The sequence below is a fragment of the Sulfurospirillum deleyianum DSM 6946 genome (genome assembly GCF_000024885.1).
GTDB lineage: Bacteria > Campylobacterota > Campylobacteria > Campylobacterales > Sulfurospirillaceae > Sulfurospirillum > Sulfurospirillum deleyianum.
This window is the reverse complement of record NC_013512.1, coordinates 344,953-460,295: the sequence shown is the minus strand read 5'-3', so window position 1 is coordinate 460,295 and position 115,343 is coordinate 344,953. Positions and strand designations below refer to the sequence as shown.

The 115,343-nt window shown below is 38.4% G+C and carries 114 protein-coding genes and 1 other RNA gene (1 of these 115 running past the window's edge); 37 read left to right on the top strand and 78 right to left on the bottom strand.

Annotated features, from left to right (window positions below; all coding sequences use genetic code 11):
* The 8 genes from SDEL_RS02435 to SDEL_RS02400 form a co-directional block, all read right to left on the bottom strand.
* Nucleotides 1–185: the beginning of a branched-chain amino acid ABC transporter permease gene (locus tag SDEL_RS02435; protein WP_223295830.1), read on the bottom strand. The gene continues 712 nt to the left of window position 1, outside the view; only the first 185 of its 897 coding nucleotides appear in the window; its start codon is at nucleotides 183–185; its stop codon lies beyond the left edge, outside the window.
* 97 nt (nucleotides 186–282) lie between these two features.
* Entirely contained in the window at nucleotides 283–1,401 is a 1,119-nt protein-coding gene (locus tag SDEL_RS02430; RefSeq protein ID WP_012856278.1) for an ABC transporter substrate-binding protein, read from the bottom strand.
* A gap of 155 nt (nucleotides 1,402–1,556) precedes the next feature.
* Nucleotides 1,557–2,780, bottom strand: a complete 1,224-nt coding sequence (locus tag SDEL_RS02425) for an OprD family outer membrane porin (RefSeq protein ID WP_012856277.1) — start codon at nucleotides 2,778–2,780, stop codon at nucleotides 1,557–1,559.
* Nucleotides 2,781–2,902: 122 nt separating this feature from the next.
* A complete protein-coding gene (locus tag SDEL_RS02420) occupies nucleotides 2,903–3,157 on the bottom strand; it encodes a type II toxin-antitoxin system RelE family toxin (RefSeq protein WP_012856276.1) in 255 nt (84 codons plus the stop codon).
* On the bottom strand, nucleotides 3,147–3,362 hold the full coding sequence (locus tag SDEL_RS02415) for a ribbon-helix-helix domain-containing protein (RefSeq protein WP_012856275.1): 216 nt from the start codon (nucleotides 3,360–3,362) through the stop codon (nucleotides 3,147–3,149). Before SDEL_RS02415 ends, SDEL_RS02420 begins: the two co-directional genes overlap by 11 nt.
* 114 nt (nucleotides 3,363–3,476) lie before the next feature.
* Nucleotides 3,477–3,728, bottom strand: coding sequence for a type II toxin-antitoxin system RelE family toxin (locus SDEL_RS02410; RefSeq protein ID WP_012856274.1), 252 nt, complete (start codon nucleotides 3,726–3,728; stop codon nucleotides 3,477–3,479).
* On the bottom strand, nucleotides 3,729–3,956 hold the full coding sequence (locus SDEL_RS02405; protein ID WP_012856273.1) for a ribbon-helix-helix protein, CopG family: 228 nt from the start codon (nucleotides 3,954–3,956) through the stop codon (nucleotides 3,729–3,731).
* Nucleotides 3,957–4,132: 176 nt separating this feature from the next.
* Complete coding sequence (locus tag SDEL_RS02400; RefSeq protein ID WP_012856272.1) at nucleotides 4,133–5,431, bottom strand: OprD family outer membrane porin; 1,299 nt, start codon at nucleotides 5,429–5,431, stop codon at nucleotides 4,133–4,135.
* 300 nt (nucleotides 5,432–5,731) lie between these two features.
* Here SDEL_RS02400 and hcp point away from each other — a divergent pair, with 300 nt between their 5' ends.
* A complete protein-coding gene (hcp, locus tag SDEL_RS02395; RefSeq protein ID WP_012856271.1) occupies nucleotides 5,732–7,066 on the top strand; it encodes a hydroxylamine reductase in 1,335 nt (444 codons plus the stop codon).
* Between the two features lie 45 nt (nucleotides 7,067–7,111).
* Here hcp and SDEL_RS02390 read toward each other — a convergent pair whose 3' ends face one another.
* A complete protein-coding gene (locus SDEL_RS02390) occupies nucleotides 7,112–8,167 on the bottom strand; it encodes an EAL domain-containing protein (protein ID WP_012856270.1) in 1,056 nt (351 codons plus the stop codon).
* Between the two features lie 167 nt (nucleotides 8,168–8,334).
* Here SDEL_RS02390 and SDEL_RS02385 point away from each other — a divergent pair, with 167 nt between their 5' ends.
* Together SDEL_RS02385 and SDEL_RS02380 are read left to right on the top strand one after the other, a co-directional pair.
* A complete protein-coding gene (locus tag SDEL_RS02385; protein WP_012856269.1) occupies nucleotides 8,335–8,769 on the top strand; it encodes a hypothetical protein in 435 nt (144 codons plus the stop codon).
* A 127-nt stretch (nucleotides 8,770–8,896) separates the two neighbouring features.
* The gene (locus tag SDEL_RS02380; RefSeq protein ID WP_012856268.1) at nucleotides 8,897–10,120 is read left to right on the top strand and encodes a DEAD/DEAH box helicase; all 1,224 of its coding nucleotides are present in this window, start codon (nucleotides 8,897–8,899) and stop codon (nucleotides 10,118–10,120) included.
* A 78-nt stretch (nucleotides 10,121–10,198) separates the two neighbouring features.
* Here the strand turns inward: SDEL_RS02380 and SDEL_RS02375 are convergent, their stop codons facing one another.
* The 7 genes from SDEL_RS02375 to SDEL_RS02345 all read right to left on the bottom strand — a co-directional run bounded on the left by SDEL_RS02375 (nucleotide 10,199) and on the right by SDEL_RS02345 (nucleotide 19,406).
* Complete coding sequence (locus SDEL_RS02375) at nucleotides 10,199–11,539, bottom strand: GntP family permease (RefSeq protein ID WP_012856267.1); 1,341 nt, start codon at nucleotides 11,537–11,539, stop codon at nucleotides 10,199–10,201.
* Between the two features lie 111 nt (nucleotides 11,540–11,650).
* Nucleotides 11,651–13,273 (bottom strand): YcaO-like family protein, encoded by a 1,623-nt coding sequence (locus tag SDEL_RS02370; protein WP_012856266.1) that lies wholly within the window; start codon nucleotides 13,271–13,273, stop codon nucleotides 11,651–11,653.
* 70 nt (nucleotides 13,274–13,343) lie between these two features.
* Complete coding sequence (locus SDEL_RS02365; protein ID WP_012856265.1) at nucleotides 13,344–14,258, bottom strand: SPFH domain-containing protein; 915 nt, start codon at nucleotides 14,256–14,258, stop codon at nucleotides 13,344–13,346.
* 11 nt (nucleotides 14,259–14,269) lie between these two features.
* Nucleotides 14,270–14,707, bottom strand: a complete 438-nt coding sequence (locus tag SDEL_RS02360; RefSeq protein WP_012856264.1) for an NfeD family protein — start codon at nucleotides 14,705–14,707, stop codon at nucleotides 14,270–14,272.
* A 90-nt stretch (nucleotides 14,708–14,797) separates the two neighbouring features.
* Nucleotides 14,798–15,964, bottom strand: a complete 1,167-nt coding sequence (locus tag SDEL_RS02355) for a Fic family protein (protein ID WP_012856263.1) — start codon at nucleotides 15,962–15,964, stop codon at nucleotides 14,798–14,800.
* A gap of 1,594 nt (nucleotides 15,965–17,558) precedes the next feature.
* On the bottom strand, nucleotides 17,559–18,533 hold the full coding sequence (locus SDEL_RS02350; protein WP_012856260.1) for a hypothetical protein: 975 nt from the start codon (nucleotides 18,531–18,533) through the stop codon (nucleotides 17,559–17,561).
* An 18-nt stretch (nucleotides 18,534–18,551) separates the two neighbouring features.
* The gene (locus SDEL_RS02345) at nucleotides 18,552–19,406 is read right to left on the bottom strand and encodes a hypothetical protein (protein ID WP_012856259.1); all 855 of its coding nucleotides are present in this window, start codon (nucleotides 19,404–19,406) and stop codon (nucleotides 18,552–18,554) included.
* A 108-nt stretch (nucleotides 19,407–19,514) separates the two neighbouring features.
* Between SDEL_RS02345 and SDEL_RS02340 the strand changes: the two genes are divergently transcribed.
* Entirely contained in the window at nucleotides 19,515–19,775 is a 261-nt protein-coding gene (locus SDEL_RS02340) for a helix-turn-helix transcriptional regulator (RefSeq protein ID WP_012856258.1), read from the top strand.
* 595 nt (nucleotides 19,776–20,370) lie between these two features.
* Here the strand turns inward: SDEL_RS02340 and SDEL_RS02330 are convergent.
* The 5 genes from SDEL_RS02330 to ssrA all read right to left on the bottom strand — a co-directional run bounded on the left by SDEL_RS02330 (nucleotide 20,371) and on the right by ssrA (nucleotide 25,372).
* Complete coding sequence (locus SDEL_RS02330; protein WP_012856257.1) at nucleotides 20,371–22,362, bottom strand: DEAD/DEAH box helicase family protein; 1,992 nt, start codon at nucleotides 22,360–22,362, stop codon at nucleotides 20,371–20,373.
* 179 nt (nucleotides 22,363–22,541) lie between these two features.
* Nucleotides 22,542–22,721, bottom strand: a complete 180-nt coding sequence (locus SDEL_RS02325; protein WP_012856256.1) for a helix-turn-helix transcriptional regulator — start codon at nucleotides 22,719–22,721, stop codon at nucleotides 22,542–22,544.
* A 114-nt stretch (nucleotides 22,722–22,835) separates the two neighbouring features.
* Complete coding sequence (locus tag SDEL_RS02320) at nucleotides 22,836–23,552, bottom strand: hypothetical protein (RefSeq protein ID WP_012856255.1); 717 nt, start codon at nucleotides 23,550–23,552, stop codon at nucleotides 22,836–22,838.
* A gap of 4 nt (nucleotides 23,553–23,556) precedes the next feature.
* Nucleotides 23,557–24,807 (bottom strand): tyrosine-type recombinase/integrase, encoded by a 1,251-nt coding sequence (locus SDEL_RS02315; RefSeq protein WP_012856254.1) that lies wholly within the window; start codon nucleotides 24,805–24,807, stop codon nucleotides 23,557–23,559.
* A 187-nt stretch (nucleotides 24,808–24,994) separates the two neighbouring features.
* Nucleotides 24,995–25,372: a transfer-messenger RNA gene (gene ssrA, locus SDEL_RS11750) on the bottom strand.
* 74 nt (nucleotides 25,373–25,446) lie between these two features.
* On the opposite strand from ssrA, the gene SDEL_RS02310 reads away from it, so the two are divergent.
* Complete coding sequence (locus SDEL_RS02310) at nucleotides 25,447–25,953, top strand: hypothetical protein (RefSeq protein ID WP_012856253.1); 507 nt, start codon at nucleotides 25,447–25,449, stop codon at nucleotides 25,951–25,953.
* A gap of 68 nt (nucleotides 25,954–26,021) precedes the next feature.
* On the opposite strand, the gene SDEL_RS02305 is transcribed toward SDEL_RS02310, so the two are convergent.
* Nucleotides 26,022–27,620, bottom strand: a complete 1,599-nt coding sequence (locus tag SDEL_RS02305; RefSeq protein WP_012856252.1) for a sensor histidine kinase — start codon at nucleotides 27,618–27,620, stop codon at nucleotides 26,022–26,024.
* Nucleotides 27,621–27,696: 76 nt separating this feature from the next.
* On the opposite strand from SDEL_RS02305, the gene SDEL_RS02300 reads away from it, so the two are divergent.
* The 4 genes from SDEL_RS02300 (at nucleotide 27,697) to SDEL_RS02285 (ending at nucleotide 31,450) form a co-directional block, all read left to right on the top strand.
* The gene (locus tag SDEL_RS02300; protein WP_012856251.1) at nucleotides 27,697–28,371 is read left to right on the top strand and encodes a response regulator transcription factor; all 675 of its coding nucleotides are present in this window, start codon (nucleotides 27,697–27,699) and stop codon (nucleotides 28,369–28,371) included.
* A 164-nt stretch (nucleotides 28,372–28,535) separates the two neighbouring features.
* Entirely contained in the window at nucleotides 28,536–29,525 is a 990-nt protein-coding gene (locus SDEL_RS02295) for a TRAP transporter substrate-binding protein (protein WP_012856250.1), read from the top strand.
* A 91-nt stretch (nucleotides 29,526–29,616) separates the two neighbouring features.
* Nucleotides 29,617–30,180, top strand: coding sequence for a TRAP transporter small permease (locus tag SDEL_RS02290; protein ID WP_012856249.1), 564 nt, complete (start codon nucleotides 29,617–29,619; stop codon nucleotides 30,178–30,180).
* Nucleotides 30,167–31,450, top strand: coding sequence for a TRAP transporter large permease (locus SDEL_RS02285; RefSeq protein WP_012856248.1), 1,284 nt, complete (start codon nucleotides 30,167–30,169; stop codon nucleotides 31,448–31,450). Before SDEL_RS02290 ends, SDEL_RS02285 begins: the two co-directional genes overlap by 14 nt.
* Nucleotides 31,451–31,532: 82 nt before the next feature.
* Here SDEL_RS02285 and SDEL_RS02280 read toward each other — a convergent pair whose 3' ends face one another.
* A complete protein-coding gene (locus SDEL_RS02280) occupies nucleotides 31,533–32,219 on the bottom strand; it encodes a di-trans,poly-cis-decaprenylcistransferase (RefSeq protein ID WP_012856247.1) in 687 nt (228 codons plus the stop codon).
* A gap of 231 nt (nucleotides 32,220–32,450) precedes the next feature.
* Here SDEL_RS02280 and rho point away from each other — a divergent pair, with 231 nt between their 5' ends.
* From rho to SDEL_RS02265, 3 genes are read left to right on the top strand one after another with little or no spacing between them, the layout of a single operon-like run.
* Nucleotides 32,451–33,794: a transcription termination factor Rho gene (gene rho / locus SDEL_RS02275; protein ID WP_012856246.1), complete on the top strand. Its 1,344-nt coding sequence runs from the start codon at nucleotides 32,451–32,453 to the stop codon at nucleotides 33,792–33,794.
* Between the two features lie 54 nt (nucleotides 33,795–33,848).
* Entirely contained in the window at nucleotides 33,849–35,489 is a 1,641-nt protein-coding gene (locus tag SDEL_RS02270) for a DNA polymerase III subunit gamma/tau (protein ID WP_012856245.1), read from the top strand.
* A 1-nt stretch (nucleotide 35,490) separates the two neighbouring features.
* Complete coding sequence (locus SDEL_RS02265; protein WP_012856244.1) at nucleotides 35,491–35,985, top strand: asparaginase domain-containing protein; 495 nt, start codon at nucleotides 35,491–35,493, stop codon at nucleotides 35,983–35,985.
* Here the strand turns inward: SDEL_RS02265 and SDEL_RS02260 are convergent.
* Genes SDEL_RS02260 through prfB form a run of 4 tightly spaced genes read right to left on the bottom strand, consistent with a single transcriptional unit; the run spans nucleotide 35,982 to nucleotide 39,596 of the window.
* The gene (locus SDEL_RS02260) at nucleotides 35,982–36,734 is read right to left on the bottom strand and encodes an EI24 domain-containing protein (RefSeq protein WP_012856243.1); all 753 of its coding nucleotides are present in this window, start codon (nucleotides 36,732–36,734) and stop codon (nucleotides 35,982–35,984) included. The genes SDEL_RS02265 and SDEL_RS02260 overlap by 4 nt on opposite strands.
* Nucleotides 36,735–36,737: 3 nt before the next feature.
* Nucleotides 36,738–38,135, bottom strand: a complete 1,398-nt coding sequence (locus tag SDEL_RS02255) for a DUF945 family protein (RefSeq protein WP_012856242.1) — start codon at nucleotides 38,133–38,135, stop codon at nucleotides 36,738–36,740.
* Between the two features lie 9 nt (nucleotides 38,136–38,144).
* The gene (locus tag SDEL_RS02250; protein ID WP_012856241.1) at nucleotides 38,145–38,471 is read right to left on the bottom strand and encodes a hypothetical protein; all 327 of its coding nucleotides are present in this window, start codon (nucleotides 38,469–38,471) and stop codon (nucleotides 38,145–38,147) included.
* A 30-nt stretch (nucleotides 38,472–38,501) separates the two neighbouring features.
* Nucleotides 38,502–39,596: a peptide chain release factor 2 gene (gene prfB / locus SDEL_RS02245; RefSeq protein ID WP_012856240.1), complete on the bottom strand. Its 1,095-nt coding sequence runs from the start codon at nucleotides 39,594–39,596 to the stop codon at nucleotides 38,502–38,504.
* 73 nt (nucleotides 39,597–39,669) lie between these two features.
* Here prfB and panC point away from each other — a divergent pair, with 73 nt between their 5' ends.
* The 3 genes from panC to tilS are packed head-to-tail and all read left to right on the top strand — an operon-like array spanning nucleotide 39,670 to nucleotide 42,784.
* Complete coding sequence (gene panC, locus SDEL_RS02240; protein ID WP_012856239.1) at nucleotides 39,670–40,491, top strand: pantoate--beta-alanine ligase; 822 nt, start codon at nucleotides 39,670–39,672, stop codon at nucleotides 40,489–40,491.
* A gap of 12 nt (nucleotides 40,492–40,503) precedes the next feature.
* Nucleotides 40,504–41,814 carry a 30S ribosomal protein S12 methylthiotransferase RimO gene (gene rimO, locus SDEL_RS02235; RefSeq protein WP_012856238.1) on the top strand — a complete coding sequence of 437 codons (1,311 nt, stop codon included), beginning with the start codon at nucleotides 40,504–40,506 and terminating at the stop codon, nucleotides 41,812–41,814.
* Entirely contained in the window at nucleotides 41,789–42,784 is a 996-nt protein-coding gene (tilS, locus tag SDEL_RS02230) for a tRNA lysidine(34) synthetase TilS (protein ID WP_012856237.1), read from the top strand. The genes rimO and tilS overlap by 26 nt, the downstream gene beginning before the upstream one ends.
* On the opposite strand, the gene SDEL_RS02225 is transcribed toward tilS, so the two are convergent.
* From SDEL_RS02225 to SDEL_RS02200, 6 genes are all read right to left on the bottom strand, one after another.
* Nucleotides 42,762–43,316 (bottom strand): hypothetical protein, encoded by a 555-nt coding sequence (locus SDEL_RS02225; protein WP_425352953.1) that lies wholly within the window; start codon nucleotides 43,314–43,316, stop codon nucleotides 42,762–42,764. The two genes, tilS and SDEL_RS02225, sit on opposite strands and share 23 nt — an antisense overlap.
* Nucleotides 43,300–43,818: a hypothetical protein gene (locus SDEL_RS02220; RefSeq protein ID WP_012856235.1), complete on the bottom strand. Its 519-nt coding sequence runs from the start codon at nucleotides 43,816–43,818 to the stop codon at nucleotides 43,300–43,302. Before SDEL_RS02220 ends, SDEL_RS02225 begins: the two co-directional genes overlap by 17 nt.
* The gene (locus SDEL_RS02215) at nucleotides 43,815–44,882 is read right to left on the bottom strand and encodes a hypothetical protein (protein ID WP_223295829.1); all 1,068 of its coding nucleotides are present in this window, start codon (nucleotides 44,880–44,882) and stop codon (nucleotides 43,815–43,817) included. The genes SDEL_RS02220 and SDEL_RS02215 overlap by 4 nt, the downstream gene beginning before the upstream one ends.
* Nucleotides 44,883–45,008: 126 nt before the next feature.
* A complete protein-coding gene (locus SDEL_RS02210; RefSeq protein WP_223295828.1) occupies nucleotides 45,009–45,605 on the bottom strand; it encodes a lysophospholipid acyltransferase family protein in 597 nt (198 codons plus the stop codon).
* Between the two features lie 22 nt (nucleotides 45,606–45,627).
* The gene (gene miaB, locus SDEL_RS02205; protein ID WP_012856232.1) at nucleotides 45,628–46,944 is read right to left on the bottom strand and encodes a tRNA (N6-isopentenyl adenosine(37)-C2)-methylthiotransferase MiaB; all 1,317 of its coding nucleotides are present in this window, start codon (nucleotides 46,942–46,944) and stop codon (nucleotides 45,628–45,630) included.
* A 9-nt stretch (nucleotides 46,945–46,953) separates the two neighbouring features.
* Nucleotides 46,954–47,196, bottom strand: coding sequence for an HP0268 family nuclease (locus SDEL_RS02200; RefSeq protein WP_012856231.1), 243 nt, complete (start codon nucleotides 47,194–47,196; stop codon nucleotides 46,954–46,956).
* A gap of 258 nt (nucleotides 47,197–47,454) precedes the next feature.
* On the opposite strand from SDEL_RS02200, the gene nusA reads away from it, so the two are divergent.
* Nucleotides 47,455–48,579, top strand: coding sequence for a transcription termination factor NusA (nusA, locus tag SDEL_RS02195; RefSeq protein WP_012856230.1), 1,125 nt, complete (start codon nucleotides 47,455–47,457; stop codon nucleotides 48,577–48,579).
* A 52-nt stretch (nucleotides 48,580–48,631) separates the two neighbouring features.
* Here nusA and SDEL_RS12020 read toward each other — a convergent pair whose 3' ends face one another.
* Genes SDEL_RS12020 through gap form a run of 6 tightly spaced genes read right to left on the bottom strand, consistent with a single transcriptional unit; the run spans nucleotide 48,632 to nucleotide 53,521 of the window.
* Nucleotides 48,632–48,784 carry a hypothetical protein gene (locus tag SDEL_RS12020; protein ID WP_012856229.1) on the bottom strand — a complete coding sequence of 51 codons (153 nt, stop codon included), beginning with the start codon at nucleotides 48,782–48,784 and terminating at the stop codon, nucleotides 48,632–48,634.
* Nucleotides 48,781–49,749 carry an ABC transporter permease gene (locus SDEL_RS02190; protein ID WP_012856228.1) on the bottom strand — a complete coding sequence of 323 codons (969 nt, stop codon included), beginning with the start codon at nucleotides 49,747–49,749 and terminating at the stop codon, nucleotides 48,781–48,783. The genes SDEL_RS12020 and SDEL_RS02190 overlap by 4 nt, the downstream gene beginning before the upstream one ends.
* Before the next feature lie 8 nt (nucleotides 49,750–49,757).
* Nucleotides 49,758–50,579: an enoyl-ACP reductase FabI gene (gene fabI / locus SDEL_RS02185; protein ID WP_012856227.1), complete on the bottom strand. Its 822-nt coding sequence runs from the start codon at nucleotides 50,577–50,579 to the stop codon at nucleotides 49,758–49,760.
* 14 nt (nucleotides 50,580–50,593) lie between these two features.
* Complete coding sequence (locus tag SDEL_RS02180; RefSeq protein WP_012856226.1) at nucleotides 50,594–51,307, bottom strand: triose-phosphate isomerase; 714 nt, start codon at nucleotides 51,305–51,307, stop codon at nucleotides 50,594–50,596.
* A 2-nt stretch (nucleotides 51,308–51,309) separates the two neighbouring features.
* Entirely contained in the window at nucleotides 51,310–52,509 is a 1,200-nt protein-coding gene (locus SDEL_RS02175) for a phosphoglycerate kinase (RefSeq protein ID WP_012856225.1), read from the bottom strand.
* 10 nt (nucleotides 52,510–52,519) lie between these two features.
* A complete protein-coding gene (gene gap / locus SDEL_RS02170) occupies nucleotides 52,520–53,521 on the bottom strand; it encodes a type I glyceraldehyde-3-phosphate dehydrogenase (protein WP_012856224.1) in 1,002 nt (333 codons plus the stop codon).
* Between the two features lie 115 nt (nucleotides 53,522–53,636).
* Between gap and nadD the strand changes: the two genes are divergently transcribed.
* The gene (gene nadD, locus SDEL_RS02165) at nucleotides 53,637–54,518 is read left to right on the top strand and encodes a nicotinate (nicotinamide) nucleotide adenylyltransferase (protein WP_012856223.1); all 882 of its coding nucleotides are present in this window, start codon (nucleotides 53,637–53,639) and stop codon (nucleotides 54,516–54,518) included.
* A 47-nt stretch (nucleotides 54,519–54,565) separates the two neighbouring features.
* Here nadD and SDEL_RS02160 read toward each other — a convergent pair whose 3' ends face one another.
* A complete protein-coding gene (locus SDEL_RS02160) occupies nucleotides 54,566–55,594 on the bottom strand; it encodes a cytochrome-c peroxidase (RefSeq protein WP_012856222.1) in 1,029 nt (342 codons plus the stop codon).
* A 131-nt stretch (nucleotides 55,595–55,725) separates the two neighbouring features.
* On the opposite strand from SDEL_RS02160, the gene SDEL_RS02155 reads away from it, so the two are divergent.
* From SDEL_RS02155 to SDEL_RS02140, 4 genes are all read left to right on the top strand, one after another.
* Nucleotides 55,726–56,136 carry a Fur family transcriptional regulator gene (locus tag SDEL_RS02155; protein WP_012856221.1) on the top strand — a complete coding sequence of 137 codons (411 nt, stop codon included), beginning with the start codon at nucleotides 55,726–55,728 and terminating at the stop codon, nucleotides 56,134–56,136.
* A 106-nt stretch (nucleotides 56,137–56,242) separates the two neighbouring features.
* Nucleotides 56,243–58,150: a TonB-dependent receptor plug domain-containing protein gene (locus SDEL_RS02150; RefSeq protein WP_012856220.1), complete on the top strand. Its 1,908-nt coding sequence runs from the start codon at nucleotides 56,243–56,245 to the stop codon at nucleotides 58,148–58,150.
* A complete protein-coding gene (locus SDEL_RS02145; protein ID WP_012856219.1) occupies nucleotides 58,150–58,605 on the top strand; it encodes a hypothetical protein in 456 nt (151 codons plus the stop codon). The genes SDEL_RS02150 and SDEL_RS02145 overlap by 1 nt, the downstream gene beginning before the upstream one ends.
* A complete protein-coding gene (locus tag SDEL_RS02140; protein ID WP_012856218.1) occupies nucleotides 58,605–59,783 on the top strand; it encodes a GGDEF domain-containing protein in 1,179 nt (392 codons plus the stop codon). The genes SDEL_RS02145 and SDEL_RS02140 overlap by 1 nt, the downstream gene beginning before the upstream one ends.
* 16 nt (nucleotides 59,784–59,799) lie before the next feature.
* Here SDEL_RS02140 and SDEL_RS02135 read toward each other — a convergent pair whose 3' ends face one another.
* From SDEL_RS02135 to rpsB, 9 genes are all read right to left on the bottom strand, one after another.
* Nucleotides 59,800–60,633: a DNA/RNA non-specific endonuclease gene (locus SDEL_RS02135; protein ID WP_012856217.1), complete on the bottom strand. Its 834-nt coding sequence runs from the start codon at nucleotides 60,631–60,633 to the stop codon at nucleotides 59,800–59,802.
* A gap of 9 nt (nucleotides 60,634–60,642) precedes the next feature.
* On the bottom strand, nucleotides 60,643–62,229 hold the full coding sequence (argS, locus tag SDEL_RS02130) for an arginine--tRNA ligase (RefSeq protein ID WP_012856216.1): 1,587 nt from the start codon (nucleotides 62,227–62,229) through the stop codon (nucleotides 60,643–60,645).
* Between the two features lie 9 nt (nucleotides 62,230–62,238).
* Nucleotides 62,239–62,475, bottom strand: coding sequence for a twin-arginine translocase TatA/TatE family subunit (locus SDEL_RS02125; protein WP_012856215.1), 237 nt, complete (start codon nucleotides 62,473–62,475; stop codon nucleotides 62,239–62,241).
* Between the two features lie 84 nt (nucleotides 62,476–62,559).
* The gene (gene gmk, locus SDEL_RS02120) at nucleotides 62,560–63,174 is read right to left on the bottom strand and encodes a guanylate kinase (RefSeq protein ID WP_012856214.1); all 615 of its coding nucleotides are present in this window, start codon (nucleotides 63,172–63,174) and stop codon (nucleotides 62,560–62,562) included.
* Nucleotides 63,171–64,523: a hypothetical protein gene (locus tag SDEL_RS02115; RefSeq protein ID WP_012856213.1), complete on the bottom strand. Its 1,353-nt coding sequence runs from the start codon at nucleotides 64,521–64,523 to the stop codon at nucleotides 63,171–63,173. The genes gmk and SDEL_RS02115 overlap by 4 nt, the downstream gene beginning before the upstream one ends.
* A gap of 60 nt (nucleotides 64,524–64,583) precedes the next feature.
* Nucleotides 64,584–65,357: a flagellar biosynthetic protein FliR gene (gene fliR / locus SDEL_RS02110; protein ID WP_012856212.1), complete on the bottom strand. Its 774-nt coding sequence runs from the start codon at nucleotides 65,355–65,357 to the stop codon at nucleotides 64,584–64,586.
* 1 nt (nucleotide 65,358) lies between these two features.
* Entirely contained in the window at nucleotides 65,359–66,003 is a 645-nt protein-coding gene (locus tag SDEL_RS02105) for an ABC transporter ATP-binding protein (protein ID WP_012856211.1), read from the bottom strand.
* Nucleotides 66,004–66,054: 51 nt separating this feature from the next.
* Entirely contained in the window at nucleotides 66,055–67,122 is a 1,068-nt protein-coding gene (gene tsf / locus SDEL_RS02100; protein ID WP_012856210.1) for a translation elongation factor Ts, read from the bottom strand.
* On the bottom strand, nucleotides 67,122–67,913 hold the full coding sequence (gene rpsB, locus SDEL_RS02095) for a 30S ribosomal protein S2 (RefSeq protein ID WP_012856209.1): 792 nt from the start codon (nucleotides 67,911–67,913) through the stop codon (nucleotides 67,122–67,124). The genes tsf and rpsB overlap by 1 nt, the downstream gene beginning before the upstream one ends.
* A 220-nt stretch (nucleotides 67,914–68,133) precedes the next feature.
* Between rpsB and SDEL_RS02090 the strand changes: the two genes are divergently transcribed.
* Complete coding sequence (locus SDEL_RS02090) at nucleotides 68,134–68,862, top strand: MlaA family lipoprotein (RefSeq protein ID WP_012856208.1); 729 nt, start codon at nucleotides 68,134–68,136, stop codon at nucleotides 68,860–68,862.
* Nucleotides 68,855–69,484, top strand: coding sequence for a Tgt2/MlaC family protein (locus tag SDEL_RS02085; protein WP_012856207.1), 630 nt, complete (start codon nucleotides 68,855–68,857; stop codon nucleotides 69,482–69,484). The genes SDEL_RS02090 and SDEL_RS02085 overlap by 8 nt, the downstream gene beginning before the upstream one ends.
* 15 nt (nucleotides 69,485–69,499) lie before the next feature.
* Here SDEL_RS02085 and trpA read toward each other — a convergent pair whose 3' ends face one another.
* Nucleotides 69,500–70,240 carry a tryptophan synthase subunit alpha gene (gene trpA / locus SDEL_RS02080; RefSeq protein ID WP_012856206.1) on the bottom strand — a complete coding sequence of 247 codons (741 nt, stop codon included), beginning with the start codon at nucleotides 70,238–70,240 and terminating at the stop codon, nucleotides 69,500–69,502.
* Entirely contained in the window at nucleotides 70,237–70,647 is a 411-nt protein-coding gene (locus tag SDEL_RS02075) for an Hpt domain-containing protein (RefSeq protein WP_012856205.1), read from the bottom strand. The genes trpA and SDEL_RS02075 overlap by 4 nt, the downstream gene beginning before the upstream one ends.
* A gap of 79 nt (nucleotides 70,648–70,726) precedes the next feature.
* Between SDEL_RS02075 and panB the strand changes: the two genes are divergently transcribed.
* The 3 genes from panB to SDEL_RS02060 are packed head-to-tail and all read left to right on the top strand — an operon-like array spanning nucleotide 70,727 to nucleotide 73,579.
* Nucleotides 70,727–71,515 (top strand): 3-methyl-2-oxobutanoate hydroxymethyltransferase, encoded by a 789-nt coding sequence (panB, locus tag SDEL_RS02070; protein ID WP_041666220.1) that lies wholly within the window; start codon nucleotides 70,727–70,729, stop codon nucleotides 71,513–71,515.
* Between the two features lie 4 nt (nucleotides 71,516–71,519).
* Nucleotides 71,520–72,542, top strand: coding sequence for a Holliday junction branch migration DNA helicase RuvB (ruvB, locus tag SDEL_RS02065; RefSeq protein WP_012856203.1), 1,023 nt, complete (start codon nucleotides 71,520–71,522; stop codon nucleotides 72,540–72,542).
* Nucleotides 72,539–73,579 carry an AI-2E family transporter gene (locus tag SDEL_RS02060; protein WP_012856202.1) on the top strand — a complete coding sequence of 347 codons (1,041 nt, stop codon included), beginning with the start codon at nucleotides 72,539–72,541 and terminating at the stop codon, nucleotides 73,577–73,579. Before ruvB ends, SDEL_RS02060 begins: the two co-directional genes overlap by 4 nt.
* 35 nt (nucleotides 73,580–73,614) lie before the next feature.
* Here SDEL_RS02060 and SDEL_RS02055 read toward each other — a convergent pair whose 3' ends face one another.
* The 10 genes from SDEL_RS02055 to SDEL_RS02010 form a co-directional block, all read right to left on the bottom strand.
* On the bottom strand, nucleotides 73,615–75,639 hold the full coding sequence (locus SDEL_RS02055) for a dynamin family protein (RefSeq protein WP_012856201.1): 2,025 nt from the start codon (nucleotides 75,637–75,639) through the stop codon (nucleotides 73,615–73,617).
* Nucleotides 75,636–78,005: a dynamin family protein gene (locus tag SDEL_RS02050; protein ID WP_012856200.1), complete on the bottom strand. Its 2,370-nt coding sequence runs from the start codon at nucleotides 78,003–78,005 to the stop codon at nucleotides 75,636–75,638. The genes SDEL_RS02055 and SDEL_RS02050 overlap by 4 nt, the downstream gene beginning before the upstream one ends.
* Before the next feature lie 169 nt (nucleotides 78,006–78,174).
* Nucleotides 78,175–78,897, bottom strand: a complete 723-nt coding sequence (locus tag SDEL_RS02045; RefSeq protein ID WP_012856199.1) for a fumarate reductase iron-sulfur subunit — start codon at nucleotides 78,895–78,897, stop codon at nucleotides 78,175–78,177.
* Complete coding sequence (locus SDEL_RS02040) at nucleotides 78,894–80,879, bottom strand: fumarate reductase flavoprotein subunit (RefSeq protein WP_012856198.1); 1,986 nt, start codon at nucleotides 80,877–80,879, stop codon at nucleotides 78,894–78,896. The genes SDEL_RS02045 and SDEL_RS02040 overlap by 4 nt, the downstream gene beginning before the upstream one ends.
* Before the next feature lie 2 nt (nucleotides 80,880–80,881).
* Nucleotides 80,882–81,664, bottom strand: a complete 783-nt coding sequence (locus SDEL_RS02035; protein ID WP_012856197.1) for a fumarate reductase cytochrome b subunit — start codon at nucleotides 81,662–81,664, stop codon at nucleotides 80,882–80,884.
* Between the two features lie 193 nt (nucleotides 81,665–81,857).
* On the bottom strand, nucleotides 81,858–82,676 hold the full coding sequence (gene lgt, locus SDEL_RS02030; RefSeq protein WP_012856196.1) for a prolipoprotein diacylglyceryl transferase: 819 nt from the start codon (nucleotides 82,674–82,676) through the stop codon (nucleotides 81,858–81,860).
* 54 nt (nucleotides 82,677–82,730) lie between these two features.
* A complete protein-coding gene (locus SDEL_RS11605) occupies nucleotides 82,731–85,037 on the bottom strand; it encodes a sensor domain-containing diguanylate cyclase (RefSeq protein ID WP_012856195.1) in 2,307 nt (768 codons plus the stop codon).
* A gap of 99 nt (nucleotides 85,038–85,136) precedes the next feature.
* Nucleotides 85,137–85,568 carry an Hsp20/alpha crystallin family protein gene (locus SDEL_RS02020; RefSeq protein ID WP_012856194.1) on the bottom strand — a complete coding sequence of 144 codons (432 nt, stop codon included), beginning with the start codon at nucleotides 85,566–85,568 and terminating at the stop codon, nucleotides 85,137–85,139.
* A 77-nt stretch (nucleotides 85,569–85,645) separates the two neighbouring features.
* Nucleotides 85,646–86,302, bottom strand: coding sequence for a Crp/Fnr family transcriptional regulator (locus SDEL_RS02015; protein WP_012856193.1), 657 nt, complete (start codon nucleotides 86,300–86,302; stop codon nucleotides 85,646–85,648).
* Entirely contained in the window at nucleotides 86,303–86,698 is a 396-nt protein-coding gene (locus SDEL_RS02010) for a YchJ family protein (RefSeq protein WP_012856192.1), read from the bottom strand.
* A 108-nt stretch (nucleotides 86,699–86,806) separates the two neighbouring features.
* Here SDEL_RS02010 and SDEL_RS02005 point away from each other — a divergent pair, with 108 nt between their 5' ends.
* Nucleotides 86,807–87,982 (top strand): sugar transporter, encoded by a 1,176-nt coding sequence (locus SDEL_RS02005; protein WP_425352952.1) that lies wholly within the window; start codon nucleotides 86,807–86,809, stop codon nucleotides 87,980–87,982.
* 159 nt (nucleotides 87,983–88,141) lie between these two features.
* Here SDEL_RS02005 and SDEL_RS02000 read toward each other — a convergent pair whose 3' ends face one another.
* The 7 genes from SDEL_RS02000 to hemB form a co-directional block, all read right to left on the bottom strand.
* Nucleotides 88,142–88,870 (bottom strand): HIRAN domain-containing protein, encoded by a 729-nt coding sequence (locus tag SDEL_RS02000; protein WP_012856190.1) that lies wholly within the window; start codon nucleotides 88,868–88,870, stop codon nucleotides 88,142–88,144.
* Nucleotides 88,863–89,771, bottom strand: coding sequence for a HipA domain-containing protein (locus tag SDEL_RS01995; protein WP_012856189.1), 909 nt, complete (start codon nucleotides 89,769–89,771; stop codon nucleotides 88,863–88,865). The genes SDEL_RS02000 and SDEL_RS01995 overlap by 8 nt, the downstream gene beginning before the upstream one ends.
* A gap of 94 nt (nucleotides 89,772–89,865) precedes the next feature.
* Nucleotides 89,866–91,128, bottom strand: coding sequence for a (Fe-S)-binding protein (locus SDEL_RS01990; RefSeq protein ID WP_012856188.1), 1,263 nt, complete (start codon nucleotides 91,126–91,128; stop codon nucleotides 89,866–89,868).
* 3 nt (nucleotides 91,129–91,131) lie between these two features.
* On the bottom strand, nucleotides 91,132–92,505 hold the full coding sequence (gene hemN, locus SDEL_RS01985) for an oxygen-independent coproporphyrinogen III oxidase (RefSeq protein ID WP_012856187.1): 1,374 nt from the start codon (nucleotides 92,503–92,505) through the stop codon (nucleotides 91,132–91,134).
* A gap of 8 nt (nucleotides 92,506–92,513) precedes the next feature.
* A complete protein-coding gene (locus tag SDEL_RS01980) occupies nucleotides 92,514–92,972 on the bottom strand; it encodes a DUF2603 domain-containing protein (RefSeq protein ID WP_223295827.1) in 459 nt (152 codons plus the stop codon).
* Between the two features lie 29 nt (nucleotides 92,973–93,001).
* Complete coding sequence (argF, locus tag SDEL_RS01975) at nucleotides 93,002–93,928, bottom strand: ornithine carbamoyltransferase (protein ID WP_012856185.1); 927 nt, start codon at nucleotides 93,926–93,928, stop codon at nucleotides 93,002–93,004.
* Between the two features lie 76 nt (nucleotides 93,929–94,004).
* Nucleotides 94,005–94,982, bottom strand: coding sequence for a porphobilinogen synthase (gene hemB, locus SDEL_RS01970; RefSeq protein WP_012856184.1), 978 nt, complete (start codon nucleotides 94,980–94,982; stop codon nucleotides 94,005–94,007).
* 78 nt (nucleotides 94,983–95,060) lie between these two features.
* On the opposite strand from hemB, the gene ribA reads away from it, so the two are divergent.
* Together ribA and mscL are read left to right on the top strand one after the other, a co-directional pair.
* Nucleotides 95,061–95,624: a GTP cyclohydrolase II gene (gene ribA, locus SDEL_RS01965; protein ID WP_012856183.1), complete on the top strand. Its 564-nt coding sequence runs from the start codon at nucleotides 95,061–95,063 to the stop codon at nucleotides 95,622–95,624.
* Between the two features lie 15 nt (nucleotides 95,625–95,639).
* Nucleotides 95,640–96,068 (top strand): large conductance mechanosensitive channel protein MscL, encoded by a 429-nt coding sequence (gene mscL, locus SDEL_RS01960; protein WP_012856182.1) that lies wholly within the window; start codon nucleotides 95,640–95,642, stop codon nucleotides 96,066–96,068.
* Nucleotides 96,069–96,122: 54 nt separating this feature from the next.
* On the opposite strand, the gene SDEL_RS01955 is transcribed toward mscL, so the two are convergent.
* Entirely contained in the window at nucleotides 96,123–96,719 is a 597-nt protein-coding gene (locus tag SDEL_RS01955) for a superoxide dismutase (RefSeq protein ID WP_012856181.1), read from the bottom strand.
* A 183-nt stretch (nucleotides 96,720–96,902) separates the two neighbouring features.
* Here SDEL_RS01955 and SDEL_RS01950 point away from each other — a divergent pair, with 183 nt between their 5' ends.
* From SDEL_RS01950 to SDEL_RS01930, 5 genes are all read left to right on the top strand, one after another.
* Complete coding sequence (locus SDEL_RS01950; RefSeq protein ID WP_012856180.1) at nucleotides 96,903–98,888, top strand: methyl-accepting chemotaxis protein; 1,986 nt, start codon at nucleotides 96,903–96,905, stop codon at nucleotides 98,886–98,888.
* A gap of 103 nt (nucleotides 98,889–98,991) precedes the next feature.
* Nucleotides 98,992–99,561, top strand: a complete 570-nt coding sequence (rsmG, locus tag SDEL_RS01945) for a 16S rRNA (guanine(527)-N(7))-methyltransferase RsmG (RefSeq protein ID WP_012856179.1) — start codon at nucleotides 98,992–98,994, stop codon at nucleotides 99,559–99,561.
* The gene (locus tag SDEL_RS01940) at nucleotides 99,551–99,781 is read left to right on the top strand and encodes a PP0621 family protein (protein ID WP_012856178.1); all 231 of its coding nucleotides are present in this window, start codon (nucleotides 99,551–99,553) and stop codon (nucleotides 99,779–99,781) included. Before rsmG ends, SDEL_RS01940 begins: the two co-directional genes overlap by 11 nt.
* Complete coding sequence (locus SDEL_RS01935) at nucleotides 99,778–100,155, top strand: hypothetical protein (RefSeq protein ID WP_012856177.1); 378 nt, start codon at nucleotides 99,778–99,780, stop codon at nucleotides 100,153–100,155. The genes SDEL_RS01940 and SDEL_RS01935 overlap by 4 nt, the downstream gene beginning before the upstream one ends.
* A 17-nt stretch (nucleotides 100,156–100,172) precedes the next feature.
* Nucleotides 100,173–101,426 (top strand): GGDEF domain-containing protein, encoded by a 1,254-nt coding sequence (locus tag SDEL_RS01930; RefSeq protein ID WP_012856176.1) that lies wholly within the window; start codon nucleotides 100,173–100,175, stop codon nucleotides 101,424–101,426.
* On the opposite strand, the gene SDEL_RS01925 is transcribed toward SDEL_RS01930, so the two are convergent.
* From SDEL_RS01925 to SDEL_RS01915, 3 genes are read right to left on the bottom strand one after another with little or no spacing between them, the layout of a single operon-like run.
* Nucleotides 101,403–102,431: an alanine racemase gene (locus SDEL_RS01925; RefSeq protein WP_012856175.1), complete on the bottom strand. Its 1,029-nt coding sequence runs from the start codon at nucleotides 102,429–102,431 to the stop codon at nucleotides 101,403–101,405. The genes SDEL_RS01930 and SDEL_RS01925 overlap by 24 nt on opposite strands.
* A gap of 1 nt (nucleotide 102,432) precedes the next feature.
* Entirely contained in the window at nucleotides 102,433–102,669 is a 237-nt protein-coding gene (locus SDEL_RS01920) for a hypothetical protein (RefSeq protein ID WP_012856174.1), read from the bottom strand.
* A gap of 9 nt (nucleotides 102,670–102,678) precedes the next feature.
* A complete protein-coding gene (locus SDEL_RS01915) occupies nucleotides 102,679–103,776 on the bottom strand; it encodes a L,D-transpeptidase family protein (protein ID WP_012856173.1) in 1,098 nt (365 codons plus the stop codon).
* A gap of 153 nt (nucleotides 103,777–103,929) precedes the next feature.
* Here SDEL_RS01915 and SDEL_RS01910 point away from each other — a divergent pair, with 153 nt between their 5' ends.
* The 3 genes from SDEL_RS01910 to SDEL_RS12350 all read left to right on the top strand — a co-directional run bounded on the left by SDEL_RS01910 (nucleotide 103,930) and on the right by SDEL_RS12350 (nucleotide 106,475).
* Nucleotides 103,930–104,406: a hypothetical protein gene (locus SDEL_RS01910; protein ID WP_012856172.1), complete on the top strand. Its 477-nt coding sequence runs from the start codon at nucleotides 103,930–103,932 to the stop codon at nucleotides 104,404–104,406.
* 139 nt (nucleotides 104,407–104,545) lie between these two features.
* Nucleotides 104,546–105,052, top strand: coding sequence for a PAS domain-containing protein (locus SDEL_RS01905; RefSeq protein WP_012856171.1), 507 nt, complete (start codon nucleotides 104,546–104,548; stop codon nucleotides 105,050–105,052).
* On the top strand, nucleotides 105,024–106,475 hold the full coding sequence (locus SDEL_RS12350; protein WP_012856170.1) for a methyl-accepting chemotaxis protein: 1,452 nt from the start codon (nucleotides 105,024–105,026) through the stop codon (nucleotides 106,473–106,475). Before SDEL_RS01905 ends, SDEL_RS12350 begins: the two co-directional genes overlap by 29 nt.
* Nucleotides 106,476–106,533: 58 nt before the next feature.
* Here the strand turns inward: SDEL_RS12350 and SDEL_RS01895 are convergent, their stop codons facing one another.
* The 6 genes from SDEL_RS01895 to torA form a co-directional block, all read right to left on the bottom strand.
* The gene (locus SDEL_RS01895) at nucleotides 106,534–107,745 is read right to left on the bottom strand and encodes an OprD family outer membrane porin (RefSeq protein ID WP_012856169.1); all 1,212 of its coding nucleotides are present in this window, start codon (nucleotides 107,743–107,745) and stop codon (nucleotides 106,534–106,536) included.
* 316 nt (nucleotides 107,746–108,061) lie between these two features.
* Nucleotides 108,062–109,723 carry a sensor histidine kinase gene (locus tag SDEL_RS01890; protein ID WP_012856168.1) on the bottom strand — a complete coding sequence of 554 codons (1,662 nt, stop codon included), beginning with the start codon at nucleotides 109,721–109,723 and terminating at the stop codon, nucleotides 108,062–108,064.
* Entirely contained in the window at nucleotides 109,720–111,309 is a 1,590-nt protein-coding gene (locus SDEL_RS01885) for an ABC transporter substrate-binding protein (protein ID WP_012856167.1), read from the bottom strand. The genes SDEL_RS01890 and SDEL_RS01885 overlap by 4 nt, the downstream gene beginning before the upstream one ends.
* Nucleotides 111,299–111,985, bottom strand: coding sequence for a response regulator transcription factor (locus tag SDEL_RS01880; RefSeq protein ID WP_012856166.1), 687 nt, complete (start codon nucleotides 111,983–111,985; stop codon nucleotides 111,299–111,301). Before SDEL_RS01880 ends, SDEL_RS01885 begins: the two co-directional genes overlap by 11 nt.
* A gap of 108 nt (nucleotides 111,986–112,093) precedes the next feature.
* Nucleotides 112,094–112,657: a cytochrome C heme-binding periplasmic protein gene (locus SDEL_RS01875; RefSeq protein WP_012856165.1), complete on the bottom strand. Its 564-nt coding sequence runs from the start codon at nucleotides 112,655–112,657 to the stop codon at nucleotides 112,094–112,096.
* Nucleotides 112,657–115,182, bottom strand: a complete 2,526-nt coding sequence (gene torA / locus SDEL_RS01870; protein ID WP_012856164.1) for a trimethylamine-N-oxide reductase TorA — start codon at nucleotides 115,180–115,182, stop codon at nucleotides 112,657–112,659. The genes SDEL_RS01875 and torA overlap by 1 nt, the downstream gene beginning before the upstream one ends.
* Between the last annotated feature and the right edge of the window lie 161 nt (nucleotides 115,183–115,343).

Below are 115,343 nucleotides of genomic sequence, written 5' to 3'. Positions count from 1 at the left end.
GGAAGTCCTAAAACTTCAATGCCAAAAAATCCTAAAAAACCACCCACCATCATAATATCACCATGGGCAAAATTAATGAGACGCAATACACCATACACCATCGTATAACCAATGGCAATGAGTGCATACATACTGCCAAGGCTGAAGCCATTGACCATTTGTTGCATAAACATTGTTAAATCCAAATAGATTCTCCTAAAAAATTTTAGAGTAATGCCCAAAATAAGGCACTACCCTAAAATCTCTACCTTTACATGTAAAGGTAGAGAAACGTAAGAAAAATTAAGGATTGACGGTTGATTTATACACAGCCTTACCATTGGTAACAACTTTAATAACCGCAGAACGTGTAGAGTTACCTGTTTTATCAAGGTTAATCACGCCTGAAACACCCTCAAAATTAACCGTTGATTTAATAGCGTTATTGATACAAATACTATCCGATGGATTTTCACAACGATTCATTGCATCCACCATAACGTTATACGCATCCGCACCTAAAGCAACAAAAGAGTTCACCTCTTCTTTTCCTGTTTTTTTAGCATACGCCGCAATAAACTCTTTTGATTTCCCAGTTGGAGGCGCACCGTAATCAAAGAAGTCTGTAAACATATGTCCCTCAACAGCGTCCCCACCTAAGTCAATAAAGGTTTGATTGGCAACACCATCGGTTGAAAACATTGGCTTACTTAAACCAATTTGTTTTGCTTGACGTGCAATCATAGAGACCTCAGGATGGTACATTGGTAAGAAAAGAAAATCAGGATTTGCCGCTTTGATTTGAGAAACAACCGCTTTAAAATCTTTATCGCCTGAGCTTACCTTAATCTCTTTAACAATCTTTCCGCCATTTTTTGTGAAAGATTCTTTAAAGGCTTTGGCAAGACCTAAAGAGTAGACTTGTGCTTGGTCAACAACCACAACCGCTGTTTTAAGATTTAAATCTTTCAGCGCATAATTGGCGACGACTTCGCCTTGAAACGAGTCTGTAAAACAGACACGACTTGCAAATTTTTTGTTTTCTGTGAGTTTATCGTTGGTTGCAACAGGTGCAATAACAGGAATACTTTTTTTCTCAGCAATCGCCATAACCTGTGAGGTATTGGTACTGGTAAGCGCTCCTAAAATACCCACAACTTTATCCGAACTAATTAAACGTGTCGTTGCATTAGCCGTCTCAACTTTGTCCCCTTTGTTATCGACCAAAATAAGCTTAATGGTATCGCCATTTTTTAATTTTGGTTGCAATGAATTTGCAAACTCAATGCCTTCATAGGTAGTTTGTCCATAAGCGGCCAATGGTCCACTCATCGCCATAACAACACCCACATTAATCTCTTTCGCATAAGAAAACGTTGCCAAAACGGCAGCAGAGGTAGCAAGTAACGCCAATTTCTTCATGTCAACTCCTTAGTGTAGTTGATGAAAATGGTACTAAAAAGTTACTTAAGATCGAATCTCATAGGAGCGTGGAAGTGTATAAAAAATGAGCAGAAGAGAAAAAACGTGTAAAAAAGAAACCCCGCCCTAAGGCGAGGTTGTTACAAAAGAGAGAATTAGAATTTGTAGTTGACGTTAAGTCTCATAGCATTTTTGCCAGAAGCATCTTTGCTACCATCTTCAAAAATCAATGCAGTATTTAAACCGTTAAGTGCACCCTCAAACGCATAATCTGCTTCAATCGCAGCAAATGCTGCTTCATAATCAGCACTATCAATATCGTTAACGGTATAACTTACACCAACATTGGCATTTTTCATAATGGCATACGTTGCGCCAACTTTGTAGGCTTCAGTATCATTTTCATAGCTACTTGACATAATTGGTGAACCTGTGTAAGCAAGGTCAGCTCCCCCGCCAAGACCTGAAACAACACCCAAGCCATTGGTTTTATCATTGACTTTTGAGTACGCTACATACGCACCAAATGCATCATAACCTAAGCTTAATTTTGTCGCCCATAAATTATTTGCATCATATGTTGTGTCATTGCCACCAAAATCATTGTCATAGTACTGTGCTGCTAAACCATAACTAAAGCTACCTGCTTTACCTTTATAATCAGCCTCAGCGTATGCAATGCTCAATCTATCCATAATATCTTTTAAATCGTTAGCTTGTACGTAAGCTGCTGTTAAAGTCAGACCTGTGATTGATTTGTTAATTGCTGCTACTGTAAATGCACCATCTTCAATTTCAGGATGTAAGTCATTTGCAACACCTGAACCTGTACCAAATTCTCTTTTGAATTTGCCAATGTTACCATCACCATCTGTTCTATCTTGGAACTTTTGAACATAACCAGCGATTAATGTTGTATCTGGAAGGTCAGTATTGATAATTGCAGCACCTTCGAACGATTGTTTTGTCATACGAGAACCACTTGATGCAACCAATGGTGTATCAAGATACATACGACCAACAAGCGCTGTTGTTTTGCCTAGAGTATATGAAAGGTATGCCTCTGAAAGCACCGCACCTGAACCGTGCATATCACCATAATTATCTCTTCCATCTTGATTAATAAACGGAGAAGAAGAAGATTGGAATGTTCCTTTAAACGCAAAACCGTATAATTTTGCAGTCTCATAACTAAGGTCTAAACCTGTTGTAAAAATTTCAGCTGTAGTATTGCCTGTATCTTTTGTCCAGTAATACCCTTGAACAGCACCATTTACTTTACCATTTTTAAATGCGTCCGCCAAAGTGTCCGCCGCAAAAGAACTGGATGCAAGTCCAGCAACCATCATAGCCGCCAAGCTAAGTTTAGCTAATTTCATATTTTCTCCTTAAAAATGTGTTACCGTTTGGTTACAAAAAGAAGTATACAAAAAAATTGACTAAAGTCAAATAAACGCAGTGGTGAAAAAATAGTCTTTGATTAGAATCAGGGGTAACTTTTTTACATGTAAACATCTTTTCGATGTGCCACTTTAGAAATAAGCATGAGATTTTCTTCGTGGTAAAAAATAACTCTATAATCACCTATTCTCAGTCTATATGCTCCATCAAAAGGTGTTTTGAGTTTTTTGATTTTGGTCAAAACAGGATTTGATGCAAAAGATTCTATGCCATCGAGTATCAAAGAGGCTATCTCTTTGTCTAACTTTTTGAGTTGTTTAAGCACCTTTGGGTCATAAACAATTTCATAAGCCAAGTTCAATCCTTATATCGTGATGTGAAAGAGGTTTTAATGTTCCCATTTTATACTCTTGCACCGTTTTACTGATAGATTGCACGTCAAAGTACTCTTGTAAAGCTTCACGAATCACTTGAGCTTTTTTCTTTCCACTCTCAAGCGCAACCAGACCCAATTCATCAATAAGATTTTCTTCCAAAGTTATCGTTATTTTTTTAGTCATTTTACTATCCTTATGCCAAATTACCATATTATACCATACTTTTAGAAGGTGCTAAAAGTATGTTCTCATCTTTCCAGAGTGTAAGTAATTTTCACGACGGTTACCCTTTCATGATTAATAGACTTCGCTTCTATGTGCAATACGCACCAGTGTAATCAACACCAAATCATTCTCTTTAAGGTAAATAATGCGGTAATTCCCCGCTCTTTTTCGAAATTTACCTTTGTATTTACCTTTGAGTGCTTTATCGTTTGAAAAATTGCCTTCTTCTAACTCTTTAATTTTTTCAAATATGTGTAATTGATTTATTTTGTCAATATTTTCAAGTTCTTTTAGCACAATGTTTGGAACAATAATCTGATACACTTAACGAAGTCCTAAGCGTTTTGCAGTCTCTTCTAAGGTAAAAACTTCCATGTGACCACTTTTAATTTCATCGATGCGTTTATCGGAAATCATCTCATCTAAAGTATCGAAATAACCTCCCACCGCTTTTTCAATAATATACGTACGTGTTCTATCTAACTCTTTTGCATAAGCATCTATTTCATGGATGAGGTTTTCATCCAAACGAATGTTAATGGCTTTTTTCATTGTAGTGCCTTGTAGTGTAATGTATCTGCAATTATAGCATACTATGGTGCAAAAAGAGAGAGCAGTTTTAACTTCAATAGTGACTAAAAGTGTAAAGTAAAGCCCTGACCCCTATTTTGGGAAATAAAAAAAGAGAGTGGCGAGTGCCACCCTCTAAGATGTAAACATTGTACAAATTAGAATTTGTAGTTTGCCAAAAATCTTAACTCATCAGTGTCATCTTTGCTAGCACCATCTGTATCTTTCTCTTGAGTCTCATATTGAAGAGCTAAAGAAAGACCCTTAAGCGCTGCTACGTCATAAGTAACTGCCGCAGCATATGAAGTTAATTCTGTATCAGCAGTTCTTAGTGTTCCTGTTTTCTCTTGTTCAATTTTACCGTATTGCGCTAAAACACCAAGACCTGTAGCACCTAATTTACTAAAATCATAGGTTGCAGTAAAAAGATACGCATCTGTGTTTAATTTAGCTGTTTCTGCACTTGCACGGATGAGTGTACCTGTATAAGAAGATGGTCCATTACCCATACCAAGAATAACGTTATCATTACTATCAGTTGTTGTTGCTGCAAATGATGCACCAAAACCTGCAAGATCTTTAATAGATACACGCGCACCGAACATATCACCTTCAAGATTCTTAGCATCTAACCCAGTGTCAGTGCGTGAACCTCTGTAGTTTGCATCAAAACCTAGTTTAAAGCCTGCAACTGGAAGAACATAGTTTGCCTCTGTGTAGTATACATCAGCATCAGCAATTGCGGTAGGGGATGCTTCAACATCTTTAAACACTCCATATTGTGCTGTTAAGGTTAAACCTGTAATTGATTTATTGATAATTGCTGCGGTATAAGCACCATCAAAATCAGCTACATCAAAACCGTTAAATACTGCTCTTTTTTCAAATGTTGGAGCATCACCATCACCATTATCAGAAACAACACTTGTTCTACCTTGAAATTTATTGACATAACCAGCGATTAATGTTGTTTGAGGAATATCAGTATTGACAACAGTCACACCTTCAAATGACTCTTTAAAAATACGTGAACCAGAACCATTTACTAATGGAGTAGAAATGTACTGGCGACCAATTTTTGCATTGGTTTTGCCAATTTTATATCCTAAGTATGCTTCAGAGAGCACTGCACCGCTTGTATGCATTTCTTTATCAAATCTTGCTTTTGCATCATCTTCAATCCATGGTTGTGACGCACCTTGAAATGTCGCACCTGCATAGAAGCCATACAAGCTATCAGTTACATAATTAAGCTCAAGACCTAATGCAAGTACATTAGCATATTCATCATCTGCAGTTTTAGTTTCAGTTTCAACTGTTTTGTCAAAATACCATGCTTTGATCTCACCTTTTACTTTTCCGTTTTTGAATGCGTCAGCCAATGTATCTGCCGCAAAAGAGCTAGATGCAAGACCTGCAACTACCATAGCCGCCAAGCTAAGTTTAGCTAATTTCATATTGTCTCCTTGAATTTTTTAAAGGCATGGAAAGTCTATCACAAAATTTTCTAAATTACAATAAATCCTTCAGGAAAAAGCCTCTTTGAAATCATTTTGTAACGATTTTTTCAAGATTCAAGCGTAACACACTTAGTTTACATGTAAAAGAATAGATGACGATGTTTTTAATTTTAAAAAGTGATGCGCTATAAACAATGGAGATACTTCCAAACTCTTTTTTACTTTTGCTTGAGGCAAATCAATGTTTTTCTCTTTTCGTCTTGCTAAGATGTCGAAAATTTTGAAAGAGGATAAAAAATGTCTTTAAACATGTTTTGTGATCAATGCTCAATGAGCGCAATCGGTGGCTGTGGTTCTAAAGGTCAAGAAGTGGGTACGTGTGGTAAAGATGCGAATCTAGCAAAGCTTCAAGATATTATGATTTACGGTCTTAAAGGACTTAGTGCGTATAGAGGACATGCCAATGAATTTGGCGCCAATACCAAAGAGGTCGATGATGTCATCGCTGAGACGCTTTACTTTACACTGACCAATGTCAACTTCAACTTTGACGACCACATCGCTCAACTGATGAAAATCGGCTCTGCGGGTGTAAAAATGATGGATATCTTAAGTGATGCTCACACCTCTCACCTTGGTGTTCCAACGCCTGTGCGTATCTCTCAAAACAAAGCAGAAGGTAAAGCTATCTTAGTGAGTGGTCACAACCTCGATATGCTCTTAGAACTTCTTAAACAAACAGAAGGCAAAGGCATCAATATCTATACGCACTCAGAGATGATTCCTGCGCATGGTTACCCAGAACTGAGAAAGTACGCTCATCTCAAAGGTAACATCGGTAAGTCATGGTTTGACCAAACTAAATTGTTTGAAAAATGGGGCGGGACGATTATCGTCAATACCAACTGTATCGTACCTCCAAAATCAACTTCAACCTATGTTGATAGACTTTACACCTATGACATCGTGGGCATTAAAGAGGGTAAGAAAATTCATCATAATGATTTTAGTGAAGTGATCGCTCAAACACTTGCTTTGCCAGATGTTATAGGATTTGATAGCGATGAAACACTCGTGACAGGTCACCACTACAAAACCATTTTGGGTCTTGCTCCACAAATTCTTGATGCCATCAAAGCAGGTAAAATCAAACAATTTTTTGTGATTGCAGGGTGTGACGCTCCAGGAAGTGGTGGCGAATACTTTCGAACTATGGCAGAAAGCCTCCCCAATGACTGCGTGATTTTAACCTCTAGCTGTGGTAAATTTAGATTTAACGACATCGACTTTGGTGTGGTTGAGGGAACGGAAATTCCTCGCTACTTAGACTTAGGTCAGTGCAATGATAGTAACGGCGCTGTGCATATTGCTATCGCTCTTGCAGACGCTTTGGGTGTAACAATCCATGATTTACCTGTTTCGATTGTTCTAAGCTGGATGGAGCAAAAAGCGGTTCTTATTCTTTTAGCGCTCTTTAGCCTTGGCATTAAAAACATCTATCTTGGACCAAAACCACCCCAATTTGTCAATGAAGATATTTTTGAATTTTTACAAGAACACTTTAACTTGCATTTGACAGGAGATATGGCAACGGATTTGGATCAGTTGTTGATAAATAAACCTGCTCAATAATCGTTACATGTAAAAAATAAGAGAGCCATTTTCAAGGCTCTCTTCCTACAATTTTCGAACAGGCTCCGCTGAAGGTCTTCCAAAGTAATACCCTTGTGCCAAATCTGCTCCATTTGCAGCGCAATATGCCACTTCTTCCACACGTTCAACACCTTCTGCTAATACACAAATATGTGATTCTTTTGCCAAAGAAACAATGGCTTTAAAGACCGCTTGATTGGCTGGATTTGTATCAATTCTATCAATGATTTGACGATCGATTTTTACAATATCAGGCTGAAGTTTAGCAATCATCGTCAAAGAAGAGTACCCACTTCCCACATCGTCTAAAGCAACATTAAACCCTTGCGCTTTGTAAAATTGAAGAATCTTTGAAAGGTGTTCTAAATCTTCAACGTATTCACTCTCTGTTACTTCAAAAATGATATTTTTAGGGTCAAATTCTAATTGATTTGCCCATTTTACTGTTGATTGGAGGCAGTGTTCTGGGTCGTAAATCGCCGTAGGAATAAAATTGATAAAAACTTTGGCATGAATATTTTTCACTGCTGCTGTTTTTAAAGAGGTTTCCCTACACGCTCTATCCAAATAAAAAAGCATATCGCCCTCTTTTGCCCATCGAAAAAGCGTATCGGGATAGACAAGCGAACCATCATCGTTAACACCACGAGCAAGTGATTCATATCCGTAAATCGTATCGTTTTTCAAATCAATAATTGGTTGAAAATGCGTGGTTAAAGCACCCTTTTCAATCAAAAGAGCAAGAGCATTTGCCCCCATAACATCATGATAATATTGAAGTGTTCGCATCTGTCGTAAAACCGTAGGCGTTAAGCTCTGAGAAGGCTCCAAAAAAAGACAACGAATACCACTTTTTTCAAGTTTATTAAATATATTGGTTTGGGTTAAAGACTCTAAAAATGTTTTAAACCCATCAACCATAACAATCATTGTAAAAGCATCTTCAAGACTATAACGAATCGACTTTGCCTTAAAAAAAACGACCAATTTTTGACACAATTCTGGAACCTCACAACTCAAAATCACATCTCCACTTTTCGTAGAGATAAACGGCATTGATTGGCATTTGACACAGGGCATACACATCCTTTATTAAATTCTTTCACACCATTAGCTATGATATTTTAGTAGTAGTGTATCAAAATTTCAAAGTTACATATAACGATAAAGCATGAACATCTTTTTGTTAAAATATTATTTACTTATAAAAGATACAATTAAATAATTTTTATTATTAAGGATGCATTATGAAATTTCTCTCTACCCTTTGTTTTTTTCTTCTCCCTCTAGGTTTGTGGGCAAGTACACTTCAAGAAGGCTCTACCTTCCAAGCGCCTCTTATCAAAGACCAATTTGAGAAAACCGTACAGGTAACACCACAAACAAAACAGATTATCATTGCGTATAGCCAAGCGCAAGGCTCTTCTCTTAAGACCTTTTTAGAAGCCAATCCTAATTATCTTCGTGAGAACAACGCATTGTATTGGATGGACGCAACCGCTGTTCCTAGTATGGTTATGAGCATGTTTATGATGCCAAAATTTAAAAAGTATCCTTATGCTATCGGTCTTTTAGAAGATGAGAAAGCACTGGCTTACTTTCCTAAAAAAGAGGATCATCTCACGATCATAGAACTGGACAATCTTGTTGTCAAAAAAATCAGTTTTAAAGAGAGCTTTTAATTCATCACGTTCTTTTTAGACGCTTAGAAGTGGGCTTGACTTTATTTTTACATGTAAAGCCCTCTTAACCTTTCAAACTCTTTTAGATTATCGTACAATGGCATAAAGACTTCAAGGAAACAGATAGATGCCATTTTCACACCTCTCATCACCGCTTCAAAAAGCAGTTCATGCTCTGGGATTTACACACCCTACTCCCATTCAACAAAGCGTGATTCCTCTTGTACTCGAACACAAAGATATTGTCGCTAAGGCACACACAGGCAGTGGCAAAACCGCTTCGTTTGTTTTGCCTATTTTGGAGAACTGGAGCGCACAAACGCACGAGGGAAAAGCTAGGATACGAGTGCTTGTTTTAACGCCAACACGAGAGCTGTGTGTTCAAGTGGCAGAGGCGTTTGTGGCACTGAGTTCTTTTTTACATGTAAAGCCAAAAGTGGTGAGTGTGATTGGTGGGGAGAAGATAGGCGAACAGCTCTTAGAGATTCAAAAAGGGTGTGATATCGTTGTGGCAACCTCTGGACGTTTACTGGATATTTTAAATAAAAAGCAGATGGACCTCTCTCGTGTTAGCTTTTTCGTCCTTGATGAAGCCGATAAAATGCTCGATTTAGGCTTTGAGCAGGAGTTGGGATTGATTCTTGAATCCTTACCTCAAAAACGTCAAAATCTTCTCTTCTCAGCGACCTATCCTGAAAAAATGCAACGCATTGCTTCACGAATTACCCCATGTGCGATAGAAGTGAGCATTGAAGCCGAAGCACCAACGCTACAACGAATTACGCAAAGAGTTATTGAGGTCAATAAAGAAAATCGTGCACCGCTTTTGCGTGAGTTACTGCGTGAAAATGATTGGGATTTGGTGTTGGTTTTTATGGCAAATAAGCGTGCCGCTGATAATATCGCCGTGAAGTTTCGTAAACACAGTTTTCTCGCCGAATCCTTTCACGGTGATTTGGCTCAAGAAGATAGAACGTGGACACTTCAATCGTTTAAAGAGCGAAAAATTCGTGTGTTATTTGCCACCGATATTGCTTCACGTGGACTGGATATTGATGATGTCAGTTGTGTGATTAATTTTGATTTGCCTCGCTCCAGTGAGGATTATATCCACCGTATTGGGCGAACAGGCAGGGCGGGAAAAGAGGGTTTGGCGATTTCATTGATTGACCATGAGGATAAAGCACATTTTGCATTGATAGAGAAAAGATGCGCCTTGAAGCTTACTAAAGAGCAGATAAAAGGGTTTGAACTCGTAGGCGAGGCGATTCAAAAAGAGAAAGGAAACGCTCCTATCAAAGGGAAGCGAAAAAGTAAAAAAGATAAGTTAAGAGAAAAAGGGCTTTTATAAATAGAGTTCTTGTAAAATACGTTTTGTAAGAAGTCTAATAAAGCCCTTTCCTGCGTTGAGCGTTTTGTAAGAGCTCTTCTATAAAAAGAGAAGAGCCAACAACGCAACAACGCCCATCGTCACAACACCTTGAACTAAAGTTGCCATCGTGTAAGCCTTATAGGCGGTGGGAACGTCCATTTGGCTAAAGCGTGAAACCACCCAGAAAAAGCTATCGTTAGCGTGACTAACGGTTAAAGCTCCCGCACCAATCGCCATGACCGTTAAAACTTTACCCATTTCACTATCCAGACCCAAACTTGCTAGAAGCGGATACATAATGGTTGAAGTCACAACCAAAGCCGTTGTAGATGAACCTTGCGCTGTTTTAAGGGCTGCGGAAATGATGAAAGGCACAAAAATACCAAGGCTTAGCGTTTGAAGGCTCGCCCCTAAATAATCACCAATACCACTGGCTTTAAGTACCGCACCCAAAGCGCCACCCGCACCTGTAATAATCAAAATCTCACCCGAGTTTTTTACCCCTTCGCCTACCCAACCTGAGAGGGTCTCTTCATCCCATTTTGGTAGCAATAAACTGGCAAACAGTACACCAACAAAAAGGGCATTGGCTGGATTACCTAAGAAAACAAAGACTTTATACCAGAGCATATCGCTTGAATCTTTAAAAGAGAGTTTAACAATGCTTTCCATTGCCATCAAAAGGACAGGAATAAAGATAGGCGCAAAAGATTTGAAGGCACTAGGAAGTTCCCCGTATTTGGCAAGGACATCGTCATCTTTTTCCAAATCCACATCAAGGTCTTCCCCGCTGGTATAGCGTTTACCTTGTTTCATTGCCCAAAAATATCCCGCTAACATGGTAAAAACAGCAACAAAAAGTCCCACCACAATCACAAAACCTAAATTTCCCACCATCAAGTTACCCGCTGCAGCAATAGGACCAGGCGTGGGAGGAACGAGCGTATGGGTCGCATACAATCCTGTCGCAAGGGCGACACTCATAGCAACCCCTGAGACTTTAAGCTGTTTGACCATAGAGCGTTTAAGTGCGTTTAAAATAACAAAACCACTGTCGCAAAAAACGGGAATCGAGACAATATACCCAATGATAGACATCGCCAATACAGGACGTCTTTTGCCCACCACTTTTAAGACGACATTTGCCATTTGCACCGCCGCACCGCTTTTTTCAAGCACCACGCCAATAATGGTTCCAAGCACGATAACAATCCCAATATACGCCAAAATACCACCAAACCCTGTGGTAATCGTTTTGGCAATCTCAGGGTATTTCATTCCCACGCTAAAGGCTATACCATACGCCGCAATCAGCAATGCCAAGAACGGGTGCAACTTCCATTTACTTGTAGAAAGCACGATAAAACCAATAGCCACCAGCAAAATGATGATGAGCATCCTCACTCCTTTTTTAAGTTTTTAATCTAATAGACTTCTTTAAATGAATGAGGAATTATAGTGTAAAATCTGTGAGTTTTGGCGAAATAAATCCTTACATGTAACACTCTTTTAGAGAGTCATTTTCGCTTTTTGTTCGGCTAAAGTATCGTACATTTTCAGCATATTTTCATAGTGTTCATGTAAAGAAACATCGATAAAATAGGCTTTTTTATCCAAAATAGCTTTTACATGTAAAACGTTTTCTTCGCCAAAAAGTGCATAAAATGCGGAAGCATACTCAGACCACTTAAGGTTTTGAAGACGAAATTGGAGCATTTCGCATAAAAGTGTTTTAAGCGGATGCGAACTAAGCGCAAAATAGGCAAGTGCGTCTTCCTCATTTCCTAAAAGAAGATGCAGTTGGGCTTTTAAATCGCACATGTGAAAGTTGTTCGCAAAGATGACGCCTAGATATTTTTCCATATTCAAAGAATCTTCCAAAGACTCGACCATCTCCAAAAGCTCATCGGCTGGGTAGGTGTGAAAGGAAAGAACAGCACGACGAATAAACTTTCCTATGTTTCGATTTTGGTAGACCATATCTTCAATGGGATAAACTTCCGAGAGACTAGGGACAATCATCTGACACGAGTAAAAATCCAAATAGGTGTACTCTCTAAGATACATCTCTTTGCCCATTGCTTTGACAATCTCGCATAAAAAGGTGTATTCTGCTTGGCTTCCCTCACCTTTATACGACCATGGAGCATAGGAAAAACTTTTGCTTTCACCTAAAAAAGAAAAGCCCATTTTGCCATTAGAATCAATAAAATGTGCCTCAAGGTTGAAGCTATCGCTCACTAAATCCATATCAAAGGTAGGAATTTCAAAGGTATCTAAATTTTCTAATCCTCGCCCTTGCATCAGTTCACTCATCGTTCGCTCCAAACTCACCTCTAAAATAGGATGCGCTCCAAAAGAGACAAACAGCGTGTTGTTTTTTGGGTTAATGAGTGAAATAGCGCTCACAGGGAATTTTCCACCCAAAGAAGCATCCAGAATTTCAACCAAAAATCCAGCACTTCGTAGCGCTTCTCTATCGGCATAAAGTTTTGGAAATTGCTCAATGATTTTTTCAGGAAAAGAAGGCAAGGCATAGCCATTTTTAATAATCTCAAACTTCACATAGCGCTCAAAAATCTCACTGAGCGCTTGTACTTTGGCTTCATCAGGCGTATTGCCACTAGCCAGTCCGTTACTGACGTATAAATTGCTTAAAATATTAATGGGAATGTAGACCTTCTCCTGTGTTAATTCGCTCAAAAAAGGAAGGGCAACCACTTTGTCTTCATAATCACTGTTAAAATCAACAAAGTCCTCATCGCTCATCTCATTTTGGGAATTGTAGAGTGCTCTTAAGGAGTCATTTAAATAATCTCCCCCAAATTCAAACACCTTTTCATCAGGAAAATAAGCACGATGGGGTAGATGAAAGTCAATAAAAAAGTTATTGGTTTGCAATCTTTCGATGTATTCACCAAGTGCGCTGGCTTTTGAAGCGAGTGAGAGTGCGCCTTTTCCGTTAGAATAGATATGCTGTGGAACCTCGCTTGATGCAAGATTGATAGAGTAACAGTGGCTTAATGGGTGCTTCTCTTCTGTAAAATGAAGCCCAAAATTAAGCTCTTCTAAAATGCGCTGCATGGTTGCAATGGAGTGTTCTAATGATTCGTTTTTGGAGAGAATATGCATAAAAAAGGTGTTCCTTAAAAGTGTTGGTTTTACATGTAAAAAAGCCCTTCGACTCTTTTACATGTAAAGATTATTTGAGTGTGGAAAAAAGCGTGCTAAGATTACCCGCAACGCCCTCTAGTGAGTGTTTTAAATCGGAAGGGATAAAGACCACTTTGCTGTTATTTGAGTTGGCTAGAGCATGCACACTATCAAGGTAGCGTTGAGCTAAAAGATAGCTAGGCGCATCACCATTTTTGATTTGTGAGCTAATGGCTTCCATCGCCGCTTGATCACCATTGGCAAGGGCTACTTTGGCTTCTGCCTCTTTGCGTGAGGCTTCTAGTTTTCCCTCTGCTTCAAGTATCATCGATTGTTTTAAGCCCTCTGCTTTGGCAATGGCGGCTTGCTTTTCACCCTCAGCTTTCATAATGAGTGCTTTTTTCTCTCGCTCTGCGGCGGCTTGTTTTTCCATCGCTTCTTGTAAATTATCGCTGGGGCGAATGTCTTGAACTTCAACTGCCGTCAGCGATAAGCCCCACTGCTCTAAATGGTCGCTAATTTTCTCCGAAACGGAGGCTTTAATGGCTTCCCTGCCTGACAAAGAAGCATCCAGTTCCATATTTCCAATAACGGAGCGAAGGGTGGTCGCTGCCATATTTGCCACGGCTAATTCAAAATTATCAATCGAATAAACCGCTTTGGCAGGGTCGCTGATTTTATAAAAAACCACCGCACTAATAATCACCACGGCGTTATCTTTCGTAATCACCTCTTGCGCTTTCATCTGTTGAATCAGCTCTTTGGTATTCAGTTTGACCTGCACCTGATCTAAAATAGGAATTAAAAAATTAAGCCCTGGTTTTAAAATGGTATGAAATTTTCCCAGTCGCTCCACGACCCACTCTTCGCCTTGTGGCACAATGCGAATCATTTGATAGAGCAGATACGCTCCTGCTAAAAGTAAAATCACAAAAAATGAGAGGCTCAAATCGAGGTTATACACGTAAACTCCTTTTATTTTGAATGAACATCAAGATAATGCCCATGAATCGCAACAATTTCAATCAAAACACCCTTTTCTAAGGTTGTATCGGCAATATTTTTGGCATCCCACTCACTGCTTCCTAAAACAGGAATATCAAGCCTTACCCGTCCCTTTATTTCAGGGCTAATGGTTTCAATCACTTTGCCCCCAACACCAATAAACTCATCCGATTGTCCAATTTTAGAAGAGGGAACATCAGCAATGCGCCTTTTTTTAAAGACAAAGGCACCCACAAACATACCCAAAAGGGCTACCATGATTTGCAAAATAAGAGAATCTTGAACGAAGTAGGAAATCAGTGCGGAGCCAAAAAAGCCTAAGCCTAAAAAGATGGCAAAAAACGTAGGAGTGGCAATCTCAAAGACAATGGCAAAAACACCTAAAATTGCCCAAATATACCAAATCATCTATGCTCCTAAAAAGAATTTAAAAGCATTATACAAAAAAGTAAGATAATTACGATGGTGGAGCTGTGGACAGCCAAAACATGTCTTGCGCTAGTTATTATTCAAAAAATCAGATACAAACCCATTTTCTTTTAACACTTGCATAATTCCTCGCAAGAGATAGTTGTTTACAAAGCGTACGGTGTATATTCGCCCACCATCTGTTATAGGAACAATCATTTTTTTATCTCTTAATTTATTGATAACTAACGATTTTTTCTTGGAGTCTGTTATCCCAAATGTACTAAGCTCTTCAGCTTTCATTGCCATATCATCTTTTTTGATAAGATAAGACAAGATGTCAAATTCTTGTTTTGTGATATGTTCTCTTTCAAGCGCTATTTTTAACGTTGGTAAAAGTATCTCTTTTTGCACATACTCTTTTTTTAAAAGATGATCTATTTTTTCAATCTCATTTTTTAGACCTCTTAAAAAATATTCACACCATGCCAATAAATCATTGGTTTCTAAACTATCAGCACGTGAAAGCATGTCATAGTATTGGTCTCTATCGGTATAAAAAACGGAAGAAGGGTTGATAAGCCTTCCTTGTTTTACTTTAAATCCCAATTTTATTAAAAATGCATAATTTAGAAGTCTTCCCATACGACCATTTCCGTTGTCAAAGGGATGGATGTATTCAAATCTATGATGAGCAATAGCTACCATCAAAAGTTGATATTGTTCTTTATATTCTTCATTGATGAACTCTACAAATCTTTCAAAGTATTCAGGAAGTAAAAAATGTACGGGTGGAGTGTGACCTGATTTTTTAATGCTCACATCATGTTTTCTTAGTTCTCCCGAGTATTTAGAACCTTCCCCCTGTGGTGGTGGGGTTAAATCTTTCGTAATAATTTTATGAATCTCTGAGATATAAGCACGATTAAAAAAAGTCTTTTCATCGGTGTTTTCTTCTATAAATTGTATGGCATTCTCTAGATTTTTTATTTCATCATCACTTTCGTCTTTGACATGGGTATCAATAAGTTTTTCAACATACTCAGATAATGTGGTGTTGTTCCCTTCGATTCTAGCAGAACCTAAGGTCTCTAAAATTTGAAAGATATTTTTAAGCTGAAAAAAAATATATGGAGGAACATTGCCACCAAGATGTCGAGTTCTTAGCTTTTCCAAATCCAAAATAATATTAGCCAAATCACTTCCCCAAGATGGGTCAGGAATCGTAATTTTTTTACTATCTAGTTCTTCTATCATATTTAACTACTTCTCTTTAAATGTTTTTGAATGACCATTATATCGAAATAAATATTATAAGATAAGATTCAATTACTTCCATTTCTAGCCGTGCACTACTTCCTTTTAGGCTATCAATATTTTTGATTACAGTGCTTTTTATTTTCTTCAAAATTGTAAAAAATTAGCTCAATTTTCTTATTAGACTTCTTTCATAACCCTTGAAAAGATAAAGAGTTTGGTTAGAGTGCGTTAATTTTTAAAACTCAAAATTGAGTCATAGCCAAAGCTATGGCGATGTTTTTAATTTTAAAAAGTGATGTGCTATGAGCGATACTCTTTTTTCAATGGGTTATGAAAAAAGTCTATTGGTTAATTTTGATGGAATGGTGGGCTGTGGGGGATTGAACTTAAAGCATTTTAACACCTAAATATAGGCATTTAAGCGTTGTTTTAAAAACCACAACGTACCTTCCAACGTACCTAAAATCACATCTTACGTTTTTAATTTCTCATTTATCAAGATTGAATAGTATCATAAAATAGTTATAAAATTAAGCCTAACGACCTTAGAACTACCACAAAAGCCAAAGCCTTACTGTACGTGTAACGGCTACTTGTTTCTAGTAGCCGTCCAAAACACAGATGTCTATTTTGGACAACCGTTATGCTTGTCGCCATTTTGGCGAGAAGTTATAGACGATGGCAATTTTGGATAGCGCACAAAGCACGATACGAATTATTAGTAGCGTACTAGAGCCACGGTTACCATTTTAGCTAGCGTATCAGAGCCAATGGTGTACGAGTTATGGCGCAGACCAAATCCACTTGTATAACGGCTAGCCGTTTTGGCGAGCCGTCTAAGACCCCCTTTGCTTAATACGAATTTCTCGTAGAAGCCCAAAACCATCATTTGCTTACTCGCCATTATGGATAGTAAGCTTAGAGCCAATTACGCATACTGGTAGCAATTTTGGCGAGCAGTCCATGTCTACTTAGCTTTAATGTTGGATGTCCATTAAAGACAGCCAATCTAATTCCTTTGTCCACTTGGCATACTGATGCCTATTTTGGACAGCAGTCCTTTGGCTCTCTCATTTGGATAGCCAATAGCGAAGCCATTGAGCCCAAGGTTCACATAAGGATTTCAAATCCTTATAATTGGTTTAAGCACCGATTTGAAATCGGCTTTGACATCACTCGGATTTAAAATCCGTTAACCAAGATAAATTTAAGGCGATTTTAGCCTTAAATGAACCTTTAGGCAGTACAGAACGCGATTTTAAATCGCCTTGGCTCTAGTAGAACTAAGTTCAATTAATTTCTTTTGTAGAAAAATATTTCTGCTTGGCTCTTCTCTAGTGAAGCCCTATGGGGAAATAGTTATTTCGAGGGTGGGAGATGAGGTGCATCTCTAATATCTCATGCAAATTTAGAGTTTTTTGAAGCTATTTTTTATTCTTGTCTACAATATGCAAAATTAAACCTAACACTAAACCACAAAACAATAACAATGGTAATACGTATTCTAAGACAACTGAAGATGCTACTATAAAAATGCTAGCGACCCCAAAAAGAACTAAAGTCATTAGGAAAGAAAATACATTACCCATAACTAATCAACCCCCTCGGATGACCTTGAAAATGTTGACACTCCCGACACTTCTTTTTTGCGGGTTTCTTCTATTTCTGCATTTTTCTTCCATTGTGCTTTTTGCTTATCAATAAGTTCTGATGTTGTCTTTGGAGAACCAGTGAAACCACCTTTAGAAATAAACTCATTGAGTTCTTTTCTCTCTTTCTCGTCCATCTCAAGAGAACTTGGTCTAGTAGCTGGTTCATCGTAGGTATAGGTTGAAAATAATCTTTGCTTTGTAGGTTTGTTGGCATTTATTGTAATTATTTTATCCACCCACGTTTTGGATTCTTGTCTGACCCAAGATATATCGCTTTCTTTTTCATATGCAGTAGCAAATGAAGATACTAGAACTTTTCCATTGATGAACATCATCCCCACATCCATGACTTGGATATAAGATTTTTTCGATTCATCTTCATATTTTAACAGCATGGTATATCCTAAGCTGTTTTCATTTTCAAAAGATATACCAAGAACAGAAGCACCATTCGTCTTTACTTTCTTAATGGCTTCATTTGTTGCGATAGACATTTTTTTTTGTATGGTTTCTATTGTCTGATTGGGTTTTGTTAAATCATTTTTTTTAACGTCTATATTGAGTTTTTTTAGTGTTGAATCGACTATTTCTTTAAATTGCTTTTGGCTAATATTCATGTTTTCATAAGCGGTTGGTGTATAGATGACTGCTCGTCTTTCTTTTGTCTTTGCGTTTTCATTTTTTGTCAGTTTTTCAAAATCAGACTTTATAAAATAATATCCTCGAATATTAGCTTTATAGCCAAGTGTGGTTTTGTAAGCATCAACAATTTGTGGTGCTAATTTACTAATTTCTATGAAATTATCTGGCGTAGGAATAGAAAATTTTTCAGAGCCAACAGTAATCTGCATTGCTTCTTCTTTTGCCCCCAAAATAGTAAAAGCTAAGAATATTAATACAATAATTTTTTTCATCTGCCTATCCATATGCTATTATTTGTCTTTTCTACGTTCTAAAATTGCTAGCAATGATTGAGCGGTTTCAGTATCGCCTTTTGCAACTGCTTTATTGATAAGCTCTTGTAGTTCCTTCCCGTCTTCGGTATCTTCGTTCACTGCTTTATTAACAGTGGCTCTGATTGCTTCATCTTCTGCTATTTTTTGAACTTTGTATTTACATACTCGTTGTTTTATTGCTTCCAAGAGATTTTTTAGTTGCTTGTATAAAATATAAAAAAATATTAATAAGAGTAAACTGACAAATAAACCTTTCAAACTAAATATTAATGATGCAACACGTGCAAAATTTTGTTCTCCTTCCGTTAGTATTTCATTTTGTACTTCTCTTCTTTTTATTTTATCTGTTGTTTCAGCAATCAAAGCAGTAAGATGTTCTTCGCTTTTTGCTCTTTCATAAACATTCTTTATGTCTTGCTCTTGACCCCCAAGAGGAACCAACATATCATAAACCATTGTTGGAGTTAGTATGTTTTTTCTAAAGCCTTGTTGTTCTTTATATTTGTCATCAAAAGATATTTCGGAATTATTATTAGCATCATCATAAATTTGTCGCATAGCTTCCATTTTGGTTACCGTACTAGCTTTGTTCCTTGACTTAAAAAGCTTCTCTTCGTTGTCGAAATATAATAACTTAGATGATACAGTTCCAGCAACACCTTGCCATTGAAACCCTGTTGTATCATTCTTTGGATTGCTAGATGCTTCGTCAAAAGCCTTTAATGTGTTTTCAGTTATTTCAGTTTTACTTATAAGTTGATGAGGTAGAAAAATCATAATTAGTAAAAAGACTAGTTGTTTAAAAAATAAGATAAGTGATTTGAACTTCATTATTCTCCAATAGCCGATAAAATCCTATAGGAATGATTTCTATAAAGAATTGATAGAAAACTATACTCCAACTAAACTTATGGGAAAATTATCTATAGGAATGGTTATATGCTGAATATCCCCGATATAGTAACAGCAGAAGAAGAGGATTTGTTTTTTAGAACTGTTTCCTATAATGTAAAAAGAATACGCAATGAAAAGGGGATGAGCCAACTTGAGGTGGCTCTATCTATCGGACAAAAGTCATCAGGTTTTTATGCCAATATTGAAAACTATAAACATGGAAAGCATTTTAATTTGTCGCATCTTTTTAGGTTGTCTATACTTTTTAATGTTTCAATAAATGAGTTTTTTGAGCCAATTAAATAAGACAAAAATAATGCTATTCGTCTGCGCGTAATTGGTATATATGATTAAAATTTAATCAGTACGCTGAGCCAATCAAAATTGGTAGAAATTATGTTATTCGTATGCGTGTATTAGGTACATGTGGTTAAGCGGTACGCTACACTCTTCCTTTGGAGTCAACTCTGGTTCCTTTGCCCCTGTTCTCGGTTCTCGTATCGCAACCAAAACTGATTTTGTTTCTTAAGCCAAAGAAAGCGAACCCCCTCGGTGGGGTGAGCCTTTGGCTTAAGGGGCGGAATTGTTGTTTTGGTTGCTAGCTTGAGAGGTATCCCAAAAAAGTTTTTATTTTTTTATTTATTGTTCATAAACGTAGGCTTAGAGAGAGCAGTTCCATTCGAAAATGATACTGCCCGCCTTTGGCAAGCCAAAGTCAGTCAGTCGCTTTTGGCTTATCATTTCCTCATTCCAATGCTCTCCCACGCCTACGGAAGGTGGTTCCTTTTTAATGCCAAGAAAGTGAAGGGAAAGCCCTACTTTAAGCAATTTCAGTGTGGACAAAATTCCCTAATGTTTTTTCTTTTCTATTAGGGAAAAATGTCCACACTGAATTTAGGCTTTAAGGCATTATGAACACTGACTTAGTTTTGCCAATTCCAGCAACGTATTTGAAACCTGCTTTTCCAAGTTCATTAATACATACTTGGTTTGAGAGCAATCTTTTCATTACTACTTTTGTTACTGCCATTCTATTTTCAATGGTTTCACGAAGCACGTCACTGTACCCATCATGGGCATACGCTTCAAGAACATCTATAAGCATTTCTATTTGCTCACTAACTTTATTTTTCTTTGGGGGCATCGCCACAGAATGTTTTAATTCCCAATCTAAAACTTGAATATTTGGCATAGCTTCTAAAGCTAAATCAATTATCTCTTTGTTTTTATTGGTTTCCTTCCCCAAAAAGATAAAAAACTCTGTTGAGTCTGGGCTTCCATCATGATTTTTTGAAACCCTTGCTCTACTTCTAAAGACACCTTGAATGATGTCTTCGGCAAGTTTACTGGATGCAAGTTTTGGTATTTCTATTTTTCTATTTTCTTCAACTTCATAAGCTGTTTCTACACCACCGACAATAAAGCTAAACTGTTCAAACATAACGCTATATGGTAAATGATTTAGTCCGACAATAAAAACCTTATTGCAGTGCCTGTACTCATTTGTTGCATCGTGGTTCCCCCAATGAATTACATTTGCATTCTCTAGTCCAATTAAGCTTTTCATTGTGATTGCTATGTCTTTGTAGGTAATAATCAAAGCATCATCATGTGGCTCTATGTTTAATTTAATTGATTTGACATACGGTGCTAAAGTGAGTTTACACTCAGCTTCATTGTCTATGTTTAAGCCAGTGCGTGAATGTCGTACCCAATTTTCTTTACAAAGGTAAAGTTTGCAATTATGGTAGGTTCTAGGATTTGGAACTTTGATATTTTCAATCAATCGTCTGTCTGCTTTAAAATGTTTTGGATTTTCATTTTTGATGCTAATCCATTCCTTCATCAGTTCAATTTTTTTATTAACTTCTGATGTTGCATCTAAGACAACTAGGCTTCCAAACTCATGGTAAAGCAAATTCACTCCATGAAGTGTCCAATTGGTTCCATGCTTGTGAAAAAACATCTTTCTATCAAGTATCAAACATAAACTTTTTAGTGCATCTATAAAGCCTTCTCTTAGCTCAATCTCATTAGACTCTTTTTTATAATTTCTACGAAAGGAAAATTCTGCTCTTGATAGTTTATACCAAGATGTGTCCTTGCTGCTTAAAACTTCAATGAGTGGACTAATAAACAAATTCCAATCCATATTTTTTTCTTCTGTGATAGCTGTTATCTTTCGGCTCTCATCAATAAGGCTCTTCAACATGGCAACAATCGTATTAACTATTTTTTTAGTCTCTTCGTTTGGTAGTTGCCTTGCAAGAAGACTCATCTTTTCTAATTCATAACTCTCTAGCGTCTCCGACTCAATCATGTTGATTTGTTCATCTACGATTATCAAATCTCTATTCTTAGTCTCGACTCGACCCAACCAATCTTTTTCTTCATTGGGTGAAGCATATCCCAAGATTGATTTTTTTGATTTTATGTCTCGTCTAAAGCGTTCATGGGTGATGACAATAATACGATGCTTTTGTATTGACTCAATCTCAACTCGTAAGCTATGGTCAGGGTTATCAGCAGTTACAGTATAAGAACAATAGGCAATCTCTTCATTTGCATAGTCATTGATTGATTTACAAACGTCTTTTGCGTGTTCAACTTTAGGGACAATAATCAAAGCACTTATATGTTTAGGCATCATTGCACAGTAAAGCTTGATGCTTGTAGTTTTCCCTGTTCCTGTTGCGGGAGGCATAACATACATCACAGGTTCTTCTCCGCTTTGATTATCGTTAATTACTTTATTGTAAGAAGCACATAACTGCTCTTGAAGTTTCATAATTCCTTCTGAAGCAAAGATGCCAAAACTTTCAAATTTAGTTTTCATTTCACTACAAAATTTATCAATAGCTACTGGGCTATTTTTGACTTGGATTTGTTTCATAATTCTCCCCTTGGTTCTAAAGCACGTATTACCTTACGCAGAAACAATCGTGCTCTAATCGCTTCCCTCTTAGTTGAACAGTAAAGGGCTACATCATTAGAGCCCTTTAAACGTAAACGATACTGATTTCTTGTTGCTTGAAAATCGATGTAGAGTCTAATCTTCTGCATTGGCTAACCTTAGCTCTCGCCATTAAAAAAGCTCTCAAGCTCTGAGCGTTTAAATATTGTTACGCCATCAGTTATTTTGTATGCCTTGATTTTCCCATCTTTGACATATCGCCAAATGCTAGCTCTGGAAACAGGATAGGTTTCCGCTACTTGTTTAATGCGCATATTTTCGTTTTGTGTCTGTGTCATAGCGAGTGCTCCTCATTGTGTTTTGATGAGAGCATTTTAATGCTATGGGTCTCATGTTCAAGGGAAAAAGGTGGCTATTTTGAGGGTAGTTTTAGGGGCAAATCTGAGGACTCCCTATTGTAGGGAGCTCTCATAAATTTTGTTTAAAACGGTTGTTTGGGTTATAAATGGAAAGTTAACATTGAGGATTTCAATCAGTAGTTTTCTTTTTTGATTTGCTTGAAAATTGTCTATAACATACTTGGCTCTCTCAAGCTCTCTAGGATGTTTAACTCCAAGGGTATCCAATACTTCGCAAGCAATTTTTATCTTTTTTTCATTTATAAATGCTTGCTCCATTATAGTGAGGTTCTCTTTGTAACGCTTTACTCTATCTTCTAGGTAGTCACATCCCTCTTCAAAGTAGGCTTTAAAATTAGCTTCACATGCCAATGCTCCAATCTCCCTTGGCTCTAAATCTACATTGAAGATGGTTTTGAAAAAGAGTTCTGCATGATAAGCTAGCTCTTGGATGTCCTCAAAAGCATGAGGGATACCTTCGTCTAACCCTAGTGTCTCTCGTATGTTTATAGGCTCATGCTTTGGATCTAAAGCCTTACAATACGCATCATAGATTTGTTTTTGCTTTGTAAGACTGTGAACATAATCTGTAGGAGTAAACTCTTTAAACCCAGAGCCATTTCGTTTTAAATACTCTTTGGCTTCATAGAATAGCTTACGGTTTCTATCTTGCGTGCGTTGTAGTTCCGCTTCTCGTTGTAATATCTCTTCGTCACTGGTTCCTTCTGGGTAACAATCTCTAAGGAACCATGATATTTTTACTGCTTCCATGTGCTTATCCTTTTAAAGGGCTGTCCATCATTGCCAAGATGTATCCACTCCACCATGTAAGGAGTAAGCGCATCTCTTCCGTATAAATCGCTTTTTGGGTGTAAGCCCGCTCAACGCCACTACCTACAATATGGTCTAGCACTTTTTCTTTGGCTTCATAAGAGCTTCTATGTTCCATTTGGTGTGTATCAACCAAAGAACGAAACGTGGCTCTAAAGCTGTGTAAGCGTTGTTTATTGCCTAGTGTTTCGTTATTGAAACCCATGCGTTGCAATGCTCTGCTTGGTGTCACTTCATCAATGTGCAAGCCATTGTCAGCCACAAAAACAAATTCTTTGTGTGATGTATACAAATATTGCTCTTGCAAAATAGCTATGGCTTCGTCTGAAAGAGGCAAAATAAAATCATCACCACTTTTGGCTTTCATCTCTTTGCGCGGTATAGTAATGAGGTGTTTTTCAAAATCCACATATGCCCACTTTAACGATACAAGATTACCTGCACGCAATGGAACGTGTAAAACGAACTTTAAAGCATTTTTGGTGCTAATATGTCCACCATAAGTGTAAATGCTGTTTACAAGCTGTTTCAAGATGGATGGGTCTGTAATGCAGGCGTAGTGCTTTTTAACTATTTTTGGTAAAACGCTTTTAGCATGAATGTTTGGCACGATATTAAAATCACAATAACCATGCGTACATGCAAACTGCCAAAGGTCATGAAAGTAGCCTAAAAGTCTTTTCGCTGTTTCGGGTGTTTGTATGGCTTTTATTTTGATAATTTGCACAAGCTCATCATGCTTTATTTCTGCAATTGATTTATGTTTGAGCACAGGAATGACAGTTGTATCAAACAAGGCTCTCTTCTTTTTGTAGGTGCTGTGAACAATGTGGCTCTCTTGCGATTGAAACCAAAGATTGACCACGTTTGAAAAATCACTCTCTTTTTGTAGTTTTACTTCAGCTTTCTCTTCACGTTGTGCATCTATCGGGTCTATGCCTTGTTTGATGAGGTTTAGGTACGTTTCTCTTTTATCTCTTGCCTCTTTAAGGGTGGTTTTTGGGTACGTTCCAAAGGTTGATTTGCGTTTTTTATATAGCGTTGGGCTTGTATAAACAAATTCCCATATCTTGCGACCATCTGGATGGATAAGTATTCTAAGTCCATTAATGTCAGATTTTATGTAGGGCTTATCTTCGGGTTTAAAATTCTTAATCTCTTTATCTGTGAGTAGAGAAGTGCTTATTTTAGGCATTTTGAACCTCTTTAATGTACGTTTTTAGATGGAGTAAATCCAAAATACGAATTAGGTATCTAAAAACGTACCTAAAAGGATGGGATTTATTGAGAGTATTTTAAACTAAATGAGATTAGAATATGCTTTAAAATCCCTATTTAAAGGGATTCTTTGCATCATTTAAGATTGGTTGAGATTTCTTTCATGGTGGAGCTGTGGGGGATTGAACCCCAGTCCAAAAATAGCCACCTATGACGTCTACATGCTTAGATATTGTTGATAGTGTTTAATTTTGCTTCGTACAACAATCAGAAAACTACGCAAAACGAGCCTTTAACTTCATTACATGTAAAGGCGTTCATGTAATATAGCTATCAAATCTATGATACTCTCCAAGACCTCCTAAGATAGCATCAAAGGGGAGAGCAGTCCATTATTTGTTAAACTTACGCAGCTAGCGCGTAAGCAGGACGATAGTTACTGTTGTTAGCAGTTATTGTTTGAAGGTTGTGTAACGGAAGACCCTCACTCCCGACATGCAGCCATAAGCTAAAACTACTCCTGTCGAAGCCATGTCAGCCCCATCGAAGGAACGCAATTTTACCATAATAAAACGACTTTTTTGCTATAATCGCAAAAAATATAAAAGGATACCCTTTGATAAAGACTATATCGTCTCTTTGTGTAACATTTTTACTGCTCTTTATGCAAGGTTGTACCACACAACCCAAGACACCTGCCCCTGAGATTAACACAAAAAATGTTTCTAATCAAAAAACAAACACCAATCCCAAACTTTCAAACCTCGTAGGAAAAAACTACATAAAAGGGGTGATTCTCTCACTCAAACAAACAGGCAATGGCGAGGGATGGAATTATGAGATTGATGGCATTGAAACCACCAATGGCAAATTGCCGTATGTCAACTTTAACCACAAATCGGTTCTTGCCAATGAAGGCGACTTAGTCTATGCCTCTTTTGATGGTATGCGTGTCTCTGAAATGTTCGTAATTAAGGCTGCCTATTTTAAAAATGGCAAAATCGCACCCTCTCCCGTCTATACCAAAAAGAAAAAAGCGCATGAACCTGCCTCAGCAGGTAAACGAGACAAAGCCCATCAAGTTTTAAGTGTGCCACAAGAAGAGTCTATCCGCCTCAACTGATTGTTAACCGATCGTTTACTTTGTGTTTCTATACTTCCAGAAGCGAATTTCATATTTTCTTCTTATTTTCAAAGAGGTGTCCCGCCAAGCGCCTCTTTGAAGCCTTTCTCAACTTCTACAATAAAAACAGCCCCATCCTTTTCATTTCGAGCTTCTAGTCTTCCTTTCATGCTCTTCTCAATAATCAATTTTGCCATATAAAGTCCAATGCCTGTCCCCTCATTTTGCTCTTTGGTACTCACGTAAGGCTCGAAAATCTTCTCTATCGGTCGAATCGTAATGCCACCTCCATTATCTTTTACAACCAACTGCGTACTCTTCGCATGATTTTCAAGGGTAATGATGATTTTCCCCTTTTTATTTCCCGAGGAAATAATGGCATCTTTGGCGTTGGAGAGCAAATTAAGCAGCACTTGTTCATACTCGCTTTTATACCCCAAAATAAAAGCATCCTCTTCAATATTCACTTCAATCGTAATGTGCTGATTGGTGATGGATTTTCCAATAATCCGTAAAACTTCCTCAACGGATTGTTTAATACTAAATGCTTTTTGGTCTTTATTGGGCATGAAAAAATTACGAAAATCATCAATCGTATGTGACATATACTCGACAATCGTCTCCGCTTCTGAACATTTGGTATCCATACTCTGTTGGTCAAGCGTACGCATGGTATATTTTAATTTAAGGGTGATGAGCAGTGCGGAGAGTTGGGAAAGGGGCTGTCGCCATTGATGCGCTATATTGCTAATCATCTCTCCTAAAGCGATAAATTTTGCTTTTTGAATCAAAAGCTGTTCGTGTTCTCTGCTTTTTTTAATCTCCTCGCTCACTCGACTCTCTAGGGTTTTATTGAGATTTTCAAGCTCCCATGTTTTTTGCTGCACTTGCGCATGGTAACTGTTTAAAAAACGCTCGATTTGTTTACCTAGCATCACCGCAAATGCGTTGGCAATAAGTGCAAAGAGTAAGAAAATAATAATCGCAGAGGTAATCTCTAAATTCATTTTTTGTTTAAACGTTGCCTTCGCAAGTGCAATCTCTTCATCAATGTCATCCGTATAAACCCCCGCTGCGATAATGAGATTCCATGCTTTATACAGTTTAAAATAGGAAACTTTAGGACGAATCTCACCGCTTTCAGGCTTTTTATACAAATACTCTACAAATGAAAACCCTTTCTCGTGGATATCTTGCAAAAAGATTTTACGAAAGGCTTTACCATTTTCATCGGTATAACTATCTGAAATGTATTGCCCTTCCAAATCGGGACGATTGGGGTTAATAAGCATTTTTGCAAACTGTTCACCCCCTTTTATATTTTCTACCTGATAGACAAAGATATAATTATGTTCTTGTCCACCATAGCGAATATGACGAATCCACGCATACACCTCTTCTTTCAGTTTTTTCTCTTCACTCCTTGAAGAGATAGGAAACGTACTTTTTTTAAACTGAATAAACTCAATAATCGCATCCACTTCTCGTTTAAGAAGATTACGTTTGTTTTCCACAAATGTTTTTTTGGTATCTTCGATATGCGCATCCAAAATCTCATACTGTTTCGTGATAAAAAAGTACCCATTAAAGAGCATTAATGAACTGATGATAAAAATAGTACTGACGATAATAATATTTGAGATATTACTTTCTTTGATGATTTTCACAAACAACTCCGCTTGAGACTGCTATAATAATGAGGAAGAATCATAGTCATTCTTTCTTTAAATGTAAAGGGTTGATATGAATGAAAAGATGCTTAAAAAATTAGCAAATTACCGTGTTTTATACGCTGAGGATGAAGCAGGTGTGCGAAAAAACGTCTATGAGCTTCTAGGTTTACTCTTTAAAGATGTCTATCTTGCCCACGATGGAGAGGAAGCCTATCGCCTCTTTGAAGAACACAAACCTGATTTGGTCATTACCGATATTAAAATGCCTCGCTTAAGTGGCATTGAGTTGGTCAAAAAGATTCGTCAAAACGATGCACATGCGCAGATTATTATTATTACCGCTTACACGGAAGTGGATTTTATGCTTGAAGCTATTGAACTCTCTTTGCTTCGTTACATTGTAAAACCCATTACCGAACCTAAACTTTTTGATGCTTTGGAAAAATTTTTACAAGCGAGTGAAAAAGAACATTTAAAAGCCTTAGCGGCTGATTGGTTTTATGATATTTTACAAAAAAGTGTTACGCACGGTGCTGATATGTATGAATTAACGAAAAAAGAAGCTAAGTTTATTGAACTTCTTTTACAAAAAGATTCTATCATTACCTATGCAGAGATAGAGGAGAAGTTGTGGGAAGGTGAGTATATGAGCTTGAATGCTCTTCGTTTAATGATAAAAAATTTAAGAAAGAAGTTACCAGAGGGAGTTTTAAAGAATATTCAAGGTATTGGTTACAAATTGTAACATGATTTTCTAAATAAACTTTAATTTTGTCTATTTTTGTTACAAATTGAAACCGAAGAATGTTTATTGAGGAGTGTTTGACTCTTTACATGTAAACATACATAACTTTGACATAATTATCGCCTATAATCGCCTTTAGAAATAATACTAAAAAGGAGTCAGACATGACGAAGTTTCTTAAAGTGATGGCAGCGGCAACGCTTCTTGTTTCATCTGCGATTGCAGCAGAATATACCATTAAAGTGACCCACGTGGTAAGTCCCAATACCCCAAAAGGTAAAGGTGCTGATTTCTTTGCAAAAAGAGTGGGTGAGCTCACCAATGGTAAAGTGGAAGTCATTGTATTTCCAAACTCTCAGCTTTATGGTGATGGCGAAGAGATGAAAGCCTTAAAACTCGGCAATGCACATATCGCAATGCCCAGCTTCTCTAAATTTACCAGCCTCGTTCCTGAGATGCAACTTTTCGATTTACCGTTCATCTTTAGAGACAAAGACCATCTCTATAAAGTCTTAGATGGTGAAGTAGGTCAAATCCTCAAAGACAAAGTAAGTAAAAAAGGCTTTGTAGCACTTGACTACTGGGATGCAGGATTCAAACACCTCTCTTCTAACAAAAAACCAATTCTTCTTCCTGAAGATGCAGCAGGTCAAAAATTTAGAATCATGAGTTCACACGTTTTGGAAGCACAGTTTAAAGCCGTAGGCGCAAATCCTCAAGTTTTACCATTTTCAGAGGTTTATTCAGCCCTTCAACAAGGTGTCGTTGATGGTGCGGAGAACCCACTTTCAAACTTCTACACCAAAAAATTTAATGAAGTTCAAACAGACCTTACCCTTTCAAATCACGGCTACTTAGGCTATTTGGTTATTATGAGTGAGAGTTTTTGGAAAAAATTTCCAAAAGACTTGAAACCAATGGTTCTTCAAGCGATGAAAGAAGCTACTGAGTATGAGCGAAAAGAAGCGGCTCTTGATGATGAAGATATGCTCGCAAAAATCAGTGAGTATGCCAAAGCGTCTGGAAACCTCAAAATCCACACCCTCACTCCTGAGCAAAAAGCTGCATGGCAAAAAGCGATGGAAGCGATTTATCCACAGTTTTATAAAACCATTGGCGAAGACCTCATCAAAAAAGTTCAAGCCGTTAAGTAAGGTGAGCCAAAGGCTCTTTGGAAAAAACCAAAGAGCCTTTTAAGGCTTTAATAGTGATTACATGTAAAAATACAATGAAGAAGAAAAAAAGATGAGAAAGTATTTTACAATCCTCGATTTAGGGGTTATGGCACTCAATAAAAATGTTGCTGTTTTTGGTATTACACTAGGTGTTTTACTCGCTTTTGTTAACGTCGTTTTACGTTATTTTTTTGAAATGAGCTTGACTTGGGCAGGAGAGCTTACCAACTATTTATTTATGTGGTCAGCACTTTTTGGTGCGGCCTATGGTTTTAAAAAAGGTGTGCACATTTCTGTGACCATGCTTTTAGAAAAATTACCACCGATGATGGCAAAAGTCATTTTAATGGCTGCGCATCTCTTTAGCTGTTTGTACTTAGGCCTGATGGCATATTTGGGGTATGAATTAACCCTGATGATGATGGATTTTGGTGAAATGAGTATCGACCTTGGTGTACCGATGTGGATTCCACATTTAGTACTTCCTTTAGCCTTTGTCGGAGCTTCTTTTCGAGCAGGCGAAAAAGTGTTTGAAGTCGCAGAGATGAACGCAAACAATGTTGTGGTGAACCACGAATTAGAAGCGATTAAAGATTCATTGGAAATTAGAGGAGTTAAAGATGTTAATGCTTAGTATATTTGGATTGCTCTTTCTTCTCATGTTCCTAGGTGTTCCCGTATCTGTCTCTTTGGGTGCGAGTACACTGATTACGGCTTTCTTTTTTACCGACATGGACTTAATGGGCATTACCTCACATGTGTTTGATGGTCTCAATAAATATACGTTGATGGCGATTCCTATGTTTATTTTAGCGGGTTCTTTTCTCTCTAAAGGTGGTGCGGCGAAGCGTATTATTGATTTTGCGCAATCCATCGTAGGACACCTTCCTGGTGGTCTGCCTATTTCGGCGATTTTTGCATCAATGATTTTTGCAGCCGTGAGTGGAAGCTCACCCGCAACCGTTGCGGCGATTGGTTCTGTAATGTTTTCAGCGATTAAAGAAGCGGGGTATCCTAGAGGTTATGCGATTGGTACGATTGCAACATCAGGAAGTTTGGGTATTTTGATTCCACCATCTATCGTTTTTATCGTGTATGGTGTCACCGCAGACCTTTCCATTGGTAAACTCTTTATGGCAGGTGTTATTCCGGGTCTTCTTATAGGCTTTATGCTTATGGCACTGACCTATGTAGGTGCGGTACGCTTAGGCTTCAAAAGACAAGAACCTGCTCCATTTAAAGTTCGTTTGAAAAAGTTTAAAGAGGCATTTTGGGCATTGATGCTCATTGTTGTGGTTATCGGCGGAATTTACGGTGGTCTCTTTACCCCAACCGAAGCGGGTGCGGTGAGTGCGGTGTATGCTTTTGTCGTCTCTGTCTTTGTTTATAAAGATTTGAAACTTAAAGATGTCTATCCTATTATCATCGAAGCGGCACTAACAAGCTCAATGATTTTCTTTGTTATCGCCAATGCGATGATTTTTGCGCACTTTTTAACCGATGAGACGATTCCTCAGCAAATCACGCAAATGATTATGAATGCCAATGTTGGACCGATTATGTTCTTGGTTATTGTCAATATCTTGCTCCTTTTGATGGGACAATTTATGGAGCCTAGTTCCATTGTTATGATTACCGTACCACTTCTATTGCCATTGGTTTTAGCACTCGGTATTGACCCAATTCACTTTGGTGTTATCATGGTCGTCAACATGGAAATTGGTATGATTACCCCGCCTGTTGGACTGAATCTCTTTGTGGCAGCAGGTATGACGGGGCTGAGTCTCAAAGAGGTCGTTGTGGCATCCCTTCCGTGGGTTGCTGTTTTATTTGTAGGACTTATTATTATTACGTATATACCTATCATCTCTTTGTGGTTACCACAGTTAATGTTTGGTATCTAATCTTCCCATTTACAACACGAAGAAGGCATTTGCCTTCTTCACTTTTACATGTAAAGCTTTTTAAACCCTTTTGACGCTTTGCTTACTCTTCAATAACCGCACCAAAACGTCTTTCTCTTTGAGTGTACTCAGAAACAATCGTTTCTAACTCTCCCACTGAAAAATCAGGCCACAGCGTTTTACTAAAAAAAAGCTCCGCATAGGCAACTTGCCATAATAAAAAGTTTGAAAGACGTCCATCCCCACCTGTTCGAATGAGCAAATCCACAGGAGGCATCCCCGCCGTATCAAGATGAGACTCAAGTATCTCTTTGGTGATTTCACCGTTTACATGTAAAGATTTTTGAATGGCTCGAAGAATTTCATCGTGTGCTCCGTAATTGATCGCCAGTACTTGCGTAAGCCCCGTACAATGCGCTGTTTGCTCTTTGGCGTAAACAATTTCTTGTTGCAAGGTCGTTGAAAATTTACTCATATCTCCAATCACATCAAAACGAATATTATTTTCTAAAAGGGTGGGAATTTCACTGTGAAGGTATTTAGAGAGGAGTTTCATAAGAACAGCAACTTCTGCTTTGGGTCGATTCCAATTTTCAGTGCTAAACGCATATAACGTTAAATACTTAATGCCCATTTTTGAAGCGTATTTGGTGATTTCTCTGACTTTTTTTGCTCCCTCTTTATGCCCAAAAGAGCGCTCTTTACCTTGCCTTTTTGCCCATCTTCCATTGCCATCCATAATCATCGCTAAATGTACCAAATCATTCATGCTTCTACTTCTTCTATCCAATTTTTAATGCGCTCATTTTATCCTCTTTGGCTTTATCTTTACTTGACAAAATGTCTTGCTTTGACTAAAATTACGCCATTACTACTTTTAGAATTCTCACAAAGTAGTCTCATAAAAAATCGACTCGAGTTACTCTATCACTTTGGGATTTTTCCATCCTATCAGAGACTCTAGCTTCATGAATGAATACATCACAACAAAGAAGGCACAATGAGCGGAAATACTCCAACCTCAAATACCCAAACCCCTGCACAAAGCAAACCTACCCACTACACCAAATCACGAACGCATGTTCCAGTAGATGGCTATAAAATTGAAAATCTAAGAACCATTCCCTTAGAAAAACTCTTAGAAATCGCCACTGAACTTGGCATTGAAAATCCAAATGAGCTCAAACGTCAAGATTTGATGTTTGAAATTTTAAAATCCCAAGTCAATCAAGGCGGGTTCATCCTTTTTACAGGTATTTTAGAGATTGCGGGTGAAGGCTATGGCTTTTTACGTGCCACCGATGCTAACTTTTCAGACAGCGCGAATGATGCCTATGTCAGTAGCACCCAAGTGAAAAAATTTGCACTTCGTACAGGTGACATCGTCACAGGTCAGGTACGTCCCCCAAAAGATCAAGAGCGTTACTATGCGCTTTTAAAAATTGAAGCAATTAACTATTTACCTTTAGCCGAGAGCAAAAAACGTCCTCTTTTTGAAAACCTAACGCCACTTTATCCGACTGAAAAAATTAAACTCGAATACGACCCAATGAAAATCACAGGACGTGTGTTAGACCTCTTCACCCCATTGGGCAAAGGTCAGCGTGGGCTTATCGTAGCACCACCACGTAGCGGTAAAACAGAGCTGATGAAAGAGTTAGCACACGGTATCGCACGCAATCACCCCGAAGCAGAACTCATTGTCCTTCTTGTGGATGAAAGACCTGAAGAGGTAACCGATATGCAACGCTGCGTTCAAGGAGAAGTGTATAGCTCTACCTTTGATATGCCAGCATCAAATCATGTACGTGTGGCAAACCTTGTCATTGAAAAAGCAAAACGCCGTGTGGAGATGGGTAAAGATGTTATTATCTTGCTCGATTCTATCACCAGACTTGCCCGTGCGTACAATACCGTCACCCCTTCAAGCGGTAAAGTGTTAAGTGGTGGTGTGGATGCCAACGCTCTTCACAAACCAAAACGTTTCTTTGGAGCGGCTAGAAACATTGAAGATGGCGGAAGTTTGACCATTATCTCAACCGCACTGATTGAGACAGGCAGTCGTATGGACGAGGTTATCTTCGAAGAGTTTAAAGGTACAGGTAACAGTGAAATTGTCTTAGATAGAAATATCTCTGATAGAAGAATCTATCCTGCTGTTAATATTATGAAATCAGGAACGAGAAAAGAAGAGCTTCTTTTAAGCCCTGATACGCTTCAAAAAGTTTGGGCACTGCGTAGTGCTATTAACCAAATGGAAGATATCGAAGCCTTGAAATTCTTGTATGCAAAAATGCTTAAAACCAAAGATAACGAAGAGTTACTCTCTATTATGAACGAGTAAGAGTGGTGCAAAAAACTTTGCACCCTCCCTCCCAATACATCAAAAGGTTATGCCGTGCCACATCAAGTTCTAGCTCTCAAATACCGTCCCTCTTCTTTTGATAAACTCATTGGTCAAGAAGCCATTACACAAACGCTCTCTTCTGCCCTCAATCAAAACAGGCTCTCACACGCCTATCTGTTTTCAGGACTCAGAGGCAGTGGAAAAACATCAACGGCTCGTATTTTTGCCAAAGCACTAGTATGTGAGCAAGGACCAAACGCAACCCCTTGTGATGTGTGTGAGCACTGCTTAAGTGCCAATGAAAATCGCCATATTGATATTATTGAGATGGATGCTGCGTCCAATCGAGGCATTGATGATATTCGTGAATTGATTGAAAGTACCAAATACAAACCCTCTTCTGCTCGATTTAAAATTTTTATTATTGATGAAGTGCATATGCTCACGACTCAAGCCTTTAATGCCCTCTTAAAAACGCTAGAAGAGCCTCCTTCGTATGTTAAATTTATCCTAGCAACCACCGACCCTTTAAAACTTCCTGCGACGATTTTATCGAGAGTGCAACACTTTCGTTTTAAACAAATTAAACAAAGTGATGTCATCAATCACCTCTGCCACATTTTAAATTTGGAAAAAATTGAGTATGAAAAAGAAGCCCTTGAGATGCTCTCTCGTGCGGGAAATGGTTCACTGCGTGATACCTTAACGCTTTTGGATCAAGCGATTATTTATTCTAAAGGTTACATTACGCCTGAACATGTCGCAACGATGCTAGGGCTGTTAGACCCCAAACAGTTAGAAACCCTCTTTAGTGCCATTTTAAACGGCAATAAAACAGAACTATTAGGACTGATTAAAACGCTAGAGAGTTATGAGTGTGAAGTGGTTATGGATGAGTTAATTGCCTATTTGAAAAACGCTTTTTTTGAGCAAGACAGACGCTTTTCAACCCTACTTTATGAACGTTTTTTTAAGATTTTAAGCGAAGCCAAAAGCCTCCTTTACATTAATGCGAATAACGGCTTTATCCTCTCTTTAGTGCTCTTTAAAATGGTTGAGGCAACACACATTAAAACGATAGAAGAGATGATAGACTCTTTAGAAAATGAGAAGCTTCAAATGCCTTTGCATACGCCCATGCAAGAAGAAGAAACAGCGCATCCCCTCCTTCTTGAAACTTCCATGGAAACAGCGCATGTTCCTGATCAAGGGGTAACAGCACAAATGCTTTTTAGCCGTTTGTGCGATAAACTGCTTGATCGTAATGTCGAACTCGGGGAGTGTTTCCAACACCATATCCAGTTTGAGAGTTTTATAGACAACACCTTAACACTCCATTCAACGGCACAGGGTGAGAGTGGAACCATTTTAAAGCATAATTCTGCGATTATTCGTCATTTTGTACAAGATATTTTTGGATTTGAAACGAAGATTAACATTATCAAAAAAGAGCTAGAAGTTTCAACAACACAACCTTTGACTCCTTCCTTTGAAGAAGAAGCCCCGCAAAGTGCTTCCACCATCGAAAATCTAGAATTTGAAGAAAAACCTCAAAGCGAAAGTTGCGCCACAGGCGATTTATTGGCAAATCAAAAAGAGTTTGACGCTACGGAGATTTTAAATACTCCTTTTATTCAACGAGCCACTGAACTTTTTGAACCTAAAAAAATTCAAATTCAACAGAAGATTTAAGATGGAGCCTATTCTTATCCTCAATACCGGAGGGACGTTTAACAAACGCTACAATCCTCTGCGTGGTGAACTTGAAGTTCCCAAAGATAGCAATGCCATAGAGTCTATTTTACACCACTGCTCTAACACACACTATACGCTTCGTTCTATCCTACACAAAGACAGTTTAGAGATGAACGATGCGGATAGAGCCCACATAGCACATACCATTCAAACCTCTACTTCTCACAAAATTTTAATCGTCCATGGAACCGATACGATGGATCAAACAGCACGTTTTTTGGCTTTACATGTAAAAGAGAAATGTGTCATACTTACAGGCGCTATGGTACCTTTTAGTATTGATACCACAGAGGCAACCGCCAACTTTATGTTCGCCCTTGGCGCTTTACATGTAACAGAAAAAAAAGGGATTTATATTGCGATGCATGGCGCTATTGCCGAACATTCACATCTTTATAAAAACAGAGAAAAAGGCATTTTCGAGCGCTGTTAAGCTCGTAATGCCTCCGTCTTACGCAGTAAAAAATGACTCATCACAATGACATAATAAGGATAAATAACAACGCCTATAAAAGGGATAAACGTTAGGGCAAAACAGAGCAGTGAAATGCTCCTCATACCTCCTGAATAGCGTTGTTTCAATACTTTATACTCAGAAGAGGTATTAACCATAGAGGAAACTTCTAGTACTAAGAGTTTATGAAAAAGATAAAAAACGGGTAAGAGTAAAAGAAAATTCAGCAGAGGGATAAACACCAACGGCGATAAGATAATAAATAAAACCGTGGTGATAAGCACACTTTTAAGCATCACGCCTACATAACCTACAAAACCAATCCCTTTTAATGCCACATGAGGATAATAGTTACGTGCGATTTCGCTGATAAAATAGCCTGAGAAAAAACCTACAATGACAGAATAGACCATTAAAAAAAGATAATACACCACCAAAGCAGACGTAAAAAAGAAGAGGATGGAGACCACCGTTTTGGTGATAAAAATCAACGAGACAACGCTAAAAAGCCAACTCTGTTCTAAACTCCCCTCAAAACTTTGCACGCTTTCACTTAACCAAAGCGACAGCGCACCCATCCCTCCAAAAAAGAGCCAAATGATGCCTACAAAAACCAGCAGCGTTAAAAGAAAGGAGACAAGCGAAACCAGCAGAACCCTCGGCGAAAAAGTATCGCCAAGAGATAAGAAAAAAATATTGGTTGATGTTTGTGGTGTATTGGGTGTCATTGCTTATTGAATCGCTTGATTATTGACACTTAGCACACCATTTTTCATGTTAATGTCATAGATAAAATAGTCTCCCTCAGCCTTGCCCAAAGCAAAATCCTTTTTTGCTGTCAGCTGGAGACTTTCCAAAAGCGTACGATCATCTTTGTGAATTTTGACCTTTGAGCTTATATCCAAAAGCCCTAAAAGTGCCAGAGGACTCTGCTGATTGCTGTAACTGTTTTTTGCAAGGGCTAACGTCGTATCGATACTCATATCTTTGAAGTGCATCGTGTCATAATCAATACCTTTAAAGATAAGCCCCAAATCAAATGTAAACCCATGCTGAATCAACGCCATAATATCTGCCAATAAAACCTCATCAGAAGGAGGTGTTTGGCTTATCAACAGGGTATTATAATCTGTTTGCAATTTTCGCATGGCATTGGCATCCACACCTCTTAAAAAGAAATTGGTCAAGAAAGTATCCATTTTGATGCTCTCACCGCTCTCTTCAAGAGCTATTTTATCCAGTGTATATTCGGCTTTCATCAGAAGCTCTTGATTTTTCTCTTCAATGCTACTGGTCGCTTTAAGCCCACCTAATCCAGCCTTAAGTGCCGTAAACTCATCGTTAATTTCAAGCGCATAGTTTCCAATACGCATATCTGCATGATTGTTAAACTCATCATGATAAGTAAAATTATACAAAAACGAGTTAAGCTCACTTTTGGACTCCATCATCTCCGCTTGTGCGGCAATCAGCTGATGTCCAACCCCTAAGCTTCCCACCACAACTTCACCACGATGATCCAATTTAAGCGTATGGTCTTTGGTGTTCAGTATTAACTTACCCCCATCCATGCTCAGCTCTTCTTGAATATCTTTTAAATGAAAAGCTTTGAGTTTTTCATCACTTCCAAAAAGCATATCTGCCCCTAAAACACCTTTTGTCAGCAGAGGCGTGAGCAAAGCCAAAAGCGCTGCATCCGTTTTAAGATTTTCCTGAACAGACGTAGGCAGGGCACTAAGACTTAAAGAGACTTTTACATCTTGTGGCAAAAGATTGCTGTGTGACATCTCTCCTTTAAATTGTAAACCATTGATCGCCTCATTAATCTCCGCCTCGCTTCCTTGTTGAAGGCTTTGCGCAAAGAGTTTGTATTGAGCGTTTTTTTCCACCAACTGCGCCAATAAAAAATCACGAGCTTTTCTTGCATCCGTAACTTCAAGGCTAAACGTTCTCTTCGTTGTAAAATAACCGCTCTTGCTCAACTCTTCTGTTTTAAAACCATTTTTTGCTAAATGGTCTGCTTCTTTTTTAAGCGATGCATCAATTTTTTGTGAAATAACCAGTGGCGTAGCAGCCAATACTGTTACCACCACCACAGAAGCGATAATACCATACGTACGTTTTGTCATTTGTGACCTTTATAATTTATACCCTATCACATAATAGGTGTTTTTATTTGGAACTTTTTCTAAAGTAATTTTATATTTTTCAGCCCATTTAACAATCATCTCATTGACCTCATCGACTCTCGTGGCATCTCCTGCCTCATTTTTGATTTTAAAATAGTCTTTATTGCTTGAAAGTGCGACAAACGAATGAAAAGGTTTAAGGGCATCATGCAATGCCATAAGATGCTTTTCAACATGCTCAAATCCTGAAGTATTGGCAATCACACGCTCAAGTTGCGCTATGGTATTCTCACTGACACTGTAACCTAATTGATTTAAAATCGCTTGTCTATGCATGGTTTCTCCTTTTACATGTAAAGATAAAATTTAACGTTTTTGTGCAATCAGCACATCTTCAATCACTTTTGAAATATCGCCATCTAAAATCGCATTGACTTGAGAATAGGCAATATTGCTTCGGTTGTCTTTGACTTGCTGATAAGGGGCTAGAACATAAGAGCGTATCTGGTGTCCCCATCCAATCTCACTCTTTTCAATCCCATCTTTTTCCGCTTGTTGTTTTTCAAGTTCGAGTTCATACAAACGAGATTTGAGCATTTTCATTGCTGAAGCTCTATTTTTATGCTGAGACCTATCATTTTGACACTGTACTACAATACCTGTTGGCATATGGGTAATACGAATCGCACTGTCTGTTTTATTGACATGCTGACCACCTGCACCGCTGGCTCGGTAGGTATCGACCTTCAAATCTCTATCTTCAAGCACAATGTCAATATCATCATCCACCTCAGGTGAAACCATCACAGAACTAAACGATGTATGGCGCTTTGCATTGGCATCAAAGGGGCTAATGCGTACCAATCGGTGAATACCATTTTCTACTTTAAGATACCCATACGCATTTTCACCGCTAATGATGAAACTCACATCCTTAATGCCCGCTTCTTCACCTTCTTGATAATCAAGCACTTCTACTTTAAAGCCTGAGCGTTCCGCCCAACGCAAATACATACGATACAAAATACTCGCCCAATCTTGACTCTCCGTTCCACCAGCCCCTGGGTGAATAGAAACGATAGCATTTTTCGTATCATTTTCACCGCTCAGCATCATCGCAATTTCAAGATTGGTGATATGATCTTCCACACGCTGCGCATCGTTAAAAAGCTCTTCTATGGTCGTCTCATCGTTTTCAGCATTTGCCATCTCGTACAAATCAACGGCATCACTGACGACATTTTTAGCTTTGGTATAACGATTTAAAAGAGAGTTGAGTGCGGTTTTTTCTTTTTGCATTTCAGCCGCTCTTTTGGCATCATTCCAAAATTCAGGGTCTTGCTCGATGGCTTCAATCTCCCCAAGCCTTTTTGCAATCTCTTCAGGTTTGATAATCTGAGCGATATTATCCACTTTGGTGGTTAATTTTTTTAATAATTCCGTATATTCGTAACTATCCAAACATCTTCCTTTTGATATAATGCGCTTTTTAAAAGTATCTATTTTACTCCAAATAAACTCTAAAGTGCCTAAAATGAAAATAGTAACAACCATTGAAGAATTACGCCATGCACGAGGTGAGCTTTCAAACAGTGTTGGTTTTGTACCAACTATGGGAGCTTTACACAACGGTCATCTAAGCCTCATTCAAAAATCAACAGCTCAAAATGACCATACCATCGTCTCTGTGTTTGTAAACCCTACACAATTTTTAGCGGGAGAAGATTTTGAAACGTACCCCAAACGCACGCAAGCTGATATCAAAATCTGTGAACTCGCAGGGGTTGATATTTTATTTATGCCCAACGCAGAGGCGATGTATGGCGCATGTGAGCCAAGCATTATAGCGCCTAGCACCAAAGCGTACATCCTAGAAGGACTGGCACGTCCAGGGCATTTTGATGGTGTTTTACGGGTTGTTTTAAAACTCTTTAACCTCACCAAACCCTATCGTGCCTACTTTGGAAAAAAAGATGCCCAGCAACTTTATCTCATCCAAAATATGGTCAAAACACTCTTTTTAGACCTTGAGATTGTTCCGTGCGAAATTGTACGAGAGGATGATGGACTAGCGCTTTCAAGTCGCAATGTCTATTTAAATGCACACGAGCGTCAAGAAGCCCTTTTGCTCTCCAAATCCCTTAAAGTTGCTTCTCGTGCACTCATGGGAAAAGAGAGAGATTGTGAGATAATTAAAGCTGAAATGTTAGAAGTACTATCTCCTTTACATGTAGAATATGTGGAAATCTTAAATAGAGATTTTGATACAATACCTTCGATTGAATTAGGCAACTGCATTATTTTAGTCTGCGCAAAAGTGGGTACCACCCGTCTCATTGATAATTTATGGATATAACAAAGGAAAAGCTTGAAAAAACTACATTTAGTCTCACTGGGCTGTAACAAAAATCTCGTGGATAGCGAAGTGATGTTAGGAAAATTGCGTGCGTATGAACTCTGCGACGACGCTTCACAAGCGGATGTACTCATTGTCAATACCTGTGGATTTATCGGACCTGCCAAAGAGGAGAGTCTCAACACCATTTTTGCACTGCATGAAGCTCGTAAAAAAGGCTCTTTGTTAGTTATGGCGGGCTGTTTAAGTGAGCGTTACAAAGAGGATTTAACCAAAGAACTCAAAGAAGTCGACTTGTTTACAGGCGTGGGCGATTATGACAAAATTGATGAGATTATTGCCCTGCGCCAAAACCGCTTCACCCCTTCAACCTACTTAATGAACGAAGAAGAGCGTGTCATTACAGGCTCCAATGCCCATGCCTATGTCAAACTCTCAGAGGGGTGTAATCAAGCGTGTAGTTTTTGCGCCATCCCCGGTTTTAAAGGTAAATTGCACTCACGTACCCTTGAATCTCTCATCAAAGAAGTTAAAGCCTTAGTGTCTAAAGGTTTTTATGACTTTAGCTTTATCTCGCAAGATAGTAGCTCATACCTAAGAGACATGGGCGAAAAAGAGGGACTGATTAAGCTTATTGATGCGGTTGAGAAGATTGAGGGAATCAAGAGTGCACGTATCTTGTATCTCTATCCAACCACCACTTCCAACGCTTTGATTGAGCGCATTATTGCTTCACCACTTTGTCACAACTACTTTGATATGCCTATCCAACACATCAGTGATACCATGCTTAAACGTATGAAAAGAGGAGCAGGACGTGAGCGTATCATGGAACAATTAGAGATGATGCGTAAAGCACCCAATAGTTTTATTCGCACCAGTTTTATCGTAGGTCATCCAGAAGAGAGTGATGCTGAGTTTGAAGAGCTTTTGAGCTTTGCAAAACGTTTCGATTTTGACCGTGTCAATATTTTTGCTTATTCCGACGAAGAAGATACAAGTGCGTACGAAATGCATGGAAAAATTGATACAAAAACCATCAATAAACGCATTAAACAACTCGATAAAATCGTTCAAGCTAAAACCAAACAGAGTTTTGAAAAAGAGGTTGGAAAAGAAGTTCTTATCTTGATTGAAGGTGAAAGCAGTGAACATGAACTCTTTATGGGAGCTAGAGAGCTTTTATGGGCGCCTGGGATCGATGGAGAAATTTTGGTGAATGACTCAGAGGTGGAGAATGTCTCTATTGGCGCATCTTATAGGGCTAAAATCACAGAGCTTGTGGGAGATAAACTCGTTGCAACCATCACCGCTCTTGCATGAGAGCACCTTAGCGTCTCTTCAACATACAAAAAACCTTTTGGCTTTTTCTGGCGGTGGAGACTCTACCGCTCTCTTCTTTTTATTACATGTAAAAGGTATCTCTTTTGACATCGCACATGTCAATTACCAAACACGTCCTCAAAGTCAAGAAGAAGAAGCCTATGCAAAAGAGCTCTCTTTACGCTTTAACAAAAACCTTTTCACCTTTACATGTAACCTAAAAGAGCGCAATTTTGAGCACCATGCCCGTCATGTACGTTATGAATTTTTTGAATCGCTCATCCATGAACATGGCTATGAAACGCTTATTATGGCACACCATTTGGGAGACCAACTTGAGTGGTTTTTAATGCAACTCTGCAAAGGAGCGGGATTGGTTGAAATGATAGGCATGAGAGAGTGGGAGAAAAGAGAAGCGTACACCATCGTTCGTCCACTGTTACATGTCAGCAAAGCGCATCTCAAAGATTTCCTTGAAAAAGAGAAGATTCATTTTTTTGAAGATGAAAGCAACGCCTCTTTTTCTCATCTTCGTAACACATTTCGATACCGCTTTGCTACACCACTTTTAGAAGCCTATGAAGCAGGTATTGCCAAGAGTTTTGCCTATTTAGATGAAGATACCCAAAGACTTCTTCCCAAGAGATTTAAACGCATTAAAGAGCTTTTTATCATCCCATTACACGATGATGATTTGATCAATATTCGCCAAATTGACAAGGCGTTAAAAATCTTAGGTCTTTTAGCCTCTAGCAAAGAGCGTCATGAAATCCTTCAGACACGCAACTGTGTTGTGGGACATACCCTAGCCGTTGTTTTTGGTGAAAATGCTATCTACATTGCGCCTTATCGTAAAACGCCTCTTACAAAAAACGAAAAAGAGATGTACCGAAAAGCCAAGATTCCAGCAAAAATAAGAGCCTATCTTGCTTCAGAGGAAATTGATATTAATGAGGTTGTGTTGCGTTAAGGTCGTAGACTTTAATCTTAAATGTTGATGTAATACTCTTTTTATCGGCTTCAAGGTGAATAGGAAAATCAGCTTGTACAATGTTCTTATAACGATTAAGCCCCTCTAAAAAATGATAAAAATTTGTTGGTGTTTGAAGGGTGGAGGTGACATTCAGTTCATATTCGACAAACTCTTTTTTATACTCTGATTTTGAAATTTCTACCAAAGAGACATCACTAAAAAACTGCATGGCATAACGCATAAATTCATCCTGAGAAAAAGGATGTTTAAACGCAATAATCACGTGTGCATTCTCTTTTTTCAGTTTAGAAAGTTCTGCTTCACGCTCTAAAAAGAGATTTTCAACACGTGTTTTATGAACCAATACCCGTTTATACTCTGCTTGTATAACACGGTGTTCTTTAATATTGGGAATAATTAAGACAAAGACAAAACTAAAAGTAATCACCAAAAAAACCAATAAAAAAAGAAGCAACTTCATAAGATCAATTTTATCGAGGCTTCGATCAAGATTACTCACTGTAACCATCCTCTTCAATGATTTTATTCGTGCTCACAAAATTGTACCATCCCTCTTTGGTTAAATAAAAGGTTGTTTGACTGGTATGAAAAATAGATTTTAGAGGAGCCGCTAAGAGAAAATTAAACGCATCTTGCGTCGGAGAGACCCCGTATAAAATCAAAGAGTTACGCTCCATTTCAACTTTTTTCAAGGTAATTTGATCAGGCACCAAATCAAAAAGGTTATTCATACTATCTTTTAAGAGGGTATTGTTAGAGAAAATCTCTTCTGCTAATGCCTTTTGACGTAAAATACTCCCCAATAAGAGGTCATCCTCATCAATTTTTTGCTCCAGCATCTCACGCTCTTGGGTCAATTTAACCATTCCCTTTTTAAAAGAGTGCATTTCAAAAACAATATAAAAATTAAACATCACCATAAACAGGGTCATTAATGTAATAAAAACAATCCACATCTTACTAAAAAGAGAGAGAAAGGGTTTAGGTCTTGGAGCAATAAAACTTCTCATCCAAAAACCTCTTCGATTGCAATATCACAAATACGCTCACCCACATTCACCTTGTGCACTTCCACGGACATCATCAGCTCATCTTGAATTTGACGAATAAAATCAGAACTGATTTCATATCCATCAAAAATCACAATCTCCTCAATAAATTGACTCACATACAAAGGATTATGATAATACTCCTCAAGCGCTGATTTTAAGTACTTATAAACCAAAAGATCACGCCCATAAAGCTCTAGGCTGATATCTTCTTCTTTTAAAGCATCTAAACCGCTAAAATGCCCTAAAGTTCGTGTATCTACATCTGAAAAGGTATCACCATTGGGCAGGGCATCAATATCTTCTAATTCACTCAATTCTCCAAATTCACCCAACTCTTCTGACTCTTCAGATTTATCTTCTTTCTCAATCTGTAACTCTGGCATCTCTTCATCAGAAGCAAGACCCATCTCTTGTTCTTCATGCTCCCAATCACTCACATCATCAGTATGCGAAAAAGAGGTATCGCTTTGTGTTTTAAAAAAAGCACCAAAATGAAGCTGTTTACCCTCAAAAACCCCAATCACAAAAAAATCATGACAATTTAAAATATAACAGGTTGGTTTTGAGCGCAGTTTTTCATTGACGATAAAGTCATTTAAAACCACAAACGGAGAGTAAATGAGATCCAGCCCGACATCAGAAAAAAGATTCTTTGCCCACTTGATTTCAATGTAAGAAGCATACGCAGACCACTGCTTCGCAAAACTTACAGAATGTACACTGGAGATATCCACATGATGTTTGTTAAAATCCACACTCTGAGTGCCTTCAATCGCTCCTTGTCCTAACGTACTCAGCAATAAAGCGACATAGACAAAACGATACTCATCTTGAAGTTCAACCAGATAGTTTTCAATCGCTTTATCAAGGGCTTCTGTAGGTGGGGTTAAGAGAAACGACTTTGTAAAGCTCTTCTCAATTTTTCCATTTTTGAAAACTTTACAATAGAGCAAACACTCTGTTTCATGCAAAACAATAGAGACAAAAAGATTCTGGAATTTTTTTTGAAAAAGTTCTCTCATGCCCATGCGACTGACTCTTTGTTCACTGCATTACTCTTGTGTTGATTTGAATTTGAATATATATTAGACTATTATTGCTTAAGTTTCGTAAAATATTAAGCAAAAGCAGTACCATTTTCATACACTTTATTCGTGTACATGTTCTAAGAGTCGCTTTTGTATGAGCGCTTTTGCCTCTTCCAAAGAGAGTTCATGCACATAAAAAGGATCACTGTAATAAAAATGGAGCGTACTAAAAGGTTTGGGAATGCAAAAACGATCCCAACTTTTCATTTTCCACGAAGCAGATGGCTCACAGTGCATCGTAATAATAGGCACCTGTTTCATACACGCCATTGCCGCAACACCATTTGCCACACTGTGTCTAGGACCTCTAGGACCATCAGGAGTAATGCCGATATCACGACCATTTTGAAGGGCTTTGAGGGCTTGACGTAATGCTGAGACACCCCCTTTTGAAGAACTCCCCCGAATGGTTCCACCCCCAAAAATTTGCATCAGTTTAGCCACCAGTTCACCATCAAAATGATGACTCACAATCGTATCAATGCTCACCCGTTTTGAATAGTACGTATAAGCAGCCGCAGCCATCAAAAGCTCACCGTGCCAAATCGCATAAATACTTGGCGTCTGTGAACCATTGATAGAAAAATGAAATCTCTTTTTACATGTAAAGAAAAGAAGTTTAACAAAAAGATAAACGAGAGGTGGAACACACCACACTAAAAGCTTCCGCTTAAAAGGCTTAGAGAACAATTTCGCCATACAATGAAAGTCTTTTTGGATTGGTGATTTTAATAGGAATGGTTTGACCCAATAAATTCTCATCACCTTTAATTTGCACGAGCGCATTATTATCCGTACGTCCCGCTAAAAAGCCACTGTTGCGCAATTCATCAATATAGACAGGATAAATTTTATCTGTTCTACTCGTTGCAATTTCATCTAAAATAGTATCTTGCATTACTTGCAAACGATCTAAACGCTCCGAAGCGACTTCATTGTCAACTTGATTGGTAAATTCTGCTGCTTTGGTTAAAGGTCGAGCCGAATATTTAAACGCAAAAACTTGCTCAAAACGAACCTGTCGCATCACATCAAGGGTATCTTCAAAATCAGCATCACTCTCACCAGGAAATCCTACGATAATATCAGTGCTAATAGAAACATCAGGGATCATAGCACGAAGTTTTAATGCTCTATCCAAAAACCACTCTTTGCTATAACCTCGCTTCATCGCCGCTAAAATCTGTGTTGAACCACTTTGAAGTGGCATATGCATTGATTTGCAAACTTTAGGGTTATGCGCAAAGGTCTCTAAAAATTTATCGTCCATGTGCAACGGATGCGGAGAGGTAAATCGAATACGCTCTACCTCTTCAATCTCACTGACACGGTTCAATAAATCTGAAAAATCCATCTTTTCGTGTGTGCTGGAACTAAAACGTTTGCCGTAGTTATTGACATTTTGTCCCAATAAAAAAATCTCTTTTGCTCCCTTTTGGGCTGCTTTTTGAGCTTCTTTAATAATCAAATCCGCAGGAATAGAAATCTCATCACCTCTGGTGTGAGGGACAATGCAGTAGGTACATTTTTTATCACATCCAATGGAGATATTGACATACGCTTTATAAAGATTATTGCGATAATCACCAAACGCATAATCACTCTCATCATAGTCAATGTCAACGCTTAAAAACTTCTCTGTATTGACAGCTGTGGCGATTTTAGAAACGTTACGAGCACCCACAACAAAATTGACATAAGGAGCACGCTTAAAAATCTCTTTTCCTAAATGACTCGCAGTGCACCCACAAACCCCTATTTTTGCACCCTCTTTTTTTTGAAGATTGTATTTGCCAATCTCTGAAAAAAGTTTACTCACAGGCTTTTCACGCACACTACAGGTATTGACCAAAATCAAATCTGCCTCTTGTAGATTGTCGGTTAAAACATAATTTTCTTTATCACCAAGCTCTGCGATGATATGCTCAGAATCACGCACATTCATCGCACAACCCAAAGTCTCGATATAAAGCTTTTTCTCCTCTTGAATACCCAAAATCTCGCCTTACAAAATATGTACTTCGTACATGTAATCACCCTCACCCAAACCGTATTTAATATCACGGAGGTAAACGCTAAATCCTTTAGTTTCAAATGTCTCCACTAAAGCCACAAGGTCTTTGTGCGAATTTTCTTTGTCAAAATAGAAAATTTTCTGCCCCTCTTTTTCAATAATTTCAGTTATTTTTTCCAGAGTAATTGTCTTGGGTTTTCCATTAATTTCATTTCTTGCTAATTTGATTTCCATCGTAAACCTCTTTTCTATTCGAGAAAGTTATCGTATGTGTCTAAAATGCACAAAGATATATCGCGAAGTATACTTTTTTTTCAATAAATTCCTTATTAAGAGTAAAAAATGAAAGCTTTCTAAAGAAAAAAGCAAGAAGATTTTAGCTATAATAACACTCTTCACCTCGCAATCGTTCAAATTTCCATTTTTTTGATTTTTCATCATTGCGATTATCACATCATGATATAAAATTATGTATCTTTACTAAGGAACTCTATGGAAAAAATTGTAGATATTATAGAATCTATTGCCCATGAAAAAGGCTTAGATATTAACGAAGTTCGCAACACCGTTACCATGGCGCTGGTTAAAACAGCTAAAAAAATTTATGGCGCAGAGTATGAATACGGTGCGGAAATTGATTCTGCAACTAAAACACTTAAACTCTATCAAAAAGTCATTGTTGTCAGCCCTGATGATGAACGTTTATTGGATGGAAATGAAAATTTTATTGCTATTAAAGAGGCAAAAGAGGTTGACCCAGAAATTGAAATCGGGGATGAACTTACGTATGAATTACCCCTTGATAATTTGGGTAGAACTGCAGCGGCAACGCTTCAGCGAGAGCTAGAGTATCACATTCAACGCCTTTTAGAACATAACATTTTTGATAAATACCAAAAAATGGTCGGAAAAACCGTTTTTGGCAGCGTTGTACGTGTCGATAATGATGAGAACACCTATATTGAAATTGATGAAATCAGAGCAGTTTTACCTCGTAAAAACCGTATCAAAGGTGAAAAATTCAAAGTAGGCAATGTGGTTAAAAGTGTGATTCGAAAAGTCCTCATCGATAAAGCGCAAGGGATGTATGTCGAACTCTCCCGTACCAGCCCTAAATTTTTAGAGTCACTGTTAGAATTAGAAGTTCCTGAAATCAAAGATGGATTGATTAAAATCATGGGAAGTGCACGTATTCCAGGGGAGCGGGCTAAAATTTCTTTAGTCTCTTTTCATCCTAATATTGATGCCGTTGGTGCAACCGTTGGAACCAAAGGAGCTCGTATTAATGCGGTCAGTAAAGAGTTACACAATGAAAATATTGACTGTATTGAGTTTTCAAGTGTCCCTGAAATCTTTATCTCACGTGCACTCAGTCCTGCGATTATTTCGAACGTTAAAATTCAAAATAACAAAGCAATCGTCACTCTTCCAAGCGATCAAAAATCTAAAGCTATTGGAAAAAATGGTATCAATATTCGCTTGACATCTATGCTCACAGGATTTGAAATTGAGTTGGTTGAGTCTGGAAGCGGTACATCATCCACAGAAAATACATCTGATGAACTGGCAACAGAACGTGATCCTAACGCCCTTAAAAACCTTTTTGGCGGACTCTAACACTTCTTACATGTAAAGCTTCTACGCTTTACATGTAAGCTTCTTCTTTCCCCTAATCTGTCTTTTCTTTCACGTAATTCGCCCCTTGATTGATCTTCTCTTTTGTCCATTCGGCACCATCTCGTGTATCTTTTTTAATACCACCCCATGTGGCACATCCCGAAAAACATAGAATACAAAAGAGTATTATGAGAGACTTTATCATACGGTTCTCCTTTTAAAATGAGGATTGAGTTTTGTTAATATTATATCAGCAAGCATATTACCAAGTAAGGTCAAAAAAGAGGAAATAATCAAAATACCCATAATCACAGGATAATCTCGACTGAGCGCACTTTGATAAAACAAAAGTCCCATACCATTAATCGCAAAAATGGATTCTAAAATGACACTCCCGCCAATCAATCCAGGCAAAGAGAGTCCTAACATCGTTATAAGAGGAGGTGAAAGATTGGGAAGGATAAAACGCCACAAAAGATTGCCTCCCTCAATGCCTCTACTTTTTGCAAAAAAGATATAATCACTCTTTAAAATATTCAGTGTCAAACTTCTCACATACAAAATTAAACTTCCAAGTCCACCAAAAACCATAACAAAAATGGGCAATACCAAATGCCATGCGCTGTCTAATAGATACGCTAAACCCTCACTCTTGATACCCTGAGAATGAAGCCCAGAAATAGGAAAGAGTTTCCACTCCACGGCAAAAAAAATCACTAACAACAGCGAAAGATAAAAGGATGGCATGGCATAACTGATGAGCGAGAGTTGTTTGATGCTTTTGTCATACCACGAATCCAAACGCATAGCAGATTTAATGCCCCAGTAAAGCGCTAGGACAAATACAATAACCATACTCACCCCGTTCATTAAAAGGGTAATGGGCAATCGCTCAAGAATCTCACTACGAACGCCTTTTCCACTGGCAAACGAAATACCAAAATCAAGGTGTAAAATAGCATTAAACCAAGCAAAAAACTGACTGACACGTGACTGATCAAGCCCGTAAACCCTTTTGAGTTGTTCTAGGGCTTCTGGTGTAATATTTGGATTTAAATCACCGCTGGCAAAAAAGGAGTTTGGAGCTAAATGAATCGCTCCAAAAGAAATAAGAGAAATTAAAGAGAGCATGAGGAAAAGATACAAAATTTTTTGTAGCAAACTCCTCATCCACACACCTACTTCTGCTTGTCCCAAGCAAGAACAGTATGCCCTTCATCATCTGTCTCATCCATGCCCATACCCATAATATTATACCCAGCATCTACATAATGAATTTCACCCGTTACCCCACTCGCAAGGTCACTAAGCAGATACATACCACTGTTGCCTACTTCATCGGTTGTTACATTTTTACGAAGAGGAGCATTGACTTCATTCCAATTTAAAATCATTCTAAAGTCACCAATTCCACTCGCAGCTAAGGTTTTAATAGGCCCTGCACTAATCGCATTCACACGAATACCACGGCTCCCTAAATCAACCGCTAAATAGCGAACACATGACTCAAGAGCTGCTTTTGCCACACCCATAACATTGTAATGAGGCACATAACGAGGTCCACCTAAATACGAGAGTGTCAGTACCGAAGCATTGTCATTCATAACAGGTAAACACGCACGGGTTAAAGCAACCAATGAGTACGCAGACGTTCCAAGCGCAATATCAAACGCTTCTTTCGTCGTATCGACGAAATGTCCACTCAATGCCTCTTTGGGCGCATACGCAACAGAGTGAACCACAAAATCAATCTTTCCAAAATCTTTTTCTAAAGAAGCTGTCAGTGCTTCTAAGTGCGCTGGATTGTTAATGTCTAGTTCATACACTTTATCGCAACCAAACTCTTCAGCAATAGGGCGTACCCGCTTTTCTAATTGCTCATTCAGATAGGTAAACGCTAACTCTGCACCTTGTTCTTTACACGCTTTGGCAATGCCATATGCGATTGACTTGTTATTCGCAATTCCGACAATAAGACCTTTTTTGCCCTTCATAAACATCTACTAAACTCCTCTTATTTTTTAACACTATCAGCAATGCGAATCATTTCACAAAATGCTTCTTCATTCCAACTCGCCGTTCCTACTAAAACACCATCACACTCTTTTACATGTAAAATAGATTCAATGTTTTCTACTTTTACACTTCCTCCGTACAAAAGAGGTTTTGAAAGCTTTTCTCGCAACCGTTCTAAGACCTCTTCTATATCTTCCAATCGTGCACTTAATCCCGTACCAATCGCCCAAACAGGCTCGTAGGCAATAATGAGTTTTTCATAGTGAATATCAATGCCCTCAAACTGCTCCCACAAATAGCTCATCACAGCATCAATACCTTGCATGCGAACCTCTGCTGGCTCACCCACACAATAAATAATTTCTGCATCTCTGGCTTTGGCAAAATCATACTTTTGAGCAATGAACGCATGGGACTCTTTTAAAATATGACGGCGTTCACTATGACCAATCAATACCGTCTCAATCCCAAACTCTTCAAGCTGTTCAAAACCGATTTCACCTGTAAAAGAACCATTTTGCACAGGGTAAAAATTTTGCGCACCCACTTTGAGATTTTTGACCTCATCAAAAGAGTTTAATGCCGTAAAAGGAGCAAAAATACGAACTTCTTGCTCACTTTTTGTGCGAGTCATACATGCTTGAATGCTCTTAATAAAACTATCCGCTTTGGCACGGGTATAATTTGTTTTGAAGTTTGAGGCAATCATCATGCTTAGAGGTTCTCACTTTTTGCAAGGACTTTAACACCAGGAAGTTCTTTTCCTTCAATAAGCTCTAAACTAGCCCCACCACCTGTGGAGATAAACGTCATCTCATCGGCGTCCCCCGCACGGGCGACCACATCTGCCGTATCGCCACCACCGACAACGGTTGTGGCATGCGCTTCTGCAATCACATGGGACATTTTAAAGCTTCCTTTGGAGAATTTCTCAAGCTCAAACACACCCATCGGTCCATTCCACAAAATGGTCTGAGCGTCCGCTAAGGCTTCTCTAAAGAGACGTGAAGTCGCAGGTCCAATGTCAAGCCCCATCCATCCCTTAGGAATCTCTTGAACCGTGACAAATTTAATGGTCGCATCTTGTGAGCAGGTTTGTGCAGCAACGACATCCACCGGTAAATAAATCTTAACGCCCAAACGTTTTGCCTCTTCCATCACACGATTCGCTTCATCCAGCAAATCATCCTCAACAATGGAATTTCCAATATCAAGCCCTTGTGCTTTTAAAAAGGTAAACGCCATACCGCCACCAATCACAAGTTTATCCACACGAGGCAATAAATTAACCAAAGCTTGAAGCTTACCACTCACTTTACTTCCACCTACAACCGCTACAAACGGACGTGTTGGACGGCGAAGGAGATTGCGTGAAAACTCTATCTCTTTCTGGAGCAAAAATCCAGCAGCCGATGTTTTTTCATTGAAATAGTGTGTAATCGCCTCAACCGAAGCGTGCGCTCTATGGCAAACGCCAAACGCATCGTTAATATAAATATCCGCCATATCCGCTAAAGCTTTGGCAAACTCTTCATCATTGCTTGTTTCACCTTTATGAAAACGTAAGTTCTCAAGCAACAGCACCTCTCCTGATTGCAAAGCAGCCGCTTTTTCAACCGCGTCTTTACCAATCACATCACTCGCCAACATGACCTCTTTATCTAAAAGGCGTTTGAGTCTCATCTGCACAGGAGCGAGGGAGTATTTTTCATCCACAACACCCTTAGGGCGACCTAAATGGCTTGCTAAAATAATGGAACAGCCATGATCTAAACAATAACGAATCGTAGGAATGGCTGAGCGCACACGTCTATCATCGGTAATATTGGTAAACTCATCCAAAGGGACATTAAAATCACAACGAATAAAAACTTTTTTTCCTGCAATATCGAGGTCTCGAATCGAGCGAATCATGCCTTATCCTTTACTTGCTAATGTGCAATGCCATATCAACTAAACGGGTTGAATAGCCCCACTCATTGTCATACCATGCCATAATTTTAATCATATCACCACAAATCACTTGTGTTAAATCCACCGCTACAATCGAACTCCATGAAGTGGTTAAAAAGTCTTGAGAAACTCTTTGTTCTACATCCACTTCCAAAATACCTTTAAGCACACCCTGCGCTTTTTCGCTCAAAATCGCATTGACCTCTTCTTTAGTCGTTGCTTTTTTTACCACCACATTTAAATCTACCATAGAAACATTGGGTGTTGGAACACGCACACTTTGACCGTGTAATTTGCCTTTAAGATGCGGAAGGACAAGACCTATCGCTTTGGCTGCACCTGTGGTCGTAGGAATCATATTAACAGCAGCTGCACGGGAACGACGTAAATCGTTTTTGCGATGCTTCACGTCCAAAATATTTTGATCATTGGTATAAGAGTGAACGGTGGTCATCAACCCTTTTTCAATCCCAAACGCATCATCTAAAATTTTTGCCACAGGTCCTAAACAGTTTGTGGTACAACTCGCATTGGAGATAATCGCTTGATTTGCGTATTGATCTTCATTCACACCAATCACAAACGTTGGGGTATCGTCTTTTGCCGGTGCTGAGAGAATTACTTTTTTAATCCCATTATCAATAAAAACTTGCGTATCTTTTTGTGTGAGCAGTGCACCCGTACACTCTAAAACAACATCCACCCCGTAATCTGCAAAATTAAGCTCTTTTGGGTCACGTGTAGAGAACATTTTAACTTTAGATTTACCCATTTGCATATAATCATTTTCAAGCAACTCAACGTGCCCAGCAAAAACACCATGTACGCTATCGTATTTGAGTAACTGTTTTGTAGTAGCGCGATCTGCTGTATCATTGACACATACCAACTCAACATCATCTCTTGAATCAATAATTCTTGCAACGCATCTTCCAATGCGACCAAATCCATTTATAGCAATTTTGAGTGCCATAGGTTTTCCTTTTGATATAATAGTCATTTTTTATCGTGAATGTGCTTTGAGAGAAAAGCAGATTATTTTAGCGAAAATGTTGTATAAAAAAGTTTAAACTCTTTGGAGCATCTTTGTGAATATTGCTATTTTTGGAGGTTCTTTCGACCCTCCGCATACAGGACATGAACGTATTGTCACCAAAGCCCTTGAGGTACTTGATATTGATAAGCTATTGGTTGTCCCTACGTATTTGAGTCCATTTAAAGAAACGTTTTGTGCGCCCGCCCCCTTGCGTCAAGCATGGCTTTCCAAACTCTTTGAGCATGAAAAAAAAGTTGAAATTTTTGATTATGAATGCAATCAAAAACGTCAAGTTCCAACGGTTGAAACCGTTTTACATGTAAAAAGTCTTTACCCTCACGCAAAGCTCTATCTCATCGTAGGAAGCGATAGTTTTCTCTCTTTGCCACTTTGGAATCGCTATGAGGAGCTATCACACCTTGTTGAGTTTGTTGTCGCACCACGTGGAACATTTAGCCCGCCCAAAGACTTGAAAATTTTACCAATTAATGTTAATATCAGCTCTTCAAAGCTACGTTCATTTTTAGATAAGCGCTTTATTCCAAAAGCCATTGAAGATGAAGTGATAGCGTTTTATACAAGGAATCCAATGGATAGTAGAATTGAGAAAATTGTCACAGCGTTAAGTGATAAAAAAGCAGAAGATATTCAAGTGTTTGATATGAGTGGCAAAGACTATTTTGTTAATACCGTCATTATTGCAACAACCATGGGTGAGAGACACGGACTTTCACTCTTAGATCACCTTAAAACGGAACTTAAAGGTGCGGGCGAGAGCTTTTTAAATGTCGATGCGGACGATAACTGGACCGTCATTGATATGGGAGATATGCTCATTCATCTTATGACTCCACAATATCGCCAAAAATATAACTTAGAAACTTTCTTGAAAGAGAGAGAAGAAGAGATGAAAAAAGTACGAGGCGTTGAGTAAAACGTGTTAAAAACCTCTTAGGTCTTGCCTAAGAGGTTTGATTGACCTTACAGTTTAGCGTCAGGTTTTGGTGTTTTTGCTGTACTCTCTGGTAATTCTGGATAGGTGATTACAGGTTTTCTTCCTTTTAGTGCTTTCAAAAATGTCTCTATTTTTGCAGCTTCTGCATCATTAATCGTAATACCAAGTTGTGTACTTCCCATATCTTGAATCGCTTCTTTGAGTGTCCAAATTGCGCCATTGTGATAGTACGGTGCTGTTTCCGTAATATTTCGAAGTGTTGGTGTTTTAACCATACCGTTTTTATCTCCCGCAAATCCACCAAGAGAAGCAAATTTGTATTTACCTGCCACTTCAAATGGTTGCATGGTTCCACCTAAAGCCACACCGTTGTGACATGCCGCACATCCCTTATCCATAAAAACTTCAAGCCCCTCTTTTTCTGCTTTACTAAGAGCATTATCATTGCCATTCATAAAATCATCAAAGCGTGAAGGAGTAATGAGTGTTTTTTCAAAAATAGCAATCGTTGATGTGATTTTTTCAAAGCTAATTTTGACATTATCACCATACGCAAACTTAAACTCATTCACATACTCAGGGATAGAATTAATACGTTGCTCGACTAACTTAGGTGGCGCTGCCATCTCAGGACCTGCTTGAACGGGACCTTGCGCTTGATCCGCTAAGTGAGGACTTCTACCATCCCAAAACTGTGCTTTAAAAAACGCAGAATTGTACACCGTTGGTGAATTTAAATGTGCAGGATTAGCTGTCCAACCATGCCCAATCGCCGCAGCAATCCCATCTGCTCCACCCAAACCTAAATTATGACAGGTATTACAACTAATTAAAGAACTTTTGGACATACGAGGGTCAAAGTAGAGTTTTTTGCCCAATTCTACTTTGGCATCGGTGATTGGGTCTTTAGGATCATCGATCAACTTTAAAAGCTCTAATTGACTCGTAGGAATGGCTTCAATACCATTATCCTTTACTTTTTGAACCAAGTTACTTGCTCCAAAAACCATTGTTGCACTCATAGCACATACACTAAGAACCTTAGAAATCTGCATTTATTCTCCTTTTTAAGAATGTAAAAAATTATAAGAATATTTATCTTAAATAATAATAAATATTGTTTAGGTTTTTTTTGCATTACTGTGCTATAATTTCATAATCTCATTACAAAAGTGTGGTGACACCAATGGAACACTTCAAAGCGCTTTTACAAGCCAATCAACTTAAATCAACCCACCAACGTTTAGCGATTTTAGAAGCTATTGAACGTTTTGGACACATCGACATCGATACGCTCTATACGACTATTACGCAAAAGTATCCGACCATGTCCAAAGCTACGCTTTATCGAAATATCAATGATTTGATGAGTTTTTCTATTTTAGAAGAAGTTAAATTACCCCATCAAAAACAACATTACGAGATAAAAAAAGTACCTCATGTTCATCTCATCTGCACAAAGTGTGGTGGAATTGAAGATATTTTTATAGAAACAAAATCCCTTTTAGAAACCATTTCATCACAGAGTGGCTTTCAAATACAAAAAAGTTTTATCGTCATGAATGGCATTTGTAAACGATGTTCTGGTAAAAAATAAATATAAACCTACTAGATTACATCGTCTTATTTTTTTATAGATGCTCTTAAGCTTCTCTTCCCTATACTCATAGTTCTCATAATTACATGTAAGGACATTTATTCCCTTGTTTAGAGCTATACTTATTCTTGGACTATTGAGTCGTCTACTTCTCTCAGACACGTTAGATACACTGCTTGAAGAGTACCAAGCAACCACTGAAAATTCATTGGAAACCATCAATGAAAAAATTGGACATGTGGTGGTTTACTCTCAAAAAGAGATTCGTCTTATGCAGTATCGCACGCTCAATGACATCCTCAAAGAGTTGCCTCTCTTTAACATCAATACCAATCAATTTGGACTTACAAACTACTCTCTAACAGGCTCTAAAACAACGACCAGTGGCTTCTTTCGTTTTTTTATTAACGACCACGAAATCAGCTCAGGCTATGACCAATCTACTTCGCTTTCATGGAGTGATTTGCCTTTGGATTTTGTTGATCATGTTGAAATTTATTATGGAGAGAGCTCCTTCTCCTTTGGCAATGAAACAGGAATCTATTTTGTGCGTATCTACACAAAATCAGCACTCAGGGAAGATGGTTCTAAAATTGCTGCATGGCTTTCATCTAAAAATGGGCACTCACAAAGTATCACAAATTCACACATTTTTGAAAATGGGTGGTCTTATCTACTCTTTGCCAATCAAGAGAAAATCAAAAAAACAAGCCTCTATAACCAACAAAAATTCACCAGTAACGGAACAAAACATTATCTTTTTACCGAGATAAGCAATGAAACAAACAAAATCAATTTAGGCTACACAGATGTTACAAAAAGTAACTATACAGGACTCGCACTTGATGCCACACCCAATGATGGAGAAAATCTCTCAAAAGATTTTTTTCTCAATTACACACACTTTTTATTAGAAGATAAATCACTCAAAGCCAATTTTTCCTTTGATATCAATGAGCGAAGCTACGAAGAGGCAAATGATCAAGGCATTGCGATTACCCCTTTAATAGACCTTAGCATACCATGGAGTATCCCCAAAAACTTTCAAGAAGATTTACGGTTTACAAAAAGCAATGCGTATCTCTCTAAGTCCTTTGAAAGTGATGAAAATGCTTTGATTCTAGCACTCAATGTTAAACATAAAACATACGATGTTTTAAAGAGAAAAAGCACAAATTTTTTAAATCAAACCAATGAGATAGACCATTACAACAGCTTTAAGCGTGAAACTACCTCTTCCATGCTTTTACAAGAGAGTTACTCTTTACATCCAGAACTTTTACTGGTTGCAAATGCCAAAATTGATTATTACGACCGTAATGCCTATCTTAAAGATACCTCAGAAAAACTTTTGCGCATCGGTACGATTTACACGCCCACATCCCATTTTGGTTTTAAAGCATTTTATACCCAAACAGCACTAACGCCTTCTTTTTACACCATAGATTATGCCAACAAAAATACACCTAACCTTAAATCCCAAGAGTATCATTTTTACACCCTTGAGGCAGTTTATACAGAAGGAAACTCAAAATTTGGTATTACCTTTGATCATGTAGAAATTAATGATTTTCTCTATCAAACACCTGTTGGTTTTGTCAATATTGACCATACGATTAAAACCGATGGGCTTATTTTTGATTACGAGTACTCTTTTTCCAAACGAGATAAACTCCATCTTAACTACTACACCTCCACGCTAAGCGAACAAATCAATAATTCGACCAAAGGCGGATTTATCAAATTTATGGGCGGTTATCAAAAATTTGATTACTTTACCTCCCTCATTTACAGAAACGGCTATGATTACTTAGGGCTGGAGATTCCCGATAGTTTTGATGTCAGCTTAGGGGCAACCTATCATGCGACAAAAGATTTAAGTTACAGCATTAAAGCATCAAATATCCTTGATAAATCGACACAATCACTCTATTTTACGAACTTTGGAAATACTTTTTTTGCGTTGGATGATAACGAGAGAAGCATTATGGTTTCATTGAAGTGGGTCTTCTAATGAAAACATTCTTTTTCATCTTCACCCTTTGGAGTCTCTCTTATGCAGAACACTATACCTTCTTGGTTGAACCCTATACCAAAGAGGTCGAGTTAGAGGCAAAGATTATTTATGAAATTGCCACCGCTTCTTTGGATGAAAATATTGTCTTGTTTATTCCAAATATATCACCGCTTGAAGAGAAAGTCTATGCAAACTATTTTACATTGACGAAGGATTGCGAGAGAGCGAATTTTATCTTTATCAATAAAAAAGAGGAGATTATCGAGTGTTCTTCGGATAAAAAAACTCTTTTCTTCACCAATAATTACCGTAAGTTCCTCTCAAATAAAAAGTTTTTTGGAGCACTTTTTTGGAATAAAAGTCGTCCTAATATTGTCTTTAGTCATCAAAGGCTTGAGGAAAAATCTATTAGCCTACCCCAAACTTTTCAGCAATTTATCGAGAATTTTTAATGCGTCAAAATAGTTTTTATCTCTTTGCACCATTGGGACTTATCGGACTCATTTTAGTTTTTTTATTGTTTGTAACCATGCGTTTAGAAAAGAATATCGAGGCAAAAATTTTTGAAATTGCAACCTCAGATATTTTTTCTATCACCCACAACAGCGCACACTCGATTGAATCACTTTTAAAAGGGAGTGAAGATTATGTTCAAAGTGTTAAAAAATATGCATCGATACAACAAAAAATTGAAGAACATCTAAACGTCCTGCTTACGTCTCATGTCAAATACGCCTATCTTCTCTACCGTGACGAAAGAGGTATTTTTCGCTTTTTAGGTGATGCTTCTTTAAATGAAGAAAAATCCTTCATAGATCAAAAATTTGATGTTGATAGCCCAGAATGGCTTACCATTTATAGCACAAAAGAGCCTCTGATTATCCACCATACCCTTTTGCATCAGCTCTCTCTTAGCTATTTAGTTCCCATTCTTCACAACAACCGTGTAGAACTTATTTTAGCGATTGATTTTTCTATCAATAAAATTCAAGAGATTAATCGTATCATTCAAACCATACAAAATGGCATTTTTGGCATGATGGGTGTTATCATACTGGTACTTCTCTTCATTGGCATTCAAACCAAACGCTTTAGCTCCATTAATCAAAGTGCGTTTATTGACAAACTCACAAATGTTTACAACCGAAATTACCTTCAAAAATATGAAAAACTCATCAACTTAAATGAGTACATTATTGCTGCACTGGATATTGATTATTTTAAAAAAATTAATGATACTTATGGACACGATGCGGGAGATAAAATCCTCACACAAATTGCGCATATCCTTTTGCAAACGATTCGTGAAGGTGATAGTGTCATACGCTACGGAGGGGAAGAGTTTCTTATCCTTGCAAAAGTTGATAAAAAAAGTAACTATGCAGCCTCGTTTGCCGTCATTGAACGTGTTTTTCATGCCATCCAAACCGCAGAGTTTTTTATTTCAGATACGAAGTCTATTTCGGTAAGTGTTTCCATTGGGGTCAATCTTTTAGCACATCAAGCACAAAACTTTCAAGAAGCGTTTAAACAAGCAGATATAGCCCTTTATACTGCTAAAAATAGTGGAAGGAATTGTATTAAATGTTACACAAACGCAGATGACACATCTACAAAAACGCCATTTTAATCTTTACATGTAAAGATTAAAACCAACCCTCTTTTTGAGTCTGCTTTTCCAACTCCTTTTCGATACCATCTTCTAGTGTATGTAAAAAATCAAATCCACTTTGCTTTTCAACCGTATCAATACTAACGATAAACTTCTCAAGAGGTGTATTGGCTTTTGCATTTTGAGGTATCACAAATGCTAAAGTTTTCAAATTTCCATCGGCTTGTATTCCCACATAAATTTTATAAAAAGCATCAGGAATTTCAACCCAATACGAGCTCTTAAGACGTTTAACATCTCTATTAAACAATGGTCCTGTATAAACCCATACGCTCTTAAATTTTTGCGTAAACACTTCAAATTCCAAGCTCTCTAAACGTTGCCACAGTTTTTGATTCAGAGACGGTTTTTGAGGCGTGATATTGGTCATTAAAAAGGTCTCTTCTTGTGCTTTTTTACCATAGAGCTGCGCAATGGCTCGATTGGGAGCCATATGTCCTCTATCATACCCGCTATTGGTATAATCAGACGTACCAATCACACCAAAATTTCGCCAATCTGAAGTAAAATTTTCAGGACGCTTTAATGGCTGTGACGCTTTAGGAGCACTCAATTTATACACAACCCACAAAGGATTTCCCCGTATGTCAGAATACCCAACCATGAAGGCATCATTACGAAAGATACGGGTAAAGGTTTGCAAACCATCTCTGGTTGCTTTGGGAATGCCTTGAAACACCATCGTATCTCTAGCAACAAAGAGCTCATACGTGTAAGAGAGCCCTCCTAAAAGGAGAGCTATCAAAAGAAGTTTTGGATATTTAATAAGAAGGGTTAAAAAAGAGTAGGCTAAAGGCGATTTTCTCACAAAAAGACTCTACATTCTCTCTTTAGCTGTAATGCCTATGAGTTTCATGCCTACACGAAGGGAAAGTGCAACAACCGCAAAAAGCTTCAAGAATTTTTCCTCATCTACACTTCCTACGACACGATTTTCATTGTAAAATTTATGCAACGAAGCCGCAAGGTTTTTGAGATATTCCGTTACTTTTTGAACCTGTCTTGAATGAAACGCATCTTCGAGTACTTCAGGCAATAATAAAGCACTAAAAAGAAGATTTTGTGCCTCTTCACTCATGTTTTCAAGAGGGACATTTTCTACATCTGCGATACTTTTTCCAGCTTTTGCAAAAATTTGATTGATGCGTGCATGAGCATAGTTGATATAAAAAATAGGGTTATTGCTATCTTCTTGTTTAAAAACATCCACATCAAATTCAAGATGCGTATCAGATTTTTTACTTAAAAAGACAAAGCGTAAAGCATCGCTTCCCACTTCACTCACAACATCACTCATCAAAATAAAATTTCCTGCACGTTTGCTCATTTTATAAGGCTCACCACCTTTTAAAAGCGAAACCATCTGCGCCAATAAAACCTCAAGTTTTGACTCATCATAACCTAAAAAATTAATCGCAGATTTAACACGGGTAATGTAACCATGATGGTCTGCACCCCAAATATTAATGTATTTGTCATAACTGCGTTGAAATTTATTGTCATGGTAAATAATATCACCTGCTAAATAGGTCGGTCTGCCATCTTCTCGCACCACCACACGGTCTTTTTCATCACCAAGTTCAGTGGATCGAATCCAAATTTTACCGCCTTCTTCATAGGTCTTATCATTTTTTTGAAGTTTTGCAAAACTTTCATCCCACTTATCATAAAGCGACTTTTCACTGACAAACTGTTCAAAGAAGATGTCCACATCAGCAAGATTCGATTTAATCAGCTCCAACATCTTATCTTTGCCCCACGTTGAGAGCACAGCGATATTGGCTTCATCCTCAAAAATCACACTTCCAAGCTCCGCTTGAGCGACATGCGCCAAATCGACAATATACTCACCACGATAAAACTCTTCTGGCCATGTTACATGTAAACCTAAGATGTTCTCACGTCCCGCTAAATAGATCGAAAGACCTAGAAGATCAACCTGATTTCCTGCATCATTCACATAATACTCTGTTGTAATCTGATACCCTAAATGTTTTCCAATACGAGCCAACGCATCACCAATCACTGCACCTCTGGCATGACCAATGTGCAATGGTCCTGTGGGATTAGCACTCACATACTCTAACAAAATGGTTTCATGCTGTTCATCTTGACCAAACTGCTCCTCATTTTGAATCGCCCATGTAGCGTACTGATCTAAAAAACGCTCACTCAATTTAAAATTGATATACCCTTTAATAGGAGTAACTTCTTGAAAGATATCATTTGTGTCAAAAGAAGAACAAATCTCCTCAGCAATGGCAATAGGAGATTTTTTTAGCTCTTTTGCTAACGAAAAAGCAATAGGTGTAGCATAATGACCAAAAGAGAGATTTGCAGGTTTTTCTAAAACAAATTCTCTTTGTAATTTTTCTTTAATCGTACGAACAACCGTTTTTTTCAACACAAAACCTTACACAGATTTTTTTTCATCTGTAGGTGTTGCTGTTGTTACCGTTGCACTTGTTTCTGGCTTTGCTTCAACCTTATCTACAGTCGTTTTCACTTCTTCATCTTCTTTAATTGCTTTTTTGAAATCCTTCATACCTTGACCAATTCCTTTGGCAAGTTCTGGTATCTTTTTAGCCCCAAACAGTAACACAACAACAGCTAAAATAACTAACCAATGACCTATACTAAATGAACCCATACTTTTTCTCCTTTTGTAATTCTAAATATTTATATTATTGTATCATGATTTTAGTAAACAAAAAATGAAGTTTATTCCTTTATTTTATTCAAGATTTGCCCATCTACTAATAAATTCGCTCGTGTCCATTAAAGACATTTTTCGCCTCGAAGCATATGCAATCGCTAAGATGGTATGTAATGCCATCTCAAAATCATCGTTAATAACGACATAGTCATATTCATTCATACACGTCATTTCAGAAACAGCATTGGCTAAGCGTTTTTCGATCACTTCAACACTATCTGTTCCTCGTTTCATCAAACGCTCTTGCAAACTTTTCTGATCTGGCGTTGTTACAAAAACAGACGTAATTAAATGCCCAAATTTTTCCTGCGCAATTTTATGCCCTTGCACATCAATATCACAAATAACCAATTTTCCTTTTTGTAACTCTTTGAGAATAGGCTTTAATGAAGTTCCATAATAATGATCATGTACTTTTGCCCACTCTAAAAAGAATCCTGCATCAATATCTTTTTCAAACTCTTCTTTGGAAATAAAATGGTAATTCACACCATCTTCTTCCCCTTCCCGAATCGCTCTGGTTGTACTTGAAATTGAAAAGTAGGTATCATCGATAATTTTTAGTACCTCTTTCATTAAAGAACTTTTACCTGAACCACTCGGTCCTGAAATAACTAAAAGATTTCCCTTCACTTTGCCTCATTTTCATCAAAAGAGATAGAGATATTAATGCGCATCCCTTTTAATGCTTCTCTTAAAATATCACTTTGTGCAAATCCTGAAATACTTCGTGAAATACTTTTTTCTATCTCTCCACGAATCACTTCAATCTCCTCTTCTTGTGTCGTAGGCTGAATAACACTCAAAGGCTCTTCTTCCAAATCAGCCACTTCTTCACCTAAAGCTTTTTTAATCAAATTTTCATTTAAATCGTCCAAAGAATCTATACCACTTTTTTCATCCATCTCCATAGCAAAAGGTTGCTCTTCTTCTTTCAAATCTTCTAAATCTTCAGTGATTGCTTCTTCCTCGTATGCTTCAAAAGAAGGAACAAAAGCTAACGTATCCACCTCCTCTTCGTCCTCTTTTTCTAGCAAATCATCCTCTAAAAATGGCTCTGGCAATGTATCGGAGAGATGTAAGTCAAGTGGTTCTTCCTCAAACTCTTCTAACCGTGGCAAAGAGGCTTCTTTTTCTTCAGAAATATCTTCAAAGGCTTCCTCAACTTTATCTGCTTCTAAAAAACTCAAATCATCTTCTTCACTTTCTTCACTCTCATCTAAAAGTTGTTTCACTTCATCAATATCATCTTTATCTAATACACATGGAGCCATTTCCAATGATTCTTCATCTTTTTCTAAAGATTTTTCTTCCTCTTCATCAGAAGCATCCGTATCAAAATTAAAATCTTCAAAAGGAGTGTCCATTTTTTCTTCTGATGGTTCATGATCTTTTGTATACTCCCCACTTTCAATCATTTCATCCATCGCAACGGCTTCATCTAGTAATTGATCTTCAAATTTCACATTGTCAAATTCAAAATTTTCATGATGATTATCCAAAACATCCTCTTGATTACTCTGTAAAATATCATCTAATTCTGTAAAAGATCTCTCTTTTTCTGGTTCTAAAGCATCAATTTGGTCAATGTCAAAGTGTTTACTTTCTTCCTCTTCTTCATCGAGCTGCTCTGGGCTATCATCAAAAGAGTGTTGCTGAGAACCCAATACATTTTTAACTTTTTCAAGCAATACCAAAAAATCTGTGGGTAAAAAAGGCTTTTCAAGCGAAACGTTAAAAGCATCAGGCTTTTGGACTCCCCTTTGACAGATATAGATGCAATATTCACACCCTGTCGTTTCTTTGAGTTCATTTAACGCACTAGCATCATAAACTTCATTATCTACAAGAACCACATCGTAGCTATTTAACGGAACCAAGCCATAATCTTCAAACTCATCTAACTCATACCCAGCCTTTTCAGCACTAAGTTTGATCAATCTTGAAACGGCGGGATTATTATTGAGTAGTAACAGGCGCATGCTCACTCCTGAATGAGAATTAGTATCTCTCATTGTAGTATAAAAAAATTTATGATTGCTTTAACGTGCGAAAAGAAGTGTTAATTGATTAATGGCTTCCATAAACTCGCGTTTGAAAAGAAGCATTGTGGATGCTAACGTCACAATAATGACAACTAAGGAAACGGCGATACGGATAGGAAAACCAACAACCAAAAGATTAAACTGAGGCATTGTTTTCATCAGCATTCCAAAGACAACATCCATAAGAAGTGAAAAAGCAAGCACAGGAAAAGAGAGAATAAATCCATAAACAAACATCCCCGTTGTCGCCTTCAAAATATACCCAACAACACTCATCTCTGGATAAAAAGTTCCTAAAGGAAGAAGCGATAAAGAGTCCACAATAAATAAAAGCATTTGATGGTGTCCATTAAACGCCAAAACGATCATGAGTCCTATCAGTGAAAAGATTTGAGACAAGACAGGAATGGAAGTGCTCGTTTGAGGGTCAACCACACTTGCCATTGTAAAACCCATAACAAAGGAAATTTGCATCCCCGCCATTTGTAAGATCGAAAGCGCAATAGTTAAAAAAAGCCCTGCAATAAACCCAATTAACAATTCTGAAACAATCGCTAACGTTAAATTCAGAAGGGTTGGCGTTACATGTAAAGGGGACAACAATGGAAATAAAAAAACAACCATGAAAAAGGTAATAGACGTTTTAATGCTCAAAGGGATATTGGCATGAGAAAAGAAAGGAAAAAATGCAAAAACACCGCTTAAACGTGCAAAAAGAAGAAAAAAGAGAATCACATGATGTTCACCAAAAAGTTTGACCAGTGACTCCATCTTAGCCTTCCTTACTTAATCCATCCACATGGAGATATCGTACATACGTACACTGTTGTGCTAAGTGTTGATTGTGCGTTACCAAAAGAAGGGCGGCATTCTCTTTTTCAATATATTCAAATAGAACATTCATTACTTCTTGTGCTGTTTTATCATCCAAATTACCGGTAGGTTCATCCGCAAAAATAATTTTTGGTTTCTTCGCCAAAACCCTCGCAATAGAAACACGTTGTTGTTGACCACCTGAAAGATCGCCCACACGATAATGCATAAACTCAGCAATACCTAAACGTTCTAAAATAGTGTGATCCATTGTTTTATCGCTAATAACAGAGGCGAGTTCAACATTTTCATTCGCAAAAAAACCTTTAAAAAGGTAATGAGACTGAAAAATAATCCCCACATCATACCGTCTTAACTTTAAACGTGTATCCTCATTATCATCATAAATATGATGATCACATAAAACAACATCTCCTTTGTTCGGTTTAAGAAGCGTCGAACAAATATGCATAAGCGTTGATTTTCCGCTCCCGCTCACACCCAAAATTGCCATAGACTCTTTGGGAGCAAGTGCAAAATTAACATTGTCAAATAAAAGGTAATCAAAACGATGAGAAACATTTCGTACATGAAGTAAAGACATTAACGTCCTTCAAAAGAAGAGGTGAAGAGCGAACCCTTCACCCAAAAGTTTTTATTTTAATTGTGCTGCAACTTCAGATGCGAAGTCACATGCTTTTTTCTCTAGGCCTTCACCTAATTCAAAACGTACATAGCCTACAAGCTCAATTTTACCACCAAGCTCTTTTGCTTTTTCTTCAACCACTTGTGCAATGGTTTTTTTATCATCCATGACATAGAATTGACTTAAAAGCGTATATTGTTGATCAAGTTGTGTGTTATCAGCGATAAAACGATCAATCTGACCAGGAATAATTTTATCCCAGATTTGCTCAGGTTTACCCTGTGCTTTAAGCTCAGCTTCCATCTCTTTTCTTGCAGCTAAAAGTACATCATCTGTAAGTTGCGCACGAGAAACAAATTGAGGCATACGTTTAAGAGGCTTCTTAAGACGTGCTAATTCCTCATTTTCTTTTTCAATATCTGCTTTAATACCAATCGTCTCTTTTTCGATAAATTCAGCATCAAGTTCAGTATAACTTAAAAAAGTAGGTTTCATCGCAGCGGCATGCATACAAAGATTTCTTACAAATTCACCTGCTTTTTGCGCAGTTGCTTCACTGTCACAATGAGCCGCAATTAAAACACCTACACGTCCATTAGAGTGAACATAGCCATTAACAACGCCATTGGCACCCGCTTTGAGTGTTGCAAAACGTCTGACCACAAGATTTTCACCAATGGTTGCAACTTTACTTGCAAAATACTCTTCAAACACGGTTCCATCAATCGTTGTTTTCATCAACTCTTCTGTTGTTTGAACATCTGTTGCTTGAATATGTGCTGTTGTATCTTTTGTAAGATTGATAAATCCTTCATTTTTTGCAACGAAGTCTGTTTCAGCATTGATTTCAGTAATAGTTGCTTTTTTTAAGCTTGCATCCACATATACTTCAACCAAGCCTTCACTAGCAAGTCTATCAGCTTTTTTAGCTGCCTTACCAAGACCTTTTTCTCTTAAAAGGTCTTTTGCCGCTTCAAAATCACCATCAGTATCGACTAGTGCTTTTTTACAATCCATCATACCAGCCCCTGTGGACTCGCGTAATTCTTTTACTAAAGCAGCGGTAATCTCAGCCATTATTCACCTTCCTCAACGGAAACGTCTTCTTCACTGATCGCTTCATCAAGAATCTCTTTTTTCTCTTCTTCACTGATTTCTGCGACGTCTTGCTCAACTGGAGCATCTTTTGAACGAATTTCATATCCTTCTGTCATTGCTTCACACATCTCTTTACAGAAAAGTTGAATCGAACGAATCGCATCATCATTTCCAGGGATTGGAAGATCAACCATATCTGGGTCACAGTTGGTATCCAATGGAGCAACCACTGTAATTCCAAGACGTCTTGCTTCTTGAACGGCAATTTTCTCTTTTACAGTGTCAATAACAAAAATCATATCAGGAAGATTTTTCATATTACGGATACCGCCTAGGTAATCCAAAAGTTTCTCTTTTTTTCTTCTAAGCATTAACGCTTCTTTTTTCGTTAGAAGGTCAATTTGTCCATCTTCTTCCATTTTTTCAATAATGTCAAGTTTACGGATTGATTGTCTAATGGTTTGGTAGTTCGTTAACATTCCGCCTAACCATCTGTGGTTAACGTATGGCATACCACATTTTTCTGCATACTCTTTAATCGCTTGGCTTGCTTGTTTTTTTGTTCCAACAAACAACATTGTTTTACCCTCAGCTGCTGCATCTTTAACAACATTGTAGGTATATCTAAAGTAACGTAGGGTTTTTTGTAAATCTACGATATAGATGTTTTTTCTTTCACCGAAGATGAATTTTTTCATCTTTGGATTCCAGCGTCTTGTTTGGTGTCCGAAGTGTACACCACACTCCAATAGGTCTTTCATGGTTACCATGAAGTCTCTCCTTTGTTTAATTTTTTTGGTTTAGCCTCCACACCCATCAACAGTAAAACTGCAACCATAAAGGATTGGTGTGTGTGAGATTAGGACGCAGATTATATTCAAAAAAAAATTAAATTTTGCTTGTTCCTTATAAAATATAGTTCTATCGCTTAATTTACTTTGAACAAAAAAAATCCTATAATTGCACAAAATTTTATACCAAGGTAATGATTTGCGTCTATTTTTAGCCTATTTATTGAGTTTCTCTCTTCTTTTTGCTGCGCAAAATGTGACAGAAGAGTTTGATGCAGAATTTAACAATACATCTAATGAAACACTTTTTGATCCACTGAGCAGTTACAATGAAGCGATGACAACATTTAATGATTCATTTTATGAATATGCCCTAAAACCTCTTGCTGAAGGGTACGCTTATCTCGTTCCAAAAATGGCACGAAATGGCATTGCTAACTTTTTTGACAATCTTCTTTTCCCTATTCGATTCACCAACACTCTTTTGCAAATGAAGTTCACTGATGCATTCGAAGAAACTGAACGTTTTGTCATCAACTCAACGATGGGTATTGTAGGATTTAATGATCTTGCAAACAGCGAGTTGGGATTAAAACCTCACGATGAAGATTTAGGACAAACATTGGGGCATTATGGTGTTGGCAATGGTTTTCATATCGTTCTTCCGTTCTTAGGTCCTTCAAATGCCCGTGATGTTGTTGGACTGGCTGGAGACATGTGGCTTAATCCTCTGAGCTACATTGAAGCGCGTCATGCCAATCTGTTAAAAAATCAAGAGCAATCCCTCGGGGCTGTGGCACTTTCTACCATCAATAAAACTTCTTTACATGTAAAAGAATATGAAGAGTTGAAAAAAGATGCGATTGAGCTTTATCCTTTTTTACGCAATGTCTATGAATCACGAAGGGATAAGCTCATTCATGAATAATTTTCTTAAAAAGGTTCTCCTCGTTATGCTTTTTGTGGGGGGAAGCCTCTCTTCATCACTTCATGCCATCGAAGAAAGCAAAATCAGCACCTTTATGCAAACCAATATTGATCATGCCACAACGATTTTACGAGATAAAAACCTTCAAAAAGAGGAACGTTCCAAACAGATTTTTACTATTTTTGACACTATTTTTGATTATGAATTAATGGCGCAACTCTCTCTTGGAAGTAAACAGTGGTCTTTGCTCGATACTGCAAAACAAAGTGAGTTTACGCATCTTTTTGAACAGAAACTGAAACACTCTTATATGAACAAACTCGATCTTTACACCGATGAAAAGATTGTGATTAAAAACATTGAAAAGATTAAAAATACGCGTATTCACCTCACAACACACCTGATGAAAAACAGCGAAGTGTATGAAATTATCTATAAATTTTATAAAGATAAGAAGAGTGACTGGCGCATTTATGATGTTGATATTTTAGGGGTAAGTATTATTCAAACGTATCGCACGCAATTTGCAGATATCTTGGCAAAATCTCCATTTGAAAACCTTCTTGCCAAATTACAAGAGCCTGAAGAAAAAGAAGACGAGAACGTATCAAAAAAACAGTGAGTTTCAAACTCACTGTTAAGCGTTAATCTTTTCTTTGATTATTTTTGCTTTTTGAGCAATAGAAGAAATCTTATCTGAGTAACTCAGCGCATCATTAAGTAAAATCTCTACAAACGCACTCCCGACAATCACACCATCAGCACCACGAACACGCTCTTTGGCTGTTTTTTCATTTACCCCAAAGCCTACAAAAAGAGGTGTTTGACTGTGCGCTTTAATCTGTGCAATCGTTTGACTCAAATCTTCACTTGCATGCGCCCCTGTTATACCCGCATAAGCGACTAAATAGATAAAACCTTTAGCATCTTTAACAATATGCGCAATACGCTCTTTGCTGTCCGTAGGCGCAACAAAACTGACTAAAGAGAGCCCTTGTTGTTGCATCAACGAAGCATAAGGTAAAGCTTCTTCATGCGGTAAATCAGGAATAATAAATCCCTTAACCCCACTTTGTGTTGCTTGTTGGATAAAAAAGTCCATTCCTTTGTGATAAAAAGGATTAAAATACCCCATCCAATATGTTTCTAAGAGAGGTGCTGCTGTAGAAGAGATATCAAACAAAGTTTGCATTTTAAAACCATTATTCAACGATTGTAAATTTGCTTGCTCAATAATAGGTCCATCTGCCACGGGGTCTGAAAAAGGAATACCTAATTCTAACTTATCAACCCCTGCATCTTTTAATGCCAAAACCAAATCTAACGAAAAATTTTTATCGGGATATCCCGCTGTAATATAGGCAACTAGTTGTTTCACGCTCTCTCCAACATATGAGGTACTTTAATAATCAAAGGATTCAAGACGGTAAAAAAAGAGGCATCCTCTTCAACGTCTTTGCGGTATTTTTCAAATTGATCACTCACTAAAAGTAGCCAATCAATAAACGACTCACTCGCCGGTCCTTTTAACATACGTGCTTCTTCAGCAATATCTTCACACAAGGCAGCAAGTTTAATAATGGGATCGAGTTTAAGAAAACCTGCGGCGGATTTCATATTGTGAAAAATACGAAACAAATCGCCAATATTTTCAGGATAGCGTTCTTCTTTACTCAAACCAATAATCAAAGGTTCCATATTTTCACACATAATGGCATAGTGAGAAAGAAAATCTCCTACAATTTCGATGTCAAAATCAACCTCTAATTGTTTCAGAATACCCATTTTGCATACCTCCGAAGTAGCTCATTGTACCATGTTTAATCTAAAATTTTCTTGTCTTAAAATAGGGTATAATGCGACCATGAAAACAATTACATCCATCAAACAACACAAGGGAAAAACACCCCTGACTGTCATAACTGCGTATGATGCTCTTTTTGCTTCTTTGTTTGACCAAAAAGTTGACATCATTCTTGTAGGCGATAGCCTTAATATGAGCTTCAACGCCAAACCAGATACCCTCTCTGCGAGCATGGACGTGATGCTCTACCATACTAAAGCTGTCTGTGCGGGGGCAAAAGAGACTTTTATTGTCTGCGATATGCCTTTTGGAACCTACACGGATGAAAAAAGTGCCTTACACAACGCTTCACTTGTCTACGCTCAAACCAATGCCCATGCCGTTAAAATTGAAGGAGGTGTCGCTCGTGCACCTATCATTCAAGCCTTGACTCAAAACTCTATTGCTGTCATGGGGCATATTGGACTTATGCCTCAATATGTACGAAGTGAGGGAGGGTACAAAGTCAGAGGGCGCAGCGAAGAGGATATTTTAGCATTGATTGAAGATGCAAAAGCCGTTGAGAAGGCGGGTGCTTTTAGCCTTGTCATTGAAGGAGTTGTGGAGGAGGCAGCCAAACGGATTTCAGACGCTATTTCCATTCCAACGATTGGTATTGGTGCTGGCAAATATACGGACGGTCAAGTCTTAGTTTGGAGTGATATGCTAGGCTTTTTTCAAGCGTTCAAACCCAAATTTGTCAAACGTTATTTAGACGGAGCCAGTCTCGTTCAAGAAGCGGTTGATTCCTATGTCAAAGAGGTTCAAGAACGCCAATTTCCAACGACTGAATATACCTACCAAAAGTGAGAGAATGGAACGCATTGTAGAAATCGAAAAAGTCTCCTTTGAGAGTGAGTATGAAAAAAGTCTTCGCCCCACTTCTTTTGAAGAGTATATTGGACAAGAAAAAATCAAGAAAAATCTGCAAGTCTTTATTCAAGCAGCCCTTAAACGCTCAGAGTGTTTAGACCACATTCTTTTCTTTGGTCCTCCAGGTCTTGGTAAAACAACCTTAGCCTATATTGTTTCCAATGAAATGCGTGCTAATATCAAAATTACTGCTGCTCCTATGATTGAAAAAAGTGGCGATTTAGCGGCGATTTTAACCAATCTTCAAGAGGGAGATATTTTATTTATTGATGAAATTCATAGACTCTCTCCTGCGATTGAGGAGATTCTCTATCCTGCGATGGAAGATTTTCGTTTGGATATTATCATCGGTTCAGGACCTGCGGCACAAACGATTAAAATTGACTTGCCTCATTTTACGCTTATTGGAGCAACCACCCGTGCGGGAATGATCAGCTCACCTTTGCGAGATCGCTTTGGTATGCATTTTCGTCTACAATTTTATACCAAAGAGGAGTTAGCGCTTATTATTACCAAAGCCTCTTATAAACTCGAAAAACGCTGTTTAAACGATGCAGCATTTGAGATGGCAAGACGTTCACGTGGCACACCTCGTATTGCATTACGGTTGTTAAAACGTATTCGTGATTATGCGGATGTGGTGGATGAAACAGAAATTTATAAAGAACGAGCCCAGTATGGCTTAAATGAGCTGGGTGTAAATGATTTGGGCTTTGATGAATTGGATTTAAAATATTTAGAACTTTTGCTTCAAAGTAAAGGTCGTCCTTTGGGTCTTAGTACGATTGCAGCAGCTCTAAGCGAAGACGAGGGGACGATTGAGGATGTGATAGAGCCTTATTTGCTTGCAAATAGCTACATTGAACGCACCGCTCGTGGGCGCATTGCAAGTCCTAAAACGTACGAACTCTTTCGTCTTACCCCACCCACATTGCAAAGCACACTCTTTGAGGATAACGCATGAATGAACATCGCTTTTTTTTAACCGCTATTTTTTTAGTGGTTTTAGTCTCTTTACTAAAATTGTACCAACCCTTTTTAATGATTATTGCCATTGCTTCCTTGCTTGCGATGGCAACGTATACCATTAATTTTAAACTCTATAAACTCACTAAAAATAGACATATTGCGGCTATTCTTTCAACATCCTTGCTCTCTTTACTCCTCTTTGGACCCTTGATTTATTCATTGACCTCCATTGGGTCTATTGCCAATAATTTTGATTTTGCGATGATTGAAAAAGTACAACACTATCTTAAAACACTCGATTATCAACTACCTACCCCTTTTGCCTTTATGCAATCCTCTTTGGATGAGTTTATTAACACGCTCAATATTGCCCAAATGTCAAGCACAGCGCTCTCTTATTTAGGCTCTTTAGGGAAAAACAGTGCGGGATTTTTAAAAGATATGCTTCTCATTGTTGTCTTTTTCTTTTTTGCGCTTTTAAACGGCAAAGATTTGATTGATTACATCAAAAGTGTCATGCCCCTTGGCGCACAAGAGGTCAATATGGTCTTTGCAGAAGTGACCAGTGTGATGAGTGTGGTGTTGTACTCTATTTTATTTAGCGCTATTTTTCAAGGAATGCTTTTCTCGTTTATCGGCATGTACTTTGGATACGATGGTCTTTTGTTGGGGATTTTCTACGGGTTTGCCTCTTTGATTCCGGTGATTGGAGGAGCGCTTATGTGGATTCCTCTGTGTGCCCTTGAAATTGCGCACGGCAATACAACGTCTGCGATTATTATTGCGCTTTATTCGATTGTTATCATTTCGATTATCGCTGATACTTTTGTCAAACCGTTGATTATCAAATACATCAACGATAAAATGGTTAAAACGCCCACGATGGTTAATGAACTCTTGATTTTCTTTGCTATTTTTGCGGGACTTACGACATTTGGCTTCTGGGGAATGATATTAGGGCCTGCGATTACCACGCTCTTTATTTCACTCTTAAAACTCTACAAACTGCTCAAAGAAAAGAGTTACATGTAAAGAGAATTCTCTTTACATGTAATCTTATTCAAAGACTATTTTACTTCACTGCGTAGCGCTTTAATTTCCTCGATAAGAGCATAATGATGTTGTTTCTTTTCTTCTAAAAAGACAACCTTCTCCTCTTTGATTTTGGTAAATTGACTCACCAAACGCTCGTAATCTTTGCTTAAAAAGGTATGTTTCGTATTCATCATGTTTTCAAGCTCGTAGAGATGAAATGCCATTCGAAGACGCTCTTTAATCTCATCTAATTTTGGCTGATACAAAGAGAACTTGGTGGGATTTTCCTCGTAGAGTTTACGTGATTTTTCGATTTTATTTTCCAAAAATGCCACACACACTTCCGTCGCATTCTGATAGTTAAAGCTCACGGCACTGGAGAGGTGGTTAAATTCGGAGCTAATTTTGGCATACGAACTTGCTATCTCATCACTAAACGCTTTCAAAATGGTCTCATACGCTTTTGAAGCAAAACGACGCATATTGGCAAACTCAATGTCTGAGTGAATCTCCTCACGTTTTCGAATCACCTCGTAGGGAGCTTGCCACGCTACAATACCTGCTTCAAACGAGCGATAAATCTGCGCATTTTTCTCATTCACTTCGTTTTGAATATCGCCTAAATTGCGTACGTATTGTTTAAACATTTTACCAATCAAATTCTCTTCGTAAAACAAGCTTTTATAAATCAAATCAGAGTTAATCTTAGGCGCTTGATACTCAAAAGGCGTATAGCACACATGCTTTTTCAGTAATCCCTCTTTGTGCGCCTCGTAACGTACCAATTTCTCAGTGGTTATTTGATTGAAAATGGCATCCGCAATGGTATCAATAATCTGTTCAATGCGCATAAACGCACTCTTTAAATCATGTGAAAATTGACTTTTAAGATTACCAAACAACCCTTTTGCCTCTGCTTCAAACCGAACAATCTCTTCTAAGAGTTCATCATAAATCCCTAAGAAAAGCTCATGTTGCGCCATCAATTTTGAAGTTATCTCTTCCATCTCTTTGGTGATGGTAAACTCTTTAGATTGGGTCGCTTTGGGTTGGATTTCATTTCGAATAAACGCTAAAACTTTATCAATATTAGACGCTTCTAAAAGCTTCATATTGGCACGTAAATCGCTTTGCAAAATGGTATCCAATCCTTGTTGATACGCCTTAAAATCATCTTCAATCATTTGAAAATCAATCGTTTCACCGCTTTTTTCTAGCTTTACATGTAACTCACTCATAAAGTCATCTAAGCACGTTTGCATCATCACTTTTTTATCATGACTGCGTGATTCTAAAGCTTGACGTGCGGAGATGGGAATCACATCGCTAAAGAATTTTTGAAAAGCACTTTTGACATAGGTGGTTGTCTCTTCCACTTGCTCTTTGGTAAATTTATCTTTTTGGTTTAAAACACACAATGATTTGTTTTGATATTTACCCAAATACTCCTCTAAGACCTGAAGTTCACTCATTTTTCCCGCATTATCAATCAAAGTGAGCCAGATAATCCCATCGACCTCTTTGAGCACTTTTTCTGTCGTTTGTGTATCACTCGCCGCTTGTGAGTTAAGCCCTGGAGTATCGACAAAAACCACATCTTTTAAAATATTCAAAGGTGCATATAAGACCAAATAAGCAATATCTTCCACAGAGCCTCTTTGGTCGGTAAAATGAGAAATATTGCTAATATCGTGGTATTCATCCCTCCCATCTTTGTAGCGCACACGAATTTTAAACTCTTCCCCGTAGCGGATATAATTGACCTTAGATGTTACAGGTGTAATCCCTGTGGGTAAGATGCTTTTAGCAAGTAAGGCATTTAAAAAAGTCGATTTTCCACTGGAAAACTGCCCTGTAATCGCCACTTTCATCGGTTCTTCGGAACGCATTTGAAGACGGTCTAGCGCTTTTTTAAGTTGCAAAGAAGGCGAATGACGCTCTGCTAAAAGCAGATACTGCGCTTTTTTAAGTAAGCCTAGAAGTGTCGTATCAAACTGTGGAATCGGCTTTAAAAAATGTGTTTTATACGCTTCGATAAACGTTTCTAAAAGGCTCATTTTTCCTCCTTAAGTCTGCGCAAATCTTCTAACACAACGCCCATCACTCGCTCTTTTTCCTGAATCTCCCCAATACGAGCCTCTTTAGTGTGCGTTACATCTTGCATCTGAGCCATCGCCGTTTCAATCAATGCCTCTTTGCTTAAAAAATGCTCTTCAATACGCACCGCAGGGGCTTGAGAAACCTTAAGAAAAGAGCTTAATAGCCCTTGATTGATACTTTGAATTTTTTCCATGACCCGTTCTTTTAAGTGTGAGAACTCTTTGCCTAAGCGTTCATCCAACGCTACATTTAAAGCACTCCCATCGCTTTTTCCGTAGGCTCTAATCGCATCATTCACCTCCGCAATCAACACTGCGCTGTTTTTAAAAAGTGATAAAGAAGATAAATGGGCTTCGCAAAACGCTTGCGCATCAAGGAAAACTCCCTCTTCTTCTTTAAATTCTCCGTATTTGGTATCCAAATACTCCACGATATTTTGCATCTTTTTTTGAAACTCATAACGATAATCCCGCATCAAATCAATCATGCCATCTTTCATTGCCGTTTCAATAATGGAGCCAATGCGCTCCTCTTTAGGCAATTTTTTATGCTTACTCACTTCATAACTAACATCATCACTGATGCGACGTTTAAGGACATTTTGCAATGTGCTTAAACGATGAGTCGCAAAAGTTTGTAGGGTCATAAAATAATGACGCATCTCCTCTTGACTTTGAGCAACACTGCTTTTAATCTGCTCTAAAAAGTGCATCATCGCCTTTTTATCTTCTTGATGTTTGAGATACGCTCTTTCTATTTCTTCTTGCGAAAGCGTTAAAAAATGCTGCTCTTCTTCAAACGCTTTAAGCGTTTCATCCATGATGGATTCTATCTCTTTTTGATTCGAAGCGATAATCAAATGCGCTTTTTGGCTGTTACTACCAAAGAGAACCTCTTCAAGATAAGATTCTACGAGCGGTAAGCCTGTTTGCTCCATATCATAGCCTAGCTTTAACGCCTCCTCAGCATGTCCTAATTTATGCATTAACGCCAATTTCCCAGCAATAGGAATAAAAACAATTTTAGCAATCACTTCATCAAGTTTAGCGCCTTTATTTTGCTCTTTTAAACGTGCCTCTATACTACATTTGGTATACGCAATGACCTCTTGTAACTCTTTTTGCGTAATGACATCAATACGGGTAATCACCACCAACAGTTGTGCTACATTACGGTATAAAAGTGCGTCAATGATAAAATCAACATCTTTTTGCGTTGCCGCTTGTGCAGCATTCATCAAATGAATCATCAAATCACATTCGCTTAAATACTCTAAGGTAATCTCTTCACGCTGAATCACAGGGTCATCTAAGCCAGGGGTATCGACAATTTGCACCCCATCTTGCACAAACTTAAGGTCGGTATAAAGCTCAACGCTTTTCACTAAATTGCACTTTTTATCAGAATGTTTCGCAGAGGTATAAAGGACCAAATCATGAACGCCAATGCGCTCACTCTGTCCTTCTTTGGTTACAAAGGTATGAAGTTTCTCTCCAAAATGCGCTTGACTCTCTTTAACAAAGGCTTCAAGGCTTTTAAGACTTTTGGAGCTTTCCTCAATATTCGCCCACTCTTTTTCATTCCAAAAATTCACAACAGCGTAAGGCTCTTTGGCGTATTTAATCACCGTTAAATTAGCCGTTTCAGGCACCACCGCCGTCCCTAAAACCTCTTGCCCTAAAAGCGCATTGAGCATGGTTGATTTGCCCGCATTCATCACGCCCGTAATACCAATAGAAAAACGCTGATCTTCTAAGCGCTCAGAGATTACATGTAAGCGCTCTTTTAAACGTGAATTTTCTACTAAAAGCAGGAGATTTTCTATTGCGGTATGAAGTCCATTAATAGCGGTTTTATAGTAATTTTCATGGGTAGTCGCACGCTTTACATGTAAAGATGTTGTCACCACCTTTTTCTCTTCAATCAATGCAAAGAGTCCTTGGAGAAAACGCATCGTATCATACGAGATAATCCCCTCTTTTTGTAAAATATCCAAGCGTTTCGCAATGGCTTCGTTCACCCGTAGATTGCCTAAAGCAATACAATAAGAGAGGAGTTTAAATTGGGCAGTTTGTAGGTTTTTATCGCTAAAGACAGCTTCTTCAAACCATGTTTTCAAAAGAGATTTTGGTTCTTCAAGGAGTGCCATATTGGCAAAATTCTGCGAATTAATAATCAATAAAATGACAACACCATCACAAAAATTATCAAACGTCTTGGAGAGATTTTGATTGAGTTTGAGCATGTCATTCTCATCAAAAACAACATTTTTAGCAGGTTTTTCGTTCCAAACGAGTAAGAAAAAATCATTAATGATATGCATGGGATACTATCTTTAAAGTTTTGTTGAGACTCTATAACACTGGTTGGTTTTAAAAGAGCCTTGGTATTATAGCTGTCTAGTTCGTAATTAAAGCAAAAATATAAGATTAAATCGTCGATGTTAAGGGATAAGACAGGTGTCTTACCCCTTGTTTATTTAAAAAGAAACCTTACTTGCGAAGCGCAACGAGTTTTCTTCTCATATAAGCAATTTTAGTTTGAAGTGGTAAGTGTTTTGGACAGTTGTCTTCACATGCCACAAGGCTCATACAACCAAAAACACCATCATCATCACCTACAAGCTCGTAGAAGTCTTCATCGGTTCTCTCATCATGTGGATCCATTGCAAAACGAGCTACACGGTTCAAACCAACGGCACCAATAAAGTTTGGACGCATCAATTTTGTACCACACGCTGCCACACAAATACCACACTCAATACAACGATCAAGCTCAAAGGTCTCATCAGCAAGTTTTGGATCCATTGGTGCTTCAAGTTTAGAGATGTCTGGTTGATGATTGGTATGAATCCAACTCTCAACACGTTTACTCATATCGTTCATCCAGTTACCTGTATCAACAGATAAATCTTTAATCAATTTAAACGCTGGCATAGGCATAAGCTGAATAATACCATCTTTAAAATCTTTCGTTAACGTACGGCACGCCAATTTTGGAGTACCGTTCACCATCATACCACAACTACCGCAGATACCTGCACGGCATACGAAGTCAAAAGAAAGATCAGCATCCATTGTCTCACGAATTTTTGTCAGCGCAATAAAAAGAGTCATACCATCCGTTTCTTCAAGTTTGTACTCTGCAAAGTGCGCTTTGGAAAGTTTTGATTGTGGGTTATATTTCATAGCCCTTATGGTAATAGTTCTACTCATTTTGCATCTCCAAATCTCTCATTTTTAGCTTTATAGTATGGTTGAAGCTCAAATGGCATAAGCGCTTCTTGAATTGCGTGTCTGTCTTTACCAGCAGCTTCCATCTCTTCACGAATTTTATCCACTTGCTCTTGTCTTTGTGCACTGATTGGGTTTTCAATGATGTTACCTTTAACACCATAACCACGGAATGCTGGTGGGATTTCCATTTTCATAATGTCAAGGTCTTCATACTCGACAACAGGCAATGTATCGCCATCTTTCCATGATGTCAATGTACGTTTCAACCAATTCACGTCATCACGCTTCAAGTAATCTTCTCTATAGTGTGCACCACGGCTCTCAGTTCTATCACGTGCGCCCACAGCAACACACAATGCCAATTTAAGCATCATAGGAACACGGTACGCTTCTTCTAATTCAGGGTTCGCTGAACGTGTTTTAGATTTGATAGTAACATCGTGAGATTTTTTAAGAAGCTCTTCAAGCTCATTCACTGCCTCAGCCAAACCTTTACCATCACGGAAAATCGCACATTTTTCCCACATAACGTCACGCATTCTGTTTTTGATTTCAAAAATGTTGTATTTACCTTTGTTATTTAACAAATGGTCAATAAAATCACTCTGTTTTTTCAATGCTTTTTCAATAGTCGCAGTATTGACATTGACTTCATTTGCCAAACAATACTCAGCAAAATAATCACCTACGATCATACCCGCAACAACGGTCTCACTAACTGAGTTACCACCAAGACGGTTAAATCCGTGCATATCCCAACATGCCGCTTCTCCTGCTGAGAAAAGACCTGCAAGGGTTGGAGACTCACCGGTTGCTTTAGTTCTAATACCACCCATGGAGTAGTGTTGCATTGGAAGAACAGGCGCCCAACCTTTTGGACCTTCATCCGCAGGGTCAATACCATTAAAGATTTGACAAATTTCTTGTACATCTCTTAGGTTTCTCTCAATGTGTGCACGACCAAGGATAGAGATATCTAACCATAAATGCTCACCGTATGGAGATTTAACACCTTTACCTTTACGGATGTGTTCCATCATACGACGGCTTACAACGTCACGGCTTGCTAATTCTTTTTTCTCTGGCTCATAATCTGGCATAAAACGGTGACCATCAACGTCACGCAAAATTCCACCATCTCCACGACAACCTTCTGTTAAAAGGATACCTGATGGAACGATTGGGGTTGGGTGGAACTGTACCGCTTCCATGTTACCGAGTTTTGCGACACCCGTTTCAAGAGCAATCGCAGCACCGATACCATCACAAATAACCGCATTGGTTGTTTGTTTGTAAAGTCTGCCGTAACCTCCCGTTGCGATTAGGGTACCTTTAGCGACGTACGCCCAAAGCTCACCTGTCACAAGGTCTCTTACAACAGCACCGTAACAACGGTTGTTTTCATGAATTAAAGCAATCGCTTCTTTTCTATCTTCAATGTTAACACCGTGTTTTAAAGACTCATTCGCAACCGCAAACAACATGGTGTGACCTGTTGCATCTGCGGTATAACAGGTTCTCCATTTTTTGGTACCACCAAAGTCACGTGAGTGAATCATGCCATGAACTTCTTCATCTTCTACAATGGTTGTTCTCTCAGCATTGATAATTGCTTCACGAGGACCTTTTGAAATTCTAGTCCAAGGCACGCCCCAACCAGCAAGTTCACGAATCGCTTTAGGTGCTACGGTTACGAACATACGTGCAACGTCTTGATCACAACCCCAGTCACTACCTTTTACAGTATCTGCGAAGTGAACATCTTCGTTGTCTCCACGGCTCATTTTTGAGTTACCAATACTTGCTTGCATACCACCTTGTGCCGCAGCAGAGTGTGATCTCTTAACTGGACAAAGACTTAAAACTGTTGTGCTAAGACCTTTTGATTGCGTTGCAATCGCCGCTCTAAGACCCGCTAAACCACCACCGATAACCAGTGCATCACAATATTTTACGTTCATAATTACGCCCTAACCTTCTGATCAATTCTTAGTTCTAGTTGTGCTGTTGGTTTAAATTCATCAACATGACCATTGCTATATTCATAACCATATTTCACATATGCAGCAAGTGTTAAAAGTCCTAGTGCTAAGAAAAATGTTGTTACAGCCCATTTAACTTTTTTCAATTTTTTACGAGATTCTTTGACGTTCTCACCTTCAAACCAACCCCATTTAACACAAAGACGATACAAACCAATACCACCGTGAAATTCAACGGCTAAAAGAAGAAGAAGATAAAATGGCCACATCACATCAGCGTACATTCTCTCAGATGAACCGTATGGTCCAATCTCATCTGCTTTCACTGCCATCATTAAAAGGTGAGCAGAACCTAAGAAGAACATTGCAAAACCAGTAAACGCTTGTGTAAACCACATCGTTGTGTCATCATGTTTCATCATGCCCATGTGTGTTTTATACGCTTGATATTGTCTAAATGTAATAGGCAATTTTCTCATACCAAGCATAGCGTGTACGATAAAGATAGCAAATACGAACAATACAATCGCAGAAACAACCCAAGGTTGTGGTTCACTAAAGAACATACTACCTTCAAACATTTTGGTTATCGTGTGCATAAAATCTTTGCTAATCAAAATAGTTGAAACAAAGAACATATGTCCCCACATAAACAAACCTAAGAATAGACCAGTCGCACTTTGAATATAATCAAGCTTCGCTGGAACTCTACTCTTTTTCCCCTCAATACTTGTACCTAAGAAACCTTCAAGTAGGTCATTCACATTTTATCCTTTTTGTGAAGTTTGGTAAACACCCATAAAAATACCTCAACGTATCTTTATGGGTGGTCACATCTTCTTTGAAATTTTCTTGTTTCTAGCCACCGCAACGCAGATGCTCACTCACGCTCAACACTTACTTCATTCTTAATGAGTGAAATTATAATATATGCAGGGGGATTTAAAAGGGATTTTTTTATCCCTTTTGACCTCGTTTGATAATAAAAAAGTAGAGTAAAAGCCCACAAAAAGCCATTACAATCGAAAGTGCTTGTCCTTTACTCATCCAATTTCCATACACAAACCCAATTTGAAAATCAGGCTCTCTAAAAAACTCTGCAACAAAGCGTCCTATAGAGTACAAAAAGCCATAAAGTGCAATCAATTCACCGTCATATTTTTTGTAATTTCTGTAAAAATAAAGGAGCACAAAAACCATCAAACCTTCTAGCACAGCCTCGTATAATTGGGAAGGATGACGCAATACCCCATCGACATAAATCCCCCATGAAACCTCTGTGGGTCTACCGATAAGTTCTTGATTTAAAAAGTTGCCAATCCGTCCAAAAATATACCCCACAGGTACACTAATGGCGACCACATCCAGTAGCTTCCAGACATTAATTTTATATTTTAAGTTAAAAAACCATGTCCCTAGGAAAAAGCCCACAATCGCACCATGATAGCTCATCCCTCGAATCCCCACAAACGTACCATCCATAAAAGGGTTAAACATCTGCCACGGATGGGTTAGATAATAATCCACATGCGGATCATAAAAAAGAATGTAGCCAATCCGTGCGCCTAGCACAATGCCAATTTCTATCCAGATAAAATAACTCTCTAAAATCTGGTTGCTAAAGCCTACGTTTTCACGTTTAACGTACCACTTAGCAGTATAAAGTGCCCCAAGGAGCGCTAGCATATACATCAAGCCATACCAATGCACGGCAAAACCGCCTACTTTAAAAGCAACAGGGTCAAAATGTGTATAAATTTCATTCCAAAAAAGCATAAAAATCCTTACATGTAAAAGGAAAATTCTACCCGAAGAAGGTTGAGAAAGTCTTTAGAGGCTCTCTTTGAAGTTTAATCGCTCAAGCACAACTTGATTACGCCCATTCTCTTTAGCACGGTACAATGCCTCATCCACACGTACCATCATGCTCTTTTCATCATCTCCCTCATGAAAAGTTGCCACCCCAAAACTGGCTGTTTTCATCCCAACCTGTGAAAAGGAAAACGATGCAACGCATAAACGCAATTTTTCTGCTAACAAAGAGGCGTTTTCAAGGGGACTGTTGGGCAATAAAAGTAAAAACTCCTCCCCACCCCAACGCCCAAAAATATCTTCAGAGCGAATCTGTGCTTTAACGCATAAAGCAAACTCTTGCAAAATCGTGTCTCCCACTTGATGCCCATAGGTATCATTGACCGATTTAAATTTATCAATATCAAGCAAGATAATTGAAAAAGGCGTGTGATGTCGCCTTGCAATCGAAAGATGGTGCGCAAAGAGTTCATCCAATTTCAAACGATTGTAAAGTCCTGTGAGTCTATCGGTGATAGAGAGTTCTTCAACCCGTTTTTTATCGGTAATATCCGTTCGAATAGCGGTATATCCAATTAAAGAGTAATCTTCATCATACCGTGGCGCAATAATCGTCTCGACCCAATACGCACTGCCATCTTTATGTCTATTTTTAAGCTCACCTCTCCAAATCAAGCCACTTTTAATCGCCTTCCACATCTCTTCATACACCGAGGAAGGAACATCCGCATGACGTACAATCGAATGATTGGCACCAATGAGTTCTTCTTTAGAGTACCCTGAAATCTTACAAAATGCCTCACTGACCTCGGTAATCACACCCTTTAAATCGGTGGTTGAGATAATCACATGTTTATCAATCATACTTAAATATTTTTCCAATTTATATTTTGATCTTCGATAATTTGTAATATCACTCAAGGTTAACACTACTGCACTGACATTATCGTTATCATGCAAATAAAGAGGTGCTGCATTCATTTGCATCCACACAAGAGGATACCCCTCTCTTTGAATCCCCATAATAATGCCATTTTGTGACTCACCCGATCGCAAAACCTTCATAAAAGGAAGCTCTTCTGGTAAAAAAGAAGAACCATCCTCATGAAGGGCTTTCCATGGAAGCTCACTATTAAGTGTTCCAATCAGCGTCTTATTAAAAGAAGGTAATATCTTTTTTGCAGTATCGTTGCACTCTGTTATGACCCCTTCACGATTAATCACCATAACGCCTTCTTGCATCGTTTTAAAAAGAAGACGCACCCATGCTTCAGATTCAGAAAGCTGTTTTGTTTTTTCTTCCGCAATCTCATACGCACGGCTACGTGTACGTTGCAAAGCATACACCCATCCACTCAATAGTATGGAAAAAAGTATGCCAATAAAGACTTGAATATGAGGGAAATAATGATTTAATTGATTATGCAATACGCTATTGGCTTTAAAATAGAGTGTCCAATGGGTATCATTTGAGCTAAATACAACGGAACGCTCTAATCGAGGTGCGGTTAGTGTTGGATTTGAATTATATAACAGCGTCTCCTCGCTTAAAGATTCACAATCATACACTTCAAAACTCACTAACCCATCATTCGCTTTTAAAATATTTTCAAAAAAGGTATTGACTTTTATGGCGCTGTAAATAACCCCTTTTGCAGCAGCTAAACGCTCTGCCTCATTTTGAAGCGAATGATGACGATAGTAAAAAGGCATGTAAATAATAAACCCTTTTTTTTCGGAAGCTTGAGCTTGTTTCACAAATTCAATTTTTGGCGTAATGGTTACAGAACCTTTTTTTAAAGCCTTTTCGATTTTTTGCCTGCGCATCGCTTCAGAACCCATGTCATACCCTAAAATCTGTGCAGTTTGTTCCGTAAAAGGCTCAATATACGTAATGGGAAAGAGTGTTGAATGAGAAGATGAAGGGAAAATCTTATACTGTGCCATAGCACTGTCTTCTGCCATCTTTTTTTCGTATGCCTCTTTTTTTGAAGCTTCTACCAAAGGCACATACCCTAAAGCATAAAGACTTGGAAAATTAAGGGCTAATCCATGCATCTTTGCAAAGGTCTGCCACTCATTGCGAGTCATATTTTCTGAAGACAAGATAAACGCCGCACTGCTGTTTAAAAGCTGAACATGGGAGTCGAGTTCTTTTTGAATTAAAGCGGTTATCTCTTTTGAGGCAGCATCAAACCGTATCGCTTCAATCTTATCAATCCATTGATCACTTTTCCATGCAATCAATACGGAGAAAAACACGCCCACCAATAACACAACTAAGGGTAGAAATGAAAAAGTATACAAGCGCTTCAATGTTTGCACCATCGCTCCTCAAAAGTCCGTTAAGCGATTGTATCACAAAAGAAGAAAAACAACGCAGTAAAGAGGGTAAGGAGCGTTAAAACTCCTTACATGTAAAGCTTATTTCACCTGAATTTTTTTCACTTCAGCTTTTTCGATTTTAAGCTTTGGAAGTACGACTTCCAATACGCCATTTTCGCTACTGGCTTCAATATTTTCAACATCTACATTTTCAGGCAGAGCAAACGAGCGTTGGAATTTTCCATAACTGCTTTCTACTTTGTAATAGTCATTCTCTTTGCGCTCCTCTTTGAAGCTTCGCTCTCCTGAGATAATAATCTGATTTTCTTTAAGGTCGATGTGAATATCCTCTTTTTTCACCCCTGGCAAATCCACCTCAATATGGTAGGCAAACTCACCCTCACGGGTACTGACACTGGGACGAAACGCAGAGATGTCACCCTCTTCACTTTGAGTGCTCGGGTAGTAATTAAAAAGCCTACTTTCAAGTTCTCGTAACTCTTTAAAGGGATTGTAACGTGTGACTAACATGATGGACTCCTTTTCTTTTTTTGATAGCGGAAGTCTATTACATGTAAAAAAATATGTCTGCCACTTAAGTAGCACAGTTACTCTAAAGGCAGATGCTCCAGCAGGTTTTGAGAATCTTTAATGTAAATCTCTTTACGCTTAATATCAATAAGCCCCTCTTTTTTAAGCGATTGGAGGTTTCGGTTGAGCACTTTACGAACCGTGCCTATGAGGTTGGCGAGTTCATCATGGGAAAGATTATTGATGAGTTTGAGGGTTTGTTTGTCACCCTCTTTTTCAATGTTTTTCGCAATGAGCTTCACCAACCGTGTGGTCGTGTCATACAAGGATAAATCACTCGCTAAATTCTCCATCTCTCGTAGCTGTTTTGCCACGTAAGGAAAAAAGAGTTTGTTAAACGAGGGCTTCGTTTCTATCCACTCACGAAACAGCTCAATGGGAAATACCAGCAGTTTCACATCATCTAACGCCATCGCCATATTTTCATGCATTTTTCCATCCAAAAGGCTGACCACATCGTACATATCGCCTTTGGATAAAAGATACAAAATCTGCTCTTTGCCATTTTCAAAGTTAATTTGAGAGACTTTCACCCGCCCTTCTAAAAGAACAAAAAAGTGCTCCAAACACTCCTCAGGTCGCATCAGTACTTCGCCTTTTTTCACAAAACTCATGCGCCCAAAACGGGCAATGTCCTCTTGCAACTCTTGCTGAATCACCTCTAAAGCATACATCTACTCCACCTTTCCATCCACATACATCCACGCCTTACCAAAGCGTTTAAAACGAGAATGCTCAACGTGCACACCCTCACGTCCCTCTTGCACAAACGTGGCACGAAAAGAGACTTTGCCCACTTTATCGCTAAGTCCACCTTGCCACGTCTCTAAAACGCTCAAACCTGTCCACGCTAAGCCTTTACATGTAAAAGCAATCTCTTCTTTTAGCGTTTTACTTCGATAGCTTGGATGCGTGGTTTCAAAGAGATAATCGACTAATGAAAAGACAAACGCACTGTAACGAGAACGCATCAGCGCTTCGCAGGTTGGGGCGTTAAGGTGTTTATGATAGACTTCACAACACGCTTCGTAGGATTTTTCAGAGCCACAAGGGCACATATTTTTTATCATTTCAACTCTTTACATGTAAATTAGTATGAATTATACAAATTTTTTGGTTTTCAACCACTTCTATTCTTTGCTTAGGTACAATACTCGCTTATTTTTGTACTAGGTCTTTTGATGTTTTTACGCTTTCACACTTCACTGCATGCATGGCTTCCCATTATGGGGCTGAGCATTTGCGCGTTTATTTTTAACACCACCGAATTTGCGCCCATTAGCTTACTCACCACCATCGCGACAGATTTTAACATCAGCGAAGCGCAAACAGGCATGATGATGACCATCTACGCATGGATTGTTGCGACCATCTCACTCCCCTTAATGCTTTTAAGCAAAAATGTGGAGCGCAAATCGCTCTTACTAGGGATTTTGTTTTTTTTCATTCTCTCGCATCTGCTCTCCGCCTTCGCATGGAATTACACTATCTTAATGCTCTCACGCATAGGCATTGCTTTTTCACACGCTATTTTTTGGGCAATCACTGCTTCATTGGTTTACCGTTTAGCCCCCAAAGGACAAACCACGAAGGCACTTAGTTTTTTAGCCACGGGAAGCGCTTTGGCGATTGTTTTAGGCTTACCGCTAGGACGTATTATCGGTCAAGCATGGGGTTGGCGCTCTACGTTTGGAGTGATTGCCTTGCTAGGCGTATTGATGTTCTATTTCCTCTTTAAAACCCTGCCCACACTGCCGAGCCAAAATGCGGGCTCACTGAAAAGTTTGCCCATCCTCATGAAACGCCCCGCACTGATGGGCACGTATCTGCTCACGATTTTAGCCATTAGTGCTCATTTTACCGCCTACTCCTACATCGAGCCGTTTGTTATCCATGTCGCACACCTAGGAGAGCGCTTTGCCACGGCGGTTCTTTTTCTTTTTGGAATTGCAGGGCTTTTGGGAAGTATGCTCTTTGCACGACTACGACACAAACACCCCTTTGGACTGGTACTTTTTGCGTTGAGTGCGCTTATTTTCGCTGAAGCTTTCATGATGATGCTCTCTTTTCATGTTCTCTCTTTTAGTATTTTATCGCTCTTTTGGGGCATTGCTATTTGTTTGATTAGTTTAATTTTGCAGGTGAGTGTTTTAGAACTCGCCCCCGATGCCACCGATGTTGCGATGTCTTTGTATTCGGGTATTTATAACATTGGGATTGGCGGTGGAGCGTTCATTGGGGGATGGGTCATCAACTCGCTTGGGATGCAAAGTATCGGATACGTGGGTGCTTTATTTGGTGCACTAGCGTTAAGTCTTGCGATTTGGATTTGGAAACGCTATTTAATCGCTTAAAACATCTTTATATGTAAAGGTATTTTTTACTTCTCATCGCCTACATTTTCTAGAATTTGTGTGGTTAATTTTTAAGTTCTATAATAAATAATGGAAGGAGTTTTCTCAAATGAGAGTTTTACATGTAAAGAATTTAAAGTTTAGCTTCTTTTTTTATTATTAAAGATATGGTTGAAATTCTTCTTCATCAAAAGGAATAAAATCATTATGCCATTTTGTCACTAATTTACATAATAACTTTAGTTGTAATGGCGCTGTTAAATTAACCTTCTGTACATAAACATGCACATAATCTTTACCATTTAGATCTAATAACTTGTTGAAATCTTTTGCAAAAAACGCAGGACAATACCCTAGCAATTCAACAGGATCATCTTTTGTTCTTAGTGCTAAAGCAAATGGATCAGCTTCATTTTGAATATCCTGCAATAATAACAATGAATCATTTTTCTGTAAGCTTTCTAACCTATTAACATATCCAGGAGCAATATGACTGATTCCATGAGAAAAAAACAATACTTCATAATCTCCAGCCCCATTTTTTGTAGGGATAGGAAATAATTGTAGCTCATCAGTGGCTCTGATGCCTCTACTGCGTGATAGTTCCAAAAAATCATTGTATTCACCCTGAATATCTAACCAATTTAAATAATCTTCATACTCAGGTCTCGACTTTGAAAGAAGCCTATTTTTAAAAATTGGAAATAGTTCATTTGAAGAATATTTTTTAGTTAAGTCATTCATTTGACCAAATGGCACAAAATTTTTATCTTTTGCTCCATTCGTATAATTAAAAAAATAAGTATTATCTTTATACTCAATGCAAGCGACAGGAGTCCATGTTCTTGTCTGCGGATTTCGCCATACTAAACTTAATTTTTCAATCATTTAACAATGCCTCTTTCACTTCTAATAATCTCTTTTTATTTTCTTCTAACACTTTTATAGCAAACTCAATAGATATATTACTTATTAAATCTGGTGGTATCTTATCAAAAATATTTCTAACGTTTTCTAAATCTAAAGCTTCTAACTTTACTAGCCAAAACAATACAATTTCTTTATCAAAATTAGCACATAATTCAAATGCTTCCAATGTTGTTAACATTTTATCTTTATTGAAAAAAGGTGTTCGCGCTCTTTTTACAAAACTTTTAACTTGATAATTCTGATCTTTTGTTTGAAGTCTTTTAGTTTTTATTTCATCAGATTCTCTACACCCAAGACCCGATGCATGATCGTATGTTGGCGCTAAATATACTTTTGACTCATAAACAATAAATCCCCAATTTTCATGGTGTCTGTCACCATTAGAAATTAAACAATCTAACAAAATATAACTAATAAAGACATCCAAGCAAGAATTACACATTTCATTACTATAGCCTAATGGCAATTCTGCTTTTATATATTTTATAATTACTAAAACTCGTTTTAGTAAATAATCTCTTACTTTATACTCATTAATTGGGTAGTTATTATGAATTTTTGCAAGCAACTCATTGCCATGAATAAGCCTACCATTTTCTGGAACAAAACTTTCAGTTATCGTTCCTAATTTTTCATCCCATATCGCAAATTCATATTTTGCATGTGGGATGTCTAATAATTCACAAATATGTGAAACCACTACTTCAACCCAATTTTCTCCTGTACCTTCTCTACCAATTTTAAAAAGTTTTAATTTTTCATCAGTATCGTCTATAAACCAAAACTTACGTTTCGTTCCAAGTTGCTCTATCGACTCATATTTATGAGAAGGAATTTCAAAAATTGTAAATTTTTCCAAAAGACATACTTTTTTTAATTTTTATTCATACACTATACCTGAATATTTTAACAAGTAGTACACAATCTTCACTTACTTTACATGTAAAAAGAATTTACCCTTCTCTTAACGCCTTAGCAATCAATTCAATCGGGTTTTTGAAGATAACATCGACTTTTTGCTGATGCATCGCATCACTCAGTTGCATACGACACGCACTGCACTCTGCACTTACGTACACAGCCTCTGTTTCTTTAATCATCGCAGCCTTTGGAATTCCAGCGGCTTTGGCGAAGTGGTATTTTTCGGTTTGCATCGTAACACCACCAAAACCACAACAGCGATTCGGGTCACTCATCTCTTTGATGGTGTAGTTTTGGGAAATAAGATTGCGTGGTTCTTTCCAAACACCTTGCATTTTGCGTGCGTGGCATGGGTCATGATACGTAACGACTTCACTTTTACGTGCTTTGGTCGCTAAGATTTCAGCGAGGTTTGTTTTTTTCTCCAAATACTCCGTCGCCATAAAAATATGCGGACTAATCGCCTCTGCACGCTCTTTCCACTCAGGCTGGTCGTGAAAAAACTTCGCATAGTCCTCTTTAATCATCGCACTACAGGTCGCCTCAGGAATAATGATGGCGTCTAACTCATCTTTGAAGCCTTCAATATACTCGATATTAAATTTTGCCAAAGCATCCACACTGTCAAAATCACCCGTAAAGTATTGAGGAGCGCCACAGCATTTTTGTTGTTTTATGAGGTAAGCGTCTATTTGTAACTCTTTTAAAATCTCCAAAAGCGTTTTGCCCACATCGGTGTACATGTAATTGGCCAAACACCCAATGAAGATACCTACTTTTCCCTTACCACCATGATACACCACATCAGGATGGGAGTTTAAAAAGGTCTTTTTCGCAAGACTTGGAAAAAGTCTGTCCATCTTGATGAGTGGAAAGTCTCTAAGATACATCGACTTTTGCTTCTCCACCATCTTAAATCCACAGGTTTGAAACATGTACCCAAAACGTGCCAAAATATCCATAATCTTACGATTTCGAAGTAAGAAAAAGGCGAGTTTTTTATACCACGCTAAACCAAACTTTTTGCGAATGTCATTGCGCACCTGCTCAATGACCATATCCACAGGCAAATCATTAGGACACACAGAAGTACAATTCGTACACAAAAAACAGCTCTCAAAAATGTTTTTTGCGTTTTTATCCAGCTCCAAATCGCCACGCTGATAGGCGCTTAAAAGGTCTAAAAAACCTCTAGGACTGGTGACTTCATCACGGTTAATTTCGTGAATCGTACACACAGGAATACATTTACCGCACTTGACACAGGCATCGCTGGTTACATTAAATTGAAACATGTTTTACACCGTTTTACTGAAGCGTCGTTTATCTTCAGGGATTTTTTGTAAATAGGCATCAAAAGGCATCACAATATTACGAATCAGCAGTGTACCTGTGGGATTGACCAAAATCTTTTTACCCACTTTATCCACAACGACAAGCTCCTCTGCCTCAAAAGGTTTTAACGCTTCGATGGCATCGGCAAAATAGTCAAAGAAATCAATGCCAAAAGCTTCTTCAATGCCCGCAATGTTGAGTTTAAAGTTACTCATCATCTCCATAATGACCGCTTTTCGAAGCACATCATCCTCACTTAAAATCAACCCTCGATGTACAGGCAATTTCCCCGCATCAATGGCATTTTCATACGCATCCATCTCTTTAAAGTTTTGCACATAATGGCGCACACCCTCACCAATGCTGGTGAGGCCAATCCCAATCAAATCCGCCCCACCTTTGGTCGTGTAGCCCTGAAAATTACGGTGCAACTCCCCTTTTTCAATGGCAAGAAACAGCTCATCATCAGGTTTAGCGAAGTGATCCATGCCAATCATTTTATAGCCATTGGACTCCAAATAATCAATGGTATAGCGCATAATCGCTAGCTTGACACTTGGATGCGGAAGCGTGGTTTCATCAATCTTTCGCATCGATTTTTTCATCCACGGTACATGAGCGTAGTTAAAGACGGCTAGACGAGTAGGATCAAGCGAAACAGCTAGGCGTAAGGTCTCTTGAAACGTCTCAAAACTTTGGTAAGGAAGCCCATAAATCAAGTCCATATTAATCGACTTAATGCCTGAGCTTTTTGCCATGGTAACCGCATTTTGCGTAACATCATAAGGCTGAATACGGTGAATCGCCTTTTGCACCTCATCGTTAAAATCTTGAACCCCATAACTAACGCGATTAAACCCGTTAGATGTCAGCACATCTAACTGCTCTTTACTTAAAAAACGAGGGTCAATTTCACAGCTAATTTCCGCATCTTTGGCAAAATGTTTAAAATGCTTTTTAATCGCCTTTAAAATGCGCTCCAACTGCTCAGTACTAAAAAATGTCGGTGTTCCGCCACCAAAGTGCATCTGAATCACTTCACGGGATGTGTCAAGATGCTGGCTTAGCAGTTCTAACTCACGCTCTAAATAAGCAATGTAGCGCTCTTTTTTATCTTCCTTGCTGGTATAAACCACGTTACACCCACAAAAATAACAGGCACTTCTGCAAAAAGGAAGGTGAAAATACAAAGAGAGAGGGCGAGAGGAGTCTTGGTGTGCTAAAACCTCCTCGTAGCTTTTACATGTAAACCCTTCATTAAACTCAGGAGCTGTGGGATAACTCGTATAGCGTGGTCCCGCTTTGGAGTATTTGGCAAACTTTTCAAAATCAATCATGGCTGTCCTTAACGCTCTATGGTACTTATCACACTCGCACCCTCTGGTAAATAGAGGTCTTTTAAATCTAAGAAAAGATTGGGATGCTCTGTCTTAATCTTTTTTATCAAGGCATCAAAATCCATATCGCTTTTCTTACTCTTTTTTATCTCTTCCATTGCTACTGTCCATACATCGTGAAAATCAAGGGGCAAATGTTGCAAAATACTCTTTTCAAGCTTTAAAAAGAGTGTCTCTTTCTCTGCATTTTTAAAATGTTCTATCATTTTACTGAGTGTCTCGATAGAAAGAAGCGCATGCAATTTTCCTTTTTCATCGTACACTAACCATGGCTCTTTTTGACTCTCCCATGAACCACGTTTTAAACGCAAAAGCTTACTGTTTTCATCTTCATGAGGGAGAATCTCTAAAACGGTTTGCTCTTTTTGCTTGTTGAGGCTTAAGCCTTTAGAAATCTTCTCTATCATTTTGAACTCTTTTTTTCTTTTAAATTCCATTAAGACTCTCTGTGTTTATCAAGCCAAACCATCACCGCTTTTTGGGCATGTAAACGGTTTTCTGCTTCATCAAAAATTTCATCTGCGTGTGCTTCAAACACCGCTTCACTCACTTCATAATCACGATACGCTGGCAGGCAGTGTAAAAACATCGCATCTTTTTGCGCCAAAGCCATCATCGCTTCATCGACCATGTAGCCTTGAAAATCACTCACACGTTTAGCTTTTTCACTCTCCTGTCCCATAGAAACCCACGTATCAGTCGTCACCACGGTTGCTCCAGAAATTGCTTCTTTGGGGTCATTGCCAATCTTAATCACCGCACCGCTTTCTTTCGCAAATGCTAAGGCGTCGGCTAAAATACTCGCATCCACTTCATACCCCTTAGGCGTTGCAATGCGAAGCTCAAAACCTAATTTTGATGCCATCATGAGCCATGAATGGGTCATATTATTGCCATCGCCCACATACGCCACGATAGGGTTTTTATCTTTACCATACTCCACCATCGTCAGATAATCCGCCATCAGTTGCACAGGATGGTAGCTATCACTCAAACCACTAATCACAGGCACTTTCGAATACGCCGCAAACTCTTCAAGTGTGCTTTGCGCAAAGGTACGAATCATCACCATGTCCACCATACGGCTAATCACACGTGCGGTATCTTTCATCGGCTCACCCCGTCCTAGTTGCAAATCGTTCGAGGATAAAAAGAGTCCTTTCCCACCCAGTTGATGAATGCCCACCTCAAAACTCACCCGTGTACGAGTTGAGCTTTTTTCAAAAATCATTCCTAGCGTTTGATCTTTTAAATAAGGTTTGAGTTTACCTTTTTTTGTCTGCTTCTTAATTTTCAGTGCTAAGTCAATGATTTCTAAAATTTCTTCTTTACTAAAATCTTTCAGGGTTAAAAAATGTCTCATATTCAATATCTCCTTTTATTTGGGCAAAGCCCATATAAAATTCCTCGCACTAAAGCTTACGCCTTGCGTAGAATTTTTACTTTGTTCTCTTTAAAATTTCTGCTACTTCTTTAGCATGGTAACTGATGATAATATCTGCTCCCGCACGTTTAAACGCCAACATCGTTTCCATCATCACACGCTCATAATCAATCACGCCTGCCTTCCCAGCAGCTTTTAGCATCGCATATTCACCACTCACGTTGTAGACACACAAAGGAGTCGAGGTGGCATTGCGCACATCACGAATCACATCCAGATACGCAAGGGCTGGTTTCACCATCAAAATATCCGCCCCTTGCACCTCATCTTCAATAGACTCATTAATGGCTTCTCTACGATTGGCAGGATCCATTTGGTAGGTTTTTCGATCGCCAAAAGAGGGAGCTGATTCTGCCACATCACGAAACGGTCCATAATAGGCACTGGCAAATTTAGTGGAGTAGCTCATAATCGGTAAATTCACAAACCCCTCAACATCTAAGGCTTCACGCAAAACTTCAATCATACCATCCATCATGCCGCTTGGTGCTATCATATCCACTCCCGCATGGGCGTGGATGAGGGCTTGTTTGGCTAAAATCTCTAACGTCGCATCGTTATTGACACTCTCATGTTCCATATCTAAAATACCACAATGCCCATGGTCAGTGAATTCACAAAAACACAAATCGGTTACCACAAACATATTTGGATAAGCTTTCTTAATCGCACGCAGGGCAGAGGCAATAATGCCATGTTCACACAAAGCATCACTTCCGATACTATCCTTGACATCTGGGATTCCAAATAAAATAATTGAGTTAATGCCAAGGTCTTGAAGGCTGTGACACTCCTTTAAAATTTCATCCAAACTCATCTGATAAACCCCTGGCATAGAGCTTATCTCTTTTTTAATACCTTCCCCACTTTTGACAAACAAAGGATAGATAAAATCATCCATACTGAGGCTTGTTTCTCTCACCAATGAGCGAAGCGTTGCATTCATCCTGAGTCTTCTAAATCTTTTAAACATTCTTTTGCCTTATCTTCGTTAAAATGACGTTTTTGTGTTAAAAAATTACGATTTTACCATAAGTGGATATAAAAGAAAATGAAAATAGAAATTTCTGAGGTAGCAAACCTCCCATCACGTTTTGGAGCCTTTAAAATTCAATCTTTCAAAGAGGGAATTAAAGAGCATTTGGTTATTTTCAACGAGCCTTTAGATGAAGCGCCTTTGGTTCGCATTCACAGTGAGTGTCTTACAGGAGACACTATCGGAAGTCTTAAATGCGACTGTCGTGACCAACTTGAAGCCGCCCTTAAGATTATTGGCAAAGAGCGAGGCATGGTCATTTATCTTCGTCAAGAGGGTCGAAATATCGGTCTGTTAAATAAAGTCAACGCTTACGCACTGCAAGACAAAGGTTTCGATACCGTAGAAGCCAACCATCAATTAGGCTTTAAAGCTGATGAGCGTACCTATGAAGTTGTTGAGTTTATTTTGGCGCATTTTGGTATCTCTAAAATCAAACTTTTAACCAACAATCCTCTAAAGCTTAGCGGATTAAAAGGTGTTGAAATTGTTGAACGTGTGCCTATTATTATTGAGCCAAATCCTTTTAATGAACACTATTTGAAGACGAAAAAAGAGCAAATGGGACATCTACTTTAACACAAAGGAGTTGCCATGTTAAAAGAGTTTAAAAACTTTCTCATCAAGGGCAATGTCATTGATATGGCAGTGGGGTTTATTTTTGGTGCAGCGTTTGCAACGGTTGTGAAATCTTTGGTGAGTAATATCATTATGCCACCAGTAGGTCTACTGCTTGGCAATGTCGATTTTTCGTCTTTATTTATTGCTTTAGATGGAAAAGAGTATGTTTCCTTAGCCGATTTGGAAAAAGCGGGTGCTCCAGCGATTAAGTTAGGTGTTTTTTTTAACGATTTCACCTCTTTTATCATTCTAGGATTTGTCATGTTTATGATGATTAAGGGGTATGCAAAAATAGCCCCTAAAGAAGAGCCTTTGCCCACAACCAAAGTCTGCGCTGAATGTGCGATGAGCATTCCTTTGGGTGCTAAAAAATGCCCTCACTGTTTGAGTGAACAAGCCTAGAAATGCTTTACATGTAAAAGAGGAAGAGCCTTTCTTCCTCTTCTTCTTACAGACTTACGCTTTTAAATTGGCGTTGACAAAATCCCAATTCACTAAATGTTTGAGAAAAATATCAATATAATCTGCCCGTTTGTTTTGGTAATCCAAATAATACGCATGCTCCCAAACATCCACGGTTAAAAGTGCTTTTTGCTGATGCACCATTGGGGTATCAGCGTTACTCGTTTTAGTAATTTTTAGTTTTCCATTGTCTAAGACTAACCATGCCCAACCACTACCAAATTGGGTAAGCCCCGCATTTTTAAAGGCTTCGATAAAGGCTTCAAAACTACCAAAATCTTCTATTATTTTTGCAGCAACAGCACCACTTGGTACGCCACCGCCACCTTTTTTCATACAACTCCAGTAGAAGGTGTGATTCCAAACTTGCGCCGCATTGTTAAAAATACCTACTTTTTCAGGTACATTCGCTGAGGCAAAAATAATCGCTTCCAACGCTTCATCTGCCAAAGGTGTACTTTGAATCAAATTATTAAGATTGTTCACATACGTTTGATGGTGCTTTCCATGATGATAACCCAATGTATTCGCACTGATATAAGGCTCAAGGGCACTTGCTTCGTACGGAAGTGGTGGTAAAGTAATCGCCATAATCGTCTCCTTTAATAAATGATTGAACAGGTTTATTCTACTCCATCCCTAGTAAACAAAACCTAAATAGAATACTTTTTTTAATCTTATATCTTTAAGCTAATATTTTGACATAAGTCATAGCTTTTTGAACGTAATATTAAGTAGACTATTTGGAGTTTTAACGTCAAAGGAGCTTGAAAAATGCGTCGAACCATAAAATTTCAATTAGGTCTAGTGTGTTGTGTTGTGGTGCTTTTTGCGCTTGTTTTAGGATTTAAAACCCTTATGGAGGGCAGAGAAAAACTTCGAAATGTTGATGACCTTCAAGCCATGGTGACTCTCTCAAGTAGTATTAGTCTTTTGGTACATGAAAGCCAAAAAGAGAGAGGTGCAAGTGCTGGATTTATTGGTTCAAAAGGTCAAAAATTTAGTGATAAAGTTCCTCCACAGCGAAAACTCACCGATAAAGAGCATCAGCGCTACAAAACAGCTCTTCAATCCATTGCACTAGAGCGCTATCCTCAAACACTTAAAGACAAAATAGCGACGATTGAAAGTTTTTTGCAAAAACTGCCTTCCATTAGAAGTCGTGTGGATGCTCTTAGTATCAGCGTTGCAGAAGAGGTAGAGTATTACACTTTGCTCAATCAACATCTTTTGGATATTGTTGCATCCACTGCCGTTCTTTCTGGAGAACCAGAAATTGTCAAGCAACTCAGTGCGTATGCGAACTTTCTAAAATCCAAAGAGCGCTCAGGCATTGAGCGAGCTGTCCTCTCCAACACCTTTGCTGCCGATAAATTTGCCCCCAATATGTTCGTTAAACTGATTACGCTCATTTCAGAACAAACCTCTTATATTGATGCATTTTTCAGTACCGCTTCCCCTAAATCTATCGCGTTTTATAACCAAACGATGCAATCGCCTATCGTCCAAGAGGTTGAAAAAATGCGCAATGTCGCCATTGAAAAAGCAACCACGGGTAGTTTTGGAGTCGATGCGACCCATTGGTTTGATACGATTACAAAAAAAATAAATCTTCTTAAAGAGGTGGATGACGCCCTTGCAAATGAAAATTTAGAAACCCTCCAGTCCCTTGAGAAGGCGACAAAAAAACAGATGATGATTGAAAGTTCTGGATTGATTATTGTCACATTTTTGATTCTTGTTTTATTGTACACGACCATTAAAGATATTCTCCAAGCCATTACCCTCTCAGGGCAAAAGCTCTCACACGTCTCCTCCACGCTGGATTTAACCTATCCGCTTCTGCTCAAAAGTGATAACGAAATCTCCGATACGATGCAAGAAGCACAAAAACTGATTCATAATTTTAAAGACTCTATCGCCAAAGCGTTTGAGACATCCAACGATAGTGTAAAAGCGAGTAGCTCCCTTAGTGATGTTGCTTCCAACCTTGCCAACAACATTACCGAACAAAACAGATTTATTCATGGCATTCAAGAAGAGATGCGTCTTCTTCTTGAAAAAGAGCATGAAATGCAAAACATGTCTTTTAAAACTTTAGACGATTTAGAGCAAACCAAAGCGGTACTTGAAACTTTTGTCACGAGTATGAGTAGGGTTGTTGAAATGATTTCGATTGGCGCTCAAAAACAGCACGAATTAGGGAGTAAAGCCAACTCCCTTGCCCAACAAGCAACCGATATTAAAAATGTGTTGGCTATTATCGGGGATATTGCGGATCAAACCAATCTCTTAGCGCTCAATGCGGCGATTGAAGCGGCACGTGCGGGGGAACATGGACGTGGCTTTGCCGTGGTTGCCGATGAAGTGAGAAAACTAGCAGAACGTACCCAAACTTCTTTGAGCGATATTAGCACCACCACCAATGTGATTGTGCAAACCATTCATGAGGTAACAGGCGAAACGGAACATATTTCACAGTCATTTTACCAACTTTCCAAAGAGACCAACACGCTCATTGAACAGTCTCAACACACCTCTCAAACCCTAAGCAACACCATTCACATCTCCAATGAACAGAGTACAAAGCATACCGATGTCGAAAAAACTGTGGAACTCTTTATGAAACATATCAATGAAGTCACGACGTTATCGGAGAAAAACAACACGTTAGGTGAAACGGTTAAAGAGATTTCCGCTAATCTCTCTTCTAAAGCAGAAAGTGCCAATGTGGAACTTAAACGCTTTCGTATTGAATAGTCTCTTTTACATGTAAACCTCTCACACAGGTTTACATGTAATTAATCGCCCATTAATCGCCCTTTGGATACCATACGCATAAAATCTCCCAAAGGTTCATTTTATGGCTTCTTATACCCTTCCTGCACATTTTTGGGACGCAGCAGAACAGTTTGCAACCCTTTTGTTACAGTACAACCAAACCCACAATATCTCAGGGGCAAAAACCAAAGAAGCCGTCATGAAAAATATTGAGGATAGTATTTACCCCTTACAATTCTTACATGTAACAACGATGAAGCGAGGTATTGATGTTGGAACGGGGGCTGGGTTCCCAGGTTTACTCCTTGCCCTAGCCCTTCCACACATGCATTTTACCCTCTTTGAACCTATCGCTAAAAAAAGTGCTTTTTTACATCTCGCCAAATCCGCATTGGAGTTGTACAATGTTGATGTCTGTACTAACCGTGTTGAAAAAGCACCCTCTTTTGAAGCAGACCTAATTAGCTCACGCGCTGTGACCAATACAAAGGTGTTAATAAAATTGTGTCATAATTTTATCGCTCCTCATACCACGCTTCTTTTTTATAAAGGAGAATATGTAGAAGAGGAGATTAAAGGTTTATCGAATTGTCATGTTTATCAGCGTGACAAACGTTACTATCTCATTATGGAGCAGGTCAATGTTGCTTAAAATCGCTGTATTTATTGGTGTCCTTTTTCTTATTTATCTTTTTTTCTTTAAGGGCAAACGTCAAGAAGAAGTCAAACAAAATCAACCCAAAACGAAAGTATTGGAGGGAGAAACCATGGTAGAGTGCCATGCGTGTTCAACCTTTATCAGCTACGATGAAGCGATTATTAAAGATGGTCACTTCTTTTGTTCCAAAGAATGTGCAAGGTTGCCTTTATGATGTTATGGGGGCATAGTGCTATTGCGAGTGAGCCTTTTTATGCGATTCACGTCTATGAAGATATTGCAAAAACTGCTCCTAATAGCGTTATTTTATCAGCTTTTGACGTCACATTGGCACAAAAATGCCATGCCGAAAAGATTTGTTTTGCCTTACATGTAAAACAGATTAAAGAGCTTATTTTAGCAAACGCTTTGGGTGCTTCTTATTTTGTTGTGACAAAAGATATTGCACTCCATGCCCAAAAAATTGCAGACACCTATCTTTTTGATGGAAAAGTATTACTTTTAAGCAACGATGAAAATGATATTGAGTTTGCCGCATTGCATGGCATTGATGGGATTTTGTTTGAGAGCGGAATCCGCCACGTTTGATGCGCAAGGAAGAACTTATGAAAAAATCGTTTTATCTTTTTTTAGCTTTTGGTATCACGTTGGTGTATCTGCTCTTCAATGCATATACACTCACCGTTCGTTACAACACCTCTTTTTTAGAAGAACTTCTCTTTCAAACACCCCATTCACTCTTTTTGCACACACTTTTTATCGCCTCTTTTTTATTTTTCACAACCCTTCTGCCTCTTTTTTTCAAAGAAAAAAAGCCCCCTGTTGACTTAGAAGAAGTAAGAACTCTGGAAACACTTTCCAATACTCTCTTTTCTTCTCTTGCTCTTAAGTTCAATATTATCAAAGCGCAAGAGAAACTAGAAGCCCTTTTACATCTTGAAGGTAGCTTACTTTTTATCTATGAAAAAGAGAGCTTTTCTCTTTACAATGAAAATGCCTTTATTAAAACGATGTTTCGCTCCAAAGATATTTTTCCTTTTCGTACCAACTATGAAAGAAGCCCTGTCGAAGAGATTGCGATACGCTGTTTTATTGATAAAAGTAGTTTTACACAAGAGCATATCAAAGTCGATAAAAAAACAATAACTCTGTTTACTTTTCTACTTAAAACAGAAGAAGAGGGGCGCATTCTTGGAAGTTTAATGCTTGCGACCAGCGATCCTGCGTTGATTGAAGCACATCTTCTTTTGATTCAAAAATACCTTTTAATGCTCACCTTTGCTCTCTCCCTAGCTTTTAAAAAAGAGCAACTCCAAAAACTCGATGAACAATACAGTAACGAGAATGGAAGTTTTGATAAACTACTTAATGTCTTTAATTATGAAAAATTAGATGAACATCTCTTCTATGAGTTTAAACGTCATAAACGCTATCACACGGAACTCACACTGATGCTGGTTGAAATCAATATGCTGGAAAATTTAAGTAAGGTTTTTCCCACAGAGACCGTTACCACATTTAAAAAAGAGTTCGTTCAACTCATTCACAAATATATCCGAGAAGTTGACATCTTTGGAAAATGGACACAAAATCGTTTTGCGATTATTATTCCTGATAGTGATTTTAGAGCAGCTGTTGGACTCGCAAAGAAGTTACAAGGCATCCTAGAGACAACCAAATTTGCTAAAATCGGCACGATTTCATGCAGTTATGGCATTACCTCACTCGCCCCCAAAGATACCCTTGGAAGCCTCAAATCACGTGCTGAAAATGCGTTAGTTAGAGCAACGATTCATCAAGGAAATGCGATTGAGGTGAAACTCCAACATGGGGTTTCAAACGACGATACGCTTGAGTGAGGGTGAAAGTTTGGTGGGAATTTCATAACAAATCGTTTGAAACCGCTCCGCCAAAGCCGTAGCATTTTCAAACATGCAGACCTTTGGCGCATCGCCCTCTAAACAAAAACTATCCATAGACATACGTCCCTTACTCAAACGCCCATCTGCCATCGCAAGAGACGCTATCCCATCAAAACGGAAGAACCCATCTCCATAACCAATGTCATAGGTAGAGATTAACTCATCGCACGGGGCTTCATACACGCCACCATATCCCACACGCTCCCCTCTTTTCAAAATACGTGTACTAAGTTTCTCCGCCCAAAGGGCTAAAACAGGCTTGAGCTCGTACGCTTTAAAAGAGGGATGTAACGTGTTGTATCCATACATTGCAATTCCCACACGTGCATAAGCGTCATCCCCTAAACTGTTGGTACGCAGTAGCCCAGCAGAGTTGCATGAATGAAAAGCAACTTCGGGTAAATGATGTGCTAAAACAAACGCTTTGATACGTTGTTTAGCCCTCTCAAACAAAGAGCGTTGCCAAAAAAATGCGGTACTTAACTCATCAGCACTTCTAAAATGGGTAAAAACACCCTTAAACACCAAACGTTTTTTTAGAATCAATGCCATTGCTCTGTCGATTTCATGCTCTTTAATCCCATTGCGATGCATACCTGTATCTATACTCAAATGAATAGAGCTCCCCTCACGGAGTGCTTCAAGCATTTCACACGAGTGCGCAGCAAAGGAGAGGTTTGGTGCTAAAGGCTCTAAAGGAACCTGATCAACCAAAATCAGCACTTCCTCAAAAAGATCAGCAATCACCCCCGCTTCTTCCACATTTTTAACGGCGGCTTTTTTAATACCAAATTCACAACACAACTGTGCCATTTCTCTAAGCCCATGACCATAAGCATTGTCTTTTAAAACCGCCATCACTCTCTCTTTCCCACCCGCTTTCGTGCTCAAAAGCGCTAAGTTATGAAAAAGATTCGCCTTGTTCAGTGTAATAAAAGCCATATTACGCCTTTAACCCAAATTTTCCTACTAAGAAACCACGAATTTTACGGGCTTGATAATCTAATTTATAAAAATGCTCATACACACTTTTAGCATCCAGCATAGGATCTGTTGAAAAATCAAAATTCAACCCTTTCTCATCTTTAGGAATCTTTACATCCAAATAAGCTAAAAAAGCATCACGTGTCTCTATCAGTTTTTCTAACTCTTGTTCAAGCATCTCTTTTTCATCGACCATCATGACCCCTTACTTTTCAGCCAAAATCATCATTTTTTTACCCACAAGTTCTACATACAACTCTTTTTCGCCTTTAGAAGCGAACGAAGGACTTTTATACGTTTGATAATAGGAAATCTTAAATACTTTACGATTATCCAATGTTGGATAAGGCGCAATATTCATATGCTCAAATGTAATCGTCTTCTTTTCTTTGCGTGAAAAAATCTGCTTTTTCATCGCTGCAAACTGCTCTTTGCGTGAACCATCGACCTTTTTAAAATCGTTAGAGTAGTAATTTAGGTACATATTTATATCATTGACTTTCCATGCACGTTGCCATTTATAAACTTCACTTAAGAGTGTCGCTACCACTTCTTTGCTCATTGGAGGGACTTTATTCTCTCCAATAATTGTCATGGTTTTATTTGCATTAATTTCAGTATCGAGAACTTGGATGGCATCATTTTCCATGACCACACACCCTTTACTCAAATCTTCTCTATCTTTGCCATCCAAAGGCATCCCATGAATCCAAATGCCACTCCCATTTTTTCCACGCAAAACATCAAACAAATTTGGATAGGAGAGCGAAAACGCTAAAGGTCCATAAAAAGGGTCACTTGGCTTAAAGCGCTTGGTAATTTCATACACACCCACAGGCGTTTTCAAATCCCCTCGTTTAATCTTATCTCCATTTTTACCCATAATGACATCATGCCCTTTAATGAGCTCTAAACCTTCATCTTCACTGTTGCGATACACTTCACAGCGTTTTCTCTCTTTTTCACATACAATCAAAGAATCTAAATCTTCATAATAACCATACGCAACATCCATGCCTCGAATCTGTTTGAGCCAGAAATCTTTAGAGATGAGCTCTTTTTCAGTTGGATTTTTAGCTTTGACTACTTTTACTTTTGGCTCTTTTTTGATCACTTTTGGTTCAACAGGTGTTTTACTCACCACAGGCTTTTGAAAGGTTTTTACCTCTTTGGATTCAAACTCTTGTTTTAAAAAATCCTCTACCGCATCAATACCTTTTGTTTTATAAATACGATAAATATCCTCAGCGGTTGCCGCATACAAGGCGAGTGCACATAACGACAAAAAGACCAAATAACGCATATATCCCTCTTCTACTCTCAATTTTTAAGGAAGTATTTTATACAAAAATCCCTTAATAGCTCCCTTTGTTAAAAACCGTCATGCAAAAATAGCAATTTAATAAAAATTTAAAGCTTTGATGTTAAACTCAGAGACTTTTTTCAAAGGAAATCTATGCTTACTCCACGCTTTTTTAAATGGCTCATTATTGAAATTCTTGTCATTGGTTCCATTGGAGCTTATCTTTTTATTGACTCGCATGATGTCTATCGTTGGTGGGTAGGCGATACCCATTTTGTACATGCGGATCCAACGTGTGATTTACATGTAAAACGCTGCGAGGTTCTTTTAAAAGATGGAACACCTCTTACACTCGATATTGAACCTAAAAGCATTCCATTAATGCAACCGCTTCGCTTTAGAGTCACTTCTACGATTGATCTACCCGCTATCGAACTTAAGATTTTTGCAACCAATATGAATATGGGCTTTCATGCCTTTAGTCTTCAAAAAAAGGCTGAAGGGGTTTATGAAGGAGAAGGTGTTTTGCCCACATGTGTTGTGGGAAATATGATTTGGCAAAGCAATGTCATTCTCAACCAACCGCATCAAAGTCAAGGAGCAATTTTTACTTTCCAGACGGATAAATAACACCCTAGAGCGCTTGAAAAAAAGGAGTGTTACCATCTGTAATTTTTTCATGCCACTTTGCACTTTCATCTTCCATAAAAAGAGAGCTCATACTTTTTTCGTTATACTGTCCATTTTATGATTACGAAAAGGAGCCCTCATGTCTATTAGTCAAAAAGGCGATGCGCTTACATTCGATGAAAACCTTTTTATCGTCTCTAAAACAGACCTTAAAGGTAGAATTACGTATGCTAATGATTTTTTTATAGAAATTTCTGGCTATAAAGAAAAAGAGTTACTTGGTTCTCCTCATAATATTTTACGCCATCCTGATATGCCAAAAGCTATTTTTAAACTTTTGTGGGAACGGATACAAGCGGGAAAAGAGGTCTTTGCCTACGTAAAAAATCGTACCAAACAAAACAAATACTACTGGGTTCATGCCTATATTACACCCATGACTGATACAAAAACCAATACAATTATCGGTTACCACTCGGTTAGACGCTCTCCTAGTTCAAAAGGACTAAGCGTCATAGAGCCTCTGTATGACAAAATGATGAAAGCTGAAAAAGAGAGTGGCGTACAAGCCTCACTCGCACTCTTAGACACCACCCTATCTCAGTTAAAGGTTAGCTATGATGCCTTCATACTCTCGCATGAATAGATCCTCTCTCGCAAAAGTTCAAGACGCCAATATTCTCTCATTAGTTGCCTTCTCTTTTGCCTTTGTATTAGAAGTCTCTTTTAATGGCTTTCACTGGATTCAAGTGATTAATTTGACCAATTTTGCGTTAGCATGGTTTATGTTTATCAATATTCGTAAAGTGCAAAAAACGATTCACGCACTCGCAGACATTGTCAAAGAGAGTGAGCATGGTCATTTGCATGGACGCATTGTCAATGTCAATGATGGCGGAGAGCTTAAAATGCTCTGCTCAAACATGAACTCCCTATTGGATAATTTTGAATTGGTCACCAAAGAGATTAAATCTACGATTCTCTCAGCCTCGCATGAAGATTTTAGCCGTAAAATTCTCCCAAAAGGGATGCACGGAGAGTTTAAAGAACAAGTAGAAATGGTCAATCAAGCCGTCTATGCGATGAAACAAACGCATGATTTTATTGCGAGAAATACGCTCAATGCGGAATTAGCGCAAATTAGCAGTGAATCCAATGACTTTACCACCGTACAATCCAACTTAACTACCATTGTGGAGCGTTTAAAAGAGATTGCCAAAGATGGGGAGATTTACGCAGAAGAGACCAAAGGAAGTTACCATAACTTACGTGATACGATTACTAAAATCACCTCTTTAATTGAGTTTGTCAATCAAAATGAACAAAGTATTGGTATTTTGGTACAACGTACACGAGACATCAGCGCTGTGGTCGATATGATTAACGATATTGCCGATAAAACGAACCTTTTAGCCCTCAATGCCGCCATTGAAGCAGCCCGTGCGGGTGAGCATGGTCGTGGCTTTGCCGTCGTGGCAGATGAAGTACGAAAACTGGCAGAAACCACACAAAAAGCCACCGCAGAGATTGCAATTTCCATTAAAATGCTCCAGCAAGAGACTTCAGGACTTGAGAGCAATGCAAACTCTATGAAACAAAATGCTGATGAATCAACCAAAACACTTGATAAATTAAGCACAACCTTTAACAGTTTGATTGAACACTCAGACATTACATCTTACAACATTACCACCATTCAACAAACGATTTTCATCACCTTAGCCAAAATGAATCACGCAATCTTTAAATCTAACGCTTACAGTGCAGTGTATGTCAACGATAAAGAGACACAATTCCAAACCCATGAACGCTGTAGCTTAGGGGAATGGTACGAAAAAGATGGCGAAAAAATCTTTGGAAATACACAAAGTTTCAAAGCCCTTTATATCCCGCACAAACATTTCCATGAACGTGTTTTAGAGATTCTTGGACTGATTCGAACCACTTCATCCAATCTTTTAGAAGAAAAAGAGCGTATTATTGAGGCGTTTCATGAGGTTGAAAAAGAGAGCAGATCCCTCTTTGTAACCCTAGATGCGATGATAGAAGAAAAAAGTATCGCTTCATGACCTATAAACGAGCGTGCCTATTCATACTCTAGGCACGCTCTCATTTGAGCTTAAACTCTTAGAACTTATAATTTGCTCTAAAACGTAACTCGTTGCTACTTCCTGTTGAAGCATCTTTGTCTTTGGTTTCGTATTGAACTTCAACACCAAATCCTTTAAGTGCGCCATCAAATGCGTAATTGGCATAAACGTCAATCACATCATAATCACTGTTAGCTGCTTTTAGATTAATATCGGAGTAACGTGCACCAATTTTTGCACCCTTAACCACTTCATAATTGGCATCAATCGCATACCCTTTACTTCCTGCTGTGTAATCACCACTATGAATCACATTGGCGGTGTAAATTGGATCTGCACCACCTACATCTGCACTCACACTGGCATCATTGTCATCATCCACCTCAGCATATGCCGCATACATATTAAACGCACCTACACCAAAACTAGCTTTTACACCATAAAAGCTACCATCATCTTCACCTGATTCATCATAATCTGTAATCAGGTATTGACCTGCTAGACCATAACGAAAATCATTTATCTTAGCCGCATACGCAAGTTCTGTATAATATACATCGGCTACATCAACCACTTGTGCCCACTGACCTGTGATGGTAAGCCCTGGAATTGATTTATTAATCGCAAGAAAGGTATACGCACCATCATCGTTAAATTTTTCAAAATCCGCTACATCTGATTTTTGAGCGTCCGTATCAGAGGATGTTCTGTTTTGCCATTTACTGATGTAACCTGCTGCTAAGGTGGTATCAGGAAGGTTTGTGTTCGTGATTAACGCTCCTTCAAAGGATTGTTTGATCATACGAGAACTACTCCCTTTGATAAGCGGTGTATCGATAAATTGACGACCCACTTTTGCGGTTGTTTTATCAATGGTGTATTGAACATACATCTCAGAAAGAACAGCGCCTGAACCATACATGTCGTTATAAAACAATGCTTTTGCATCATCATCTGCAAACGGAGCATAGTTAGATTGGAAAGTTGCGCCCATTTTAAAACCATAAAACGAATCAGTCACATAGTTTAAAATAACGCCCATATTAATAATATCAGCATCACCTTTTTTTCTATCCCAAGCACCACCCGCAGCAGCAGGTGCATCGGTATCTCTATCAAAATACCACGCTCTTAATTCACCTTTTACTTTACCGTTTTTAAAGGCATCCGCTAAGCTATCTGCTGCGAATGAATGGGAAGCAAGTCCTGCAACTACAATGGCCGCCAAGCTAAGTTTAGCTAATTTCATCTCTTCTCTCCTGAAAATTTGTTTTGAAGGCGAGGAGAGTTTAACAAAAAGCCTCAAAGCATGACAATACGTTTTATCAGTAAAAATTAAGAATACACCCTTTTTGTAACCGCTTCGTAATGCCTCTGTAATCATTGTGCATCAACCGCTCTTTTATTACTTTTTTGTAACTTTTTTTTAGAACCTTCTACGCAAACTCGCTATCCCTTCAAGCCTTGAGATGCTTTTAACACCCTTTATCATATTGCCAATAAATCAACCAAAACACTCAACCCTAAAAACTTTTACATGTAACCATCTTTACATGTAAAGATGGTTACGCACTCGCCACGCTGGGTAATTTAATGGTAAAAATAGCCCCCAAAGGAGTGTTTTTAACATTAATGACCCCACCCATATTGTTCTCAATAATCATCTTCGTCATATAAAGCCCAATACCCGTTCCTTGTTTGGCATACTTAGTCGTAAAATAAGGCTCAAAAATTCTATCCACATACTCTTCTGCGATGCCTCCACCATTATCCTCAATCACAATCAGTGTGTATTTGTACCCTTTTTTCAGCTCCAATCGAATAAAAGGATTACTGATTTCACGCTCACTCAGGACATCTTTGGCATTGGAGAGAATATTTAAAAGCGCTTGAGCAAACTCATTAGGATAGCCTAAAACCTCAACCTTCGCTGAAATATCAAAACAAAGTTCTATACCATGATAATTCAAGGACGCTTTGAGCATCGAAATAGCTTTTTGACACGCCTCTGATATTTCAAAGACCTCTTTATCTTTAGAGGGTTTGAAAAAGTTTTGAAAATCACTGATGGTACTTGACATATACGCGTTGAGCTTATTGCACTGCTGGATACTGTTTAAAAGGGTCGCATCATCCAAATCATGAAACGAATGTTTAACTTGAAGATTAATCAAAATAGCACTCAACTCTCCTAGGGGTTGTCTCCATTGGTGGGCGATGTTGCCTATCATTTCACCCATACTCGCCAGTTTACTCTGCTGAATGAGTAATTTTTCTTGTTCGGTTCGCTTTAAAATTTCTTCATTGATTTTTGACTCTAAATTGTCAATCATGGTATTAATAACATCTTTAAGACGCTGTAATTTATCTGCTTGAGGAAAAGAGTGCAGCCTTGAGGAGAGAATCCCCTGTTGCAAATCATTAACAACACTAATGGCATCCTCAATAAACTCATTGTCTTGCTGAATATCCGATGTCGCTTTTGAGATACTTTGATTGAGCAGTTTGGACATTGTTTCTAACTCATCTTTGCTTGAAAGTGCAATGGGTTTGGGTTCACTTTGTCTGGTTTGCAAATACGCAAAGAACTCTTGCAATCCCTCTTGAAGGCGATGAATGGATGAGACGATATGCCCTGAGAGAGAATACCCCGCAATAAACACCAATGTTGCTAGTAAAATCACCAAAACGGCTAATTCATACTTCAGTGCTTGAGAGCGACTTTGAATATCTTCAAAATTGGATTCCATATACTGTACGGCAGTGTGCTGTAAAATTTTAAGTTGCTTCAGCAAAGCATAGTAACGTTCTCTCTCCACAGACGTCACATAAACAAATGCCCCCTCTTCAAAGGAAGATGCCACATACGCACATGTCTTCTCAACGCTTTTAAGATAGGCTTGCCAAATAGCATAACTCTTCTCATCCAATGCCTTAAACCGCTCCTCTAATCTCTGGCGTTGCTCCAAAATCTCAACTTCAATGCTCTTTCGATAATCCTCATTAGGAGAAAGCACCAAAGAAAGACTTTTTTCATGAAGCACATTTAAAGGCTCTATATAATTTTCTTGCAAATGCTGTGTACTTTTTGCATTGTCAAAAATCATAGCCGCATTGCGGATATTCTCTTTGGAAAGCGCAAAAGAACGCTCTGCTAAGATGAGCATTCCAATAAAGGAAAAACTGAATAAAAAGAGCAATTTGTATTTGATGGGAATATTTTTCATGGAATCCTCTTGGGCAAGATAGGCGCTTGAAGGTTTTCAGGATAGGGAGCTTCTCCTCGTATCGACCAATGTTCAGGGGTAATATTTGCCTTCCAAAAAGGCTGCATTCCAATCCCTAAAGGCTCAAAAATCAACTCTTTATTCATCGCAAAGACTGCGTTAGGAATAGGAACAAAAAGCATGTAAGCTTCTCCTTTTGCTCGTTTTTGAATACGTTCATACAAAGAAATAAACGCTTCACTTCCCTGTTCTGCCTCAAAAAACGCTTCAATGCACTGACGCATCAACGTATCACCTTTCACAAAACTCCAGGGATTGTTTTCGTGATAGCGAATAAAAATAGGCCACGGATGCCTACCGTAATAATCCTGTGTTCCTTGCACCAGCATATCCCACGATTGAACTTGGGTATGATTTTTTTGCATCACATTGTAAATCTCTTTTTCACTCGTTGTCGTTTTGTACCGCAACCGAACCCCGTATGAAGAGAGCTGATACTCAATGCCCTTCCATAAAAAAAGCAGAGCGTCTTGTGTGGCTACTTCAAATTCAATATCGTTCAAAAGTGCATAAATCGCCTCTTGGCTTAGAGGACATTCATAAGGCTTCATGGCGTTGGGATTAAGCTGTCCCTCTTTTTTGTAGGTAAAATTGAGAAGATTTTGTTGATTGAGCGCACAATTAAGGGCTTGACGCACCTCTTTACGGGCAATGGGCGCATTGCTCTTTTTTAAATTAAAATAGATTGTAAAATTGTGACTTGAGGGCATGGAGATGAGTTTTGCATAAGGGGAGAGCATGGTTTCTACTTTTTTATTAAAAGGAATCTGCATAAAATCCAACCCCCCATCTTTAAAAAGCGCCAAATCCAACGCCTCTTGCATACTCAGTTCTGTAAACAGGGTTATCGTCTCAATCTTAGGCAATCCCTCTTCCCAATAATAAGGATTCGCCTTGAGGATAACTTTGGGAGTCTGTTTTCTCCCCGTAACCATGCCCTCTACTAAAAGATAAGGACCTAATCCATAAGGTCCTGCACTTTGGATATTCGCTCCCGTATCCCCTCCAGCCCAGCCATATTGGCGTAAATAAGCTTCTGAATAGAAATAAATACGTGCCAAATCACGAAAAAGCATCCCATAGGGTTTATGCAAATGGATGCGAACTTTCAAATCAGAAATTTTTTCAACCCGTTTTAGTGTTTTATCAATATGGGTATAGTTAAAAGGCTGTTTGAGGAAATACTCAAAATTGTGAATCACCGAATCGGCGTTAAAAGGCGTACCATCTTGAAAACGCACATGAGGACGTAACTCAAACTCATACAAAAGAGGGGAGAGTTTTTTGCTTGAAATCGCCAATGCATACTCCCATCCTTGTTCATTTTCAGCCAATCGTACCAGACTTTCATTGACCAAACGGGAGACATAATTGTATGGCATAGAGGGGAAAAAAACTTTGATGTGTGAGCGAGGGTCTTTTACATGTAAAGCTCTTTGCGCCCGATTATCTTCTTGATACTCATTGGCATGCAAAGCCATCCCTAAAAAATAAATCACCAAAACAATCAGTTTTTTAAAACACAAGGCTATACCCCATTTGAGAATGGTTTTTCAAGGCTAAACCCTCAAGTTTTTTACGCAAAGTTTTGACTAACGTACGAAGAGCCGCAATACTCATAAACTCCTCTTTCCATACACGTATCTCAATCTCTTCGTAACTTACAATGAGTCCTTTTTTACCGATGAGAAGCAGTAAAAAATCAGCCTCTTTTTGCGTTAACTCTATCTTTTCACCTTCTTTGGGCATTGCCAGACGATTTTTAAAATCAAAGCGATACTCCGCATACTCCACATACAAAGGTTTATCCGCTTCTATCTCTTCAACACACACTTTTAAAGCACTAAGCAATTCATCTAACGCAACTGGTTTAATAAGATATTTTTCAATCTTAAGATCAATAGCACTGAGCAAATACTCTTTATCGGTATGCGCCGTAATCATAATAATAGGAATTTTTTTATCGTTATGACGAATCTCTTTTGCCATCTCTAAGCCATCTTTTCGGGGCATTCGCAAATCGGTTAAAATAATATCAGGATGGTGTTCATAGTAGCAATCCAGAGCTTCTTCGCCATTTTTAACCTCAAACACCTCTTTGAAATAGTACCCCAAAGAGTTTGCCATCGGTTTGCGAATCCCCTCTTCATCTTCTGCGTACAGAAGCCTCAAATCTTTCAATTTTTCAAGCCAAATATCCACACATTGCTCCTTGAAAAAGTTTACATGTAAAGATTGTAACGAAAGTTTTCTTCTCTAAGATTAAACAAAAAAAGGGAAATTTACCCCTCTTTAGGAGGCGTAAATTTCTTAGTGCTGATAATTTTGCAGGTATTTTTCAATACTGTAACGCTCCGCACTTGAAAGTCCCGCTTGCGGACTCATTGCTTCTAAAATGCTCGGCCAAACATTGGCATCAAACTCACCCTCAGGATGCAGGGCATGACAGGTCCCACACTTGGCTTGAAACGCTGCCTTACCCTCTTCTAAAATAGACGCTTTTGTCTCTTTGAGGGCTTTTGTTTTCACAAATCCTTTTACCGATACATTCAGCCATATGCTCTCATACTCATCTTTTTTTTGCCCTATGACTTTATAGGTTGAAGGTGTGGGTGCTTCAAAACCCACCATTAACATCCCTATTTTTTCATAAGCTTTTGTGCTTCCCTCAGGCATAAATCCGACAAACTCAACTTCAGTAAACTCTCCTTTTTGAGAGAGCACATTCACTTGGGAAGCAACGATCAGCTCCCCTAGAGCTGATCCGTCACTCGCCGTTGCGAACAAAGGCACATTTTGAGCAACAAAGGCACTTTGTGCGCATACCAACGTTGCTACGATACACAAGGGTGCTATTGCTTTGAATGGTTTCATTAGGCGCCCTTTATCTTTGGTGCTTTAAAAATGCTAATGGCAGGTACTTCGCCCTTGAATTTTTCAATTTCCACCAACGCTGTTGCTTGATTACCTTGCGCAAGTTCTGACGTTCCCACATCAGGAATTAATACATTGACATCACCGTGCACACACAATGTACCAACCTTTCCTGCTTCTTTTGGGTCATACCATGCGCCCTCTTGCATTCTCACCGCCCCTTCCATAATGGCTTCTGTCACTACGGCTCCTGCTAAAACCTGTCCACGTTTATTAAAGACCCTAACGACATCCCCATTTTTAATGCCTCTTTTTTTCGCATCATTAGGGTGCATCCAAATCGGCTCACGACCATTGACCTCTTCAAGGTGGCGAAGCCATGTATTATTGAGCTGAGAGTGTAGACGGTATTTGGGATGGGGAGAAACCAGACTTAAAGGAAATTCTTTAGCCACCTTACTTCCTGCCCACTCCATAGGTTCAAACCACATAGGATGACCTTTACACTCTTTGTAGTTATACCCTGCTATTTTTTTGGAGAAAATCTCGATTTTTCCCGAAGGCGTACCTAAACGATTGACCACAGGATTTGCTCTGAATTTTTCATGTTTAATAAACTTCTTAGCACTCTCAGGTGTCTCAAAATAAACATACCCTTTCTCCCAAAACGCATCAAATGTTGGCATTTTAACACCTGATTTAGCCGCTTTATCAAACGAGGCTTGGTAAAAAGATTTGATCCATTCCATTTTACTTTTTCCCTCAGTAAAGGCTAAAACTTGCTCTGCGGTAAAACGTCTTAAAATATTGACAAAAATATCAAAATCATCCATCGCCTCTCCTGCTGGAGCCACGGCTTGTTTCATCGCAAAAATGTATTCATTCGTGTGCGCTTTGGTAATATCATTGCGTTCTTGCTCTGTCGTTGCCGGAAGAATAATATCTGCCATTCTTGCACTCGCCGTCCAGAAATTATCTTGAACCACAAAGGTCTCTAGTTTTTGCCATGCTTTTATCATGCGGTTTCTGTCTTGATGGTGATGAAATGGATTTCCACCCGCCCAATACGCCATTTTTAATTCAGGCCATTTTTTGGTATGCCCATCAAAGTTATACTCTTTTCCTGCGTTTTCTAAACACTCAACAATGCGAGATACAGGGATAATTTCCATTTTCGCTTTATCCCAAGGTCCTTTAATTTTAGACTTGATACTAATACCTGAAAGTCCTGGAGATGCACTCGCAAAATCTTTAGCATCCGCATCAGCTTTTGTCAAAGGATTACCCGTTGCGGCCGCAGGCATAGGAACGCCATTTGAAGAGTAGTGATAATTACAACCGTACCCTCCTCCTGGAAGTCCAATTTGACCTAACATACTTGCAAGCGTAATAAGCATCCAGTTAGGTTGTTCACCATGATGTGCCCGTTGGGTTGACCATCCACCCATGAGCATCGTACGTTTAGAAACACACTCTTTTGCAAGCATTTTAATCACTTCTACAGGCACACCACAAATAGAGGCTGCCCACTCTGGTGTTTTTGCCACCATATCTTCACTCTCACCTAAAAGGTATTGTTTAAACTGATCAAAACCTATGGTATATTTTTTAATAAAATCTGCGTTATACAGTTTTTCTTTATAGAGGTAATGCGCCATTCCTAGCATCATCGCCACATCTGTTGTAGGGCGAATTTGAATATGCTCCGCACCGAAATACATGCCTGTGTTGTTGTACACAGGATCAATCACATAAAATTTAACCCCTCGTTTTTTACCTTCTTCTTTCAACTCTTTAAGGTATTTATAAACGCCATGTGTTGGGACACCCCATGCAATTTGATTGGTATTAATAGGATCACATCCCCAAAAAACGATACATTCAGAATGTTCAATCAAAACAGGATAAACCGTAGGTTGAGCGCTGGATTCATCTGTTCCTCCAACATAAGGCGTAATTTGGCGAATTGCATGGGTTGAATACGTACATGTACGCCCTGTATATCCTCCTGTAATGCCTAACATTCTGTTCAAAAGTGCTTGTGGATTGTTAAGACTTCCTACACAAAACCATCCATAACTTCCACCATAAATCGCCGTTGGACCATAAGTAGTGTTCACCCTCTTGATTTCATTGGCAACCAAATCAAAAGCAGTCTCCCACGAAACACGCACAAACGTATCATTGCCTCGCTTACTTTTATCACTTTTATAGCCATGTTTAAGATAATCCTCACGCACACAAGGATATAAAATACGATCTTCTGCATAGGTCCGTGCGGCTAAGCCCTCTACTAATGTCACAGGGTGAGCATCACCCTCAAAGGGTGTCGCACTCTCAAAACGTGAGTTTCTCGTGTGCGTAACAACGGCACCAAAGTGAGAAGCACTAAATCCTTTTTCATGATCATTAAGCAGGGAATCTCCCACCAAAGGAATAGCTTCCGCTTGTATCGTTGCAACAACTGCACCTGCGGTTGCTCCACTTGCCTTCAAAAAGGATCTTCGATCCATTTTCTTTGTCATTGTTGACTCCTTATTGTAAATAGTTTTACTCTGTTATAAACAAAAACTGAGATAAAAATTAAATTAAAAGTATAATTTTTATCTTTTATGAATGAAGCTTAACGAAAAAAAATGAGGAATTAATGAGGTAAAAAGATGACGTGTGGATTTTATAAAAAAGA

What these genes read in the sequence shown, in the direction of transcription:
- SDEL_RS02430 (WP_012856278.1), bottom strand. Translation starts at nt 1,401, where the DNA reads ATGAAGAAATTGGCGTTACTTGCTACCTCTGCTGCCGTTTTGGCAACG.
- SDEL_RS02425 (WP_012856277.1), bottom strand. Translation starts at nt 2,780, where the DNA reads ATGAAATTAGCTAAACTTAGCTTGGCGGCTATGATGGTTGCTGGACTT.
- SDEL_RS02415 (WP_012856275.1), bottom strand. Translation starts at nt 3,362, where the DNA reads ATGACTAAAAAAATAACGATAACTTTGGAAGAAAATCTTATTGATGAA.
- SDEL_RS02405 (WP_012856273.1), bottom strand. Translation starts at nt 3,956, where the DNA reads ATGAAAAAAGCCATTAACATTCGTTTGGATGAAAACCTCATCCATGAA.
- SDEL_RS02400 (WP_012856272.1), bottom strand. Translation starts at nt 5,431, where the DNA reads ATGAAATTAGCTAAACTTAGCTTGGCGGCTATGGTAGTTGCAGGTCTT.
- hcp (WP_012856271.1), top strand. Translation starts at nt 5,732, where the DNA reads ATGTCTTTAAACATGTTTTGTGATCAATGCTCAATGAGCGCAATCGGT.
- SDEL_RS02390 (WP_012856270.1), bottom strand. Translation starts at nt 8,167, where the DNA reads ATGCCCTGTGTCAAATGCCAATCAATGCCGTTTATCTCTACGAAAAGT.
- SDEL_RS02385 (WP_012856269.1), top strand. Translation starts at nt 8,335, where the DNA reads ATGAAATTTCTCTCTACCCTTTGTTTTTTTCTTCTCCCTCTAGGTTTG.
- SDEL_RS02380 (WP_012856268.1), top strand. Translation starts at nt 8,897, where the DNA reads ATGCCATTTTCACACCTCTCATCACCGCTTCAAAAAGCAGTTCATGCT.
- SDEL_RS02375 (WP_012856267.1), bottom strand. Translation starts at nt 11,539, where the DNA reads ATGCTCATCATCATTTTGCTGGTGGCTATTGGTTTTATCGTGCTTTCT.
- SDEL_RS02370 (WP_012856266.1), bottom strand. Translation starts at nt 13,273, where the DNA reads ATGCATATTCTCTCCAAAAACGAATCATTAGAACACTCCATTGCAACC.
- SDEL_RS02360 (WP_012856264.1), bottom strand. Translation starts at nt 14,707, where the DNA reads ATGATTTGGTATATTTGGGCAATTTTAGGTGTTTTTGCCATTGTCTTT.
- SDEL_RS02355 (WP_012856263.1), bottom strand. Translation starts at nt 15,964, where the DNA reads ATGATAGAAGAACTAGATAGTAAAAAAATTACGATTCCTGACCCATCT.
- SDEL_RS02350 (WP_012856260.1), bottom strand. Translation starts at nt 18,533, where the DNA reads ATGAAAAAAATTATTGTATTAATATTCTTAGCTTTTACTATTTTGGGG.
- SDEL_RS02345 (WP_012856259.1), bottom strand. Translation starts at nt 19,406, where the DNA reads ATGAAGTTCAAATCACTTATCTTATTTTTTAAACAACTAGTCTTTTTA.
- SDEL_RS02340 (WP_012856258.1), top strand. Translation starts at nt 19,515, where the DNA reads ATGCTGAATATCCCCGATATAGTAACAGCAGAAGAAGAGGATTTGTTT.
- SDEL_RS02330 (WP_012856257.1), bottom strand. Translation starts at nt 22,362, where the DNA reads ATGAAACAAATCCAAGTCAAAAATAGCCCAGTAGCTATTGATAAATTT.
- SDEL_RS02325 (WP_012856256.1), bottom strand. Translation starts at nt 22,721, where the DNA reads ATGACACAGACACAAAACGAAAATATGCGCATTAAACAAGTAGCGGAA.
- SDEL_RS02320 (WP_012856255.1), bottom strand. Translation starts at nt 23,552, where the DNA reads ATGGAAGCAGTAAAAATATCATGGTTCCTTAGAGATTGTTACCCAGAA.
- SDEL_RS02315 (WP_012856254.1), bottom strand. Translation starts at nt 24,807, where the DNA reads ATGCCTAAAATAAGCACTTCTCTACTCACAGATAAAGAGATTAAGAAT.
- SDEL_RS02300 (WP_012856251.1), top strand. Translation starts at nt 27,697, where the DNA reads ATGAATGAAAAGATGCTTAAAAAATTAGCAAATTACCGTGTTTTATAC.
- SDEL_RS02295 (WP_012856250.1), top strand. Translation starts at nt 28,536, where the DNA reads ATGACGAAGTTTCTTAAAGTGATGGCAGCGGCAACGCTTCTTGTTTCA.
- SDEL_RS02290 (WP_012856249.1), top strand. Translation starts at nt 29,617, where the DNA reads ATGAGAAAGTATTTTACAATCCTCGATTTAGGGGTTATGGCACTCAAT.
- SDEL_RS02285 (WP_012856248.1), top strand. Translation starts at nt 30,167, where the DNA reads ATGTTAATGCTTAGTATATTTGGATTGCTCTTTCTTCTCATGTTCCTA.
- SDEL_RS02280 (WP_012856247.1), bottom strand. Translation starts at nt 32,219, where the DNA reads ATGAATGATTTGGTACATTTAGCGATGATTATGGATGGCAATGGAAGA.
- rho (WP_012856246.1), top strand. Translation starts at nt 32,451, where the DNA reads ATGAGCGGAAATACTCCAACCTCAAATACCCAAACCCCTGCACAAAGC.
- SDEL_RS02265 (WP_012856244.1), top strand. Translation starts at nt 35,491, where the DNA reads ATGGAGCCTATTCTTATCCTCAATACCGGAGGGACGTTTAACAAACGC.
- SDEL_RS02260 (WP_012856243.1), bottom strand. Translation starts at nt 36,734, where the DNA reads ATGACACCCAATACACCACAAACATCAACCAATATTTTTTTCTTATCT.
- SDEL_RS02255 (WP_012856242.1), bottom strand. Translation starts at nt 38,135, where the DNA reads ATGACAAAACGTACGTATGGTATTATCGCTTCTGTGGTGGTGGTAACA.
- SDEL_RS02250 (WP_012856241.1), bottom strand. Translation starts at nt 38,471, where the DNA reads ATGCATAGACAAGCGATTTTAAATCAATTAGGTTACAGTGTCAGTGAG.
- panC (WP_012856239.1), top strand. Translation starts at nt 39,670, where the DNA reads ATGAAAATAGTAACAACCATTGAAGAATTACGCCATGCACGAGGTGAG.
- SDEL_RS02225 (WP_425352953.1), bottom strand. Translation starts at nt 43,316, where the DNA reads ATGGTTACAGTGAGTAATCTTGATCGAAGCCTCGATAAAATTGATCTT.
- SDEL_RS02220 (WP_012856235.1), bottom strand. Translation starts at nt 43,818, where the DNA reads ATGAGAAGTTTTATTGCTCCAAGACCTAAACCCTTTCTCTCTCTTTTT.
- SDEL_RS02215 (WP_223295829.1), bottom strand. Translation starts at nt 44,882, where the DNA reads ATGAGAGAACTTTTTCAAAAAAAATTCCAGAATCTTTTTGTCTCTATT.
- SDEL_RS02200 (WP_012856231.1), bottom strand. Translation starts at nt 47,196, where the DNA reads ATGGAAATCAAATTAGCAAGAAATGAAATTAATGGAAAACCCAAGACA.
- nusA (WP_012856230.1), top strand. Translation starts at nt 47,455, where the DNA reads ATGGAAAAAATTGTAGATATTATAGAATCTATTGCCCATGAAAAAGGC.
- SDEL_RS12020 (WP_012856229.1), bottom strand. Translation starts at nt 48,784, where the DNA reads ATGATAAAGTCTCTCATAATACTCTTTTGTATTCTATGTTTTTCGGGA.
- SDEL_RS02190 (WP_012856228.1), bottom strand. Translation starts at nt 49,749, where the DNA reads ATGAGGAGTTTGCTACAAAAAATTTTGTATCTTTTCCTCATGCTCTCT.
- fabI (WP_012856227.1), bottom strand. Translation starts at nt 50,579, where the DNA reads ATGTTTATGAAGGGCAAAAAAGGTCTTATTGTCGGAATTGCGAATAAC.
- SDEL_RS02180 (WP_012856226.1), bottom strand. Translation starts at nt 51,307, where the DNA reads ATGATGATTGCCTCAAACTTCAAAACAAATTATACCCGTGCCAAAGCG.
- SDEL_RS02175 (WP_012856225.1), bottom strand. Translation starts at nt 52,509, where the DNA reads ATGATTCGCTCGATTCGAGACCTCGATATTGCAGGAAAAAAAGTTTTT.
- gap (WP_012856224.1), bottom strand. Translation starts at nt 53,521, where the DNA reads ATGGCACTCAAAATTGCTATAAATGGATTTGGTCGCATTGGAAGATGC.
- SDEL_RS02160 (WP_012856222.1), bottom strand. Translation starts at nt 55,594, where the DNA reads ATGCAGATTTCTAAGGTTCTTAGTGTATGTGCTATGAGTGCAACAATG.
- SDEL_RS02155 (WP_012856221.1), top strand. Translation starts at nt 55,726, where the DNA reads ATGGAACACTTCAAAGCGCTTTTACAAGCCAATCAACTTAAATCAACC.
- SDEL_RS02145 (WP_012856219.1), top strand. Translation starts at nt 58,150, where the DNA reads ATGAAAACATTCTTTTTCATCTTCACCCTTTGGAGTCTCTCTTATGCA.
- SDEL_RS02140 (WP_012856218.1), top strand. Translation starts at nt 58,605, where the DNA reads ATGCGTCAAAATAGTTTTTATCTCTTTGCACCATTGGGACTTATCGGA.
- SDEL_RS02125 (WP_012856215.1), bottom strand. Translation starts at nt 62,475, where the DNA reads ATGGGTTCATTTAGTATAGGTCATTGGTTAGTTATTTTAGCTGTTGTT.
- SDEL_RS02115 (WP_012856213.1), bottom strand. Translation starts at nt 64,523, where the DNA reads ATGCGCCTGTTACTACTCAATAATAATCCCGCCGTTTCAAGATTGATC.
- fliR (WP_012856212.1), bottom strand. Translation starts at nt 65,357, where the DNA reads ATGGAGTCACTGGTCAAACTTTTTGGTGAACATCATGTGATTCTCTTT.
- SDEL_RS02105 (WP_012856211.1), bottom strand. Translation starts at nt 66,003, where the DNA reads ATGTCTTTACTTCATGTACGAAATGTTTCTCATCGTTTTGATTACCTT.
- tsf (WP_012856210.1), bottom strand. Translation starts at nt 67,122, where the DNA reads ATGGCTGAGATTACCGCTGCTTTAGTAAAAGAATTACGCGAGTCCACA.
- rpsB (WP_012856209.1), bottom strand. Translation starts at nt 67,913, where the DNA reads ATGGTAACCATGAAAGACCTATTGGAGTGTGGTGTACACTTCGGACAC.
- SDEL_RS02085 (WP_012856207.1), top strand. Translation starts at nt 68,855, where the DNA reads ATGAATAATTTTCTTAAAAAGGTTCTCCTCGTTATGCTTTTTGTGGGG.
- SDEL_RS02075 (WP_012856205.1), bottom strand. Translation starts at nt 70,647, where the DNA reads ATGGGTATTCTGAAACAATTAGAGGTTGATTTTGACATCGAAATTGTA.
- panB (WP_041666220.1), top strand. Translation starts at nt 70,727, where the DNA reads ATGAAAACAATTACATCCATCAAACAACACAAGGGAAAAACACCCCTG.
- ruvB (WP_012856203.1), top strand. Translation starts at nt 71,520, where the DNA reads ATGGAACGCATTGTAGAAATCGAAAAAGTCTCCTTTGAGAGTGAGTAT.
- SDEL_RS02060 (WP_012856202.1), top strand. Translation starts at nt 72,539, where the DNA reads ATGAATGAACATCGCTTTTTTTTAACCGCTATTTTTTTAGTGGTTTTA.
- SDEL_RS02055 (WP_012856201.1), bottom strand. Translation starts at nt 75,639, where the DNA reads ATGAGCCTTTTAGAAACGTTTATCGAAGCGTATAAAACACATTTTTTA.
- SDEL_RS02050 (WP_012856200.1), bottom strand. Translation starts at nt 78,005, where the DNA reads ATGCATATCATTAATGATTTTTTCTTACTCGTTTGGAACGAAAAACCT.
- SDEL_RS02045 (WP_012856199.1), bottom strand. Translation starts at nt 78,897, where the DNA reads ATGAGTAGAACTATTACCATAAGGGCTATGAAATATAACCCACAATCA.
- SDEL_RS02040 (WP_012856198.1), bottom strand. Translation starts at nt 80,879, where the DNA reads ATGAACGTAAAATATTGTGATGCACTGGTTATCGGTGGTGGTTTAGCG.
- lgt (WP_012856196.1), bottom strand. Translation starts at nt 82,676, where the DNA reads ATGCTTTTTTGGAATGAAATTTATACACATTTTGACCCTGTTGCTTTT.
- SDEL_RS02020 (WP_012856194.1), bottom strand. Translation starts at nt 85,568, where the DNA reads ATGTTAGTCACACGTTACAATCCCTTTAAAGAGTTACGAGAACTTGAA.
- SDEL_RS02015 (WP_012856193.1), bottom strand. Translation starts at nt 86,302, where the DNA reads ATGTATGCTTTAGAGGTGATTCAGCAAGAGTTGCAAGAGGACATTGCC.
- SDEL_RS02010 (WP_012856192.1), bottom strand. Translation starts at nt 86,698, where the DNA reads ATGATAAAAAATATGTGCCCTTGTGGCTCTGAAAAATCCTACGAAGCG.
- SDEL_RS02000 (WP_012856190.1), bottom strand. Translation starts at nt 88,870, where the DNA reads ATGATTGAAAAATTAAGTTTAGTATGGCGAAATCCGCAGACAAGAACA.
- SDEL_RS01990 (WP_012856188.1), bottom strand. Translation starts at nt 91,128, where the DNA reads ATGTTTCAATTTAATGTAACCAGCGATGCCTGTGTCAAGTGCGGTAAA.
- hemN (WP_012856187.1), bottom strand. Translation starts at nt 92,505, where the DNA reads ATGATTGATTTTGAAAAGTTTGCCAAATACTCCAAAGCGGGACCACGC.
- SDEL_RS01980 (WP_223295827.1), bottom strand. Translation starts at nt 92,972, where the DNA reads ATGATAGAGAAGATTTCTAAAGGCTTAAGCCTCAACAAGCAAAAAGAG.
- argF (WP_012856185.1), bottom strand. Translation starts at nt 93,928, where the DNA reads ATGAGACATTTTTTAACCCTGAAAGATTTTAGTAAAGAAGAAATTTTA.
- hemB (WP_012856184.1), bottom strand. Translation starts at nt 94,982, where the DNA reads ATGTTTAAAAGATTTAGAAGACTCAGGATGAATGCAACGCTTCGCTCA.
- ribA (WP_012856183.1), top strand. Translation starts at nt 95,061, where the DNA reads ATGAAAATAGAAATTTCTGAGGTAGCAAACCTCCCATCACGTTTTGGA.
- mscL (WP_012856182.1), top strand. Translation starts at nt 95,640, where the DNA reads ATGTTAAAAGAGTTTAAAAACTTTCTCATCAAGGGCAATGTCATTGAT.
- SDEL_RS01955 (WP_012856181.1), bottom strand. Translation starts at nt 96,719, where the DNA reads ATGGCGATTACTTTACCACCACTTCCGTACGAAGCAAGTGCCCTTGAG.
- SDEL_RS01950 (WP_012856180.1), top strand. Translation starts at nt 96,903, where the DNA reads ATGCGTCGAACCATAAAATTTCAATTAGGTCTAGTGTGTTGTGTTGTG.
- rsmG (WP_012856179.1), top strand. Translation starts at nt 98,992, where the DNA reads ATGGCTTCTTATACCCTTCCTGCACATTTTTGGGACGCAGCAGAACAG.
- SDEL_RS01940 (WP_012856178.1), top strand. Translation starts at nt 99,551, where the DNA reads ATGTTGCTTAAAATCGCTGTATTTATTGGTGTCCTTTTTCTTATTTAT.
- SDEL_RS01935 (WP_012856177.1), top strand. Translation starts at nt 99,778, where the DNA reads ATGATGTTATGGGGGCATAGTGCTATTGCGAGTGAGCCTTTTTATGCG.
- SDEL_RS01930 (WP_012856176.1), top strand. Translation starts at nt 100,173, where the DNA reads ATGAAAAAATCGTTTTATCTTTTTTTAGCTTTTGGTATCACGTTGGTG.
- SDEL_RS01925 (WP_012856175.1), bottom strand. Translation starts at nt 102,431, where the DNA reads ATGGCTTTTATTACACTGAACAAGGCGAATCTTTTTCATAACTTAGCG.
- SDEL_RS01920 (WP_012856174.1), bottom strand. Translation starts at nt 102,669, where the DNA reads ATGGTCGATGAAAAAGAGATGCTTGAACAAGAGTTAGAAAAACTGATA.
- SDEL_RS01915 (WP_012856173.1), bottom strand. Translation starts at nt 103,776, where the DNA reads ATGCGTTATTTGGTCTTTTTGTCGTTATGTGCACTCGCCTTGTATGCG.
- SDEL_RS01910 (WP_012856172.1), top strand. Translation starts at nt 103,930, where the DNA reads ATGCTTACTCCACGCTTTTTTAAATGGCTCATTATTGAAATTCTTGTC.
- SDEL_RS01905 (WP_012856171.1), top strand. Translation starts at nt 104,546, where the DNA reads ATGTCTATTAGTCAAAAAGGCGATGCGCTTACATTCGATGAAAACCTT.
- SDEL_RS12350 (WP_012856170.1), top strand. Translation starts at nt 105,024, where the DNA reads ATGATGCCTTCATACTCTCGCATGAATAGATCCTCTCTCGCAAAAGTT.
- SDEL_RS01895 (WP_012856169.1), bottom strand. Translation starts at nt 107,745, where the DNA reads ATGAAATTAGCTAAACTTAGCTTGGCGGCCATTGTAGTTGCAGGACTT.
- SDEL_RS01890 (WP_012856168.1), bottom strand. Translation starts at nt 109,723, where the DNA reads ATGAAAAATATTCCCATCAAATACAAATTGCTCTTTTTATTCAGTTTT.
- SDEL_RS01875 (WP_012856165.1), bottom strand. Translation starts at nt 112,657, where the DNA reads ATGAAACCATTCAAAGCAATAGCACCCTTGTGTATCGTAGCAACGTTG.
- torA (WP_012856164.1), bottom strand. Translation starts at nt 115,182, where the DNA reads ATGACAAAGAAAATGGATCGAAGATCCTTTTTGAAGGCAAGTGGAGCA.